A 110,036-nucleotide genomic window follows, 5' to 3' on the forward strand; every position below is an offset into this window, starting at 1 on the left:
GCCAGAAGCGTGCAGCGTCCGCGGGCAGCGCGATTGCCAGCGCCACTCCCGCCGCAGCCGCCAGCAGCCAGCCGACCGGGCGGGCGCGGCCGTGCGTCATTCCAGGCAGGCGGGCGCCAGCCGCAGGCGGCGCACGAGGTTGCCCAGGTCGAAAGCGGACACGGCGTGGTCACGGTTCAGGGCGAACAGCACGCCGTGGGGGAAGCGGGTCGTGGCACGCGGGTGCAGTGCGACGCCGTCCGTCAACGCGGTCCGCGCGCCGGTGAAGCTGCCGGCCGGCTTCAGGGTGGTCCGTTCGAAGAGGTGGAACCGGGTCGGATCCAGCTGGTCGACCGCGACCCAGTAGCCGGCGTCGTCGCCACAGGGCCACAGCACCACGCCCTCGGCGTCGTCCTCGAACGGTGGCAGGTTGCGCCCGAGGAAGCGGCCATCGAGCGAATATTCGCGCAGCGTGGCGCCGACGCGGTTGTCCTCTTCGGCGATCAGCAGGCGTCCATGGGCAGGATCGCCGGCAATCGATTCGACCATGCGCAGGGCGCCGGCGTCGCCGGTATCGCCGAAGGCGCCGAGGTAGCCAGCTTGCAGGCGGCCACCGGCATCCACCGAGACGCGATAGCGCTTGATCCGTTCGGCCAGGCGCTCGCGCGGCGGCAACTGCGCGGCAGCGAAATCGGCCATGAAGCTGTCGGTCACGTAGACGACGAGACCTTCCGGCGCGGACGCATCGATCCAGATGCCGTAAGGAAGCTGCAACTCGCCGGTACCGAAGTCGCCGAGCACGGTGAAGTCCGGAAGGTGGATCACCTGGACGCGCTGGCCGTCACGCTCGACCACGAACAGCAGGTCGCCCGACACGGCCACGCCGTTCGGGCGATGGAACTGCCCGGGTCCGGTGCCCGGTCCACCGGAGGCGCCGATGCGCACGCCGCTGTCCGCGTCGAACAGGAGCAGGCGCTGGCCCTCCTTGGCCGAGGCGATCAGCCATGGACGCTGGCCGGTGTTCTGCCAGACCGCAAGCGAATCCATCTCTTCGCCCGCCATGGGCGCGGAGATCCAGGATTCGTGGATGACCGGGAGGGATGCGGCGGCGGCCGGGGCGGCGGGGACGGAGGGGGCGAGGGCTGCCGCGAGAAAGACCGCGGAGGCTCGCAGGAGTCGGGGGATGGCCTGCATGGACGTGATTATCGGCAGGTACGGGGTAAAACGTGAAGTTTGTAACCATCTCTCTATCCGGATGAAAAGATTGACAGCCGCCGGCGGGGGGTGGCAATCTGACCCCGCCATCGAGACCGGCGGAGGGAACAGGCCCTTTGATGCCGGGGCAGCCCGCGGACGCAAAGCGTCCGCGTAGGTGCCAAATCCTGCGGGGGACCTTAGCGTCCGTCGGAAGATGGTTCGTACCGTGCCAGCGCACGGCGAACGCGGGCCCCGCGAAGGCTCGATGGCGGTTTCCCTCCGGATCCCCGCCATGAGCCTCGTGAACACTGTCCTGCAATCCGAATTTCCCGACCTGAGCAGCGCGCCGTCCGCCGGCGATGCCGTGCCCTCCGCGCAGCGCGGCGAAATCGCGGTGAACCTGCCGATGCGCCATGCCGGCGTGCGCCAGGTCGTGCTGCGCTATGAACTGCAAGGTCCGGCCGACGCGCCGGTGGTGTTCGTCGCCGGCGGCATTTCCGCGCACCGCCATGTCTCGGCCAGCGAGGCCTTCGCCGAACCGGGCTGGGCCAATGCGCTGGTAGTTGCCGGGCGCACGCTCGATCCGGCCGGCCACCGGATCCTCGCTTTCGATTACGTCGGTGCCGACGGGCGCCTGGACGCTCCGATCGACACCATCGACCAGGCCGACGCCATCGCCGCGCTGCTGGAGACGCTGGAGATCGACCGGCTGCAGGCCTTCGTCGGCTATTCGTACGGGGCCATGGTCGGTCTGCAGTTCGCCGCCCGCCACCCCGGTCGCCTGGATCGGCTGATCGCGGTCAGTGGCGCGCATCGCCCGCATCCCTACGCCTCGGCGTGGCGCGCGCTGCAACGCCGTGCGGTGGCGCTGGGCCAGCTGCAGTGCGCCGACGCGCAGGGCCTGGCACTGGCACGGCAATTCGCGATGCTCAGCTACCGCACCCCGGAAGAGTTCGGTGAGCGCTTTGACAGCGCGCCGGAAATCATCAACGGCCGCGTGCGCTGCGCCGCCGAGGACTACCTGGATGCCGCGGGCGCGCAGTACGTCGCCCGCACGCCGGTCACCGCCTACCTGCGCCTGTCCGAATCGATCGACCTGCACCGGCTCGACCCCGTCTCGGTGGGCGTGCCGGTGACGGTGGTCGCGGTGGAAGGCGATCGCCTGGTGCCGCTGGCCGATTCGGTGGCCCTGGTCGAGGGCCTGCACGGCCGCGGCCAGCTGCGCGTGCTGCGCTCGCCGTACGGCCACGACGCCTTCCTGAAAGAAACCGATCGCATCGACCTCATTCTCGCCGCCGTCCTGCGCGGCAACGGAGCTTCCACGTGAGCAAGACCCCCACCCCCGCGAACGAAACCATCGACTGTCGCCCCGCCACTGCAGCGGTACGCGCCGGCATCGACCGCGACACGGCCTACGGTGCCGTCACGCCGCCGATCGTGCTGTCGAGCAACTTCAGCTTCGACGGCTTCGGCAACAAGCGCCAGTACGACTACACGCGCAGCGGCAATCCCACCCGCGACCTGCTGGGCGAGGCGCTGGCCGACCTGGAAGGCGGCGCCGGCGGCGTGGTCACCGCCACCGGCATGGGCGCGATCACCTTGGTATTGCACGCATTGCTGCAGCCCGGCGACCGGCTGGTGGTGCCGCACGACGCTTACGGCGGCAGCTGGCGCCTGTTCAACGCGCTGGCGGCCAAGGGGCATTTCGAGCTGATCACCGCCGACCTCACCGATCCGCGCTCGCTGGCCGATGCGTTGGGCCAGTCGCCGAAGCTGGTGTTGATCGAGACGCCGTCCAACCCGCTTTTGCGGATCACCGACCTGCGCTTCGTGATCGAGGCCGCGCACCGCGCTGGCGCGCTGGCCGTGGTCGACAACACCTTCCTCTCGCCGGCGCTGCAGCGTCCGCTCGCCTTCGGCGCCGACGTGGTGCTGCATTCGACCACCAAGTACGTCAACGGCCACAGCGACGTCGTCGGCGGGGCGGTCGTCGCGCGCGATCCGGAGCTGCACCAGCAGCTGGTCTGGTGGGCGAACGCGTTGGGCCTGACCGGTTCGCCCTTCGACAGCTTCCTGACCCTGCGCGGCCTGCGCACGCTGGATGCGCGGATGCGCGTGCACCAGGAGAACGCCACGGCGATCGCGGCACTGCTGGACGGGCACGCGGCGGTGGAGAAGGTCTACTTCCCCGGCCTGGAGTCGCATCCGGGTCATGCGCTGGCCGCGCGCCAGCAGAGCGGGTTCGGCGCGATGCTCAGTTTCGAGCTGGCCGGCGGCGAACCGGCAGTGCGTGCGTTCGTCGATGCGCTGCGCTGGTTCACCCTGGCCGAGTCGCTGGGTGGCGTGGAGAGCCTGGTCGCGCATCCGGCGACGATGACCCATGCGGCGATGAGCCCCGAAGCGCGGGCCAAGGCCGGCATCTCCGACGGCCTGCTGCGCCTGTCGATCGGCATCGAGGCCTGCGAGGACCTGGTCGTCGATGTCGCTGCGGCATTGCAGGCCGCGCAGGCCGCCGTGGTCGGCGCGCGCGGGGAAGTGGTGGTGCAGCGGGTGGATGCATGAGCGCTGCCTCCGGGCTGGCGCCACGGCGCTCAATCGCACCACGCACCGCGCTGGAGCGAAGCGCGCCAGTGCGCCGCATGGCGCTGCTCGGGACCGGTACGGTGGGCGCGGCCTTCGTGGATCGCTACCAGCGCCTGCAGGCGCGCGGCCTGGAACTGCCGCGCGTGGCCTGGCTTGCGAATTCGCGCAGCGTGCAGGGCTGCGGCGAGGGCCTGCTGCCGGCGATCGAACGCGCCAACGCCGCGCCACGCCGCACGCTGGCATTGCAGGGCTGGGCAGAGGCCGAAGCGCTGCAGGCGGGCGACATCCTCGTCGATGCGACCGCCAGCGAACTGGTCGCCGACTGGCACCCGGAATGGCTGGCGCGGGGCGTCAGCGTGGTCACCGCCAACAAGCTGGGCCACGGTTCCCTGCTCGCCCGGTCGCAGGCCATCGCCGATGCACAGCGCGGGACCGGCGGCCGCTACGGCGACAGCGCCACGGTCGGGGCGGGGCTGCCGCTGCTTGGCAGCCTGCGTGCGTTGGTCGCCGGTGGCGACCGCATCCACGCGGTGGAAGGCGTGCTGTCCGGCTCGCTCGCCTGGCTGTTTGATCGTTTCGATGGCACCCGGCCATTCTCGGCGTGCGTGCGCGAGGCGATGGCGGCCGGATACACCGAACCGGATCCGCGCATCGACCTGTCCGGCGAGGACGTGCGCCGCAAGCTGCTGATCCTGGCGCGCGCGGCGGGGCTGCCCTTGGAGCCTGCGCAGGTGCAGGTCGAATCGCTGCTGCCGCCCGCGTTGGCGGCTGCCTCGCAGGAGGCGTCCGCAGGCCTGCTCGAACTGCTTGATGCGCCGCTGGCCGCGCGCCTGCGCGAAGCGCAGGCTGCCGGGGCCCGATTGCGCTTCGTCGGGCGCTTCGACGGTGAAGCGGCCACGGTCGGGTTGCGCGCGTTGCCGGCCGACCATCCGCTGTGCGGCGGTGGCGGCACCGACAACCGCGTTGCGGTGGTCAGCGACCGCTACCCGGTGCAGCCGCTGGTGGTCCAGGGGCCGGGCGCCGGTGCGGAGGTCACGGCCGCCGCTCTGCTGGACGACGTGTTGCGGATCAGCGCGGCGTAGTCGCCGCCCCCGCGTTTTCTTCCGGGCCGGACAGCTCCAGCAGTCCGGTTTCGACCAGCCACGACGGGTCGCCCCCGAACGCGGTCATGCCGGCGGGCGGCTGCGCGCCTTCGCGCGGCCGGTAAGTTGCCCAGGTGTCGCGTCCGGCGGCCTTGGCCCGGTACAGCGCGCGGTCGGCCAGGGTCACCATCTGTTCCCAGCGCAGCAGGCGAGGCGCGGCCGTGAACAGCGGGCATTCGATCAGGCCGACCGACGCGGTCATGCGGTGCGTGGCGCCGTCGTCCAGTTCGAAGACATGGGCACGGATCTCCTCGCACAGGCGCGCACCGATCTGCGGCACGCTTCCGCGCGGCAACGGCCGCAGCACGAGGAGGAATTCCTCGCCGCCCCAGCGCGCCACGTAGTCGCCCTTGCGCACCAGCGCGGTCAGCAACGCAGCCAGCTGTTCCAGCGCGCGGTCGCCGGCGGCGTGGCCATGGGTGTCGTTGATCGACTTGAAGTGGTCCACGTCCAGCAGCGCGAACACGAGCGCCTCCTCGCCGGACTGGTAGGCCGCGTCGCGCTCGTAGAAGGACAGGTCGGCGGGGATCTGCCGCGACAGGTAGCGCCGGTTGTGCAGCCCGGTGAGCGGGTCGGTGAAGCTCAGCGCCTCCAGGCGTGCATTCGCCGCCTGCAGGTCGCGCGTGCGCTCCTGCACCAGCGATTCCAGCGCGGCGCGCTGGCTGGTGTGGCGGCGCTGCAACCATATGTAGGCCAGGTACACGAGGCCGCCGACCAGCAGCGGCAGCAGCAGGCGGAACGCGAGCGTCTCGTGCCAGCGGGGCGGCACCGACAGCGCCAGTCGTGCCGCGCGCGCGACCGGATCAGCCTGCGCGAAATCGGCGACTTCGAAGCTGTATTCGCCCGGCGGCAGGTTGGTATAGGTCGCGGTGCGCAGGTGCGGTGCATCGGGCTCGCGCCAGTCCGGGTCGTAGCCGACAAGCCGGTACCGCAGGTGCACCGGATGCATCGGCTGGAACGAGGGCACGCTGAACTCGAAGCGCATGTCGCGCGCACCCAGCGGCAGCGCCAGCGCCGCATCGCGTTGCGGATGCCGCCATCGGCCCTGCACCTGCAGGCGCTCGATCTGCGCCTGCGGCTCGGCGCCCCGTGCCTGCAGCTTGGCCGTATCGATAAGCAACGCGCCGTCGCGCGTGGGCAACCACAGGGTGTCGCCGACCAGAAGGCCGCGGCTGTTTCCCGCGCCGTTGCAGCACTTGTCCGCCTGGCCACCGGCGCGGTCGGCACCGGAATTGATCACGATCTCCGCGGCAAGCGGGGACTGCTGCGCGATCGCGGCATCCAGGGCGTGGGCTTCGAGCGCCGCCAGCGGCACGCGGTACACGCCGCGCATGCCCGCCACCCACAGGTGGTCGTTGGCGCTGGCGATGTGGAACGCGATGTTCGCCGGGAGGCCCTGTTCGCGGCCGAGCCGGATCCAGCGGCGACCGTCGTATAGGCGCAGGTCTTCGCCACCGCTGACACCGACCACCCAGCGACCATCATCCAGTTCGTGGATGGCGGTGACCATGCCCGGGTCATCCAGCCCGGTATCGTGGCCCAGCGGCAGGATCCGGCCGTCGCGCCACTCGTACAGGCCGCGGTAGGTGCCTACCAGCAGGCGGCCGTCGCGGGTCTCGTGGACCAGGCGCACGCGCCGGTCGCCCAGGCCCTGCTCTTCGGTGTAGTGGGCGAGCTGGTTGTCGGGCCCCAGGACGAACAAGCCCTGGGTGGTGGCGAACCACAGGCGGCCGCCGCGATCGCGGACGATGCCGTTGACCTGCGAACCTCGCAGGAGTCCCAGCTTGGGAGGCACCTCGACGCGGTTGCCCTGGAGCAGCGCCACGCCGCTGCGCGTGCCGATCCAGGCGCGGTCGCGCTCCACCAGCAGGCTGTAGGCTTCCGGGTGCGGCAGGCGCGTGCCGGGCACGCGCAGGTGGAAGCGGCCCTGGCGGTAGACGTCGACGCCATCGCTCCCGCCCACCCACACCTCGCCATCGCTGCCCGGGGCGATCGCCCAGAGCAGCGGATTGCCCAGGCCCTGGGCGGCGCCCAGGCGCGTGGTCCAGCCGTCCCACAGGCGGGTGACGCCGTCGGTCAGGCTGCCCAGCCACAGGTTGCCGTCGCGGTCCTCGTGGATCGAGCGGATCGCGCGGCTGCCGGGAAGCTCCTGCACGCGCTCGACCAGCCGGCCATCGCGAAAGCGCAGCAGCCCGGTGGTGGTGGCGACCCAGAGGTTGCCATCGTGGTCGTTGCGCAGGGCTTCGACCGGACCGGCGTCCATCCGCTGCCAGGTGTCCGCGTGCAACCGGTACAGGCCTTGCGCGGTGCCGGCCCACAGGTCTCCCTGGGCATCGGCGGCCAGGTGCGACACCTGGGCCAGGGCGGCACTGGCGGGGAGGGTGGTCTGCTGTACGCCTTCGGCATCGATGCGGAACACCCGCCCGGTGCTGCCGACCCACAGGCCATCGGCATCGGACAGCAGGCTCAGTGCCGGACCGTCCAGCGGGGAATGCAGCGCGAGGGATGCACCGTTGGTGGAATACACGCCGTCGGGGCCTGCGAAGCGCAGCTCACCGCCGCTTTCGACGATGCTGCGGATCGGGAACGCGCCCTGCGCCTGGTCCGGTCCGGCCGCGACCGGTATCGACTGGAAGTGGCCGTCGCTGTGGACCAGCAGCCCCTGCGAGGTGCCGATCCACAGGCGGCCCTCCGCGTCGCCCTGCAGCGCCAGCACGTGGCTGCCCAGCTCGGGCGCATCTTCCTGGCCAAAGGCCACGAAGCGGCTGCCGTCATAACGGGCCAGGCCGCCCTGCGAACCCAGCCAAAGATAGCCCTCGAGGTCCTGGGTGATCGACAGGACGCTGATCTGCGGTAACCCGTGTTCCACGCCCCAGGTGTCGCCGACGTAGTCGCGGAACGGCTTGTCGGGTTGCAGGGCGCCCGCGACGCCGGCCACGCACAGCAACAGGCCGCCGGCCAGGCGGAGGCCTGCCCGGCACGCGCGGCGTGCGGATATCGATGGCCTGCCCGGCAGGCGGGGCCGACGAAGCATGGCGACGAAGCCGTTGATCGAGATCCCCCCGGTTCCCGTGGACATGTTTTAAGGCTTTTCCTTGAGCTGCACTAGCGGCCCGGACGCCGAAATCTGAAACTTCCCCTATTCAGCATTCGATGACGTTGACCGCCAGGCCGCCGCGGCTGGTTTCCTTGTACTTGTCCTGCATGTCCCGGCCGGTGTCGCGCATGGTCTTGATGACCTTGTCCAGGCTGACCTTGTGCTGTCCGTCACCGCGCATGGCCATGCGCACGGCGTTGATCGCCTTGACCGCGCCCATCGCGTTGCGCTCGATGCAGGGGATCTGGACCAGCCCGCCGATCGGATCGCAGGTCAGCCCCAGGTTGTGCTCCATGCCGATCTCGGCCGCGTTCTCGACCTGGCCGGGATTGCCGCCCAGCGCGGCGGCCAGGCCGGCGGCGGCCATCGAGCAGGCCACGCCGACTTCGCCCTGGCAGCCGACTTCGGCGCCGGAGATCGAGGCGTTCTCCTTGTAGAGGATGCCGATGGCCGCGGCGGTGAGCAGGAAGTCGAACACGCCCTGCTCGGTGGCGCCCGGGCAGAAGCGGTCGTAGTAGTGCAGCACCGACGGGATGATCCCGGCTGCGCCGTTGGTCGGCGCGGTGACCACGCGGCCGCCGGCGGCGTTCTCCTCGTTCACGGCCAGCGCGTACAGGTTCACCCAGTCCAGCGTGGTCAGCGGATCGCGCATCGCCGCTTCGGGTTTGGACGACAGTTCGCGATACAGCGCGGGCGCCCGCCGGACCACGTGCAGGCCGCCGGGCAGGGTGCCGTCCGAGCGCATGCCGCGGGCCACGCAGGCCTGCATCGCCTCCCAGAGCTCGCGCAGTCCGTCGCGGACTTCCGCTTCGCTGCGCCAGGCCAGTTCGTTCTCGAACATCAGCCGGGCGATCGGCAGGCCGGTCTCGCGGCAACGCTGCAGCAGCTGGTCACCGCTGGAAAACGGATGCGGCAGCACGGTGTCGTCGGCGACGATGCGGTCTTCGGCTGCTTCGTCCTGGTTGACCACGAAGCCGCCGCCGACGGAGTAGTAATCGCGGGTCGCGATCTCCGCGCCACTGGCGTCGTAGGCGGTGAAGCGCATGCCGTTGGTGTGGAACGGCAGCTTCTGCCGCTTGTTCATCACCAGGTCGCCTTTTTCCTCGAACCCGATGACGCGCCCACCGGGCAGGCGCAGCGACTTGTCGGCGCGGATCCTGTCCAGCGTGGCCGGGATGATGTCCGGGTCGATGCTGTTCGGGAGGTAACCCTCCAGTCCCAGCAGCAAAGCCTTGTCGGTGCCGTGGCCGCGACCGGTCAGGGCCAGCGAGCCGAACACCTCGGAGCGGATGCGCGCGACCTGGTCCAGGTGGCCGGGTTCGGCCAGCCAGCGCTGGACGAAGCGCGCGGCGGCGCGCATCGGACCGACCGTGTGCGAGGAACTCGGCCCGATGCCGATCTTGAACAGGTCGAAGGTGCTGACGGCCATAGGGGCGGGAGTACGGAAACCGGAAGGACGGCCATTGTATTGGTTGCACCTGCAACCGGCATGATGGGATGCGGGGCGATACCGGCTGGGCTACCGTGGCGCCCCCCGCATCGCCCCGAACCAGGAAGCTGCATGCCGCCCTACCTCCTCTACCAGCGCGACGACTGCCACCTCTGCGACATGGCGCTGGGCGTGTTGGCCCAGGCACGGCTGGACGAGCCGGAGAGCGTATTCATCGACGGCGACGAGGCGCTGGAGGCGCGCTACGGGCACCGGGTGCCGGTACTGCGCGATGTGACGACCGGCGCCGAACTGGATTGGCCGTTCGACGCTGAAGGCTTGCGCCGGTGGCTGGGGTGAACGTGGGTGGGCTGCCTCGCGCCCGCGGGTGTGTGGCCGAGGGCTGCGACGCCGCCTTCGCATCGTCGCTTCCCTCGCTGGATCGAGCGCGCCGCCGCCGCGCATGGACCCGCGTGCGGCTGCCGCTCAGCGCGGCTTGAACGCCACCTTGGTGCTGATGTTCACTTCGTCCGGGATGGTCGCGGTGTCGGCCCAGTCGCCGCCGCCGACGCCGAAATCCAGGCGCTTCACCACCGCCTTGCCTTCCAGCACCGGCTGCGCTCCGCCGCTCCAGCTGAAGGTCAGGGTTACCGGCTTGCGCACGCCGCGCAGTTCGAGCGTGCCGTCCGCGGCGTAGCGTCCATCGGGCAGCTTGCGGAAGCCGCTGGCGCTGTATTTCGCCTGCGCGATGCGGCCGGCGTCGAAGAAGTCCGAGGTCTTCAGCGTCGAATCGCGATCGGCATTGCCGGTGACCGCGCTGGCCAGGCCGATGGTCACGTCCAGCGTGCCCGTTTCCGGCTTGGCCGGGTCGAAGCTGAGCCTGGTGTCGAAGCTGGAGAAGCGCCCGGTGAAAAGTTCGCCGTCATAGCGACTGGCGAAGGCCAGGGTCGAGCCGGGCGCCTGCACGTAGTCGGCGGCTGCAGCCGGGGCGGCGCCCAGCATCGCGGCCAGCGCGGTGGCGACAGCCGCCGGCGAGGTGAGCTTGATGGTCATTCGGATTCCTTGGGTGGGGGGGCATCGATCCAGCGGCGGGGCAGCATCCGCGCCAGGGTCGCGTCGCGCTGGACGAAGTGGTGGTACAGCGCTGCGCCTGCATGGCCGATGACCAGCGCGAGCAGCACCCAGAACAGCAGTTCGTGGGTTTCGTGCATCGCACCGGCGAGCCCCTCGTTGGGCCGGCTGAGCTTGGGCACTTCGGCCAGGCCGAACCAGCGCAGTGGCCTCAGCCCGCTGGCCGAGTCGTAGAGCCAGCCCGAAAGCGGCATCGCCAGGATCAGCATGTAGATCGCGCCGTGCGTGAGCGACGCCAGTTTCGACTGCCAGCGCGGCGTGCCCGCGACCGGCTGCGGCGCACCGGCATACAGGCGCCAGCCGATCCGGGCCAGCACCAGCGCCAGCACGGTCAGGCCCAGCGACTTGTGCACGGTGTAGACCCAGAAGAATTTCGGCGAACGCGGCAGTTCGCCCATCACCAGGCCGATCGCGCCGATCGACAGGATCAGCACGGCGATGCTCCAGTGCAGCAACTGGCTGATGCCACCCCAGCGGTCGGCGCTGTTCTTCAGGGTCATGGCGGGGTGGGGTCCTGGGGCTCGGGCGGGGAGTCGGGGGGAGGCGCGGGGCTGTCGGCGGGATCGTCGCTGGCCGGCGGCGGGGTGTCCGCGTCGGCCCCGGGCGCTGGCGCGATGCCATCGTCATCGGTCGTCGCCTTGCCATCGCCTGCGCGCGTGCTGCGCAACGCCTCGGCTTCGATCCGCAGTTCGACCTGGTCGCCGATCACCGACGGCCAGGCATCCATGCCGAACGCCTGGCGGCTGAGCGTGGCGGTGGCGGAGAAGCCGGCGGTGCGGCGGAACGGCGGCAGCGGATGCCGCTTGAGTGCGTTGAAGGTGACCTGCAGCGGAACCTCGCGGGTTACGCCGCGCAGGGTCAGTTCGCCATGGACGATGAAACGGTCAGGGGCGAGCGATTCGACGCGGGTGGAGACGAATCGCGCTTCCGGCCAGCGTTGGGCGTCGAGCAGGTTGCGGGCGAGCGCGGCGCGATTCCAGCCGTCATCGCCCAGGTCCAGGCGTTGCAGCGGCACGTTCACGTCCAGTCGCGCCTGGCTCCAGTCGTCTGGGTCGAACTCGAGCGTGCCGGTGCTGCCCGAGAGCGTGCCCAGCGCCTGCGAGAAGCCTGCATGCGAAATCGCGAACAGCACCCGCGTGTGGACCGGGTCCAGTTCGTAGCGGGCCTGGGCGGCACCGGCCAGGGCGGGGACCAGCGTCAACCAGGCCAGCAGCAGGCGCGCCGCCCGCGCGGCCGGACCGCGGCGTATGGGGGGCAGGGAGGTTGAATCGGCGGACATGGCGGCATTCTAGGCCGGCATCGCCACGCGCGCGGCTTGCGCCTGCAACGATGCGTTGCGACGATCCGCACGGGGAAACGGGGTGGGAACGGGAACCGGAATGCCGATGTGGCGTGGGTGCGTGCTGTGCCTGTTGCTGGTGGTCGCCACGACCGCCGCCGCCGCCGTGCCCGAGATTCCACGTTTCCGCGTGCTCGGTCCGGCCGACGGCCTGCCGGCCACGACAGTGCCGGCGCTGGCGCGCGACCAGGACGACTTCCTCTGGGCGGCCACGTGGGATGGGCTGGCACGCTATGACGGCGTCGGCTTCCGCGTCTGGCGGCACGATCCTGAGGATCCGACGTCGCTGCCGGGCAACGTGCTGCAGGTGCTGTACGTGGATGCGCGCAACCGCATCTGGGTCGCGAGCGAAGGTGGCGGCCTGAGCGTGATGGATGCCGATCGCAAGGGCTTCCGCCACTTCCGCAAGGCGCAGTTCCCGCAGATGGAGAGCGAGGAAGTCTTCGCCGTAGCCGGCCGCGGCGACGAAATATGGTTCGGAACCTATGGCGGCGGCCTCTATCGCATAGACGCGCAGGACCAGGTCAAGCGGCTGCGTTCTTCCGATCCGGCGGTCAACGCCGTGCTGGACCGGGCAATCATGGCGCTGGCGTTCGACGACCGCGAGGGGATCCTGGTCGGCACGATGCAGGGCCTGGTGCGCTGCGCCGACAAGCAGGTGCATCGCCTGCCGCTGCCGGGCGAGTTTCCCTCGCCGACCGTGGTTTCGCTGTGGCGCGAAGGGGGGTCGACCTGGATCGGCACGACGCGCGGACTGTTCCGCCTCGGCGACGACGGCCGTTGGCGCACGCCGGCCTGGGCCGGGGCGTTCACCGGCAAGCAGACCGTTACCGCGATGAGCGACGACGGCGAAGGCGGCTACTGGATCGCCGCGACCAATGGCCTTTGGCGCGTCCGCGGCGGCAATGCCCCGGTGGCGGTCACCCACGAGGCCAAGGCGCTGGGCGTCAACAGCCAGGTGCAGGCGTTGCTGCGCCAGCCCGACGGCGCGTTGTGGGTGACGCTGCCGTCGCGCGGACTGGGCTACCTGCGCTCTGACTGGCGGCGCATGGCGGTGCTGGACGAAACCCATGGGCTCGCGGGAGGCCTGTATCGCGGTGTCGCGCCGGCCGCGCGGGGTGGCGTCTGGCTCGCCGGCAGCACCGGCAGCATCGAATGGCTGGACACGAGAACGGGCGAGACGCAGCCGCTGTCGTCGCAACTCGCGCACATGCGGCGCAATGCCATTCTCGAGGATCGAGGCGGCCGGCTCTGGCTCGACCAGGGCAACGGCCTGGTGCGGATGGATCCCGGCACGGGGGAGGTCGTGCAATGGCTCAACGACGGCTCCGCCGACACCACGCCGGGCAAGGCCATCCAATGGCTGCTTCCCGCGCGCGATGCCAGCATCTGGCTGGCCGCTACCGGCGGTGGCCTGCAGCGCCGCGACCTGCGGAGTGGACGCGTCCAGGAATCGCTGCCGGTCGGTACGCCCGGCTTGGCCATGGCCGACCTGTCGATGGTCCAGCTCGGGCCGGACGACGCGCCCTGGGTCGCCGCAGAAGCCGGCTTGCGGCGATGGGATGCGGCGGCCCGCTCCTTTCTTCCCTTGCCGGGGATGGATTCGCAGCCGGTGCTCGCCTTCGCCTTCGACGGTCCCGACCGGGTGTGGCTGCAAAGGCTGACCGGCCTCGAGGCGTGGGATCGCGAGCAGGACGCCTGGCAGCGGCGCCTGCACCTGGGCATCGGTGAAGGCATCCCCGCCACCGAAGCGACCGGGCTGGTCGTGGACCGCATGCATCGGGCCTGGTTGGCCACGCGCCGCGGCCTGTTCCGCGTCGACCCGCGTGCCGCCGACGGGGTGCCGACGGTGCGCCGATTCGGCGTGCGCGAGGGCCTGACCAGCCAGGAGTTCACCGAGCGCGCGCTGGCACTGGATGCCTCTGGCGTGCTGGTGGCCAGCGCCGGCGATGGCTCGCTGTTGCTGCTCGATACGGACATGCCCGATCCGGTGCGTCCGCCACCGCAGCTGGTCGTGGAGGCGGTGCGCGTGCGTCGCGGCGAAGAGCTGGTCGAGTTGCCGGCCACCGGCGGTTTCGAACTGCTGCCGGACGACCATGACCTGCAGGTGGTCACCCGGCTGATGGCTTTCGACGATCCGGAGTCCAACCGCTACCGCTTCCACCTCGATGGCTTCGACCAGGACTGGATCGGCGTGCAGGGTCGCGGCGAGCGGGTCTTCTCGCAATTGCCCGCCGGCAACTACCGGTTGCGGGTCCAGGCGGCGGCAGGTCCCGGCCAGCCCTGGTCGCAGGCCCGGGAGATCTCCTTCCGCGTGCCGCCGCCGTGGTGGCGCAGTCCCTGGGGCATCGCCGGGCTCGGTGCGCTCGGCATCGTGCTGCTGCTTTCGATCGGCTGGCTGTACCGCCGCCGCCTGAGCCGCCGCAACCAGTGGCAGCTGGACGTGCACAAGCGCGAGCTGGCCGAGCAGGCCTCGCTGGCCAAGAGCCGTTTCCTGGCGACCCTGGGCCACGAGGTGCGCACGCCGATGACCGGCGTGCTGGGCATGAGCGAACTGCTGCTGGCCACGCCGCTGGATCCACGCCAGCGCAGCTACATCGAATCCATCCGCCGGGCCGGCGAACACCTCATGCGGCTGGTCAACGATGCGCTGGACCTGGCCCGGATCGAGGCCGGAAAGCTCGAGCTGGACATGCAGGATTTCGACCTGCACGCGCTGGTCGCCGAGATCGCCGCGCTGATGGCGCCCAGCGCCGAGCAGCGCGGCCTGGCGTTCCACGTCCACGTGGCCGAGGACGCGCCGCGTGGCCTGCGCGGCGATCCGATGCGCGTGCGCCAGATCCTGCTCAACCTGCTCGGCAACGCGGTCAAGTTCACCGATCGTGGCGAAGTCGCGCTGGATGTGTCGCCGGGCGTGGACGGCGGGGTCGGTTTCGTGGTGCGCGATACCGGTCCGGGCCTCAACGACGAACAGCGCCAGCGCCTGTTCCGGCGCTTCGAGCAGGCCGATGGCGCGCGCACGACCGCCCGCTACGGCGGCAGCGGCCTGGGCCTGGCGATCTGCCAGGAGCTGGCGGTGGCCATGGGCGGGCGGATCAGTGTCGACAGCACGCCAGGGCAGGGCACGGCGTTCAGCGTGCAGCTGCCGCTGGCCGCGGTATCGCCGCCGGCGCCGGCATCGCGACACGCCGCCGCCGCATCGCGGCACCTGGACCTGCTGCTGGTCGAGGACGACCCGACCGTGGCCGAGGTGATCGCCAGCCTGCTGCGCGCGCAGGGCCATCGGGTCGCGCACGCGCCGCACGGACTGGCCGCGCTGGCCGACGTGTCGGTGGCGCGCTTCGACATGGCCTTGCTCGACCTGGACCTGCCGGGCATGGATGGCCTGGCGCTGGCCCGCCAGCTGCGCCTGCAGGGATTCGCACCGCCGTTGCTGGCGGTGACCGCGCGCGCCGACGGAGACGCCGAGCAGCAGGCGCGCGCGGCCGGATTCGACGGCTTCCTGCGCAAGCCGGTCACCGGCGAGATGCTGGCCGCGGCGATCGAGTCGCTGCTGCCGGATGCTCCCGGGACATGACGCGCGGCGGCCTGTGCTGGCGCCTGGCGGGGATGCTGGCCGGCGCCGGCCTGGCCCTGGGGCCTGTCGCCGCAGCGGCGCAGTCGCAGGACACGCAGCTGACTGTTGTGGAGACGCCTTCGCAGGTCGAGTTCCTTGGCGGGGTGCTCGCCGAGAGCCGCGTGCTCTATCCGCTGCAGGTCGGCAGCTGGGTCGCCGAGTCCGAGCATCGTTATCCCGAACAGCGCCTGGGCGTGTCGGTGCGCTACATCGACAACGGCAAGCAGCGCTGGATCGACCTCTATTTCTATCCCGCCGGCCTGCAAAGCGTGCAGAGCCTGGCGCTGGTCGCGGGTAGCGAGCGCGACGGCATTGCCGATGCCGCCCGGCAGGCCGGACGCGAGGTGGCGCTGGGCATGCTCGAGCCCATCGAATTGGCCCGCGGCGGCGTGGAGGGCCATGGCGTGGACGCCGCCGCGCCCGCGGCAGGCATGCAGCAGGCCTGGAAGCTGGGCCTCGCCTATCCGGACGAACGCGTGGCGTCGGCGATGCTGCTGTTCGCGCACGACCTGTACCTGGTCAAGGCCCGCGCCAGCGCGCCGCTGTCGTCCCCGATCGAGGACGAGCTGGTGCGATTCATGCAGGTGGTGGCCGCGCAGTTGCGCATCGTCAACACCGGAAGGTGCTGGTTGGCGGCCCGTACCGATATCGTCGACGCCTTGCCCGCTTCCGGCCACGACCGGGTGCGGGCCAGTTACCGCGACCCGGGGCGGGACGTCGCCGCGGTGGTGGTCGACGATCGCGTGCTGGTCGCGCGCGGCGAGGCCGCGCGCGCGCAGGCGCTCGCGAAGGAGCTGACGGGCACGCTGTATCCCGGTTGCGTGGCGCCGGAGGCCATAGAGCCGGAGGTGCCGCCCTCGATGCGCGAGATGCGGATCGAGTACCGCGCACCGAACGCCGTCGAAGGACCCTCGCGCGGCCCCCGGATCGGGCGGCCGCAGCCACCGCAATCCGGGACGGGATGAGCGCGCCCTCAGCGCGCGCTGTGCGCGTGCACCGCCTCGACCAGCGCGGCGACGTGCTCGGGATCCATGTCCGGCGACATGCCGTGGCCGAGGTTGAACACGTGGCCCTCGCGCGATCCGCCATTGCCGGCGGCGTAGTCGTCGAGCACGCGCGCGGCTTCGCGCGCGATCGCCTGCGGGCTGCCGTACAGGGTGGCCGGATCCAGGTTGCCCTGCAGCGCGACGCGGCCGCCTGTGCGGCGCGCGGCTTCGGACAGGTCGACCAGCCAGTCGACGCCGACCGCGTCGGTGCCGGTGGCGGCCAGCGCTTCCAGGTGCGGGGCGTTGCCCTTGCCGAACAGGATCAGCGGCGTGCGCGCGTCGCCTTCGCCGCGTTGCAGCTCGCGCGCGATGCGCTCCAGGTACGGCAGCGAGAACTCGCGGTACAGCGACGGCGACAGCACGCCGCCCCAGGTGTCGAACACCTGCAGCGCCTGCGCGCCGGCCGCGCGCTGCGCCGACAGGTAGGCGATCACCGCGTCGGTGACCACGCCCAGCATCCGGTGCAGAAGCTCGGGCCGGTTGAAGGCCATCGCCTTGATCTTCGAATAGTTGTCGCTGCCGCCGCCCTCGACCATGTAGCAGGCCAGGGTCCACGGGCTGCCCGAGAAGCCGATCAGCGGCACTTGGCCACCCAGCTCGCGGCGGATCACGCGGATGGCATCCATCACGTAGCGCAGCTCGGTCTCCATGTCCGGCACGGCCAGGCGGGCGACGTCCTCTTCGTTGCGCACCGGGCGCTCGAACTTGGGACCTTCGCCCTCGACGAAGTACAGGCCCAGGCCCATCGCGTCGGGCACGGTGAGGATGTCGGAGAACAGGATGGCCGCGTCCAGCGGGAAGCGGCGCAGCGGCTGCAGGGTCACTTCGCAGGCCAGCTCGGGATTCTTGGCCATCGCCAGGAAGCTGCCGGCGGCAGCGCGGCTGGCGCGGTACTCGGGCAGGTAGCGGCCGGCCTGGCGCATCAGCCAGACGGGAGTGCGGTCTACGGGCTGCCGGCGCAGGGCGCGCAGCAGGCGGTCATTGGCGAGGGTATCGGACACGGGGAACCTGTGGCGGGGAGGGGAGGCTGGGGTCGAGGATCGCGGCCGCAGTGGGCTGCCTATTTCGGCGCCTCGGCGCCGCTGACGAACATGAGCTGGAAGCCGCGCTTGAGCTGGCTGTCGCGGGCCTTCTCGAAGGCGGCGGTGGCTTCGGCCTGGAGCAGGTACTGCTCGCGGCGCAGCTGCGCGCGGCCGCCGATCTGGCCGCTCTCGCGCAGCAGCTCCCAGCCGCCGAACAGGTCCGGCTGCAGGGTCAGCTGCAGGTAGCGGGGGGCTTCACCCGGGGCCGGGTGCTGCTGCAGGAAGATGCGCATGGCGCAATTGTAGCCGGCGCCATCGCCGGGGGCCGCCGTCTGGCCGGGTTCCGCGCCGCTTCCGCCAGGGCTGGCGGCCTGGACCGGCCATGGGCCGCGATGGGGCCTGGTGCGACCCGGGATGCGCGCGTGGTTTCCAGCACGGGGAGCGCAGGCGGGGCTCAGCCCTCGCCAAGGATCTCCAGCACGCGGGCCTCGTCCACGTCCGGCACCACCTCGGCGCGCCCCAGGCCACGCCACAGGACCAGGCGCAGGCGGCCGGCCAGGTTCTTCTTGTCCAGGCGCATGCGCGCCAGCAGCGCGGCCGGTTCCAGGCCGGCCGGCACGGTGGTCGGCAGCCCGCACGCGACCAGCAGGCTGCGCAACCGCTCGGTGTCGGTTGCTGCTGCCATCCCCAGCCGGACCGACAGGCGCGCGGCCAGGACCATCCCTACCGCCACCGCTTCGCCGTGGTTGAGTGCGTCGCGATCGCTGCCGGCGTACCCCTGTTCGGCCTCGATCGCGTGGCCGAAGGTATGGCCGAGGTTGAGCAGGGCGCGTTCGCCCTTTTCCAGCGGGTCGCGCTCGACGATCCCGGCCTTGTGTTCGCAGCTGCGCGCGATCGCCTCCGCCAGCACCCGGTCGTCGCCGGCCAGCAGGGCCTCGCGCTCGGCCTCCAGCCACTGGAAGAACAGCGGGTCGCGGATCGCCCCGTACTTGATCACTTCCGCCAGGCCGGCCCGCAGTTCGCGCGGCGGCAGGGTGCGCAGCGCGGCGGTGTCGGCGAACACCGCGCGCGGCGGATGGAAGGCGCCGACCAGGTTCTTGCCCTGCGGGATGTCGACCGCGGTCTTGCCGCCGACCGACGAATCGACCATCGACAGCAGGGTGGTGGGCAGTTGCACGCAGTCCACGCCGCGCATCCAGCACGCCGCGGCGAAACCGGCCAGGTCGCCGACCACGCCGCCCCCGAGCGCATACACGGTGGCGTCGCGGGTGGCGCCCAGCGCGGCCAGCGCGTCGATCACCCCGCCGAAGCTGGCCAGGGTCTTGTGCGCCTCGCCGGCGGGGATCACGTGCAGGGCGATGTGCAGGTCCGGTCGCGCGGCGCGCAGCGCGGCCTCGACCGTGCCCGCGTACAGCGGCGCGACGTGGCTGTCGCTCAGCAGCAACACGTGGCGGCCCCGTGCGTGCGAGGCCAGGCGCGCGCCGTCGCCGAGCAGTCCGGGTCCGATGTCGATGGAGTAGGGAGTGTCGCCGCCCACTGCGACCGTGCGCGTCGCGCTCATGCCGCGACACCGCCGAAGTTCCAGCGGCTGGCCAGCTGCAGGGCCAGGCGCGTGGCGGCATCGGTTGCGGTCAGGCCGTCGGTATCCATGGACAGGTCGGCAACCTCGCGGTAAAGCGGTTCGCGTGCCAGGGCCAGGTCGCGCAGCACCTGGTCGCGATCGGCCCGCTGCAGCAACGGGCGGGTACGGTCGCGCGCCAGTCGCTTCATCTGCGCCTCCAGCCCGGCCGACAGGTAGACGACGAAGCCGCGTTCGCGCATGAGGCGGCGGTTCTCCGCATCCAGGACCGCGCCGCCGCCGGTGGCGACGAGCTGCCCCTCGCCGGCCAGCAGTTCGGACAGCGCGCAGCGCTCGCGCTCGCGGAAGCCCGACTCGCCCACGTGCTCGAAGATCGCGGTGATGGTCGCGCCGGTGCGCTGTTCGATGTGGTGGTCGGCGTCCACGAACTGCAGGCCGAAGCGCTCGGCAAGGCGCCGTCCGATCGAGGTCTTGCCGGCGCCCATCGGGCCGACCAGCACGAGGTTGGGTGCGGGATTCATGGGCAGGGATGCTAGCACCGGCTCCGGAAGCGGACGACGGTCACCGCTGCAACCGAGCGCGCGCGTATCGATGCGCCGGATGTGGCGAGGGCCGCCGGGTCATGCCGCGGGGTTAACACGCGTGGCAACAGACTCTGGCTCCCGGCGCGCAGGCGCCCCCAGCAGGAGTGTCGCCATGTCGATCGCCAAGGTCATCGAAGTCAGCGCCTCGTCCAAGACCAGCATCGAGGATGCGGTCAGGAGCGGGTTGAAGAAGGTCGCCGAGACCGTGCAGGGCATCCAGGGCGCCTGGATCAACGAAACCAAGGTGGAGACCGATGGCGAGGGCAACGTCGTGGAGTGGCGGGTCAACCTGAAAGTCACCTTCATCGTCCAGTAGCCGCCGAGGGCCGCGGCCCGCTGGCCGCTTCCGCGACGGTGCGCCGTTGTCCGGATCAGGTGCGGATGGCGTCGCGTGCGAGGGCGCGATCCGCGGACTGCGCGGATGCGGGCACCACACTCACCGGGAGGTCGTCATGCAGATCTGGATCGGGCGCCTGGCGCTGGCTGGCATCGTTTCGATCGCCGCCAGCGGTGCAGCCGGCGCGGTATCGCTGAGCGACATGAAGGGCTTCGAGTCGCTGTTCGGCCGCTACGGGCCGAAGGGCGATTGCGCGAAGTATCCGCAGGTGGTGATCGACGCGGCTGGCTTTTCGCTGGACCAGGGCCAGGGCAGGGTCGAGCGCGCGCCGACGCTGGAACATGCGATCACGTTCTTCGGGCCGGACTACCAGGGGGACGCGGGCGCCTTCTTCCCGTACTGGACCGATGCGGGCCCCAATCCCCTGCTCGTCCTGGTCAACGACACCGGTCCCGGGTCGCTGACGGTCACGGGGCATGACCTGGGTTTCCCCGGTGGACCGCCGATGCCGCCGCGCTATCAGCCCTGGCTCAAGGGATCGCCCTACGCGAAGTGCACCGGGGGCTGAGCACTCAGGCAAGCACCTCGCGGCCGCCACCGAGCGCGATCACCCTGTCGGCCCGTGCGGGCAGGGTCCGCAGCGCCTGCCGGCTCACCCGCTCGTAGTGCTGGATGAAGCGCGCCAGGCTTGGCACGTCCATGCCGGCGCGTCCGGGCTCGGCGGCCTGCAGCGCCCGCTCCTGCTGCAGGCGCCAGGCGTATACGGCCTCGAAGTCCGGAGGCTGCAGGAACCAGAGCGTGTCGATGCGCTGCCACAGCGCCGGGTAATCACGGCCAAGCGCGGTGTTGCACCAGCGGCGCCAGGTGCCATCGGGGTCTTCGTCGCGCTCGAGGGCATTGAGCGGCACGCGCAGTGCGTCGTCGGCCTCCGCGGATACCGAAAGGCACCAGCCCTCCAGCACCAGGAGGTCGAGTGGACGCGTGGGGACCGGCCAGCGCGATGCGGGCATCCGGTCGTCACCGAGCTTGTCGAAGCGCGGCAGCGGAACAACGTCGCCGTCGCCAAGCGCATCGAGGGTCCGCAAGGCCAGCGCTACGTCGTGCGTACCGGGCGGGCCACGTGTGGCGAGCAGCGGATGCACTTCGCGCGCGAGCACCTGGCGATTGGCGGCCGTGAGATAGAAATCATCCAGCGAGGCGGTCGCCGCCGACATTCCCGCCGCGTGGGCGGCGGCTACGACCTGGGCGGCCAGCGTGCTCTTGCCGCTGCCCTGCAGCCCGCTGATGCCGAGCACGCGCATGCCGGTGCCCGCGCAGGCGGCACTGGCCACCAGTGCTTCGTGCACCAGTGACTCCGGGAAACCTGCGTGCGCCTGCATCGGCATGGGGCCACAATACGGGTCCCCGATGCGCGTGTGGAGCCACCATGACCGACCCGCTGTACACCGAGGCGCTCGCGACCTTCGGCCGGCTGCTCGACGAGGCCGCAGCCAGCGGCATGACCGATCCCAATGCGATGACCGTGGCCACCGCCGGCGCGGATGGACGGCCTTCCGCGCGGACGGTGCTGCTGAAGGCATTCGATGCGCGCGGCTTCGCGTTCTACACCCACCTGGACAGTCCCAAGGGCCGCGACCTGCGCGCCAACCCGCACGCGGCTTTGCTGTTCCACTGGCGCCACCTGCGCGAGGCGGGGGTGCAGGCACGGATTGCCGGTGGCGTGGCCCTGGTCGACGACGCCGAAGCAGACGCCTACTTCGCCAGCCGGCCGCGGATGAGCCAGCTGGGTGCGTGGGCGTCCAGGCAGTCGACGACGCTGCCTTCGCGCGAAGCGTTCGAGGCGCGCCTGGCGGCGGTCGAAGCGGAGTTCGACGGTCGCGACGTACCGCGTCCGCCGGGCTGGAGCGGATTCCGCGTGGAGCCGGAGTCGTTCGAGTTCTGGTATGGCGCCGGCTTCCGCCTCCACGAGCGCTGGTGTTATGAACGCGATGCAGCGGGCGCCTGGGCGAAGCGGATGCTGTATCCGTGACCGGCGACACCGGCATGCGCGCGCTGCCAGCCGCGGCGCGGTTTGCGACCCCGGGCAATCCAGCCGCACACGAGGTACGCAGCCTGCGAGCGGCCGGGCGCGCCGCCTGCCCGTACAAGGCGATCGCCTGATGGGGCCGCGGCGGATCGTCTGCCTCACCGAGGAGCCGACCGAAACGCTGTACGCGCTCGGCGAGCAGGATCGGATCGTCGGCATCAGCGGCTTCACGGTGCGGCCGCCACAGGCGCGGCGCGAGAAGCCCAAGGTCAGTGCATTCACCAGCGCGAAGATCGAGGCGATCCTCGCCCTGCGGCCGGAGCTTGCGATCGGTTTCTCCGACATCCAGGCCGACATCGCCGCCGAACTGGTGCGACGCGGGGTGGAGGTCTGGGTCGCCAACCACCGCAGCGTGGACGGCATCCTCGACTACGTGCGCCGGCTCGGCGCGCTGGTCGGCGCGGGCGAGCGCGCCAACGCCTATGCCGATGGGCTCAGGCGCGGCCTGGACGAAATCGAGGCACAGGCCGCCACGCTGCCGGTGCGGCCGAGGGTGTACTTCGAGGAATGGGACGAACCGATCATCACCGGCATCCAGTGGGTGGCGGAGCTGGTGCGGATCGCCGGCGGCGAGGACGTGTTTCCGGAGCTTTCCGCCCAGCCGCTCGCACGGGGGCGGATCCTTGCCAGTGGCGACCCGGTGGTGGAGCGCGCGCCGGACATCATCTTCGGCTCGTGGTGCGGCAAGAAATTCCGGCCGGAACAGGTTGCCGCGCGTCCGGGCTGGAGCGCGATCCCGGCGGTGCGCGATGGCGAGCTGCACGAGATCAAATCGCCGCTGATCCTGCAGCCGGGCCCCGCGGCGCTGACCGATGGGGTCACGGCGATGGCCGCGGTGATACGGCGCTGGGCCATGCGTCGCGGTGAGTGAGGCGCGGTGTCGGGCTGCCTGCGTTGCACCAGCGCCTCCTCGCGACTCCCTCGAACGACGCATGTGGATGCGCGCCGGGTCCAGGTCCGGCGTGTGCATCGGTGATCCGGCGAGGCTGGGAACGGCGGGTCGAGCGCCGGCGGCCGGACCGGCGGCGGTCGTGCCCAGCCCATGGTCACGCATCGAGAATCGGCAGGCACTTCACCATTGCGCGCGCTGAAACGTGTGGAAGGTCCCGATTGTGTGCGTAGGTGGATGCTAGGCTTTCACGCTCTTCCAGCGCGGAACGTTCCATGAAAAATTGCGGCCTGTGGGTGCTTCTGTTCGTGGCCGGCGCTGCCCAGGCCCAACCCGTCTACAAGTGCACGGCCGAGGACGGCAGCAACAGCTACCAGTCCACGCCCTGCGCCGAGGGCGAGGCTTCCGCGACCCGTAGCCATGTTGCCCCTTCGTCCGGTTCCGCGCCGCTCGGCTCGGCACCGCTGTCGAGCTCCATGCAGGCCGTTGCCGTGCCGGCCGGGCCGGGGCAGCGCCGCGTGCAGGTCCGTTACACCACGAACGCCGCGAATTCCGCCTGCGACGGTGCCAAGGCGCAGCGTACGGCCGCGCTGGGCGCTGCCGGTGCCGCCGTCAGCCCCGCGCTGCGCAACAGCCTCGACCAGGACGTGCGCAACGCCTGCGGCTAGGACTCGTCGACGGGCGCCGGCGGTCAGCCGCGCTCCAGCGCCGAGGGTGCATCCGCCATGCCCGGCCCGAGCCAGCATTGCGATCCCACCGGCGTGAAGCCCTGCGCCCGCAGGCGCCGCCGGTACCAGGCGGCCGCGCGCGGCTGGAAGCCGTCGGTATCGCCCTCGAATTCGTCTTCACCGGTGAACGTGCCGAGGTAGGCGACGCCTCCGCAAAGCTCGGCCAGTCCGGGCAGGCCGCGCGCCAGTTCGCGCGCCGGCAGGTAGTGCAGCACGTCGCTGCAGACCAGCAGGTCCACCGGCGCGCACGGGCGCAGCCAGGCGAAATCCCCGAAGCGGGCCAGGTGCAGGTTGCGCCGCGCGCCATGCCGGGCGATCGCATATTCGCTGCCGTCGAAGCCCAGGTAGCGCAGCGTCGGCCGCAGCTTCAGCAAGGGCGCGCGCCAGGCGCCTTCGCCGCAGCCGATGTCGAGCACGCTGCGCACCGGGCGCTCGAGGTAGTACTCGGCCGTGGCCACCGCCAGGGCGACGGTGCGCGCCAGCCGCTTGGGATCGTGCAGATCCTGGCCGCGGTACCAGTGGTCGAAGTAGCGGCGGTCGTAGGTCTTGGTCATCGGTCGCAGGACAGGGAAAGTGGATGGAAGCACCGTGCGTGCATCCCGGTGGTTCGACAGTGCGCGGTCGATCGCCGAGAATCCGCACATCCTAGCCGCAGGCCTGTCGCGCATGTACGCAACGTATCTCTGGGTGAAATCCTTCCACCTGCTGTTCGTGATCGCCTGGATGGGTGGCGTGTTCTACCTGCCGCGGATCCTGGTCAACCTGGCCGAAGCCGGCGAGCAGCCCGAGGTGCGTGTGCGCCTGCTGCTCATGGGGCGTCGGCTGTACCGCTTCGGTCACCACATGTTCGGCCTGGCCGCGCTGCTGGGGCTGGTGCTGTGGCTGGGCCACCGGGTGGTCGATGGATTTCCGACGATGGTCGGTTCGCCGGCGGGCTGGCTGCACGCCAAGCTGCTGCTGGTCGCGCTGATGCTGGCGCACTACATCATGGGCGGCCGCTGGCTGAAGGGCCTGGAGAACGGACGTGCGCTGCCGTCGTCGCGCGCGCTGCGCCTGTTCAACGAGCTGCCGGTGCTGGCGCTGCTCATCGTGGTCTGGCTGGTGCTGGCCAAGCCGTTCTGAGCGGCGCTGCAAGCGAGCGGGACCGTTTCCGCGTAAACACCGGTGTCTGGGCAGCAACATGTCGCTCGCGCCGGGGCCGTGGTGTCTTCGATTGGACCCGGGTTCCGCAAGAACCGGATACACCCGCTCCCCTGTAGGAGCGGGCATGACCGCGACACCGAGGGCGCCAGAAGCACGGGGGCGTCGCCTGTGCAGTCGTCGTCGGTGTTGCGGCCTGGAGTCCGCTACTGCAAGAGCCGTGGTCCGGCACGACGGGTTACGCGGCGCGTATCCGACCCACGCAGGGGCGGACATGACCGCTATAGCTTGGGCGTGGTAACTGCGCCGCCGCCTGCGCTGCCCTACCGCATGAAATCCGACGGCTGCGGCAACTCCACCGGCACGCCATTGTCGTCGCAGGTGCCGGCCTGGCAGAGGCGTTCCCGCAGGCGCGGCGTCGCCTGCACGATGAAGTGGTAGAGCGTGTTCTGCTCGACCGTGCCGCGGACCGCTTCGCTGCCGGGGCCGCGTGCCCAGATGCCCACGTCCTCGCCGCCGTGCGATTCGGATTTCAGCGGCACCAGCGCTTCCTGCAGGTAGTCGGGTGCGGCCGTATCGACCTGCGACAGGTCAGGACGGCCTTCCACAGGCGCGAACGTGCTCGGCGAATGCAGGAACCGCTTCGGGCCGGCCGGCTGGCGGTTGCTTTCGCCGGTGTTGCCCGGGCCATTGGCGTAGGTCAGCGTGGTGAAGGTCAGGCCGGTGGCGTCGCGGGCGTAGTCGCCGGGCGCATCGTCCTCGCCGCCGCGGCCGCGCACCTTGCCCAGGATGGGATTGCCGCGCACCGGATAACCGACGAAGTTGAGCGTGTGCGAATGGTCGGCGGTGACCAGGACCAGCGTGTCCCGCGCCGATGTCATCTCCACCGCGGTGCGCACCGCTTCCGACAGGGCGATGGTTTCGTCCAGCGCGCGGAAGGCGTTGCCGTAGTGGTTGGCGTGGTCGATACGGGCGCCCTCGACCATCAGCACGAAGCCATTGGGATCCTGCGACAGGTGCTCGATCGCGGCCGCGGTCATTTCCGCAAGCGAGGGTTCGGCGCTGCGGTCGCGGTCGTGGTCGAACTGCATGTGGTCGGGCTCGAACAGGCCCAGCAGGGCCGGGGCGCCGGCCGCGGCTCGCAGCTGCTCGCGGTTCCAGACATAGCGACCCTGCGGATGCGCGCTCTTCCAGTCGGCGACAAGGTCGCGCCCATCCAGGCGCTGGCCGACCTTGTCGTCGTACTCCGGATCGCGCTGGCCGACCGGGGTGAACTCGCCACGGCCGCCGCCCAGCAGCACGCGCGGGCCGCGGCCGTAAGGCGTGCCCACCATCTGCCGGGCGATGTCGGTGCAGCCCTGCGCGAGCGCCTCCGGCGGCAGGTCGGTGTCGTTCTCCCAGTCGCGGTTCGGCGAATGCGCCCAAGTCGCCGCCGGCGTTGCGTGCGTCAGCCGCGCGGTGGAGACGATCCCGGTCGCCATGCCGGCGCTGTCGGCCAGCTGCAGCCAGGTGAGGCGATGCTTGCGCAGGCTGCCGGCGCAGTCGTCGCGATGCCCGGCGGAGACACCGATCGCGCCCATGTGGGTTTTCACGCCGGTGCTGATCGCGGTCATCGTGCCGGCCGAATCGGGGGTCTGCGAGTCGGTGTTGTAGGTCTTGCTAAGGGCGGTATTCGGGAAGCGCTCCCAGCTCAGCTGGTTCTCCTCGCCCGGCTGGCCCCTGCGCTGGCCTTCGAGGATGCGCGCGGCGGCCACCGTGGTCAGGCTCATGCCGTCGCCCAGGAACACGATCACGTTCTTCGCCTTGCCCGACATGGCGCCGTTGCCCGCCGCGCGCGCCGCGCCGCTGCGGTACCACCAGTCGGCCGTTTCACCGCCCGGATGGACCGTCGCCGGCACGTTCACTGCGACAGGCGTGGTGCGGCTGCCCGAGACGTCCGGCGAAGCGCAGGCGCAGAGCAGGGTGGCGCAGAAGGCGGCGAGGGGCAGGACAGGCTTGGAACGCTGCATCACGGGTCCGGGATGGGCGCTCGGGCCGTGCCGCCATGGCAAGCCGCTGCGCGGCGCCAGGGCACGGCGCCGGTGGCGCAGTGGAGGGTGGCGCATTATGCCGCCGTGGCAATGTCATGCCGATGACATGTCGGCGTTCCACTGCCGTCATCGCCACCGCTGGTACCGGTGGGCTATCGTGCCGGTTCGATCCATGCGCCGATGGTGCGGACTTCCGATGAAACTGGTTTCGGCCTGGCTGGCCATCCCGTTCTGGCAGCGCGTGCTGGCCGGCTTCGTCCTCGGCGCGCTCGCCGGCTGGCTGATGGGACCCGCGGCGCAGACCTGGTTCGGGCCGCTGGGCACGATCTACGTGACCCTGATCCGGATGATCGCGGTGCCGCTGGTGCTGTTCGCGGTGATCAATGCCGTCGCCTCCCTGCACGGGCAGAAGTCGGTGGCCGCGCTGGGCGGGCGCACCTTCCTCTGGTTCGCCGCCACCGCCGCGCTGGCGGTATGCGTGGGCCTGGTGGTGGGCCTGGTGCTGAAGCCGGGCCATGGCCTTTCCGGTCTGGAGATGGCCGCCGGTTACACCGTGCGCGAGGTGCCCACGCCGGTGCAGGTGCTGCTGGACGTGGTCCCGGCCAATCCGTTCAAGGCGCTGGCCGAGGGCAAGATCCTGCAGGTGATCTTCTTCGCCGGCCTGGTCGGCTTCGCCCTGGTCAAGCTCGGCGAGCGCGCCGCGCGGCTGCGCGCGCTGGCCGGCGAAGCCAGCGAGACCATGATCCAGGTCACCCGTTTCGTACTGGAGACCACGCCGCTGGGCACCTTCGGTCTGATCGCCGGCCTGGTCGGCAGTTACGGCTTCGAGAAGCTGCTGCCGCTGGGCAACTTCGTGTTCGCCCTGTACCTGGCCTGCGCGCTGCACATCGTCTTCGTCTATGGAAGCCTGCTGCTGGCGCACGGGCTCAATCCACTGAAGTTCTTCCGCGGCGCCGCGCCCGGCATGCAGGTGGCGTTCGTCAGTTCCTCGAGCTTCGCCTCGATGCCGGTGGCGATGCGCAGCGTCACCCACAACCTGGGCGTGGACAGGGATTACGCCGCGTTCGCCGTGCCGCTGGGCGCGAGCATCAAGATGGATGGTTGCGGCGCGATCTACCCGGCGCTGACCAGCGTGTTCGTGGCCCAGTACTTCGGCCTGGACCTGTCGGTGAACCAGTACTTCGTGATCCTGCTCGCGTCGGTGCTGGGCAGCTTCGGCACGGCCGGCGTGCCGGGCACGGCGATCGTGATGGTGACCCTGGTGCTCAGCGCCGCCGGCCTGCCGCTGGAAGGCATCGGCCTGCTGGTGGCGATCGACCGCGTGCTCGACATGATGCGGACGATGACCAACGTCACCGGACAGATGCTGGTGCCGGTGCTGGTGGCCAAGGAAACCGGCCTGCTGGATCGCGACATCTACGATCGTGCCTCCAGCAACGTCGGCCTCGAACACGAGGGCGTCGGCGACTGAGCCGGCGGCCTCAGTCGCGACCGCTCGCGCCGGCCTTCTTCTCCGTCACGGCGTGGAAGGCGCTGCGCGGATAGCGCACGCCGCGCTTCACCGTCTCGGTCACGCTGCGCAGGTGATCGATGTCGGTGAGAGGATCTTCCGAGAGCACGACCAGGTTGGCCAGCTTGCCCGGCTCGATCGTGCCCATGGCCTTTTCCTGGCCCAGCGCGCGCGCCGCCGTCGCAGTCGCGGCGCGGAGCACTTCCATTGGCGGCATCCCGACCGGGCCGGCGAGCAGGTCCAGTTCGTCGTGCAGCGAAGGGAACGGCGCCTCGTCGGGATTGTCGCCGTCGGTGCCGCTGGAAATGGCCACGCCCTGCTGGAAGGCCTGCGCGGTCAGGCGCAGGGTCAGCCCGGCCGAGCAGCGTGGCGGCGCGCCCTGCTTGTCGCGCGCGTACTCCGCGACATGGCGCACGTACACCAGGTTGGTCGCGTCCAGGATGGTCCCGCGCGCGGCCATCGACGCGAACAGGCCGGTGATGGACGCCGGCATAGCGCCGTCCTTGAACGCGGACTCGTCGACCGGCGTGCGCTCGTGGTAACTGGCCGGCTTGTGCGGCGAGGCCTCGTAGGCGAGCGGGCAGCTGTGCGAGATCACGTCCACGCCGGCGGCGACGTCGTCGGCGGGCATCGCCGGGAATACCGCCGCATGCGCCCACACCGGGATGCCCTGGCGGTGCGCTTCGGTGGTGATCTTCGCCAGCAGCGGACCGGGCATGTCGGCGTAGAGCTTGATCCCGTCGGCCGAGGTGCCGCGCGCCATCGCCACGGCCAGGACCAGGTCGGTGCGCTCGTCGATGGCCTGCATCCACGGCGTCTGCCCGGGCGTCCTGCCGCGCGTCACCGCGATGGTGCGCGGATCTTTGAAGAAGCCCGGTCCGGCCATCAAGGCGGCGTAGTGGATGTCGGGCGACGGAATCTCGCCGACCAGCGCCTGCCGCGAGAGCTCGCCGACCGAGCGCACGTCGTCGGCCATGCTGCGCACGGCGGTCACGCCGGAGTAGAGCTGGCGTCGCAGGTTCTTCTTCGCCTCGGCCGCATCCGGTGGCGTGGCCAGGTGGACGTGGGTATCGATCAGGCCGGGGACGACATACCGGCCGCGCAGGTCCACGACCGTCGCACCGGCGGTGCGTGCCTGCGCGTCGGGCATCACCGCGGCGATGCGTTCGCCCTCGACCAGGATGCTGGTCCCCGGCCGTGCCGGGGCACCGGTTCCATCGATCAGCACCGCGTTGCGGTAAAGGGTGCGGGGCGCCTCCCCGGCGATCGCAACCGGGGACAGCAGCAGGCAACAGCACAGGACGCCACGGCGCATCGCACGATCCGGTCGGGAGGGATGCGCAGCATCGCCCGCCGCGTCCGCTTACGCCACCGCGCCCTCCCGTTTTTGCGCGTCGCTGCGCACCAGCCACCACGCGAATGCCGCCGCGGTGAGGAACATCAGCAGGCTGTAGACCGCCGCCGGGGCGGCGATGGTGGCGTTCTCCAGCACGTTGAGCGCGATGAAGATCGCCAGGGTGCCGTTGTGGATGCCGATCTCCATGGCGATGGCGATCGCCTGCCGGCGCGGCAGGCGCAAGGCCAGCGGCGCGGCATAGCCCGCGCCCATGCTCGCGAGGTTGAACAGCAGGCAGGCCAGGCCGACGGCGGCGAAGTAGCTCGCCAGCACCTGCCAGGACTGGGCCACCGCTATCGCCACGAGCAAGGCGAGCACCAGCACCGCAAGCAGCCGCAGGGGCTTTTCTGCGCGCGCGGCCAGCGCGGGCGCCAGGCCGCGAAGGGTCATGCCGAGCAGCACCGGCAGCAGGATGATCACCGCCACCTCGATGATCTTGCGCGTCGGCGGCGGCACGAACTGGCCTGCGCCGAGGAAATACTCCAGCGCCAGGTCGAGGATCACCGGCAGGGTCAGCAGGCACAGCACGCTGTTGATCGCGGTCAGGGTGATGTTGAGGGCGACATCGCCGCGCGCCAGGTGGCTGTAGATGTTGGCGGTGGCGCCACCGGGCGAGGCGGCCACCAGCATCAGCCCCACGGCCAGCTCCGGCGGCAGGCGGAAGGCCAGTGCCAGCGCGAAGGCGACCCACGGCAGCAGCAGCGTCTGCAGGGCGAGGCCGACCAGCACCGCGCGCGGATAGCGCGCAACCCGCCGGAAATCCTCGACGGTCAGCCCGAGGCCGAGCCCGAGCATGATCACGCCCAGCGCCAGTGGCAGCATCAGGTTGGTCAGCAGTGTCGCCTGCATCGTGCAATCCCCTTCCCCGAGGTCAGCCCAAGATCGCCGAGGTGCGGCCCGCGGTCACGCTGCTGCGCGGCATCGTGCACGCGCCGGTGCGTCCGGCGGCGTAGTCTCGGCCCCACGTGCCAGACCGGAGCGCCGACATGCCTGGACAGCAGCGCGAACTGACCCTGCGTTTCCTCGCCGAACCCACCGACGTGAACTACGGCGGCAAGGTCCATGGCGGGGTCGTGATGAAGTGGATCGACCAGGCCGGCTACGCCGCCGCGGTCGGCTGGAGCGGGGGCTACAGCGTCACTGTCGCGGTGGGCGGGATCCGCTTCCTGGCGCCGGTGCGCATCAGCGACCTGGTCGCGGTATCGGCCAAGCTGGTCTACACCGGCAACAGCAGCATGCATTTCGCCATCGAAGTGCGCGCCCGCGACCCGATGGGGGGCGACTGGCGGCTGTGCACGCACTGCGTGATCGTGTTCGTGGCGCTGGACGCGGTCGAGGGCCGGCCGGTCGCGGTGCCGCCCTGGGTACCGCAGTGCGACGAGGACCGGCGCATGGCCGAATACGCGCTGCAGGTGATGGAGCTGAGCAAGGGCATCGAACAGACGATCGCCCGCTACCAGTCACCGGCGGCCTGACCGCCGGTTCGCCCGGGGCGGGCCGTTCAGGGCCGCCAACGCACGAGGCCGCCTTGCGGCGGCCTCGTGGATGCGTTGCGGCGAGCTGCGTCAGAGGTCGACGCGGCGGGCCTGCATGAAGCGGTTGCCCCAGTAGCCGGTATCCATGCGGTCCACGCGCACGTCCTTGCCGCGGCTGGGCGCGTGCAGGAACTGGCCTTCGCCGACGTAGATGCCGACATGGTTGACCCGGCCACGCAGGCCGAAGAACACCAGGTCGCCCGGGTTGAGCATGCTGCGGTCGCGGATCAGTTCGGCGTCGGACTTGGTCGCCATCTCGCGCGACACGCGCGGCAGCTCGATGCCCAGCGCGCTGCGGAACACGTAGCCGACCAGGCCGCTGCAGTCGAAACCTTCGGTAGAGGTGCCACCCCAGCGGTACGGCGTGCCGATCAGGGCCGTGGCCGCTTTCAGTACCTGCTGCACGCGGCCCTGGGCGCCGCCGGTGGTGGCCTGTTCCGGTACGCCCTGGGTCAGGTCGTAGGCGGCGAGCAGGCGGCTGACGTCGCCGGCGAACATCGCCGAGCGGTCCAGCAAAGGGATGCTGTCGTTGCCGGCCAGGTGCGGCAGCAACGCGGCCAGGGTCGCGTTGGCGGCGGCATCGGCCTTCTGGCGCAGGCCCGCGGGCGCTGCAGGTGCGGCGGCAGGCTTGCCCGGGGCGGCTGCGCGGGCCGTTGCAGGCGCCGCCGGAGGAGCGGCGATGGCCACGGTCGCGACAGGCAGGTCGAGTTCGGGGGCGAGGATCTCGCTCGCCGCCGGGGCAATGGCCTCGGGCACGATCTGCGCGGGTTCGGGCGCCGCCAGCGCCGGTACGGCGGGCAGGGCCAGAAGCAGGGAGAGCAGGGGGCTCAGCGTCCGCCGGGGGCGGGGCGCTGGAGTGGCGGCGGGCTGGCCTGGAAGCAGGTCGTCGGTCGTCACGCGGGGATCACATTACGGCAATGGGTCGATCATGCCCCCTTCACCGCTCCTTGATGTTCACAAAAAGTTAAATTTTCGTGAAGTCACGTGGGTGCGTGTCCCATTTCAGAGCAGAACCCGTTTGGCCCCGCTGTAGTGGTCCCGCCAGTACGGGCCGTCCAGCCGGTCCAGGCGGACCGTGCCACCGGTACTGGGCGCGTGGACGAAACGGCCCTCTCCGACGTAGATGCCGACGTGGCTGACGTCGCCGCGGCTGCCGAAGAACACCAGGTCGCCGCTGGCCAGCTTTTCCGGGGCCAGGCGCGGCCCCTGGGCCGCCGCGAGGTCGCGCGAACTGCGCGGCAGGCGCAGGTCGAGCATGTCGCGGTAGACGTAATTGACCAGGCCGCTGCAGTCGAAACCCGAGTCTGGGGTATTGCCGCCATAACGGTACGGCGTGCCCACCAGGCTCAGGGCGCGCAGGGTGACCGCATTGGCCGCGGCCGGGTCGGCCGGGACGACCTGCGGCCAGTGGCGGCCCGGCGGGGCTTCCGCACGCGTGGCTTCACGCCCGCAGCCGGCCAGCAGCACCACCAGAACCGTCGCGAACGCCATGGCGACCCTGCCTGGAACTGGCATGGCCGGGAGCGGGGCGGGATAATGTGGACCTGTCATCACGGCGGCCATCATGGCCGCACTTCCTCGCGGCCGACAAGCCGCCCACCCGCTGCCGCACCCCGGCAGCCAGCCCGAGTTGCGCATGAAGATCGAAAAAGACCGCGTCGTCCGTTTCCACTACACCGTCTCCGAAGTCGGCCAGGAGCCGCTGGAGAGCTCGCAGGAGCGCGAGCCGATCGCGATCCTGATCGGCCACGGCAACATCATCCCCGGGCTGGAAGCTGCGATGCAGGACAAGGTCGCCGGCGATCGCTTCGAAGTCGACGTTGCAGCGGCCGACGCCTATGGCGAGCGCCGCGAGGGCATGGGCCAGCGCATCCCAAAGAAGCATTTCGGCAACACCAGGCTGCAGCCGGGCGTGCAGGTGGTCCTGCAGACCAACTTCGGCCCGCGCGCGGTGACCGTGGAGAAAGTCGGCCACAGCGTGGTCGATGTCGACCTGAACCACCCGATGGCCGGCAAGGACCTGCATTTCGACGTGGAGATCGTCGAGGTCCGCGAGGCCAGCGCCGAGGAAGTCGAGCACGGCCACGTGCATGGCGACGGTGGCCACCACCACTGAGCCATCCTCCCGGTGGAACAGCGACGGCCCGCTTCGGCGGGCCGTGTGCTTTCCGGGGGCGTGCATTGCGGGCGGGTGGCCCGGGTGGCGTTTCAGACGGGAGCGAAGGCGGCGCCGATCGTGTCCACCCGCAGCCAAGCCTCCCGGACCGGCGCAAAACTGCGGCGATGGTGGGGGCAGGGGCCGTGCTGGACGAGCGCGGCCAGGTGGACCGGCGTCGGGTAACCCTTGTGCACGTCGAACCCGTAGTGCGGATGTTCCTCGTGCAGGGCGCACATCAGGCGGTCGCGCGCGACCTTGGCCAGGATCGAGGCGGCCATGATCGCCGGCTCCAGCGCATCGCCGCCGACGATGGCTTCGGCCATGCAGTTCAGCCCGCGCGGCAGGGTGTTGCCGTCGATCCGGGCCAGCTCCACCTGCGGGCCGAGCGCGGCGATCGCGCGACGCATGCCCTCCAGGGTGGCGTGCAGGATGTTGAGCCGGTCGATCTCCTCGACCGCGACCATTTCGATGTGCCAGGCCAGCGCCCGCTCGAGGATCAACGGGTAAAGCGCCTCGCGGCGCGCATGGCTGAGCTTCTTGGAATCGTCCAGGCCATCGATGCGGCGCGCCGGATCGAGGACCACCGCGGCGACCGCCACCGGGCCGGCCAGGGGGCCGCGACCGGCTTCGTCGACCCCCGCCACGCGCAGCCCCGCGCGATCGACCACGAACAGGTCCATGCCTGCACCGGCGTCCGTCGCAACGGCCTTGCGGCGGGTCATGCCCGGGTGGTCCGCGCCGGGGCCAGGCGCGGCAGCGTGGCGACCGCGTCGGCCGCCGACGCCGAGGCGTTGCGGCGCAGCTGTTCGTGCAGGGCCAGGTACTTGGGCTGCAACGCGGCAACCTCGCCCGGCGACTGGAACCAGCGCAGCACCGCCCCGGCCAGGCGCTCGGGGGTGCAATCGTCCTGCATCAGTTCGGGGGCGAGGTCTTCGCCGGCCAGCACGTTGGGCAGGGCGTAGCGGTCGACCTTGAGCATGCCCAGCGCACGCACGATGCGGTAGGTCAATGGCGATACCCGGTATCCGACCACCATCGGGCGTTTGGAAAGCATCGCCTCCAGGGTCGCCGTCCCTGAGGCGAGCAGGACCACGTCGGCGGCGGCCAGCGCGGTGCGGGCCTGGCCGTCGAGCAGGTGCGAATGCATCACCGGCAGTGCCGAGCGCGACAGCTGCGCCTGCAGCAGGGCGCGGCAGCGCGCATTGGCCGCCGGTACCACCACGTGCAGTGCCGGCAGCGTTTCGGAGACGTGCCAGGCTGCTTCGAAGAAGACCTCGCCCAGGCGCTCGATCTCCCCCAGCCGGCTGCCGGGCAGCACCGCCAGCACTGGCGCGCCGGCGGGCAGGCCCAGTTGCGCGCGCGCGGCGTCGCGGTCCGGGTGCAGCGGCATCGCGTCGGCCATCGGATGCCCGACGAAGCGCGCGTCCACGCCGTGGCGGGCGTAGATCGCCGGCTCCATCGGGAACAGGCAGAGCACGCGGTCGGCGCTGGCGCCGATCTTCTCGGCGCGCTTCTCGCGCCAGGCCCAGACCGAAGGACTGACGTAGTGCACGGTCGGCACGCCGCGTTGCTTGAACCAGCGCTCCACGCCCAGGTTGAAGTCTGGGGCGTCGATGCCGACCACCACGTCCGGTTGCCAGTCCAGCGCGCGCGCGCGGAAATCGCGACGCAGCTTCAGCAGTCGCGGCAGGTGGCGCAACACTTCGAACAGCCCCATCACCGCCAGTTCGCTGGCGTCGTACCAGGTTTCCACGCCGGCCGCGCGCATCGCGTCGCCGCCGATGCCGGCAAAGCGGGCATCGGGGAATCGCCGGCGCAGTTCTTCGACCAGCCCCGCGCCCAGGGCGTCGCCGGAGGTTTCGCCGGCGACCAGGATGAAGCGCGGGCCCTTGCCCACGCGCTGCGACGCCTCGTGGCCCCGGATCGATTCGTTCACGGTTCGGCGTCCGCCAGCGTGTTCGGCATCGACGTCAGCGCAGCAGCGGGCGTTCGCCGCCGTCGATGAACTCCAGCAGCAGGCGCACGTCCTCGTTGCCCTCGGATTGCTGGACCAGCTGTTCGCGCGCTTCGGCCAGGGGAAGCCCGGCGACGAACAGCGTGCGGTACGCGCGCTTGATCGCGGCGATGCGCTCGGGGCTGAAGCCGCGGCGCTTGAGCCCTTCGCTGTTGATCCCGCGCGGCCGGCCGATCGAATTGCCGCCGACCATGGTGAACGGGGTCACGTCGCCGTTGGCCAGCGCACCCATGCCCAGGAAGGCGTGGTCGCCGATCCGGCAGAACTGGTGGGCGCCGGCGAAGCCGCTGATGATCACCCAGTCGCCCACGGTGACATGGCCGGCCAGTGTGGTGTTGTTGGAGAAGATGCACTGGTTGCCGACGATGCAGTCGTGGGCCACGTGGGTGTAGGCCAGCATCCAGTTGTCGTCGCCTATGCGGGTGATGCCGCCGCCGTGCCCGGTGCCGCGGTTGAGGGTGACGAACTCGCGGAATACATTCCGGTCGCCGATCACCAGCTCCGTGCGTTCGCCCGCGAACTTCTTGTCCTGCGGCTCGCCGCCGACGGCGACATGGCCGATGAAACGGTTGTCGCGGCCGATCCGGGTCGGTCCGGCGAAACTGCAGTGCGGGCCGATCTGGCAGCCGTCGCCGATCTCCACGTCCGGGCCGATCAGGGTGAAGGCGCCCACGCTCACGCCTTCGCCCAGGCGCGCGCCCGGGTCGATGACGGCGGTGGGGTGGATGCGGGCGTTTTCGTTCATGGGCGGTCCGTCAGGGCGTTATTCGCGGGTGCCGGCGCACAGCACTTCGGCGCAGGCGACGATCTCGCCATCGACCTTGGCCTCGCCGTAGTACACCGCCATGTTGCGGATCACGCGCTTGATCTGCACGTGCAGTTCGAGCACGTCGCCGGGGACGACCTGCTTGCTGAAGCGCGCGTTGTCGACCTTGACCATGTAGAACAGCTTGGACTGCGCGTCGCGGCCCAGCGACAGCTGGGTGAGCACGCCGCCAGCCTGGGCCAGTGCCTCGATGATCAGCACGCCGGGCATGATCGGCTGGCCGGGGAAGTGGCCCTGGAAGAACGGCTCGTTGACGGTCACGTTCTTCACGCCGACGATGCGCTTGGCCTCGATATCCAGGTCGACGACCTTGTCGATCAGCAGGAACGGATAGCGGTGCGGGATCAACTGGCGGATGGTATTGACGTCGACGGGGAGCTTCACGGTTTCGTTCATTCGGCGCTGTCCTGGGTGGAGGCATTGACGCGGCGCGCCAGTGCATCCAGTTGCTTGAACCGGGCGGCATTCTTGCGCCAGGTGCGATTGTCGGTGAGTGGCGTGCCCGACGAGTACTCGCCGGGCTCGCGGATGGAATGGGTGACCAGTGACATGGCGGTGATCAGGACCTGGTCGGCCACTTCGAGGTGGCCGAGCACGCCGGCGCCGCCGCCGACCAGGCAGTAGCGACCGATCTTCGCGCTGCCGGCGGCGGCCGAGCATCCGGCCATCGCGGTATGCGCGCCGATCCGGACGTTGTGGCCGATCTGGACCAGGTTGTCGATGCGCACGTCTTCTTCAAGCACCGTGTCGTCGAGTGCGCCGCGGTCGATGCAGGAGTTGGCGCCGATCTCGCAGTCATCGCCGATGACCACGCCGCCCAGCTGCGGGACGTTGACCCAGCGGCCCGCGTCCATCGCCAGGCCGAAGCCCGCCGCGCCGAGCACCGCGCCGGGCAGGATCCGCACGCGCTTGCCCAGCCGGACCCGGGCCACCAGCGTGACCCGCGCCTGCAGCTCGCAACCCGCGTCCAGCTCGCAGTCCTCGCCGATGGTGCAACCCGGGCCGATCACGCAGCCGGGACCCACCGTGGAGCGCGCGCCGATGCTGACGAAGGGACCCACGTGCGCATCCGGCGACACCTCGGCGGTGGGATCGACCACGGCGCTGGGGTGGATGCCCGGATCGCGCGCCGGCACCCGTTCGAACAGGGCCGAGATGCGGGCGAAGGCGACGTAGGGATCCTTGGCGACCAGCGCGGCACCGGGCGCGGAGGGTACGTCGTCGGCGCGCAGCACGACCACGCCCGCGGTGGAGGTCGCCAGTTGCGAGCGGTAGCGCGGATTGGCGAGGAAGGCCAGCTGCCCGGGGCCGGCGCCGGCCAGGGTGGCCACGCCGTGCACGCGCGCGCCGCCGTCGCCATGCAACTGCAGCGAGAAGCGTTCGGCCAGTTCGGCGGCGGTGAAGGCGGGGGCGTCCATGGCGCGCATTCTAGCCTCACACCCCCGATGGACCGGACCGGACCGGACCGTACGGATTCAGCGGCGGGCGAGCAGGACCAGCAGGGCGCCGGTACCGCCCTGCGCGGGCGGTGCGGAGTGGAAGGCGAGCACGTCGCCGCGCTGGCGCAGCAGCCGGTCGACCAGGTTCTTCAGCACCGGCACGCCTTCGCCGCCGCCGCCGTCCTTGCCGCCACCCTTGCCGTGGATGATCCGCACGCAGCCCAGTCCGGCATCGATGGCCTCGGCCAGGAAGCGGGCCAGCAGGGTTTCGGCCTGCAGCGCGTTGGCGCCGTGCAGGTCCAGTTCGTCCTGGGCCGAGTATTCGCCGCGCCGCAACCGCTGCCATGCTCGGGCTGGGACCCGCTCGCGCCGGAATGCGCTCGCATCGCCGCGCAGCAGGGCCGACTCCGGATCGTTGGCGATGCGCCCGCGGCCGCCTTCGTCGGCGTCCACCGGGCGGCGCGGCACGGGCCCCGGCTTCGGACGAACAGGCGGCGCGGCAGCCGGCGCGCGCAGCGGCGCGACCTTGCCGATCGCGGCCCGGAACAGGCGGGCGTCGTCGTCCTCGTCATCGTGCATCGCCACAGGGTAGCGCAGGCACGAAGCCTTTCCGTCGGCGCGATGTGCGCGGCTGCCGCGAACGCGGGGGAGGCTTCCGGTATCATGCGGATGTTTTCGAGGAAGCCCATGCGCGTACTTGTTTCGAACGACGATGGCGTGGACGCGCCCGGTATCCATGCACTGGCCCAGGGCCTGCGCGACGCCGGACACGAGGTCTATGTCGTAGCCCCGGACCGCGACCGCTCCGGCGCCAGCAATTCGCTGACCCTGGACCTGCCGATCCGGGTCAAGCGGCTGGACCACTACACCTGCTCGGTCGCCGGCACGCCCACCGACTGCGTGCACCTGGCCCTGACCGGCATGTTCGAGTTCGAACCGGACATCGTGGTGTCGGGGATCAACAACACCGCCAACCTCGGCGACGACGTGATCTATTCGGGCACGGTGTCGGCGGCGATGGAGGGGCGCTTCCTGGGCCTGCCCGCGGTGGCCGTGTCGCTGGCCACGCGCAACCACGATGCCAAGCACTACGAGACCGCCGCGCGCGCCGCGGTGGAGATCGTGGCGCGCCTGCTCACCGACCCGCTGCCGGCCGACACCATCCTCAACGTCAACGTGCCGGACCTGGCCTGGCACGAGGTGCGCGGCTTCGAGGTTTCGCGCCTGGGCAACCGCCATCGGTCCGAGCCATGCATCCCGCAGCCGGATCCGCGCGGACGCACCGTCTACTGGATCGGCCCGGCTGGCCCGGAGCAGGACGCCGGACCCGGCACCGATTTCCACGCGGTGCGCACCGGCCACATCTCGATCACCCCGATCCATGTCGACCTGACCCGCTACCAGGCGCTGGAGAAGGTCGCCGGCTGGGTCGGCGGGCTTTCGGCCGCGCTGGCCACCCCGGCCGGCGACAGCGGCGAGGCCGGGGCATGAACCCCAGGCTGCGCATGCAACCGCAAGCGATCGGGCAGGGCATGACCTCCCAGCGCGTGCGCGACCGCCTGGTCGAGCGCCTGCGCGAGGGCGCCAGCAACGGCCAGGGCATCGCCGACGAGCGCGTGCTCAACGTGATCCGCACCCTGCCGCGGCACCTGTTCGTCGACGAAGCGCTTGCCAGCCGCGCCTACGAGGACACCGCGCTGCCGATCGGCCACGGGCAGACGATCTCCCAGCCCTGGGTGGTCGCGCGGATGACCGAGGTGCTGCTTGAGAACGCACCGGCCAAGGTACTGGAGGTCGGCACCGGCTCGGGCTACCAGGCCGCGGTGCTGGCCGCCCTGGGCCTGGAAGTGCATACCGTCGAGCGCATCGGCGAACTCCTGCGGCAGGCGCGCAAGCGTTTCCGCACGCTGGGCATGAACATCCGCAGCAAGCATGACGACGGCCGGATCGGCTGGCCCGAACACGGACCGTACGACGCGATCATCGTCACCGCCGCGGCGCCGGCGCTCGTGCCGGCACTGGTCGACCAGTTGCGGACCGGCGGGGTGCTGGTCGCGCCGGTCGGCGGCAGCAGTTCGCAGGCACTGGTCCGGCTGGTCCGGCGCGAGGACGGCAGCGTGGAGGAGACCCGCCTGGCGGCAGTCACCTTCGTGCCGCTGCTGTCCGGGATGATCGACTGAGTCATGGCCGGATCGGACCTTTCCCGCATCAACGACACCGGATCGCTTGGCGACCAGCTTGAGGCGATCATCGGGCAATTGCCGGAAGACCACCTCAGCCTGGGCGAACTGCTGGAGGTGTTCGGCGACGAAGGCCTGCTGCTGCTGACCATCCTGCTGACCCTGGTATTCCTGATCCCGGTGTCGATCCCGGGCGTGAGCACGGTCTTCGGTGCCGCGATCCTGCTGGTCGGGATCAGCCGCCTGCTCGGTCGGCCGCTGTGGCTGCCGGCGAAGTTGCGTACCCGGCCGCTGCCGGCAGTGAAACTGCGCCCGGCCCTGACTGGCGGCCTGCACTGGGTGCGTCGGCTGGAGAAGATCAGCCGCCCCTACCGCCTGCGTCGCCTGGTCGAGGGTCGCGCGCAAGGCACCTTCAACAACCTGGCCTTCATCCTCGCTGCGCTGTTGCTGATGGTGCCCTTCAGCTTCATTCCCTTCAGCAACACGTTGCCCGCGCTGGCGCTGCTGTTCTATGCCATCGGCATGATCCAGCGCGATGGCACCGCGATCGTGCTCGGGCACCTGGCCAACATCGGTACGATCATCTACTTCGGTATCCTGATCGGCGGTGGTGGCATGGCCGCGCATGGGTTGCTGCGGCATTTCACCGGATGACGGTTGCGCAGGTTTCGCGTAGCCGGCTGGCACGACGGATGGAGCAGTAATGACCGGAATACGTGGGCGGATGCGGGTGGTCCTTGCGATGGTGCTGGCAATGGCGATGGCCGCCTGCAGCAGCACCGTGGTGCGCACCCCTCAGGGCGAAGGCAGTGGTTCGACCGCGTCCGCCGGTCGCAGTGGCGCGACCGTGGTGGTGCAGCAGGGCGATACGCTTTACTCGATCGCCAGGCGCAACGGCGTGGCGGTCACCGACATGGCCCGCTGGAACGGCCTGCAGCCGCCGTACACGATCTACCCGGGCCAGCGCCTGTCGCTGGGCCAGGCAGGCGGGAGCCGCGGCGCGACCGCGCCCACGCGGACCGTGGTCGCGCCCAAGCCAGCGACGACGGCCGGCCAGCAACCGGCCCCCAAGCCGACGAGCGCACCCGCCAGCAGCGGCTTCAGCTGGCGCTGGCCGGCACAGGGCGTGTTGCTGGCGACCTTCGTCCCCGGCGACAACACCCGGCAGGGCATCGACATCGGCGGCAGCAGCGGCCTGCCGGTGACCGCGGCCGCCGATGGCGTGGTGGTGTATTCGGGCGCGGGCCTGGTCGGCTACGGCGAACTGATCATCATCAAGCACAACGAGCAGTGGCTGTCGGCCTATGGCCACAACCGCAAGCGCCTGGTGGCCGAGGGCCAGAAGGTGAAAGCCGGCGAGCAGATCGCCGAGATGGGCCGCAGCGGTACCGATCGCGAGAAGCTGCACTTCGAGATCCGTTACAACGGCAAGCCCATCGACCCGCTGCTGTACCTGCCGAAGCGATAGGGGCGCGCTGCGTCTGAAGGCGTGTCCCGCACGCGGCGCAGATGCCCGGCGTGCGCTCAGGGCGGGCAGGTGGATCGCAGGGCACGTGCCTCGCTCCCCGCAGCGTCCACCCATGACCCGTTGCAGTACCTGGGGAATTCAGGGGCTACCGGCGCGATCGGTCCCGTAGAGCTGGGCCTTGGGCCGCAGCCTCTCGTGATCGGCGCTGAGAGCAGCGGGGCAAGTCCCGCTGCACAAATGACGTAACCGCGGAGCGGTGAAGCCGGCGGCGAGCCGGTGTGGCGGGCAAGCCTCAGCCCAGCAGCAGCGCCACCACGACGCGCCGGCCTTCGCCGGCCAGCACGTTGTAGGTGCGGGCGGCGGCGGCGTTGTCCATGACCTCGATCCCGATGCCGCGGGTCAGGCAGGCGGCCATCACGGCGGCGGGCGGGAACACCTGTCGGCCGCCGGTACCCAGGACCACCAGTTCCGGCTCCAGCGCCAGCAGGGGTTCGAGATGTGCCGGCTCCAGTGCCGTGGACGCGGCGGGTGCCGGCCAGTCCTCGACCAGGCGATCCGGTGCCAGGGCGAAGCTTCGGTTGAGGATCCGGTCGTTGACCCGGGCCTGCTGGCCATCGGCGCCGCGCAGGACCCAGGCGTAGTCGGGGCGTTCGTGGCTCAGCTGCATGGCGCCAGGCTCCTGCGCTCAGGCGCGGGGCAGGACGATCGCGGGCATTTCCCGGGACGGACGGAACAGGGTGGCGGTATGCCCGATCCGCTGCACGAGCGCGGCTCCGGTCTGCTTGGCCAGGGTGTCGATCATGGCGTCGCGGGCGTCGCGATCCTCGGCGCCGACCTTGACCTTGACCAGCTCGTGGCGCTCCAGCACCTCGTCCAGCTCGGCCAGCAAAGCCGGGGTGATGCCCTTGCCCCCGACCTGCATCAGGGCCTTGAGGCCGTGGGCCTGGCCGCGGAGAAAGCGGTTCTGGGCGGCGGTCAGGACAACGGACATCGGGGTTACCGGGGCAGGGCAATGGGTTGTTCAGGGTATCATGGCCGCCCATACCGCCGCGGGCGTTCTCCGCCCGGCCCCCGCATGACCCGCAGCAAGAGCAGCCAACGCTGGCTCCGCGAGCATTTCGCCGATCCCTATGTGAAGAAGGCGCAGGCCGAGGGCCTGCGTTCGCGCGCAGCGTACAAACTGGAAGAACTGATCGAGCGAGACCGGCTGCTGAAGCCGGGCATGGTCGTGGTCGATCTGGGCGCGGCGCCGGGTGGCTGGTCGCAGTTCGTGCGCCAGGCGATGGGTGACGGAGGCCGCGTCGTGGCGCTGGACATCCTGGAGATGCCGCCGCTGGCCGGCGTCGAATTCCTTCATGGCGACTTCAGGGAAGAAGCGGTCTTATCGGAGCTGGAGACGCTGCTGGGCGGCCAGGCCGTCGACCTTGTGCTGTCGGACATGGCCCCCAATATGAGTGGGGTGGATGTCGTCGACCAGGCCCGGGCGATGCATCTCGCCGAGCTGGCGATGGAGTTCGCCGACGGCCACCTGCGTACGGGCGGCGCCTTCCTGATCAAGCTGTTCCAGGGGGTCGGTTTCGACGACTACGTGCGCGAACTACGCCGCCGCTACGAAAAGGTGGCGATCCGCAAGCCGGCGGCCTCGCGCAAGCGTTCGCCGGAAGTCTATGCCCTGGCGCAGGGCAAGCGCGCCCTGATCAGATAAGCTCGACCCAGCGACAACCCCAGCCAGATCCACCCCCACAGCCAGTGCGACACGCCATACACAGGGAAATGCGGAGCCGATGAGGATGAACGACTTGACCAAGAATCTGCTGCTCTGGGTGGTCGTCGCCATCGTGCTGATGGTCGTGTTCCAGAGCTTCTCGCCGCGCGATGGCGCCACCGCCACGGTGGGCCAGTCGCGCAGCTACACCCAGTTCCTGCAGGAAGTGGACGCCGGCCGGATCCGTTCGGTGGTGATCACCGATGCCAGCACGCTGACGACCAACGCGATCCGCTACAAGCGCGCCGACGGCACCGAGGGCCAGGTGACCGGTCCGATGGACATGAAGCTGACCGACCAGCTGCTGAGCAAGAACGTCGACGTGGTCCGCGAGGATCCCAAGAGCGGGCCGAGCTTCTGGAGCATCGTCCTCAACTTCCTGCCCGTGCTGCTGATCATCGGCTTCTGGCTGTTCATCATGCGCCAGATGCAGGGCGGCGGCGGCGGCGCCAAGGGCGCGATGTCGTTCGGCAAGTCGCGGGCCAAACTGCAGGGCGACGACCAGGTCAAGGTGACCTTCGCCGACGTGGCCGGTTGCGACGAGGCCAAGGAAGAAGTCGGCGAGCTGGTCGACTTCCTCCGCGACCCGTCCAAGTTCACCAAGCTGGGCGGCAAGATCCCGCGCGGCATCCTGATGGTCGGCCAGCCCGGTACCGGCAAGACCCTGCTGGCCAAGGCCATCGCCGGCGAGGCCAAGGTGCCGTTCTTCTCGATCTCCGGCTCGGATTTCGTCGAGATGTTCGTCGGCGTCGGCGCCAGCCGCGTGCGCGACATGTTCGAGCAGGCCAAGAAGCACGCGCCGTGCATCATCTTCATCGACGAGATCGACGCGGTCGGTCGCCATCGCGGCGCCGGCCTGGGTGGTGGCCACGACGAGCGCGAGCAGACCCTGAACCAGCTGCTGGTCGAGATGGACGGCTTCGACGGCGGTGAAGGCGTGATCGTGGTCGCTGCGACCAACCGTCCGGACGTGCTTGATCCGGCCTTGCTGCGCCCGGGTCGTTTCGACCGCCAGGTGGTGGTCGGCCTGCCCGACGTGCGCGGCCGCGAGCAGATCCTCAAGGTGCACATGCGCAAGCTGCCGCTGGCCGACGACGTCGAGCCGATGGTGATCGCCCGTGGCACGCCCGGTTTCTCCGGCGCCGACCTGGCCAACCTGGCCAACGAGGCGGCGCTGTTCGCCGCGCGCGAAAACGCGAAGGAGGTCCGCATGGACCACTTCGATCGCGCCCGCGACAAGATCCTGATGGGCGCCGAGCGCCGCTCGATGGCGATGAGCGAGGACGAGAAGACGCTCACCGCCTACCACGAGGCTGGCCACGCCATCGTCGGCCGCGTGGTGCCCGAGCACGACCCGGTCTACAAGGTCACCATCATTCCGCGCGGTCGCGCGCTGGGCGTGACCATGTACCTGCCCGAGGGCGACCGCTACTCGATTAACCGCGTGGCGATCGAATCCCAGCTGTGCTCGCTGTACGGCGGGCGCGTGGCCGAGGAGCTGATCTTCGGCGAGGACAAGGTCACCACCGGCGCCTCCAACGACATCGAGCGCGCGACCAAGATGGCGCGCAACATGGTCACCAAGTGGGGCCTGTCCGACGAGATGGGGCCGATCGCCTATGGCGAGCAGGAGGACGAGGTGTTCCTCGGCCGCTCGGTCACACAGCACAAGAACGTCTCCGACGACACCGCGCGCCGGATTGACGAAGTCGTGCGCGCGATCCTGGACCGTGCCTACGCCCGTACCAAGACCATCCTGACCGAGAACCTCGACAAGCTGCACGCGATGTCGCAGTTGCTGCTGCAGTACGAGACCATCGATGCGCCGCAGATCGACGCGATCATGGAAGGCCGCGAACCGCCGCCGCCGATGGGCTGGGGCAAGGCGGGCAAGGACGGCGACAACAAGAGCGGTCCGCGTCCGTTGCCGCCGGTCGGCGGCCCCGCTACCCAGACCTGAGACGGGCGGCGCATGGCCGACCTGCCTGACCAGCCACTTCCGCGGCCCAGCTATTACGTGAACAACCCGTGGCGCACCCGCGCCACGGGTTGTTTTGCTGGCGCCTCGATGATGCTGACGATCACCGCCATCTTCTACGCGCTCGGGCGGCTGCCGCTGCCGCTGGTCGGCATCTCGGTGCTGCTGGCGATGGGCGCGTTCGGCTTCGGCCTGTATGCGCGCCGTCGCGCCGCGCGCTTCGACGCCGACCTGGGCAACGGCCCGGGCCACTGATCCGTCGAGGGGGAGCGCCATGTTCGATATTTCGCCGCAGCTGGACTGCGCCGGCCGGGTGCTGAAGCTCGATCGCGCCCGGGTGATGGGCATCGTCAACGTGACCCCCGATTCCTTCTCCGATGGTGGCGCCCACGCGGACACCGGTGCCGCGGTCGCGCATGGCCTGAAGCTGGCCGCCGAGGGCGCCGACATCCTGGACGTGGGCGGTGAATCGACACGTCCCGGTGCCAGTGAAGTGCCGCTCGAAGAGGAGCTCCGCCGGGTCGTCCCGGTGATCGAGCGCCTGGTCCGCGAGACCTCCTTGCCGGTAAGCGTGGACACCTGCAAGCCGGACGTCATGCGCGCCGCGGTGGCTGCGGGCGCGGGCATGATCAACGACGTCCGCGCGCTGCGTGCCGAGGGTGCGCTGGAAGCGGCGGCTGCGCTGGGCGTGCCCGTGGTGCTGATGCACATGCAGGGCGAACCGCGCTCGATGCAGGACGATCCGCAGTACGACGATGTCGTCGCAGAAGTGCATCGTTTCCTCGCCGAGCGCATTTTCGCCGCCGAGCTGGCGGGGATCTCAAAGAAGAACCTCGTCGTGGATCCGGGTTTCGGCTTCGGCAAGGCCCTTGCCCACAACCTGGTCCTTCTGGCGCAGCTCGAGCGCTTCGCGGAATTGGGCGTGCCGGTACTGGCGGGCCTGTCGCGCAAGCGCAGCATCGGCGAGCTGACCGGGCGCCAGGATCCGGTCGAGCGCGTCGCCGGTTCCGTCGCGGCCCACGTGATCGCCGCGCAACGTGGCGCGCGGATCGTGCGGGTGCACGACGTCGCCGCGACGGTGGACGCGTTGAAGGTACTGGAAGCAGTGGCGGCCGTGCCGTCCCCCCGGCGCGACGCGACCCCGGCGATCCGCTGGCCCGACGAATAGCGTCGTCTCGCGCCGGAGCTGGCACCGGCTGTCCGGTGCAGCGGCGCCGCTGCGTTTCCCCCTCCAAACCGGTGCTGGGGAAGCCGATGCGTCGACACGCAACGATTGCAGTGCTGCTGCTCGTGGCCGCAGCCTGTTCGCGCGCGCCCGATCCGGGGGCGCCTCCTGCCGGCAAGCCGCCGGACGTGCCGGTTGTCGCGGTTGCCGCCGGAGATCCGATCGAGGGTGAACGTATCGCCACCCGGGTCGGTTGCAATGGCTGCCACGGTCCCGGTGGCCGCGGCGAAATATTCATGGAGCGGCCCGGGCTCGGCCGGGTCGTGGCGCCGAACCTGACCCAGCGCCGCGCGCTATACGACGATGCCGGCCTGGAGGCGCTGCTCCGGCACGGGCGGACCCACGACGGCCACCTCCCGTTCGCCATGCCGATCAAGATGTTCCAGCACCTCAGCGACCATGAGGTGCGCGACATCACCGCCTGGCTGCGCGCGCTGCCGGCCGTGGACAACCCGGAACTGCCCGCCACCGCCCTCGATGCCACGGTTGTCGCGCAACTGGCGGAGGGCACCTTTCCCTATCTCGACGACATGAAGCCCGATCCGGATAATCGCCCGCCGGCCGCACGTCCCGCCGGCGGCGCTGCGCTGGGCCGGCACCTGGCGTTCACCACCTGCGGCGAATGCCACGGCTGGGACCTGAAAGGCTGGGAGGGCGATCCGGCGCCGTCGCTGCTGGTGGTGGCCAGGGCCTACAGTCCGGAGGCGTTCCGCCGGCTGATGCGCGAGGGCACCACCCTGGCCGGCGGCGACAGCAAGCCCACCGGATTGATGAGCGCAGTGGCGCGTTACCGGTTCAAGTCCATGACCGACGAGGAGATCGACGCGCTGCACGCGTTCCTGGTTTCGCAGTGAGGGCGGGGCCAGCGTGGGGCTCCGGTAAGCTTTGCGCCTACCTTTGCCGCGGAAAGCCAGCGCGTGAGTGAACTCGTGCCACGAAACCACCGCCGTCCGGCCGCGTGCGCCTGGGCGACCGGCAACCGAGCGTCGGCCGGCACATGGGCATAGACACGCGGCCCCTGGCGATCGCGGTGATGGGTCCGACCGCGTCGGGCAAGACCGCATTCGCGATCGACGTGGCGAGGCGTTTCGGGGGCGAGATCGTCAGCGTCGACTCGGCGCTGGTCTACCGCGGCCTGGACATCGGCGCGGCCAAACCGGACACGGCCGAGCGCCGCGGGGTGCCGCACCACCTGCTCGACGTGCGTGAGCCGTGGCAGCCGTATTCGGCGGCCGAATTCGCCGCCGATGCACGCGCGGCCATCGAAGGTATCGTCGCGCGCGGCGGCCTGCCGGTGCTGGCCGGTGGCACCGGGTTGTACTTCCGCGCCCTGCTGCGTGGGCTGGCGGCCATGCCGGAGGCCGATCCCGCCTTGCGCGAGGCCATCACCGCCGAAGGGCAGGTGCGCGGATGGGCCGCGCTGCATGCGGAACTGGCACGCGTGGATCCGATTGCCGCGGCGCGGATCGGCAGCGCCGACGCGCAGCGCATCCAGCGCGCCCTGGAAGTGTTCCGCCTCAGCGGCCGGCCGATCAGCGAATGGCAGCGCGATCCGCCGCCGCCACGCCTGCCGCTGCGGGTGCTCCGGCTGGTGCTGGCGCCGCGCGAGCGCGCGACCCTGCACGCCCGCATCGAAAAGCGCTTCGACGCGATGCTGGCCGCCGGCTTCCTCGACGAAGTGCGTGCACTGCGGGCGCTGCCGCAGCTGGGCGGGCATCCGGCTCCGCTGGACCTGCCGGCGCTGCGTGCGGTGGGCTACCGCCAGGCCTGGGAACACCTGGCGGGGGCGAGCACGGCCGCAGAGTTCCGCGACCGCGGGATCTTCGCCACCCGGCAGCTCGCCAAGCGCCAGCTGACCTGGCTGCGCGGCGAGCTGGACGCGCGCTGGTTCGATCCGGAACGTGACGGCGATCAACTCGCAGGCGCCGTTTCCGGTTTCCTCGGCGCGCCGGGCCCGACCCGGGGGCGCGGGCTTGTGTAACATGCCCGCACGGGCCGGGGGAGGCCCCAGTACGTCCCACAAAGAACACCCATAAGAAGAACAAGGGGAACAACGATGTCCAAGGGGCAATCGCTGCAGGATCCTTTCCTGAACGCACTGCGTCGCGAACGCGTGCCGGTATCGGTCTACCTGGTGAACGGCATCAAGCTGCAGGGTACGATCGAATCCTTCGACCAGTTCGTCGTGCTGCTGCGCAGCACCGTGAGCCAGATGGTCTACAAGCACGCCATTTCCACCGTCGTGCCGTCGCGCAACGTCCGGGTCGGACCCGGCGGCGGCTATGTCCAGCAGCCGGGCGAGTCCGCTGACGGCGATATCGACGGTGGCGACGAGGCGGAGTGAAGCTGAAGTTGTTGGAGTCCTGATTGTTCGAACGTTCCCGCAAGGGTGAAAACGCGCTGCTGATCCAGCCCCACGCCGGTGGGGCCGTGCCCGAGGATGTGCTCGAGGAGTTCGCCGACCTGGCCCGCTCGGCGGGTGCCAGCGTCGCGGCGACCCTGACCGCGCGCATCGACAAGCCCAATCCGGCGACCCTGATCGGCAGCGGCAAGCTGGAAGAGGTCAAGGCCGCGGCCGATGCCACCGGCGCCGACCTGATCCTGGTCAACCATCCGCTCAGCCCCGGGCAGGAGCGCAACCTGGAAAAGGCGCTGGAGCGGCGCGTGGTCGACCGTACCGGGCTGATCCTGGACATCTTCGCCCAGCGCGCGCGCAGCCACGAAGGCAAGCTGCAGGTCGAACTGGCGCAGCTCAAGCACATGGCCACGCGGCTGGTCCGCGGCTGGACCCATCTGGAACGCCAGCGCGGCGGTTCGATCGGCCTGCGCGGCCCCGGCGAAACCCAGCTGGAGACCGACCGCCGGCTTTTGCAGAAGCGCCTGGAGCAGTTGCAGCGCCGGCTGGAGAAGGTCGAGGTGCAGCACGCGCAGATGCGCCGCGCGCGGGTGCGCAGCGAACTGCCGCGGGTGGCCCTGGTCGGGTACACCAATGCCGGCAAGTCGACCCTGTTCAATGCACTGACCGGCGCGGACGCCTACGCCGCCGACCAGCTGTTCGCCACGCTCGATCCGACCGTGCGCCGGATCGCCCTGCCGGGCGGCAGCGTGGTCCTGGCCGACACCGTCGGCTTCGTCCGCGACCTGCCGCACGAGCTGGTCGCCGCGTTCCGTTCGACTCTCTCGGAGGCGCGCGAGGCCGACCTGCTGCTGCACGTGATCGATGCGGCCGATCCCCTGCGCGAGGACCGCATCGCCCAGGTCGACGCGGTGCTGGCCGAAGTGGGCGCCGGCGAGCTGCCGCAGTTGCTGGTGTTCAACAAGATCGACCGGATCGAGGGCGCCGAGCCGCGCCACGACCACAACGGCGGCGAATCCGACGATCCGGGCCACCGCGAACGGGTCTGGCTTTCGGCCCGCGATGGTCGCGGCATGGAGCTGCTGCAGGCCGCGCTGGCGCGCCGGCTCGACCTGCAGCGCGTGTTCGGCGAACTGCGCCTGCCGCCGCAGGCCGGGCGCCTGCGCGCGCGCCTGCACCAGCTCGAAGCCGTGCGCGCCGAGCAGGGCGACGAACACGGCTGGCTGCTGCACGTGGACCTGCCGCGTGGCGAGGCCGAGCGACTGGCCGCGCGTGCCGACGGCGAGCCGCTGCGCGCATTGCTGCCGCCGCCGAACGAAGAAGATTGAGCGCATGCCTTGGCCTGGAGGCGGCACGTTCCGATGCCTGGAACGCGTCGTCCCGGCCAGGCCATACCAATGGCCGGGGGAGCGCCGGCGCGGTCTTGCTAGAATCGGGCCCTGACCTGTCCGCCGCCCCGGCGTAGGACCGGCCCCTAAGAAACGGAGTTTTCATGGTCTGGAACACCCCTGGTAGCGGCGGCCCCGGCAGCGGCGGCCCCGGCAAGGGCGGGGATTCCCCCGACAACCCGCCGCGCAACCCGTGGCCGCCGCGGCGGCCCTCGAACAATGGCGGAAGCGGCCTTGACGGCGTGCTGGCGAAGCTGCGCGACCTGTTTGGCGGTGGCAATGGTGCCGGCTTCGGTCGCTGGATCCTGCTGGGCGCGGCCCTGCTGGTGCTGCTGAGCAGCTTCCAGCTGGTTGGCGAGCAGCAGCGCGGCGTCGTCCTGCGCTTCGGCCAGTTCGCACGCGTCATGGAGCCCGGCCCGAACCTGAAGTGGCCGTGGCCGGTGGAGCGGGTGATCAAGGTCAATGCGACCCAGATCAAGACCTTCAGCAACACCGTGCCGGTGCTCACCCGGGACGAGAACATCGTCAGCGTGACCATGAACGTGCAGTACCGGGTCGGCGACCCGCGCCTGTACCTGTTCGGCTCGCGCGATGCCGACCGGATGCTGGAGCAGGTGTCGCAGAGCGTGGTTCGCGAACAGGTCGGCCGTGCCAACCTGGATACCGTCCTCGGCGCACGCGGCCCGTTGTCGGCGAGCGCCGCCAAGCAGCTGCAGGCCTCGCTGGATGCCTACCGCACCGGCCTGGTGGTCACCGAGTTGAACCTGCAGGACGCGCGCCCGCCGGAGGAGGTCAAGCCGGCCTTCGACGAGGTCAACAGCGCCCAGCAGATCAAGGACCAGCTGATCAGCGAAGCCCGCGCCTATGCGGCCCGCGTCGTGCCCGAGGCGCGAGGCGAGGCGGCACGCAGGCGCACTGTGGCCGAAGGCTACAAGGCCGCCAAGATCGCCCAGGCCGAGGGCGACGCAGCCCGCTTCAGCCTGCTGCGCGACGAGTACCGCAACGCGCCCGAGGTCACCCGCAAGCGCCTGTGGCTGGAGACCGTGCAGGACGTGCTCTCGCAGAACCGCAAGGTGGTGGGTGCCGACAGTCGCCAGCTGATCTACGTGCCGATGCCTGCCGCGGGTGCCGCCGCGGCGCCGGCGATGTCGACACCACCCCCCGAGGCGCTGCTGCCGGCGATCGAAAGCAGCCCCGAACCGGCACGCAGCGGCGTGCGTGATCCCGTGCGCACCGGACGCGAGGAGCCTACCCGATGAAATACACGCTCTGGATCGCCCTTTCGGTCGCTGCCCTGCTGGGCCTGCTCGGCTCGGTCTACGTGGTCCGCGAGGGCCAGGTGGGCCTGGTCCTCAACCTGGGCCGCGTGGCCCGCACGGACATCGGTCCCGGCCTGCACTTCAAGTGGCCGCTGGTCGAGACCGTGCGCACCTTCGACAGCCGCTTCGCCCTGATCGATTTCTCGCCGGAGCGTTACCTGACCTCCGAGCGCAAGGACGTCAGCGTCGACTTCGTGGCGATCGGCTACATCAACGATGCGCGCGCGTTCTACCGCGCCACCGGCGGCATCGAGTCGGCCGCGGCCGACCGCCTGGCGCCGATCATCAAGGACTCGCTGCGCAACGAGATCAACTCGCGCACGCTGACCCAGCTGGTGTCCGGCGACCGCAGCGAGGTGATCGCCAAGCAGCTGGAGGGGATCAACAAGGGCGCCGAGACGCTGGGCATGCGCATCGTCGACATCCGCCTCAAGCAGATCGACCTGCCCACCGACAGTGACGTGATCAAGCAGGTCTACGACCGCATGCGCGCCGAGCGCAAGCAGGTGGCCAGTGCGCTGCGCGCCGAGGGCGAGGAGCAGGCGCGCACCGTGCGTGCGCAGGCCGATCGCGACCAGGCAGTGCTCGTGGCGGAAGCCGAGCGCGATGCGCAGCGGTTCCGCGGCGAAGGCGATGCACAGGCCGCGCGCCTGTTCGCGCAGGCCGCTGAAGGCGACCCGGGCTTCTTCGCGTTCCACCGAAGCCTGCAGGCCTACCGCGCCGCGTTCGCCGACGGACAGGGCGTGATCGTGCTCGATCGCGACGATCCGTTCCTGCAGTACTTCAAGAACGAGCGCTGATGCCCGCCGCGCTCGTCCAGGCCCTGTGCCTGGTGGCGGTGCTCGAAGGGCTGTTCCTGTTCGCTGCGCCGGGCCTGTGGCGGCGGACCATGGAACAGCTGCTGGCCAATCCGGACGCCGCCTTGCGGCGTCTCGGGGCCGTGGTCCTCGTCGGCGGCCTCGCGTCGCTGTGGTTCGTGCGGGCGGGCTGAGTCCCGTCGCACCATTGCCTCTCCGCTCCGGCAGGAGCGGGCAGGGCCGCGCACCGGTGCGTCGCGACCGCGATCGCGTCGCCCCGCTGCCGCTACGGCCAGTCGATCGTGCCGCGGACCACGCTCACCACGCGGCCACCCGACCAGACTTCGCCTTCTCCATCCACCTGCATTTCCAGGCGGGCGTCGTAGCCGACTTCGCGGCCCTGGCTGACCCGGTAGCGGCCGTCGTTTCCCGGCAGCGCATCGCGCTGCGCCAGCCACGCGGCCAGCGTGGCGTTGGCCGCCCCGGAGGCGGCATCCTCGAACATCGCCGGCCCCCCGACGAACGCGCGCGCGGCGACCTGGTAGTCGCCGCCCGTGCAGCGGGCGAAGGCGAGCACACCCATGCTTTCGGTGGCCCGCGCCAGGGCGGCGATCGCTTCCCAGTCGGGCATGGCGTTGCGCAGGGTGGCCTCGTCGCGTGCTTCGGCCAGCCACCAGCGACGGCCGCCGTCCATCAGCGCCGGCGGCAGTTCGCCCAGTGGCAGCCAGTCCAGGGCTTCTGCCATGCGCGAGCCGCGGCCATCGGCGGTCTCCACCAGGCGCGAGCGCGGCGTGCGGATCGCGATCCGGCGCACGCCGCCGGATGCGTCGACCCGCAGCGGCAGCAGGCCGGCGATGCCTTCCTGCAGGAGCATGCCGTCCTGCGCTTCCGCGATCCCTGCGTCCAGCACCACGTGCGCGGTGCCGACGCTGGGGTGGCCGGCGAAGGGGACTTCGCGCTTGGGGCTGAACATGCGGATGCCGTAACTGGCGCCAGGCCGCGTCGGCGGGAACACGAAGGTGGTTTCCGGCAGCCGGGTCCAGCGGGCGATCGCCTGCATCGTCGCGTCGTCCAGGCCGGCGGCTTCAAGCACCACCGCCAGCGGATTTCCGGCGCCGGGACGGTCGGCGAACACGTCCACCTGGACGAAGGGGCGCGTGGCCATGGCGACGATCCTGTCGGGGGAGGCGGCCGAGGTTACCAGTCCACCGTGCCACGGATCACCGCGTGCACCCGGCCGCCGACCCAGACGCCGTCCTCGTCGTCGACTTCCAGCGCCAGCCGCGCATCGCGGCCGATCTCGCGGCCCTGGCTGGCGATGTAGCGGCGACCCCGGCCCGGCAACCGCCCATGCCGGTGCAGCAGGGCGGCAATGCTGGCGTTGACGCTGCCGGTCGCCGGGTCCTCGGCGATGCCGACCGCGGGAGCGAATGCGCGAACCACCAGGTCCGAGTCGCTTTCGCCGCGCGCGAATACGGCCAGCTTGCCGCTGCCGGGCAGGCCGGCGATGGCGGTGAGATCCGGCCGCAGGCCGCGCACAGCGGCCTCGTCGGCCAGCTCCAGCAGCCACCAGTCCGGGCCGTTGTTCCAGAGCGCCGGGGCAAGCGCGCCGCGCGCGGCGCCCCAGACGGTGTCGGCAACCAGCCAGGCGGGCGCGGCCACGTCTTCGCGGACGCGCGCCTGCGGGCTGCGTACCGATGGCTGCACGTCGTCGCCGTCGCGGTCGATCCGCACTGGCAGCAGGCCCGCGGCGCATTCCTGCACGAGCCGGCCGTCGCGTTCGCGCGCCAGGCCGGCGTCGAGCGCGGCCCAGGCAGCGCCGACGCTGGGGTGGCCAGCGAAGGGCAGTTCCATCCGCGGGGTGAAGATGCGGATCCGGTAATCGGCCTGCGCCGCGGTGGGCGGCAGGAAGAACACGGTTTCGGACAGGTTGGTCCAGGCCGCGAATGCCTGCATGGCCGCGTCGTCGATGTCGCCGGCGTCGTAGACCACCGCCAGCGGATTACCGGCGCCGGGGCGGGGGGCGAACACGTCGAGCTGGATGTAACGGCGGGTTTGCATGCGCGGAATCCTGGCGGGAGTGCACGTGGCAGGGGCGAAGTATGGAGCCGCGGTGGCGCCCGCGCGGGGCCGGGTCGACGGCTGCCGCAGCGAAGCGCGCCAAGGCGGTGCCCGCCGCCTGCCGGCAGCGGGTTCCGGGCCGTCGATTCGGCTTAGAATCGACGGTTCATGCCCGGTGGTCGGGTGGTCCCCCAGCGCACTCCATGTCCCCAGCTTCGCCCAAGCAAGACTCCGCCACGGGCGGATGGATCGTCCTCAAGTTCGGTGGTACCTCGGTGTCGCGGCGCCATCGCTGGGACACGATCGGCCGGCTGGCGAAAAAACGGGCGGAAGAGACCGGCGCGCGCGTGCTGGTCGTGGTGTCCGCGCTTTCGGGCGTGACCAACGAACTGACGGCCATCGCCGATGGTGCAAGCGACAGCGCGCAGCGCGTGCAAGGACTTGTGCAGAGGCACCTGGATTTCGTCGCCGAGCTCGGGCTGGACGCCGAAGCGGTGCTCGGCGCGCGCCTGGCGGCACTGCGCGGCCTGCTCGACGACCCGCGCGCGGCCACGCGGCCGCTGGACTGGCAGGCCGAAGTGCTCGGCCAGGGCGAGCTGCTGTCATCCACGCTCGGTGCCGCGTACCTGCGCACGCAGGGCCTGGACATGGGCTGGACCGATGCGCGCGACTGGCTCGACGCGCTGCCGCCGCAGGCCAACCAGAGCGACTGGTCGCGACGGCTGTCGGTGAGCTGCCAGTGGCAGGCCGACGCGGCCTGGCATGCGCGTTTCGACGCACAGCCCACGCGCCTGCTGATCACCCAGGGTTTCATCGCGCGTCATCCCGAGGGCGGCACCGCGATCCTCGGACGCGGCGGTTCGGACACCTCGGCCGCCTACTTCGGTGCATTGCTCGGCGCCAACCGCGTGGAAATCTGGACCGACGTGCCGGGCATGTTCAGCGCCAACCCACGCGAAGTGCCTGACGCGCGCCTGCTCAACCGGCTCGGCTATGCCGAGGCGCAGGAGATCACCACCACCGGCGCCAAGGTGCTGCATCCGCGCTCGATCAAGCCGTGCCGCGATTCGGGCGTGCCCATGGCGATCCTCGACACCGAACGCCCGGAACTGCCCGGCACCACCATCGACCGAAGCGCGGCGACGGTGCCAGGGGTCAAGGCGATCAGCCGCCGCAACGGCGTGGTGCTGGTGTCGGTGGAAGACATCGGCATGTGGCAGCAGGTCGGTTACCTGGCCGAGGTGTTCGCCCTGTTCCGCAAGCACGGCCTGTCGGTGGACATGATCGGCACCTCGCAGACCAACGTCACCGTGTCGCTGGACCCGAGCGAGAACCTGCTCAGCGAGAACGTGCTGGCGGCACTGGCCACCGACCTGGAGAAGATCGGCCGGGTCAAGGTGATTGTTCCGTGCGCGGCGATCACGCTGGTCGGCCGCGGCATGCGCTCGCTGTTGCACAAGTTGTCGGAGGTGTTCTCGAGCTTCGGCCACGAACGCGTGCACATGATCTCGCAATCGTCCAACGACCTTAACCTGACCTTCGTGATCGACGAGGCCGATGCCGACGGCCTGCTGCCGGAACTGCACGGCGCGCTGATCGACAGCGGCGCGATGCCGGTGCTGGAGAAGGAAGTCTTCGGGCCGCGCTGGCGCGAGCTCGATGGCGCGGTGCGGCCGCGGCCGGTGCCGTGGTGGCATCGCGAGCGACCGCGCCTGTTGCAGATGGCCGCGGCCGGCACGCCGCGCTACGTCTATCACCTGCCCACCGTGCGTGCGCGTGCGCGCGCACTGAAGGCGGTGGCCCCCGTCGACCAGCGCTACTACGCGATCAAGGCAAATTCGCACCCGGCGATCCTGCGTGCACTGGTGGACGAGGGCTTCGGCCTGGAGTGCGTGTCGTTGGGCGAGCTCCGGCACGTGTTCGCGTCGGTGCCGGGCCTGGATCCGCGCCGGGTGCTGTTCACGCCCAGCTTCGCGCCGATGCACGAGTACGAGCAGGGCTTCGCCCTGGGCGTCACCGTCACCGTGGACAACGTCGAGGCGCTGCGGCGCTGGCCGGAGCTGTTCCGCGGCCGCCAGGTCTGGCTGCGCATCGACCTGGGCCACGGCGACGGCCACCACCAGAAGGTCAACACCGGCGGCAAGGATTCCAAGTTCGGCCTGTCGGCGCAGCGCGTGGACGAGTTCGTCGACGCGGCGCGCGCGCTGGGCACCACCATCACCGGCCTGCATGCGCACCTGGGCAGCGGGGTGGAGAACGCGGGCCACTGGCGGCAGATGTGCGACGAGCTGGCCGGCTTCGCCCGCCGCATCGGCACCGTGTCCACGCTCGACATCGGCGGCGGCTTGCCGATTCCCTACAGCGCCGACGACGAGCCGTTCGACCTGGACGCGTGGGCGGCCAGCCTGGCGGAGGTGCGTGCGGTACACCCGGCGTTCGGGCTGGTGATCGAGCCGGGCCGCTACCTGGTCGCCGAGTGCGGCGTGCTGCTGGCCCATGCCACCCAGGTGATCGAGAAGGATGGTGTGCTGCGCGTAGGCCTGGACGCGGGCATGAACGCCCTGGTGCGGCCCGCGCTGTACGACGCCTGGCACGACATCGTGAACCTGCAGCGCCTGGACGAGGCGGCCGAGGCGATGTTCGACATCGTCGGCCCGATCTGCGAATCCAGCGACATCTTCGGCAGGCAGCGCCCCCTGCCGGCGGCCACCGCGCCGGGCGACGTGATGCTGATCGCCGACGCGGGCGCCTACGGCCACGCGATGGCCAGCACCTACAACCAGCGCGAGCTGCCCGCCGAGGACGTGATCGATGAGTCCGCGGGCTGAGTTCATCGCCCTGGCGACGCTGGCCGGCATCGTGGTCGCGGTGCTGGGATACCTGCTCGCCTCGAGCTTCGTGTTCGAGCAGCCGCTGGGCGAGGCGCTGCGCATGGGTGCGCGATGGAGTCCCACAGGCGGCCTGGCTGCGCTGGGTGCTGCCTGGATCGTGACCGCGTGGCACGGGCGTCGGGGCAGGGCGGGACGCCGGTGGCGCACCCCGGGCCTGGCCCTGCGCGCGACGCTGCTGGCACTCCTGCTGTACCCGCTCGCGGTCGCCTGCTGGGTGCTGTCCACCGGCTTGCTCGACCAGCAGTTCGCCACCGCCGGCATGCCGCTTCGCGAGCTGGCGGACTGGGTGCCTTCCATCGTGTTCGGCGCTACGCTCGCGGCCCTGCTGATCGGGACGCTGCCGGCGTTCGCCATCGCCTTCATGCTCGGCCGTCGCTACCTGCGACGGCTGGCAGGTTCCACCACGGATATTGCATGACCAGTTTCGATCGAGACGCCATCCGGACCTTCCGCTTCGTGCGCTGCGGCTTCGATGCCGCCACCGGCGTGGCGGAGCTCGCCTACGCCTTCGATGATGGCCCGGAGCTGGTGGAGACCGTCACCGTGCCCGGTGCGCCGTTCGTGCTCGACGACCAGCGTGCAGCCGCCGTCGAGCGTGCGTTGCGCCTGCTGCACCTCATCGCCGGCGTCAGCTACTACAAGGCCGCGGTACCCGGACAGATCCGCATCGACGGTTACGCGATCGATGCCGCAACCGCGGCGTTACTGGAACAGGTCTACCTCAACGGACTGGGCGAGTTCGCCTATCGCAACGGCCTGGACCTGCACGGTCGGATCCGTTTCCCCGTGGGCGTCCTGGCCGAAGAGGCTGTCGCGCCTGCATCGGCCGCGCCTGCGCTGGGCCTGGCTGCGCGCGCGCTGGTCGCCATCGGCGGCGGCAAGGATTCGCTGGTCAGCATCGAGGCCCTGCGCGCGGCCGGCGTGGACCAGGTCGTGACCTGGATCGGCGGTTCGCAGCTGATCCGCACCTGCGCCGAACGCACCGGCCTGCCGACCCTGAACATCGGTCGCGCACTGGCGCCGGCGCTGTTCGAGATCAACCGGCAGGGCGCGTGGAATGGCCACATCCCGGTGACCGCGGTGAATTCGGCGATCCTGGTGCTGGCCGCGCTGCTGACCGGTGCCGGGCAGGTGGTCTTCTCCAACGAGCGCTCGGCCAGCTACGGCAGCCTGATCGTGGCCGCCGACGGCACCGTCACCGGCGAGGTGAACCACCAGTGGTCCAAGGGCTGGGCCTTCGAACGGGCATTCGGCGAGCACGTCGAAGCCACGGTCGCGGCCGACCTGCATTACTACTCGCTGCTGCGACCCCTTTCGGAACTGGCGGTAGCCCGGCAGTTCACGAAGAGCGACCACTACGACGCGTACTTTTCCAGCTGCAACCGCAATTTCCACATCCTCGGCGAGAAGCCCGCGCAACGCTGGTGTGGGCTGTGCCCGAAATGCCACTTCGTGTTCCTGGCGCTGGCGCCGTTCATGCCCAAGACGCGGCTGGTGCGGATCTTCGGCCGCAACCTGCTTGACGACGTTTCGCAGGCGCCTGGTTTCGATGCGCTGCTGGAATTCCAGGACCACAAGCCGTTCGAATGCGTGGGCGAGGGGCGCGAGTCGCGTGCCGCGATGGCCGCGCTGGCCGCGCGCGCGGACTGGCGCGAGGACGTCCTCGTGGCGCGCTTCGTCCGCGAGATCCAGCCTCAGCTGGATGCGCGCGAACTGGCGGTCGATGCGCTGCTCGTGATCGACGGCGAACATCGCGTGCCTGCCGCCGTATGGGAGCGGGTGAGTGCGCGTTTCGCAGCTTGAAGGGCGCCGCGTCGCGCTGTGGGGATGGGGGCGCGAGGGCCGCGCCGCCTGGCGCGCCCTGCGCACATCGCTGCCGGCACTGCCGCTGACCCTGTTCTGCAACGAGGCCGAAGCGACCGAAGCGGCTGCGCTCGGCGATCCACTGCTCACGCCCGATGTGCGGATGGATGCCGACCTGCTCGCGGCCTTCGACGTGGTGGTGAAGTCGCCGGGCATCAGCCCGTACCGGCCCGAAGCCCTGGCCGCGTCCGCGCGCGGCACCCGCTTCATCGGTGGCACCGCGTTGTGGTTCGCCGCGCACCCCGATGCGCGCACGGTCTGCGTCACCGGCACCAAGGGCAAGAGCACCACCACTTCGCTGCTGGCGCACCTGCTGCGCGCAGGCGGGCACCGCACCGCGCTGGCCGGGAACATCGGCCTGCCCCTGCTGGAGGTTGCCGAGGATCCCGCGCCGGAGTTCTGGGCGATCGAACTGTCCAGCTACCAGACCGGCGACGTGGCGGGCAGCGGCGTGCACCCGGAAGTGGCGGTCGTGCTCAACCTGTTTCCCGAGCACCTGGACTGGCACGGCAGCGAGGCGCGCTACGTCGAGGACAAGCTGGCCCTGGTCACCGCGGCGCGCCCGCGCACGGCGGTGCTCAACGCGGCTGATCCGCGCCTGGCGGCGCTGGACCTGCCCGGAAGCGGGGTCGCCTGGTTCAACCGCGAGGACGGCTGGCACCTGCGCGGCGATGCGCTCTACCGCGGCGACGCCTTCGTCTTCGACACCCTGGCCGTGCCCCTGCCGGGCCGGCACAACCGCGGCAACCTGTGCGCGGTGCTGGCGGCGATCGAGGCGCTGGGCGTGGATGCCGCGCCGCTGGCGCCGGCAGCGCTGGACTTCCGCCCGCTGCCGCACCGGCTGCAGTGGCTGGGCGAGCGCGACGGGCTCGCATGGGTCAATGATTCGATCAGCACGACCCCGCACGCCAGCCTGGCGGCGCTGGATTGCCATCGCGCGCGCCGGGTGGTGATCCTGCTTGGTGGACATGATCGCGGCCTGGACTGGTCGGAGTTTGCCGCGCGCATGGGGGAATCGGCGCCGCTGGGTGTCGTAACCATGGGGGCCAACGGCCCGCGGATCCACGCGTTGCTCGCGCCGCTCGCAGCCGGGGGGCACTTCATGCTGGAAGCAGCGGGCGACTTGGCCGATGCGGTGTCACGCGCGCGCGCTTTGCTCGGTGGCGAGGGCGTGGTGCTGCTTTCGCCGGGTGCTCCCAGCTTCGGCGCCTATCGCGACTACACCGAACGCGGCCGCCATTTCGCCGCGCTGGCCGGTTTCGATCCGGACAGCATCAGCGCGATCCCGGGACTGGGCATCGCCCCGTAGCAGGGCGGATCGCCGCCGCCTGTCCCGCAATGCCGGCACGCAACCGGTCGCGTGCGCGCTGGCGTCATGCGGGAGGGCGGGGCCGCCTCGGGTTTCGCGTGCACACGTCACGCCGCCAGCGAGGGTCCGCGGACTACACTCGCCGCTCCCGACCCCGGAGCATCGACCATGCGCAGTTCCCTGATCGCGGCGTGCGCCTTGTTCGCCGTCGTGCTGTCGTCGCCTGCCGCGGCCAAGCCGCGCACCGAAAAGCTGGAATGGACGATCGGCAAGGACCGCTTCAGCGGCGTGCTGGTCTACGACGACGAAGACAGCGAACGCCGCCCCGGCCTGGTGATGGTGCCCAACTGGATGGGCGTGACCGATGCCTCGGTCGAAACCGCGCGCCGCATCGCCGGCGACGACTACGTGGTGCTGGTGGCGGACGTGTACGGCAGCAAGGTGCGGCCGAAGGACAGCAGCGAGGCCGGCAAGATCGCCGGCGCCCTGCGCGAAGACCGTGCCGTGCTTCGCGCCCGCGGACTCGCGGCGGTGGAGGCACTCAAGGCGCAGGCAGGCAAGGTACCCGTGGACGCGGGCCGGGTCGGTGCAGTCGGTTTCTGCTTCGGCGGCACCGCAGTCCTTGAGCTGGCGCGCGCGGGCGTGCCGCTGGCCGGCGTGGCCAGCCTGCATGGTGGGCTCGGCACGTCGACCCCGGCGGTCGCGGGGAATACGGTCAAGGCGCCGGTGCTGGTCCTCAACGGCGCCGCCGACAAGGCGGTGAGCCAGGAGGACATCGTCGCCTTCGGCAAGGAAATGGATGCGGCCGGCGCGGACTGGCAGTTCGTCAACTTCAGCGGCGCGGTGCACTGCTTCGCCGAGGAGAGCGCCGGCAACGATCCGGCCAGCAACTGCCGTTACGACGCGCGCGCGGCGCGGCGCGCCTTCGTCATGCTCGACAATTTCTTCGAGGAGCGCTTCGGCGACTGAGCCGGTTGGCGGCGAGGGCGATGCGCGTCGGCGCATCGCCTTGCGGTTGCGCCTGGTTCTCGAGGGATCACGGCCCGGGTGCGAAACCAGCCGCTGCGCTGACGATGGCGCGCACTCAGTGCGAGCGTTCGACCGCGTAGCGGGCCAGTCCCCGCAGCGCGGCGAGGGCTTCCGAATCGGGCAATCCCGCCAGTGCAGCCTCGGCCGCGACCGCATAGTCGAGCGCGAGCCGGCGGCTGTATTCCAGTCCGCCGGTGGCGTGGATCGCGGCGAGCGCTTCGGGCATCGCCTCGCTGTCGCCGTCCTGGATGATCGCGCGCAGGCGATCGCGGGTGGCAGCGTCCGAATGGGCCATCGCATGGATCAGCGGCAGCGTCGCCTTGCCCTCGGCCAGGTCGTCGCCGAGGTTCTTGCCCAGGTCGCCGGCGTCGGCGGTGTAGTCGAGTACGTCATCGGCGATCTGGAAGGCGTAGCCCAGGTTCATCCCGTAGTCGTACAGCGCCTGCTGGGTGCGGGCGTCAGCGCCCGACGCCAGCGCGCCGAGCTGCGTTCCGGCGGCGAACAGCACCGCGGTCTTGCGTTCGATCACGCGCAGGTACGCAGCCTCGTCGGTGTCCGGGTTGCGCACGTGCAGCAGCTGCAGCACCTCGCCCTCGGCGATGCGGTTGGTGGTGTCGGCGAGGATCTGCATGACCTCCATCCGGTCCAGTTCGACCATCAGCTGGAAGCTGCGCGAGTAGAGGAAGTCGCCGACCAGCACGCTGGCCGCGTTGCCCCATATCGCATTGGCGGTGCGGCGGCCGCGGCGCAGGTCGGATTCGTCGACCACGTCGTCGTGGAGCAGGGTCGAGGTGTGGATGAACTCGACGATCGCCGCCAGCTGGTGGTGGTCGGCACCGGTCCCGCCGGTCGCCTGCCCGGCCAGCACCACCAGCATCGGCCGCAGGCGCTTGCCGCCGGCCGAGACGATGTGTTCGGCGATCTGGTTGATCAGGACGACATCCGAGGCCAGGCGGGTGCGGATCAGCGCATCGACGGCGGCCATGTCCGGCGCGGCCAGCGCCTGGATCCGTGGCAGGGGGGCGTAGGTGGAGGGGTTGGGGAGGTCTGCCATGCGTGCCGCCTGGGAAAGTCACTGAATTATAAGGGGCAGGCACGGGCAAACCCTACCCCGGGACGGGTATTCCGGTGATTGCCGGGATGCCGCCGGTATACTCCAATGTCTCCATGTCCGGGCTTCGCCGGACCTGAAACGGAATCCAAAACTATGGCGCGCGGCATCAACAAGGTGATCCTGGTCGGCAACCTCGGCGACGATCCCGAAACCAAGTACACCCAGTCCGGCATGGCAGTGACCATCGTCCGCCTGGCGACCACCAGCGTGCGCAAGGATCGCGACGGCAACACCCAGGAGCGCACCGAGTGGCACCGGGTTAAGTTCTTCGGCAAGCTCGGCGAGATCGCCGGCGAGTACCTGCGCAAGGGCTCGCAGTGCTATGTCGAGGGCAGCATCCGCTACGACAAGTTCACCGGCCAGGACGGGCAGGACCGCTACATCACCGAGATCGTCGCCGACGAGATGCAGATGCTCGGCGGGCGCGCCGGTGGCGGTGGTGGTGGCGAAGGCTATGCCGACCGCGGCGAGCGCCCGCAGCGCAGCGCACCTCCGCGTCGCGATGCGCCCCCGCGCAGCGCACCGGCGGCAGCTGCCGCGGCACCGCAGGCGGGTGGCGGCTTCAACGACGATTTCGCGGACGACGATATTCCGTTCTGAAGACGGGGTGTTTCCGGCAGGGATCGGGTACCGGAATCTTCCCTGTCGGCGACCGGTTCGCACGCGATTGCGTCGTGCTTTCCGGTCGCGGTGCCTTTGCCTGGTCGATTCCGTCGGGGCGCGGGCATGACGGTGCCGGTCGACTCCGCAGAAGCCGGCAGTCGCGGATCTTCAGCGCGCGCGCCGGGGTAGGCCGGTCCAGCGATCGCATGCTCGATGCCTGCACGACCCCGCGGTTCCGTCCCGGGATCTTTTCTGCCGCCCGGCCAGTGGACAGGTCCGTCGCGTCGACGTGACCGGTCCGATTGTGACTCCCGGCATGGCATTGCGGCGCCGGTCTCAGCTACGCTCGCGGCGCAGGCCTCATGGGGATGGCCGCGTCCAGGCAAGGGAAGTTGGATGATCCGAAGCAAGGGGGCAGGCGCCGCGCGCATGCTGTGCATGGTGCTGGGCCTGTGTTTTTGGAGCGGTGCGGTGCAGGCGGCCACGACGGTCGAAGTGGACCAGTTCATCCGCAAGGCGCAGTTCCGCGATGTGAAGCTGTCCCCGGATGGGACGTACCTGGCGGCGACGCTGCCGGGCGAGGACCGTACGACGCTGGTGATCCTGCGCTTGTCCGACATGAAGGTCAGCGCGCATTTCGCGTTGGGCCGCGACACCGATATCGCGGATTTCCACTGGGTGAACCCGGGGCGCGTCCTGCTGAGCGTGGCGCAGAAGTTCGGCCGGCTGGCGCAGCCGCAACCCACGGGGGAGATCTTCGGCGTCAATGCCGACGGCGGCCGGGCGGGGGTACTGGTGGGGCAGCGTGCCTCGGGCAAGGCCGGCACCCGGATCCAGCCCAGGCAGCCGGCGCTGGTCTGGGCGCGCCTGGTCGACGACCTGCCGGAGGACGACCGCTACGTCATCCTCACCGTCGGCGAATTCAGCGAGGCCGGCTTCACGCGCGCCGAACGCATGGATGTCAATACCGGCGCCCGGATCGTGGTTGCCAAGGTGCCGGTTGCAAATGCGTCGTTCGCCACCGATCACGACGGCGTCGTGCGCTTCGCCTGGGGCACGGACAGCGACAACCGCAGCAGGCTCTACTACCGCGCCGGTGAAGGGGCGGACTGGTCGGTGATCAATGACCAGGCGCGCAGCGGGCGCGCGGAGTACCCGGTGGGCTTTTCCGCCGATGGTGCCACCGCCTACCTGCGCGTGAGCCACGTGCGTGGGCCGGACAGCATCGTCGCCCTGCACGTGGCCGATGGCGGTCGCCGCGAAGTGCTGCGCGACGACACCGTGGACCCGCACCAGATCGTCTACGCCACCAGCGGGCCACGCGAGCCGATTGGCGCCTTGTTCATGGCCGGCACTCCGCGCACCGTATTCTTCAAGCCCGATCATCCCGATGCGCGATTGCAGCGCAGCCTCGAGCCGGCATTCGAAGGCGAACTGGTGCGGGTCCTCGCGCGTACCGGGAACGGCGACCGTTCGCTGCTGCTGGTCACCTCGGACCGCAACAGCGGCGATTTCTTCCTGTTCGACCACGCCACCCGCAACGCCGAACGCCTCGTCAGCCGGCGCGAATGGCTCGATCCGATGCGCATGGTCGAGAACCGGCCGGTGTCGCTGCGGGCAAGGGACGGCTTGGCCCTGCATGGCTACCTCACCGTGCCCGCCGGTTCGGACGGCCGCGGGCTGCCGATGGTGCTGTTGCCGCACGGCGGGCCCTACGGCGTCAAGGACTCGTGGGAGTTCGACGACGAACCCCAGTTGCTGGCCGCGGCGGGCTATGCGGTGCTGCGGGTCAATTTCCGCGGATCGGGCGGCTACGGCAACGCGTTCACCGAAGCAGGCGCCCGGCAGTGGGGCCTGGCGATGCAGGACGACCTTACCGATGCGACCCGCTGGGCGATCAGCGAGGGCATCGCCGATCCGGCGCGTATCTGCATCTATGGCGCCAGCTATGGCGCCTACGCAGCGCTGGCGGGAGTGGCCAGGGAGCCGGCGCTGTATCGCTGCGCGGCAGGCTATGTCGGCGTGTACGACCTGGTCGAACGCAGCGAGTCGCTGGTCGACCGGGGGCGCTGGATGGCGACCTGGTCCAGGGAGTGGATTGGCGATGACAGGGCGGCACTGCTCGCCGTGTCGCCCAACCATCTCGCCGACCGCATCCGGGTGCCGGTGTTCCTCGCTGCCGGAGGCCAGGACACGATCGCCCCGCCCGCGCATACCCGGAAGATGGAAGCCGCGCTGCAGCGCGCCGGGGTCCCGGTCGAGTCGCTGTACTACCCCGACGAGGGCCATGGCTTCTACACCGAAGCCCATCAGCGCGAGTACTACAGCCGCCTGCTGGCCTTCCTCGATCGCCACATCGGCGCCGGCGCAAAGCCCTGACGGCAAAGGGCCGGGCCGGGCAGGGCTGGACTTGCCCGCGCCCGGCCGATAGCGTGTCCGGCTTCATGTTTGCAGGGGAAACCGCATGGCCCAGTCCGGCCCGCCGCAGCTCACTTTCCGCGCCGTCGTCCTCGCCATCGTCCTGGCGGTGGTGCTGTCGGCCGCCAACGCCTACCTGGGCCTGTTCGCCGGCCTGACCGTGGCCACCGCGATCCCGGCGGCCGTCGTGTCGATGGGCGTGCTGCGCCTGCTTGGCGGCGGCACGATCCTGGAGAACAACATCGTCCAGACCGGCGCGTCGGCCGGTTCCTCGATCGCCGCCGGCGTCATCTTCACGATCCCGGCCCTGGTGCTGATGGGCTACTGGCCGAACTTCGACTACTGGTGGGTGCTGGGCATCGCCGGCCTGGGCGGCCTGCTCGGCGTGCTGTTCTCCGTGCCCCTGCGGCGCACGATGATCGTCGAAGAACCGCTGCCGTTCCCGGAGGGCAAGGCCGCGGCCGAAGTGCTCAAGGCCGGCGAGAACCCGGGTCCGGGCCTGAAGATCCTGGGCATCTCGGCGGCGATCGGCGCGCTGGTCAAACTGTCGGCGGCCAACGGCCTGCGCGCCATCCCCGACAGCTGGGCGGTGGCCGGCTACTTCGCCAACAACAAGATCATCGCCTACCTCGGTACCGGCCTGTCGCCGGCGCTGCTCGGCGTGGGTTACATCGTCGGCCTCAACGTGGGCATCGTCGTGCTGTCGGGCGCGATCCTGTCCTGGCACATCGCCATCCCGCTGTACAACGCCTTCTTCCTCGGCAGCGACCCGGCCCTGGCCGCTTCGATCGCCGGGGCGCCGGCGGCCGATGCGGCGTTCGCGATCTGGTCGGCCAAGATCCGCTTCCTCGGCGTCGGCGCGATGCTGGTCGGCGGCGTCTGGACGCTGTTCTCGCTGCGCAACTCGCTGCTGGCCGGCATCCGCAGCGGGTTCGCCGCCGCGCGCAAGAGCGCGGGCGGGGAAGTCACCAGCGAGACCGATCGCGACCTTCCGATGAAGTGGATGCTGGTGGCGCTGGTCCTGTTCGTGCTGCCGTTGCTGGCGCTGTACCAGGCCATCGTCGGCCAGTGGCACGTCAGCATTCCGATGACGATCATCATGATCGTCGCGGGCTTCCTGTTCGTTTCGGTGTCCGGTTACCTGGCCGGCCTGGTCGGTTCCTCGAACAACCCGGTCTCGGGCATCACCATCGCCACCATCCTGTTCGCTTCGGTGGTGTTGCTGATGCTGCTCGGCGCCGATGGCCAGAAGCAGGTCAACGGTGCGCCGCTGGGCGCGGTGGCCGCGATCATGATCGGCGCGGTGGTCTGCTGCGCGGCGGCGGTCGGTGGCGACAACCTGCAGGACCTCAAGACCGGCTACCTGGTCGGCGCCACGCCGTGGAAGCAGCAGCTGATGCTGGGCATCGGCGCGTTCTCCTGCGCGCTGATCATGGCGCCGGTACTGAACCTGCTGCAGGAAGCGTACGGGATCGGCTCCAAGACCCTGCCGGCGCCGCAGGCCAACCTGATGGCCTCGGTGGCCAAGGGCCTGTTCGGCGGCCAGTTGCCGTGGACGATGATCGCCATCGGCGGCGTGGTCGGCGCGCTGACCATCGCCCTGGACGGCTGGCTGAAGGCGCGCGGTTCGCGCTTCCGTGTGCCGGTGCTGGCCGCGGCCATCGGCATCTACCTGCCGCTGGAACTGATGGTGCCGATCTTCCTTGGTGGCCTCATCGCGCACCTGGTCCAGCGCTTCCACAAGGTGCGCGACGACGACGAGGCCGCGCTCGACCGCGTGCACCGCCCGGGCGTGCTGTTCTCCGCCGGCCTGATCACGGGCGAGGCCCTGATGGGTATTGCGATTGCCCTGCCGATCGTGATCACCCAGAACCCGGAAGTGCTGGCCCTGCCGATTAGCCTGGGTGCCTGGGCGCAGTGGATCGGCCTGCTGGTGCTGGGCGCGGTCGGCTGGCTGCTGTACCGGGTGGGCAAGCGCGGCGAGCAGGCCGCGTGATCCCGTGACGAACGGGGCGGAAGGCATGACCTTCCGCCTTTGCGCTGGCCCGGCGGCGCTGCCTAGCATCCGGGATCATCTCTCCAGGAGTTCCGGATGAAGTCTGTCTGTTCGCCCCTCGCGCTGGCCGTGGCCGGCCTGCTCGGCCTTGCCGCCGCCCATGACGCACAGGCCGCCCGCGGCCTGGACGTGCGCGACCTGCAGAAGCTGGACCGGGTGTCCTCGCCGGTGCTGTCGCCCGACGGCGGCCTGGTGGTCTTCGCCAGGCGCGAGATGACCGGTGCCAGTGGGGAGGACCTGGGCAAGGCGTCGACCGCGTTGTGGACCCGCGACCTGCGTACTCGCGACCAGGCGCCGCCGAAGCGCCTCACTCCGGCCGGCTGGAACGTCAACTCGCCTGCGTTCTCCGCGGATGGCAAGTGGCTGTATTTCCTCAGCGCACAGTCGGGCACGCAGCAGGTGTACGTGATGCCGGCCACCGGAGGCGCACCCAAGCAGGCCACGCACTATCCGCTGGATATCGGCAGCTTCAAGGTCTCGCCCGATGGCCAGCGCCTGGCGGTGAGCATGGAGGTGTTCCCTGACTGCGGCGCGGACATCGACTGCACGGTCAAGCGGCTGGATGAGCGCAAGGCGTCCAAGGCCAGCGGCGTGGTCTACGACAAGCTGTTCGTGCGGCATTGGGACACCTGGGAGGACGGGCGCCACAACCGCCTGTTCGTGACCACCCCCTCGACCGGCAAGAACAGGCCGAATCCCGCTCGCCTGGTCGATTCGTCGACCGGTTCGCCGGGCCCGGGCAACGTCCCCTCCAAGCCGTTCGGCGGCAACGACGAATACACCTGGTCGCCCGACGGCGAGTCGATCGTGTTCTCCATGCGCCGCGCCGACCGCCAGGAAGCCTGGTCGACCGACTTCGACCTGTATCGCTACCGCGTCGGCCAGCCGATGCAGAGCCTGACCTTCGACGGTCGCACCGAAGCCGGCGTGTCCTCGCCCGGACCGCTGGGCGAAAACCGCGCGTGGGATACCGGCCCGGTGTTCAGCGCCGACGGCAAGACCCTGTACTACCGCGCGATGAAGCGCCCGGGTTTCGAGGCCGACCGCTTCGGCCTGATGGCGCGCGACGTGGCGACCGGCGCGACCCGCGAGATCGCGCCGGACTGGGACCGCAGCGCCGACGGCATCGTCCTGTCGGCCGATGGCCGCACCATCTACACCACCGCCCAGGACACGGGCGCGCACCCGCTGTTCGCGGTCGACATCGCCACCGGCAAGGTCGAGAAGCTGGTCGGCGACGGCAGCATCTCCGCGTTCGAGATCGCCGGCGACACGCTGGTGTTCACCCGCAATACGCTCAAGAGCGGCGACCAGCTGTTCGCCACCTCGTTGTCCGATCCGGCCACGCAGCGCGCGATCACGCCGGCCGCCGGCGAGGTGCTGCCGGACGTGACCTTCGGCGCGTACGAGCAGTTCAGTTTCCCCGGCTGGAACGGCGAGACCGTGCACGGCTACGTGGTCAAGCCGTGGAACTACGAGGAAGGCAAGACCTATCCGGTCGCGTTCCTGATCCACGGTGGCCCGCAGGGCAGCTTCGGCGACGGCTGGAGCTATCGCTGGAATCCGCAGACCTACGCGGGCCAGGGCTACGCAGTGGTGATGATCGATTTCCACGGCTCGACCGGTTATGGCCAGGCGTTCACCGACGCGATCAGCGGCGACTGGGGCGGCAAGCCGCTGGTCGACCTGCAGAAGGGCTGGGCCGCGGCGCAGGCGAAGTTCCCGTTCCTGGATGGCGACCGTGCCTGCGCCCTTGGCGCCAGCTACGGCGGCTACATGATCAACTGGATCGCCGGCAACTGGTTCGACAAGCAGGGCAATTCGCCGTTCAAGTGCCTGGTCAACCATGACGGCGTGTTCGACACGCGCTCGATGGGCTACGTGACCGAGGAGCTGTGGTTCACCGAGTGGGAGAACGGCGGCACGCCGTTCGGCAAGCCGCAGAACTACGAGAAGTTCAACCCGGTCAACCACGTCGCCAACTGGAAGGTGCCGATGCTGGTGGTGCAGGGCGAGAAGGACTACCGCGTGCCGGTGGACCAGGGCCTGTCGACCTTCACCGCGCTGCAGCGCAAGGGCGTCGAATCGAAGCTGCTGTACTTCCCGGACGAGAACCACTGGGTGCTCAAGCCGGCCAACAGCGTGCTCTGGCACGACACCGTCAACGCCTGGCTGAAGCAGCACATCGGCCAGTAAGTCCCGCCCGATGGCCGGCTCAATGCCGGCCATCTCATTCCGTGGGCCGGCACCACGCCGGCCATCGCGTTTCCGCGGGCAGGCGTCCGCACCGGCAACAGGAGACGTCGCCGATGGCGATCGAAGCCACCGAACCGTCCACCGCGCTGATCCAGAACGACATCGTCCTGTTCGGCCTGATCGCCGCCACACTGGGCCTGATCTTCTGGCTTGCCAGCGGACCCACGCCCTTCTGGAAGAAGTTCTTCACCTGGGTGCCGGCGCTGCTGCTGTGCTATTTCATCCCGGGCATCTACAACAGCGTCGGCCTGATCGACGGCAACGCCAGCAGGCTCTACAACCCGGTCGCCAGCCGCGTGCTGCTGCCCGCCGCGCTGGTCCTGCTGACGATGACCATCGACCTCAAGGGCGTGCTCCGGCTGGGTCCGAAGCTGCTGGCGATGTATGTCGGGGCCTCGCTCAGCATCATGCTCGGCGCCTTCGTCGCGTTCTGGGTGATGGATCTGGTCCATCCGGAGACCGTGGCCGGCGATACCTGGGGCGGCATGGCCGCGCTGGCCGGCAGCTGGATCGGTGGCGGCGCCAACATGCTGGCAATGAAGGAGATCTTCGCCGTCGACGAAACCACGTTCGGCCAGTTCGTGGTGGTGGACGTCGGCGTCGGCTATGTGTGGATGGCGGTGCTGATCTTCCTGGCCAACCGCGCCTCGGCGATCGATGCGCGCACCGGCGCCGACACGCGCGCCATCGAGGAACTCCAGGAGCGGCTGGCCAGCTACCAGAAGCAGCACGAGCGGGTGACCTCGCTGACCGACCTGATGGTGATCTCCGGCATCGCCTTCGGCGCGGTCGGCCTGTCGCACGCCATCGCCGGCCCGGCTTCGTCGTGGTTCGCGCAGAACGCGCCGTGGTCCAGGCAGGTCAGCCTGCATGAGCCGTTCGTGTGGGTGGTGGTGCTATCCACGTTCATCGGCCTGGCGCTGAGCCTGACCCGTGCCCGTGCGCTTGATGGTGCCGGTGCCTCGAAGGTCGGCTCGCTGTTCCTCTACATCCTGATCGCCTGCATCGGCATGCAGATGGATATCGGATCGCTGGCCGACAAGCCCTGGCTGCTGGCCCTGGGCTTCATCTGGATCGCCGTGCACATCGTGCTGCTGGCGGGCCTGGCCAAGCTGCTGCGCGTGCCGTTCTTCTATTTCGCGATGGGTTCGCAGAGCAACATCGGCGGACCGGCCTCGGCGCCGGTGGTGGCGTCGGTGTTCCATCCCTCGCTGGCGCCGGTCGGCGCCTTGCTCGGGGCGCTGGGCTATGCGACCGGCACGGTGGCCGCGTACATCGTTGGCGTGGTGCTGAGGTCGATGGCCGGGCAGGGCTGAGAGCAGCCCTCGCCGCTACCCCGGCTTACGTAGCCAGGCACGCTCCGCCGCATCGGTTTTCCGTCGAGCGGGGCTTGCCCCGCTGCTCCCGGTCGCACGCGCAAGAAGCACCAGGGCAAGCCCCGCTGTACGAGAGCCATGCGGGAGCGCCGGGCAACGCCGCTCCACAAAGAGAAAGGGCGAAGCCATCGGCTTCGCCCTTCGCGTTTCCACTTCCGATCGCGCCCTTCAGCAGCAGCGGAATCCCGAGCGCCCGCCGAAGCGGGCCTCCTGGCGCTCCCTGAAGAACGTCTTGTAGTCCATCGGCTCGCGGTCGGGGTGCTTTTCAAGCACGTGCCGGACGTAGTTGTCGTAGTCGGGCACGCCGCAGCACAACCGCGCGGTCTGGACCAGCCTCCGCCACACACGCTTGTGCGTGGCGAAGTGTTCGAGCGGAACGAGCTGGTTGCCCATGGCGGCTTACAGCCAGGCCTTGACCTGCTCGTCGCTGAGGGCGACGAACGGGGTCTCGCGGTCGGTGCGCTGGGTGGTCCGGCGCGCCTTGGCGATGGCGCGGACCGCGTACACCAGCACGCTGGCCACCACGAACAGGAACAGCACGGTCAGCGCGGTGTTGACGTAGCTGTTGATCACCACCTGGTTCATCTGGCCCACGGTCTTGGCCGTGCCCAGCAGCTGGCCATCGGCGATCGCCTGCTGGTACTTGCGGGCCTGGGCGACGAAGCCGATCGCCGGGTTGCTGTCGAAGATCTTGATCAGGCCGGCATAGGTGGTGCAGATCAGCAGCCAGATGGTCGGCACGATCGTGACCCACGCGTAGCGGTCGCGCTTCATCTTGAACAGCACCACGGTGCACAGCATCAGCGCGATGCCCGCCAGCATCTGGTTGGCGATGCCGAACAGCGGCCACAGGGTGTTGATGCCGCCCAGCGGATCGACCACGCCCTGGTAGAGGAAGTAGCCCCACAATGCGACGCAGCCGGCGGTGCCGATCACGTTGGCGCTCCACGATTCGGTGCGGCGCAGCGCCGGCACGAAGCTGCCCAGCAGGTCCTGCAGCATGAAGCGGCCCGCGCGGGTGCCCGCGTCGACTGCGGTCAGGATGAACAGCGCCTCGAACAGGATCGCGAAGTGGTACCAGAACGCCATCATCGCATCGCCGCCGGGCAGGGCGTCGTGCAGGATCACCGCGATGCCGACCGCCAGCGTCGGTGCGCCGCCGGCGCGCGAGATGATCGTGTGCTCGCCGATGTCCTTGGCGGTCTGGGTCAGTACCTCGGGTGTCACCACAAAGCCCCAGCTGCTGACCTTGGCGGCCACGTCGACCACGTCGGTGCCGATCGCCGCGGCGGGGCTGTTCATCGCGAAGTACACGCCCGGCTCGATGATCGAGGCCGCAACCAGCGCCATGATCGCCACGAACGATTCCATCAGCATGCCGCCGTAGCCGATGTAGCGCGCGTGGGTCTCGTTGGCCAGCAGCTTCGGGGTCGTGCCCGAGGCGATCAGCGCGTGGAAGCCCGATACCGCGCCACAGGCGATGGTGATGAACAGGAACGGGAACAGTCCGCCCTTCCACACCGGGCCGTCGCCGGTGCTGGCGAACTGGGTCAGCGCCGGCATCTTCAGCGAGGTGACTTCCGGGCTGGCTATCACTATCCCGATCGCCAGCGCCACGATCACGCCGATCTTGAGGAAGGTCGACAGGTAGTCGCGCGGCGCCAGCAGCAGCCATACCGGCAGCACCGCGGCGACAAATCCATAACCGATCAGCATCCAGGTGATCTGGGTGCCGGTGAAGGTGAAGGCCGGGCCCCAGGTCGGGTGCGCGCCGACCTTGCCGCCGAACCAGATCGCCAGCAGCAGGAGGACGATGCCGACCACCGAGATCTCGCCGATCTTGCCGGGCCGGATGTAGCGCATGTAGATGCCCATGAAGATCGCGATGGGCATCGTCGCGATCACGGTGAACATGCCCCACGGGCTCTCGGCCAGTGCCTTCACCACGATCATCGCCAGCACGGCCAGGATGATGATCATGATCAGGAACGCGCCGAACAGCGCGATGGTGCCGGCCACCGGCCCCATCTCCTCGCGGACCAGGTCACCCAGCGAGCGGCCGTCGCGGCGGCTGGAGATGAACAGGACCATGAAGTCCTGCACCGCACCGGCCAGGACCACGCCGGCGATCAGCCAGAGCATGCCCGGCAGGTAGCCCATCTGCGCGGCCAGCACCGGGCCGACCAGCGGGCCGGCGCCGGCGATCGCGGCGAAATGGTGGCCGAACAGCACGTGCTTGTTGGTCGGCACATAGTCCAGGCCATCGTTGTGGATGTGCGCGGGCGTGGACCGGCGCGGGTCGAGCCCCATCACGTTGGTGGCGATGTACAGGCTGTAGTAGCGGTAGGCGACCAGGTAGATCGAAACCGCGGCGACCACGATCCACAACGCGCTGATCTGTTCGCCCTGGCGCAGCGCCACGGTGCCCAGGCAGAACGCGCCAAGCAGTGCGAGCGCGGCCCAGCCGACGTGCGAGAGTGTTTTCATGGGAGCCTTCACTACGGGTCAGGTGACCGGACAAGGGTCGTCCCGTGGGCCGCGCAGGTCAATGCGCAGTGCGGTCGATCCGCTAAGACTTTCGTCGCATGTGCGAACGCAGCATCGGGTGCGGCGTGAATGCAGTCACGTTCATGTCCGCGCGAGCGTATTCACAGCCAGCGCGCGCGCTTGAACAGGCGGTAGAGGCCGATGCAGATTCCCGCCACCACCACGATCAGGAGCGGGTAGGCCCACCGGGGATCGAGCTCGGGCATGTGCGCGAAGTTCATCCCGTACCAGCTGGTCACCAGCGTGGGCGCGGCGAGCAGGGCTGCCCAGGCGCCCAGGCGCTTCACCGTTTCGCCCTGCGCCAGGGTGACCAGCGACAGGTTCACGCTCAACGCGGTGCCGAGCATGTCGCGCATGGTGTCGATCGTGTCGTTGATGCGCAGCACGTGGTCGTGCACGTCGCGCAGGTAGACGCGCACTTCCTCGCGGATCAGCAGTCCCTGGGCCACCTGGCTGCGCATCACCTGCGCCAGGACGTCCTGCAGCGGCGAGACCGCCACGCGCATGTAGGTGAGGTCGCGCTTGAGGTCGTACAGGCGCACGACGATGGCGCGCCGGTAGGTGTCGGAGAAGATGTCGCGTTCAAGGGTGTGCAGGGTGTCGCGGTGCTCGTCGACGATCGGCGCGTAGTTGTCCACGATCAGGTCGAGCACGGCGTAAAGGCCCATCGCCGGTCCCAGCGTGAGCAGTTCCGGTTCGCGCTCCATGCGGCTGCGCGCCGGCGCGTAGGAAAGCGAGCCGCCATGGCGCACGGTCAACAGGAAGCGCGCACCGAGGAAGGCGTGGGTCTCGCCGTAACGGATCTGGCCCTCGACCATCTGTGCGGTATGCACCGCAAGGAACAGCGTGTCGCCATAGGCCTCGACCTTCGGCCGCTGGTGCGCGTTGCGCGCGTCCTCCACCGCCAGCGGGTGCAGGCCGAGTTCCTGCTGGAGTTGCAGCAGCACCGCGTCGGCGGGTTCGTAGAGGCCGACCCAGGCGAAGCCCGGGGCCCCTTCCGCCAGCTTCTCGCTGAGCTGGTCCAGCGGCAGGTCCTGGCGGCGCCCTTCGCCGTCGTACCAGACGCAATTGACGACGCAGGCGGGATTGACGGTATGTGCGGCTGTATCCATGCGCCGCATCCTGCGCTGCGCTGGCGCAACCGGCAAGGCCGGTCCTTACCGCGCAGGCCGTGCCGTCGTGCGGGCCAGCGCCAAGGCCAACGCCACGTGCACCGGCAGCAGCAGCGCGATCCACGGCAGGTTGTACTGCGGCTGCAGGCTCAGCCATTGCAGTACCCAGCCCAGTGCCGCGACCGCGGCGACGGTCCACAGCAGCGGCTGGAACATGCGTCCGGGCACGCGCCTGCGCAGCAGGGCGATGGCCCCCGGCAGCAGCAACAGGCACAGCGGGTTGAGCAGGAACAGGTTGCGGTTGGCCCATCCGGCCTGGTGCGCGGTGGAGGACCAGAGGAAAGCCAGCAGCAGCCCGGCCAGGCCGCTCAGCAGCCACAGCGGAAGCGCGAAGGCGGCCAGCGCGCGCGGGCGCCGGCGCGCGGCGCCGATACCGGCTGCGCAGGCCAGGCCGGCAAGGAGCCAGGGCCACCAGCGGCGCGGCGCGTCGAGCGGTTCGGGTGCGATCCGGTGCGGCAGCAGTTCGTCCTCGGCCTGCACCAGCGGTCGTCCCGCGCTGTTGCGTGCCTCGCGCAGGCTGTCAGCCAGCCGCATCGGCACGAAGGCTTCTTCCCATCGCGACAGCGGGCGGTCGGCGTACGGCCCCAGGCCCACGTCGAAGCCCAGCCACATCCAGGGCGCCGGTCGTGCCAGCCGCACCGCTTCACTGCGATAGGTGTTGCCGCGCGAGCGACCGGCCAGTTGCGACTGCAGCGCGCCGCCCATCGCCGTGTCCAGCATGTCGCGGACCTGGGTGGCGCAGTTGGCGGTGAAATAGTCGTAGCGGTAGCGGGAATTCTCGGGCCTGGCGCGTTCGGCCAGGGCGGCGGAAAGCGCATGGGCCTGGGCCGGCTCCAGGTCCAGCCACTGGATCCGCACCCCGCGTCCCGCCTCGCGGTACTGGGCCAGGTCCTGCATGGCCGGCATCGCCACCAGGTGGTACATCATCTCGCCACGGATGAAGCGCGACAGGAAATCCGGCTCGGACGGGTCGAAGAAGCCGAAGTTGTAGGAGGTGGCGGCGCCGGTATCGGGATCGACGACGACGATGGCGTCATGGCCGAAGCGTTCGAAGAACACTTCGCCCGGCTGCATCGTCATCACCCCGATCCGCGGTGCGGTCGCGGCGTCGCTGGCGAACGCCCAGCCCGGCAGCAGCACCAGCAGGCAGGCGAGGATCACGGCCGGCCATCGCAGCCGGCGTTGCCGGAGGCCCATCAGTCCCCGTCCTGCGGGTCCAGCGCCAGCACCGCGACCTGGAAGGCGCGCACCCGGCGTGCGTCGGCGCGGATCACCCGGAATTCGAAGCGGTCCAGGGTCAGCTCCTCGCCGACCTCGGGCAGGTGGCCGATGGCCTCGGTGACCAGGCCGCCGATGGTGTCGTACTCGTCGTCCGGGAACGAGGCGCCGAAGCGTTCGTTGAAATCGCCGATCGGGGTCAGCGCGTCGACCACGTACTGGCCGTCGGCCTGGGCGGCGATCAGCGCGCTGGCGTCCTCGGCATCGTCGTGCTCGTCGTCGATCTTGCCGACGATCTGCTCGAGCACGTCCTCGATGGTGACCAGCCCGGCCACGCCGCCGTATTCGTCCACGACAATCGCCATGTGGTTGCGCGACAGCCGGAATTCCTTCAGCAGCAGGTTGAGCTTCTTGGATTCGGGAATCAGCACCGCCGGACGCAGCAGCGAATGGATGTCGCCGGGTCCGTTGTCGGCGACCACGCCGCGCAGCAGGTCCTTGGCCAGGAGGATGCCGAGGATCTCGTCGCGATCCTCGCCGTGCACCGGGAAGCGCGAGTGGCCCGATTCGACCACCTGCTTCATCAGGTCCAGGAAGCGCGCATGGGCCGGCAGCGAGACCATCTGCGACCGCGACACCATCACGTCGCCCACGGTGAGCTGGGAGACGGACAGGGCGCCTTCCATCATGCGCAGCGTATCGGCGTCGATCAGGCCATCGGCCTGCGCATCGCGCATGATCGCGACGAGCTCTTCGCGCGTGTCGGGTTCGCTGGAGAAGGCGGAACTGATCCGCTCCAGCCAGGAGCGCCGTCGTTCGTGCGACTCCGGCGCGGTGCGACTACTGTCGTCTTCGGACATTCGGGGGAAATGGCGCGTGTAAGAAGCGGGCGCCCGGCGATCCGGGCGTGCGGGAAGTCTAGCGCGGTTGGGCAGTGGCGGGCGAGGCGGTGGCCGGCGCGACCGGGTCGGACACGGCCGGTTCGGCCGGTTCTGGCGCGTCGAGGCTGTAGCTGCAGCCGGCCAGGGTCTTGCCCGGGTGCGAATCGACGTTGGAGACGTTGATGATCGCCGACTCGATCCAGCCCGTGGTCCCGTCCGGACCCGTCACCTCGCTGGCACGTGCCTCGCGGCCGAAGATCGCCTTCTCCGGGGTGTCCACCCCGGTTTCCAGCTGGAGTTCGCGTGCCAGCGTGCGCGGGTCGGCCAGGTCCAACACCGCGACCACGCCGTCGCCGGCGAAGGCGATGTGGTCGCTTTGCCGGCCGAAGACGGTCACCGGCGCATTCAGGCGGTACTCGACCATGAACGGATTGGTCTGCGGCTGCGGACGCCAGCCCAGCGCAACGGCGCGAAGCGGGTCGCGCAGCACCGGCACGTAGGCCATGAAGCCTTCGTAGCCCGAGCGGCATTCAAGCAGGGCCGACAACTCCGGAAGCGCATTGTCCGAAGCAGCGCCGGGATCCTGCGCCAGCGCCGCCAGGGGGGCCAGGGCAAGCAGGAGCAGGGCGGCGCGCGTGTTGTGGCGAGGCGGGCGGGTGCACGGCATGGACAGGTCATTCCTCCGCATAGGGGTCGGGCAGGCCGAGGCCGGCCAGGATCTCGCGTTCGAGCTGTTCCATCGATTCGGCTTCCTTGTCGTCCTCGTGGTCCCAGCCGAGCAGGTGCAGCACGCCGTGCACGGTCAGGTGCGCGTAGTGCGCCACGACCGGTTTGCGCTGCTCCTTGGCTTCGCGCGCCACCACCGGCGCGCAGATGACCAGGTCGCCCAGCAATGGCAGTTTCACGCCTTCGGGCAGCTCGGCCGGGAAGCTGAGCACGTTGGTGGCGTAGTCCTTGCCGCGGTAATGCCGGTTGAGCGCGCGTCCTTCACGTGCATCGACGATGCGGATCGCCAGGTCGGCCTCGCGGATCCGGCTCTTGAGCGCGGCCGCGACCCACTTGCGGAAGCTCACCGCGGACGGCACGCCGGCGCGCGGCGCCGCATAGCTGACCGAGACGTCCAGTCGCACCGGGCCGCGGGTCATGGCCTGCCCCGCAGCGTGTGCGCGGTCGATGCGTGCGTGCTCATGCCGGCCCGGTCTCCCTGTCCTGCGCGTCGCGGCGGTCGTATGCATTGACGATCTTCGCCACCAGCGGGTGGCGGACCACGTCGCGCGCCTCGAAGAAGGTGAAGCTCACGCCTTCGACGTCGCGCAGCACGTCGATCGCGTCGCGCAGGCCCGACTTCACGTGCTTGGGCAGGTCGACCTGGGTCATGTCGCCGGTGACCACCGCGGTGGAGCCGTAGCCCAGCCGGGTCAGGAACATCTTCATCTGTTCGATGGTGGTGTTCTGCGCCTCGTCCAGGATCACGAACGCATCGTTGAGCGTGCGCCCGCGCATGTAGGCCAGCGGCGCGATCTCGATGACGTTCTTCTCCAGCAGCTTGACCACCTTCTCCACGCCGAGCATCTCGTAGAGCGCGTCGTACAGCGGGCGCAGGTAGGGGTCGACCTTCTGGCTCAGGTCGCCGGGCAGGAAGCCGAGCTTCTCGCCGGCTTCCACCGCCGGGCGCACCAGGATCAGGCGCTGCACCCGCGATTCGTTGAGCGCGTCCACGGCCATGGCCACGGCCAGGAACGTCTTGCCGGTGCCGGCCGGGCCGATGCCGAAGTTGATGTCGTGGGTGGCGATGGCGTGCAGGTAGCGCGCCTGGTTGGCACCGCGGCCGCGGATGGTGCCGCGGCGGACCTTCACCGCGACCTCCTGCGGCTGGTAGCCCTCGTCGTCGAGCTGGTCGACGTTGGCCTCGTTCAGGCGCAGGTGGATGGCATGGCTGTCGAACGTGGTCTCGGCCGATTCGGCATACAGCGCACGCAGCAGGTGTTCGGCGCTGGTCGCTGCCTCGTCGTCGCCTTTGATGCGGAACACGTTGCCGCGATTGGCGATCTCCACGCCCAGGCGCAGTTCGATCTGGCGCAGGTGCTGGTCGAACGGGCCGGCCAGGTTGGCCAGGCGTTCGGTGTCGGCGGGCTCGAGCAGGAAATCGCGTTGTGCAGAGGCAGGCATGGGGCGCACGCGGGGGCCGTGCGGATGTCGGAAGTCAGGATCGGAGAGGTTAGCGCGATGTCCGGCGCGGGTCCAAACGCCGGCGCTGGACTGCGGTGGCTTGCAATTAATTAATCACGGGGTTAAATACGGGCCGTGACCGACCCGGTGCGCCCCGCTTCCCGCAGGAAACCCGTTGCCAGCACGGCGCCGCCGCGCCGGGGCCGCGGACGCCCCGGCGCGGACGCCCCCGACCTGCGACCACGCCTGCTCGATGCCGCGCTGGCCTGCTACGGCAGCCACGGCATCGCTGCCGCGTCCCTGCGCGACATCGCCCGGCACGCGGGGGTGACGCCGGCATTGCTGCACTACTACTTCGGCGACCGCGCCCAGCTGCTGGACGCGGTAGTGGCCGAGCGCCTGCTGCCGGCGATCGCACCGCTGCGCGAATCGATCCAGCGCGCCGACGGCGGCGCCGCCGCGCTGGTGGCGGCATTCATCGACGGCATCGCCGAGGTGATCGCGCGCAATCCCTGGTTGCCGGCGCTGTGGGTCCGCGAGGTGGTCAGCGAAGGCGGCGGCCTGCGCGACCTGCTCACCGAGCGCATCGCACCGCCGATCGCGCAGCTGATGGCGGGGCGCTTCGCGCTCGCGCAGGCGCGCGGCGAGCTCAATCCCGACCTGGACCCGCGCCTGCTGATGGTCTCGCTGATCGGCTTGACGATGTTTCCCGCAGCCGGCGCGCCGATCTGGCGGCGGCTGTTCGATGCGCAGGAGCTGGGAATGGATGACGTGCGTCGGCATGCACGGGTGCTGCTCGAGCGTGGACTGGAGCTGGAGGATCGACATGGGAATGCGTAACGCTCGACGGCGACTGGTACCGGGCGCGGTGCTGGGGCTCTCTTCGTTCCTGGCCGGATGCGCAGCCCCGTCGCCACAGGCACTGGGCACGCTGGAATGGGACCGCATCACCCTGCCTGCGCCGGTGGCCGAGCGGATCGTCGAAGTCCAGGTGCGCGAGGGGCAGGCGGTCGAGGCAGGCGATGTCCTGCTGCGACTGGATCCGGTGCGCACCCAGGCCCAGCTCGAGGTCGCACGGGCCCAGGCGCGGCAGAGCGGCGAGGCGCTGGCCGAACTGCAGGCGGGACCACGCAGCGAAGCGATCGCGCGCGCGCGCGCCGACCTGGTGGCGGTGCAGGCGCACGCGGAAGACGCCAGCACCTACTACGCGCGCCTGCGGCCACTGGGGCAGCGGCAGCTGGTGGCCGCCGCGGCGGTCGACCGCGCGCGCGCCGATGCGGACAACGCGCAGGCGCAGGTCGCGGCCGCGCGCGAAGCGCTGCTCGAACTCGAACGCGGCACCCGCCAGGAGCAGGTAGCCCAGGGCGAGGCCGCGCTGGCGGCGGCCCGGGCCCACGAAGCCGACCTGGCCGCACTGCTGGAGAAGCTCGAAGTGACCGCGCCGCGGGCGGGCCACCTGGACACCCTGCCGTACCGGCTCGGTGACCAGGCTCCGGTGGGCGCTCCGCTGGCCGTACTGCTCGTGGGCGCCGCTCCGCACGCACGCATCTACGTGCCCGAGCCGCTGCGCGCACGGGTGAAGGTGGGGGACGCGGTGCGCGTGCACGTGGAGGGCGGCCAGCCGGCCGACTACGCCGGCCGCGTGCGCATGATCCGCAGCGAGCCGGTGTTCACCCCCTACTACGCGCTCACCGGTCGCGACGCGGCGCGCCTGAGCTACCTGGCCGAAGTCTCGCTCGAAGCCGATGCGGCCGGCCTGCCTGCCGGCCTGCCCGCCCGGGTCGAGTTCGATGCATCCCCCTGAGCACGCCGCGCGTGCGGCGATCGTGGCCGATGAGCCGGGCGATGGCATAGCGATCCGCGCGCGCGGCATGACCAAGCGCTTCGGTGCCCTGGTCGCGGTCGACCATGTCGACCTGCAGGTGCCGCGGCGCGCCGTCTACGGCTTCCTCGGCCCCAACGGTTCGGGCAAGTCCACCGCCATCCGCATGCTGTGCGGATTGCTCACCCCCAGCGAAGGCGAGATCGAAGTGCTCGGGCTGCGCATTCCAGAACAGGCCGAGGCGCTGCGCAGCCGGATCGGCTACATGACCCAGAAGTTCTCGCTGTTCGAGGACCTGAGCGTGCGCGAGAACCTGGAATTCCTCGCCGCCGTGCAGGACCTGCCCAGGGCCAGGGCGCGCCGGCGCATCGACGAGCTGATCGGGCAGTACCGTTTCGGCGACCGGCAGAACCAGCTGGCGGGCACGATGAGCGGCGGGCAGAAGCAGCGCCTCGCGCTGGCGGGCGCGGTGATCCACGAGCCCGAGTTCCTGTTCCTGGACGAGCCCACCAGCGCGGTCGACCCCGAATCGCGGCGCGACTTCTGGGAGAAGCTGTTCGAGCTGGCCGATGCCGGGACCACGCTGCTGGTCTCGACCCACTACATGGACGAAGCCGAGCGCTGCCACCGGCTGGCCATCCTCGACCACGGCGCCCTGGTAGCGGACGGCTCGCCGGACGAACTGACCGGCGCCCTGGCGGGCCGCACGCTGCTGGTCGAGGCGCCCGAACCGCGCCGCGCCAAGCAGGCGCTGTCGGGCGTGCCTGGCGTGGTCAGCGTCGCCCAGATCGGCAACAGCCTGCGCGTCCTGCTGGAGGGAGACGATGACGTTCGAGCCCGCGTGGAGGAGGCGCTGCGCGCGGCACGCCTGCCGGCACAGGTGGAAACGAGCGTGCCGAGCCTGGAGGATGTCTTCGTTGCGGCCACGCGCGCGCGCGCGCCTGCCGGAGAGGCGGCATGAGCGGGCGCCGCCTGTGGGCGGTGATGCTCAAGGAGCTGCGGCAGATGCGGCGCGACCGCATCACCCTGGCGATGATCGTCGCGATTCCCGTGATGCAGCTGCTGCTGTTCGGCTATGCGATCAACACCAACCTGCGCGACCTGCCGGCGGGCATCGTCGACCAGGCCAACACCGCTGCATCGCGCGCGCTGGTGATGGACATGGTCGCCACCACCGTGGTCAGGCCGGTGCGCTTCGAGCAAAGTCCGCAGCAGCTGATGGATGCCATCCGCCGCGGCGAGATCGGCATCGGCATCGTGGTTCCGCCCGACTTCGAGCGACGCCGCGCCGAAGGGCGCGAGCAGGTGCAGGTGCTGGTCGATGGCAGCGACAACGCGATGCAGGGCGCCGCCGTGCAGCTGGCGCAGGTGCCGGTCCAGGATGCAACCGGTACCGCGTCGCCGGCCACCCGCATGCTCGCCGCACAGCCGATCAGCGTGGTCGCGTTCTTCAATCCGGAGCGGCGCTCGGCGGTGAACATCGTGCCCGGCCTGATCGGCGTGATCCTCACCATGACCATGGTCCTGTTCACCGGCGTGTCCATCGTCCGCGAGCGCGAGCGGGGCAACATGGAGCTGCTGATCGTCACGCCGGTCAGCCGCACCGAGCTGATGGCGGGCAAGGTGCTGCCCTACATCGTGATCGGCCTGGTCCAGACCACGCTGGTACTGCTGCTCGGGGTGTGGCTGTTCCAGGTGCCGGTCAATGGCAGCGTCATGCATGTCTACGTGGCGGCGATGCTGCTGATCGTGGCGAACCTGGCCCTGGGCCTGCTGATCTCGACCCAGGCGAAGTCGCAGTTCCAGGCGATGCAGATCACGTTCTTCGTCTTCCTGCCTTCGATCCTGCTGTCGGGATTCATGTTCCCGTTCGCAGGCATGCCGCAGGTCGTGCAGTGGATCGCCGAGCTGTTGCCGCTGACCCATTTCCTGCGCCTGGTGCGCGGCATCATGCTGCGCGGCGCCAGCCTGTGGGAACTGTGGCCGGACGTGCTGGCGCTGGTCGCCTTCACCACGGTGATGATGTCCGCGGCGATCCTGCGTTTCCGCAAGCGGCTCGATTGAGCGGCGCGGCAACGTAACCGCCGTCTTGAGCGGGGCTGGCCCCGCTGCTGTTGGAGCTGGCGAGGACAGCGGGGCAATGGGGCGAGCCCGCTCGACGGACGGCGGTGTCAGGCCGGATCGGCCTCGTCGCGGGTGGATATCCGGCCACGCAGCGAGTTGGTCAACGCACCGGTGACCAGCACGTCCACGAATTGCCCCACCAGGCGCGGGTGTCCGGGAAAGTTCACCGGGCGCATGTTCTCGGTCTTGCCGGTCAGCTCGTCCGGATTCTTCTTCGACGGACCTTCGACCAGCACCGTCTGTACCGTGCCGACCATCCGCTGCGAGATGCCGGCCGCATGCCCGTTGATGTGCGCCTGCAATCGCTCCAGGCGCGCATGCTTGACCGCATCGGGCGTGTCGTCCTCGAGGTCGGCCGCCGGGGTGCCGGGTCGGCGCGAATAGATGAAGGAGAACGACTGGTCGAAGCCCACGTCCTCGATCAGTTTCATGGTCTTGTCGAAATCCGCGTCGGTTTCGCCTGGAAAGCCGACGATGAAGTCCGACGAGATCGAGATGTCCGGACGCACCGCGCGCAGCTTGCGGATCTTCTGCTTGAACTCCAGTGCCGTGTAGCCGCGCTTCATCGCCGACAGCACCCGGTCGCTGCCGGCCTGAACGGGCAGGTGCAGGTAGTTGGCCAGCTGCGGCACGTCTCGATACGCCTCCACCAGCGAGTCGGAGAACTCCAGCGGATGCGAGGTGGTGAAGCGGATCCGGCCGATGCCTTCGATCTGGGCGATGGTGCGGATCAGCAGGCCGAGGTCGGCGACTTCGGCGCCATCACCGTCTTCTTCCATGGGGCCGCGATAGGCGTTGACGTTCTGGCCCAGCAGGTTGATCTCGCGCACGCCCTGCGCGGCCAGCTGCGCCACCTCGACCAGCACGTCCTCGAACGGCCGGCTGACCTCGGTGCCGCGGGTGTAGGGCACCACGCAGAACGAGCAGTACTTGGAGCAGCCTTCCATGATCGAGACGAACGCGCTCGGTCCTTCCGCGCGCGGCTCGGGCAGGCGGTCGAACTTCTCGATCTCCGGGAAGCTGATGTCGACCTGCGGCCGGTTCTGTTCGCGGCGGGCGCGGATCAGCTCGGGCAGGCGGTGCAGGGTCTGTGGGCCGAATACCAGGTCCACGTAGGGGGCGCGCTTGACGATGGCTTCGCCTTCCTGCGAGGCCACGCAGCCGCCCACGCCGATGATCACCTCGCGGCCGTTGCCCTTCAGGGCCTTCCAGCGGCCGAGCTGGCTGAACACCTTCTCCTGCGCCTTCTCCCGGATCGAGCAGGTGTTGACCAGGACGACGTCGGCCTCGGCCGGGTCGTCGGTCAGCTCCAGGCCCTCGTGCTCGGCAAGCACGTCGGCCATCTTGGCCGAGTCGTACTCGTTCATCTGGCAGCCGTGGGTCTTGATGAAGAGCTTGCCGCGCGCGCCGCCGGGAATGGCGCGCGGTGCGGCGCCCGGCAGCGGGAGCAGGGTGGCGGGGGCGGTTGGCGCGATGGCGGCGTCCGGACGTGCGTCCGGCGAGGCTTTCATCCCGGTCATGGCGGTTAATCCAGGCGGGCAGGGCTGCGCATTGTAACGGCGCCGATCGCCCGCTGGCGTCCGATCCGCGACGCCGGCCACGTTTTTCCGCTTGTCGGACAATGGGTTGGCAATGGTCCGGGAAGCCGGGATACTCCGCGCCATGAAGGGGATGTTGGGGAAAGTGGGCGCCTTGCTGCTGGCGCTGGTCGCCGTGCCGGCCAGTGCCGGCACGCTGTACCGCTGCGTCGGTGCCGACGGCGTGTCCAGCTACGTCAGCAAGCGCATCCCCGGCGCCCAATGCAAGGTCTTCAGCCAGTACACGCCGGATCGCCGACGGGCGTACCGGCCTGCGGCAACGCCCGCTCCCGCACCGGCCGCGAGCCTGGCGTCGGCCCCGGTGGCCGGCGCGATGCCGGCCACTGCGGTCATGACTCCCGCATCGCACCGCTCCGACGCCATCGTGCCGGCCGCGCTGCCAGCGCCGGGGGGCGCCACGCCGCAGCGTCGGGTCAGCGGGCAGGTCTATTCCTACATGAAGGACGGCGTGCGCCACTTCAGCAGCCGCCCGCCGGGGCGCGGAGCTGGAGCGGCCCAGGTCCGCACGATCGCCTACAGCTACATCGAGACCTGCTACGCCTGCGCAGTCAATCCGGGGGTCAGCTTCGCCACGGTGCGCCTGAACACCAGCGCCTACCAGGCCGAGATCGCTGCCGCGGCGCGCGAGTTCGGGGTGGAAGAGGCGGTCGTGCGCGCGGTCATCCATGCCGAGTCGGCCTACAACCCGCTGGCGCTTTCGCACGCCGGCGCGCAGGGACTGATGCAGCTGATGCCGCCGACCGCGCGCCGGTTCGGGGTGGTCGACAGCTACGACGCGACCCAGAACATCCGCGGCGGGGTGCAGTACCTGGCCTGGCTGCTCAAGCGGTTCAACGGCGACCTGACCCTGGCGGCGGCTGGCTACAACGCCGGCGAGGGTGCGGTGGACCGTCACAAGGGCGTGCCGCCCTACAGCGAGACCCAGCGGTATGTACAGCGGGTCGGGATACTGGCCGAGCGCTACCGCGGCGTGCAGGCGGCGCGCTGATGTGCAGCCCCGAGCAGCGTCGCCATTGTCGGCCTGTTAAGGCTTCCGTTACACTTCCCCGTCTTTTGCGGCTGGACCGCCTGGTAACGGGTGGTTTCCGTGCCGCAGGCAGCCAACGCTACCAGTAGAAAGATTTTCGGAGTGCCGGATGGCCAACGATGAGGTCCACCAGCCCGTTAACACGGGCCGACGCCGGTTCCTGACCGCGACCACCGCAGTGGTTGGCGCCGTCGGAGCAGGTTTCGCCGCAGTACCGTTCATCAAGTCGTGGAACCCCAGTGCCCGTGCCCGGCTTGCCGGCGCGCCTGTGACCGCCGACATCAGTGCCCTGCAGGAAGGCCAGCGCCTGATCCTGGAGTGGCGCGGCCAGCCGATCTGGATCGTCAAGCGCTCCAAGGCGATCCTCGAGGCCTTGCCGACCCTGGACGGCCACCTGCGCGACCCCGAGTCGAATAACGCGGACCAGCAGCCGGCCTACGTGCTGGCCGCGAACCGGGAACTGCGCTCGCTCAAGCCCGAGATCTCGGTCCTGGTCGGCCTGTGCACCCACCTGGGCTGCTCGCCGGAAATGGCCGCCGAGATCCGTCCCGAGCCGTTCGATCCGGAATGGAAGGGCGGTTACTTCTGCCCCTGCCACAAGTCGAAGTTCGACATGGCCGGGCGTGTGTTCCAGGGTGTGCCGGCGCCGACCAACCTGGTCGTGCCGCCGCACTACTACGCCGACGACAACACGATTGTCGTGGGCGTCGATCCGCAGGGGGCGTAAGCGATGTCGAACATCTTCACCCGCACCGCCACCGGTGTGATGGACTGGGTCGACGCGCGCGCGCCGGCGCTGGCGCCGATGTACCGGAAGCACATGTCCGAGTACTACGCGCCCAAGAACTTCAACATCTGGTACATCTTCGGCGTGCTGTCGATGGTGGTCCTGGTCAACCAGATCGTGACCGGCATCTTCCTGACGATGCACTACAAGCCGAGCGCGGCGGAAGCCTTCGCCTCGGTCGAATACATCATGCGCGACGTGGAGTGGGGCTGGCTGATCCGCTACATGCACAGCACCGGCGCCTCGCTGTTCTTCATCGTCGTCTACCTGCACATGTTCCGCGGCCTGATGTACGGCTCGTACCAGAAGCCGCGCGAGCTGGTGTGGATCCTGGGCATGCTTATCTACCTGGTCCTGATGGCCGAGGCCTTCATGGGCTACGTGCTGCCGTGGGGCCAGATGTCGTTCTGGGGCGCCAAGGTGATCATCTCGCTGTTCGGCGCGGTGCCGGTGATCGGCAGCGGCCTGACCGAGTGGATCATGGGCGACTACCTGCCCTCCGACGCCACCCTGGGCCGCTTCTTCGCCCTGCACGTCATCGCCCTGCCGCTGGTCCTGCTGCTGCTGGTCGTCCTGCACCTGGGCGCGCTGCACGAAGTGGGTTCCAACAACCCGGATGGCGTGGAGATCAAGAAGGGGCCGAAGGGCAACCGCTGGTCGCCGACCGCGCCGGCCGACGGCGTGCCGTTCCACCCGTACTACACGGTGAAGGACACGTTCTACGTGTTCGCGATGCTGATCATCGCCGCCTTCATCATCTTCTTCGCCCCCGCCTTTGGCGGCTGGTTCCTCGAGCACGACAACTTCACCGAGGCCAACCGCCTGGTGACGCCCGAGCACATCAAGCCGGTGTGGTACTACACCCCGTTCTACGCGATGTTGCGCGTAGTGCCGGACAAGCTGGGCGGCGTGCTGGTGATGTTCGGCGCGATCGTGGTCCTGTTCTTCCTGCCCTGGCTGGACCGGGCCAAGGTCAAGTCGTACCGCTATCGCGGCAAGCTGTCCTGGACGCTGCTGCTGGCCTTCGCCTTCACCTTCGTGTGGCTGGGCAAGATCGGCGCTGGTCCGGGCACCGATCCGGTGGAGACGATCATCGGTCGCTTCCTGACCGCCTATTACTTCCTTTTCTTCCTGACCATGCCGCTGTGGACCAAGCTGGACAAGACCAAGCCGGTGCCGGAACGGGTGACGACGCATGACTAAGAAGTGGATTGCCCTGCTGGCCTCGGCCGCCGCCGGACTGCTGTTCTCCGCCGCCGCGATGGCCGCCGCCGGAGGCCCCGTGCAGCAGGCGGGGAACGACCTGTCTGATCGTGCTTCGCTCCAGCGCGGCGCGGCGCTGTACATGAACTACTGCTCCAGCTGCCACTCGCTGAAGTTCCTGCGCTATTCGCGCATGGCCGAGGACCTGGGGCTGACCGAAGAAGAAGTGATGGGCAACCTGAACTTCACCGGCGCCAAGTTCGGCGAGCAGATCCAGGTCACCATGCACAACGCCGACGGCACCGCCTGGTTCGGCAAGATGCCGCCGGACCTGAGCCTGATCTCGCGTGTCCGTGGCAGCAACTGGATCTACACCTACCTCAAGTCCTTCTACCTGGACGAGTCGCGTCCGCTGGGCTGGAACAACCAGCTGTTCCCGAACGCCTCGATGCCCAACCCGCTGTGGGAGCTGCAGGGCCTGCAGCATGCCGAGTTCGGCGAACCCGACGCGGCCGGCACCCGGCATCCGGAGCGGCTGGTGGTCGCCGGGACCGGGCGGCTGTCGGCGGTCGAGTTCGACCAGACCGTGCGCGACATCACCAATTTCCTCGAGTACGCCGGCGAACCGGCCGCGCTGAAGCGGCAGGCGCTGGGGGTCTGGGTGATCCTGTTCCTGGTGCTGTTGACCTTCCTGGGCTACCTGCTCAAGCAGGAGTACTGGACGGACGTCCACTGACACGACGCGCCCGGACGGGCGCGTGCGTGCGTGATGCCGGGGCCGGGTTCATCCCGGCCTTGCGCTTTTCCGGCGCACCCCGGCACACTCGGGGGAATGTGGCGACTGCCGGCGAGGGGCCTGGCGGCGTCGATGCGGTCGGCGGAGTCCGGCCGTCGGAGGCCTAGATGGCAGCGAGCGTGCGCATGCGCAATACCCTGACGTTGTTCTCCTCCGTCGATGACGTGCTCTGTCATCGCGTGCGCCTGGTCCTGGCGGCCAAGGGCGTCAGCTACGACCTGGTCCCGGTGGACGCGCAGAATCCGCCCGAGGACCTGATCCACCTCAATCCGTACCACTCGGTGCCGACCCTGGTCGAGCGCGAGCTGGTGCTCTACGCCGCCTCCGTGGTGAGCGAATACCTGGACGAGCGCTACCCGCATCCGCCACTGATGCCGGTCGATCCGCTATCCCGCGCGCGCCTGCGCCTGGCGATGCTGCGCATCGAGCACGACTGGGTCCCGCAGGTGCAGGCGATCCAGCTCGGCAACAAGCAGCAGGCCGAGGCCGGACGCAAGCGCCTGAAGGAACTCCTGACGGAGTCGCTGCCGTTGTTCAAGGCCAGCAAGTTCTTCCTCAATCCGGAAATGAGCCTGGCCGACTGCGCGATGGCGCCGATCATCTGGCGCCTCAATGCGCTGGACGTGCCGTTGCCCAAGGACGGCAAGGCCATCGAGGACTACGGCAACCGGATCTTCCGCAATCCCGGTTTCCTGCGCAGCCTGACCGACCAGGAAAGGAAATTGCGCGACATGCCGGCCTGACCGGCGGCCATGGCGTCGGCAATACCCGCCATGGCGGCGTAGACTGACCGCATGAGTGACGACGCGACGCCCATGACCAGCTACCGCCCGTACCTGCTGCGGGCGCTGACCGAGTGGATCAACGACAACGGCATGACCCCGCACATCCTCGTGGATGCGGGGATGCCCGGCGTGCGCGTGCCGCCGGGCACGGTGCGCGAGGGCAGGGTCGTGCTCAACATCGCCGACCGCGCGGTGGTCGGGCTGCAGATGGACAACGAGTGGATCGGTTTCACCGCGCGTTTCGGCGGCGTCAGCCAGCCGGTGCACGTGCCGATCGGCGCGGTGCTGGCGGTCTATGCGCGCGAGACGGGGCAGGGCATGGTCCTGCCCGAGGAAGCCGCGGGTGGATCGCATGCGCACGGCGACGAGGAAGGGACGGAAACCGGAGGCCCCGACACCGAGGGTCCCGACACGCCGCCCGATGGGCCGGCCAATCCGTCACCGGGCAAGCGCCCGCACCTGCGCGTGGTGAAGTAACCCGGAGCGGCTTTTCCGGCGCCGGGTCAGTCGTTGCGCGTGCGGTCGAACGGAATCACCCGCGAGCCCGCGGAAGGGCCCACGAACGACACCAGGCGATCGCCGCGCAGCACGAGCCGGCCGACCAGTCGTTCGACCCCGTCGTGCGAATAGTCGAAACGGAAGCTGCGCTCCAGCCCCAGCCATCCGTCCTCGCGCCGGTACGGACGGACGCCGGAGGCCTGCACGCTCTGGTCCAGCCACTGCACGTCCGCCGCGATGCAGGCGTCGCGCCCGAGCGATTCGGCGCGTTCGGCCGCCGCGCGCGCGGCGTTCCACCAGGCGAACACGGCGGCGCCGGCGATCATGAGCAGGATGACGGTGGGCATGCGCGCATCGTAGCGGAAGTGGTTGTGCGCGCACCCGCGTCCGGGTGGAACGCTGTCCTGCCGCGCCTGTGCGCAAGAGCTCGCTAGTGCGCCGGCTCGGGGGTGTCTTGCGCCGGTGCCGGCGGCGCGGCAGGCGCGGCCATCGGCGCCCCTGCAAGCGGCAGGATCCCACCCAGCTGCGCCTGCGGTTTGAGCTTGAGCAGCACCGCCCAATCGCGCCGGTTGAAGCTGCACGCCGCGGCGTTTCCCGGACGGCAGGCGGCGGCGTTGATCGGGGTGGCCGAATCCTCCGCTTCCGCTGCGCCGGCGGACGCGGCGGGGATGGCGGCATGTGATGGCGTCGCACCCGATGCCGGTTGTGCCGCGGCGGCTGCCTGCACCGGGCCTGCGTCCGGCGCACTGGCATGCGTGCCGGGAACGCCGGCCATGGCCTGGCCCAGCGTGGCCGGTTCCAGCCGTCCGCTGCGATCCAGCGGCAGCTTGCGCATCACCACCGAATTGAGCACGTTGCCGCCGATCAGGTAAAGGGTGCGGTCCCCGCCGACATTGGCGGCGACCACGATCTCGCAGTGCGAACGGGTCGGCAGCCGGCCTTGCCCGGACAGCGCCGCGCGCAGCCCGGCCGGACCCAGGCCCTCGTCGTCGGCGCGCAGGAAGCACAGCATGTCGCCCGGTGCGGCCTTGCCCGTGAACGGATCCGCGAACAGGTACGGGCTGGTTTCCGGACTGCGCCAGGCGCGGGCGATGTAGTCCAGGTGGCGCGGTGATCCGATGAAACCCGGGAGCGGTGCCCGCCCCATCACCCAGGAAATGAAAGCGGCCGACCAGGGATTGTCGACGAGGAAGGCGCGGCAGTCGTTGTCGACTTCGCGGCCGCCGCCCGGATATATGCAGCTGGCCGCGCCGGCCGTGCCGCCGGCGGCCATCGACGACAGGGTGCCGCTCTCGCGCCAGTACTGCGCCACGCGTTGCCAGGCGGGCGTGACCTCGTCGAAAAGAGGCGCACGCTCGGCTTCGGTCACGCCCAGCGAGGCCAGCCGGCCGTCGGCCTCGATGAAGGGGCGCAGCCACATCCGGTGTTCCTGGCAGGCGGTACGCACGATCGCCGTGGCGGTCGCTTCGACCCCGAAGCGTGGCGGCACGTCGCAGACCTCGACGCCGTTGGCCATCGCGGTTCCCGGCAGCATCAATGCCGCCAGCAGCAGGCAACGGATAGGGCGCATGGGCATGTCCTTTCCCCGGGGTTGGATCGAGCTTAGCCGGCGCCGGTGGATGCGGCGTGCAGGGCGGGTCGGCGTCTCTCCGTCGGATAACGCCAAGGGGGCGGCGTGGGGGACACGACTGCAAGGGCGCGGCGTTGCGTGCGCGCGTTTGCGCGGCGGGGTCGCGGGCCCTGAGCAGGTGCGGGCCGCCCGGCCGATCAGGTCTATCGCGCCGGCGGCGGACCGAGCTTCATCGACAGGTCGATCGCCCGCACGTGCTTGGTGAGCGCGCCGATGGAAATGAAGTCCACGCCATCGGTGGCGATAGCGCGCAGGCCTGCCAGGTCCACGCCGCCGGAGACCTCCAGCGGGATGCGCCCATCGAAGGGTGCGGCCCGGGCGATACGCACGGCTTCGCGGCGATCGGCCGCGGTGAAGTCATCGACCAGGATGCGGTCGCAGCCGGCGGCCAGCGCCTCGCGCAGCTGGTCCAGCGTTTCGACCTCCACGATCAGCGGCAGCGCGGGCTGGGCATCGCGCGCCTTCGCGATGGCCCGGGCAACCGAGCCGGCCACGCGGATGTGGTTCTCTTTCAGCATCACCGCGTCGTACAGGCCGATGCGGTGGTTGGCGCCCCCACCGGTGCGCACCGCGTACTTCTGCGCCTGGCGCAGTCCGGGCAAGGTCTTGCGGGTATCGAGGATCACCGTGCCGGTGCCGCGCACCGCTTCGACGTGGGCAGCGGTGGCGGTGGCGGTACCGGAAAGGGTCTGCAGGAAATTCAGCGCGGTGCGCTCGGCGCTGACCAGCGCACGGCTGCGCCCCTCGAGCAGGGCGAGCACGCTGCCGGCGGCCACGCGCGCACCTTCCTCGATGTTCCATTCGATCCTCACCTGCGGGTCGAGCGCGCGGTGGCAGGCATCGAACCAGGGCCGCCCGGCGATCACCGCATCCTCCTTGCACAGCAGGTAGGCGCGTTCGGGTACGTCCGGCAGCAGGGCGGCGGTGACGTCGCCACTGCCGAGGTCTTCGTCCAGTGCACGCCGCACGTCGGCCTGCACGAGCGCATCCGGTGGCGGCTGGAGCAGCACGCCTGCTCAGGCCGACGGGAAGTCGGCCACCTGCGCGGTGGCCAGTGCTTCTTCGACCAGCAGCACCGGAATGCCGTCGTCGACCCGGTACACCTGCTTGCGGTCACGGGTCACCAGCGCTTCGCGCAGGGGCACGGCTTGGGGGCTGCCGTCGGCGCGCCGGACCTGGCCGGCCGCGATCGCGCGGTTCAGCGCATCCAGTCCGCGCGATTCCAGCAGTGCCAGTGGCTGGCGGGTGTCGGGCGAACACAGCAGGTCGAGCAGCTTGCGGTCCATGGGTCCGGTCGGGTCGCGTGGAAGGCGGCTAGAATACGGCCTTGTCACCGAGGACGGCCATGCCAGCCCAGCCCAACCCGCCAGTGGCGCCCCTGACCACCCCGCTCGTGGGCCTGGTGATGGGCTCGCGTTCCGACTGGGAGACGATGCAGCACGCGGCGCAGAAGCTCGATGCGCTGGGCGTTCCGCACGAAGTGAAAGTGGTCTCCGCGCACCGCACGCCCGACGTCCTGTTCGAGTACGCCGCCAGCGCCCAGGCGCGCGGGCTGCGGGCGATCATCGCCGGTGCCGGTGGCGCGGCACACCTGCCGGGCATGCTCGCGGCCAAGACCGCCGTGCCGGTGCTGGGCGTTCCGGTGCAGAGCAAGGCGTTGAACGGCATGGATTCGCTGCTGTCGATCGTGCAGATGCCCGCCGGCATCCCGGTGGCGACCTTCGCCATCGGCAATGCGGGGGCGGCCAACGCAGGATTGTTCGCGGCCGCAATTCTGGCGAGCGACCATCCGCACATCGCGCAGGCGCTCGATGCGTTCCGCCAGCGCCAGACCGACGACGTCACCGCCAACGACGACCCGCGGCAATGACCACGGTCGGCATCCTCGGAGGCGGGCAGCTGGCCCGCATGCTCGCTCTTTCCGGCGCGCCCCTGGGGCTGCGCTTGCTGGTCATGGATACCGTCGCCGACGCGTGCGCCGGCCAGTTCGCGCCTTTGCTGGTCGGCGACTACCGCGACGAGGTCGCGCTGGCCGAATTCGCCTCCAGGGTCGACGTCGCCACCTTCGATTTCGAGAACGTACCGGCCGAAAGCGCCGAGTGGCTGTCCGCACGCGTGCCGGTGTTCCCCAACCCGCGCGCGCTCGCGGTGGCGCAGGACCGGCTTGCCGAGAAGACGCTGTTCCGCGAGCTGGACATTCCGGTGCCCGAGTTCGCCGCGGTCGCCGACCGGGCGGACCTGGATCGCGCGCTGCAGGCGGTAGGCGTGCCGTGCATCCTCAAGACCCGCCGCCTGGGGTACGACGGCAAGGGCCAGTTCCGGATCCGTTCGCATGCAGATGCCGATGCGGCCTGGGCCGCGCTAGGCGCGCAGGCCGGCGCGGTCGGTTTGATCGTCGAGGCCTTCGTCCCGTTCGAGCGCGAACTGAGCGTGGTCGCGGTGCGAGGCCGCGACGGCGAGTTCCGCACGTGGCCGCTGACCGAGAACTGGCATGTTGACGGGGTGCTGTCGGCCAGCCTGGCGCCGGCGAAGGTCGATGCCGCGCTGGTGCAGACCGCCACCACCTACGCGCGCCGGCTGGCGGAGCGGCTGGACTATGTAGGCGTGTTCGCGCTGGAACTGTTCTGCCGCAACGGCGAGCTGCTGGCCAACGAGCTGGCGCCGCGCGTGCACAACTCCGGCCACTGGACGATCGAGGGTGCCGAAACCTCGCAGTTCCAGAACCACCTGCGCGCCGTGCTGGGCCTGCCGCTGGGGGCGACCGCGATGCGCGGACGCGCCTGCATGCTCAACTGGATCGGGGCGATGCCCGATGCCGCCGCAATCCTGCGGGAACCCGGCGGCCACTGGCACGACTACGGCAAGGAGCCGCGCGACGGGCGCAAGGTCGGGCATGCGACGCTGCGCGCGGACGATCCGCAGGTGCTGGCCGATATCCTGGAGCGGGTCGGGCGTGCGCTCGGCCGGGAAGCGCAGTGCGCACCGCCGGTGGCGGCGTTGCGCGACAGCGGCGCCTGATCGCGCCCGGCAGGGGGCTCGCGCCCTTGGAATAGGTCGCACATCGCGGTTGTGTCCGCTCGCTGCGACGTCCCGGGCCGTTGCGGACGTGGATATGCCAGCAAGGCGGTGCCCCGGTTTGCGGAGGGGCGGGCACCGGCGGGTTCACCGCCACGCCATCAGCGCAGGCGCTTCGCCACCGCGTCCCAGTCCACCACCTTCCAGAACGCCTCCAGGTATTCGGCACGCCGGTTCTGGCGGTCGAGGTAGTAGGCGTGCTCCCACACGTCGCAGGCGAGCAGGGGCGTATCGGCACCCGTCAGCGGGGTCGCCGCGCCGCGCGTGGCGACGATGCCCGGGTTGCCGTCCGCGCGTTGCACCAGCCAGACCCAGCCAGAGCCGAACAGGCCCAGCGCCATCCGGGTGAACTCCTCGCGGAAGCGGGAGACGTCGCCGTACTGGCGCGCCAGCAGTCCGGCCAGGGCGTCCCCCGGCTCGCCGCCGCCGCGCGGCGACAGGCAGGCCCAGTAGAAGCCGTGGTTCCAGGCCTGTGCGGCGTGCTCGGCGAGGCGGCCGCGCGCGCGGCGCACGACCTCCTCCAGCGGCAGCCCGGCCAGTCCGCTGCCTTCGAGCAGGCGGGCGGCTTCCTCGACATGGGCCCGGTGGTGCGCGCCGTGGTGCAGGTCCAGCGTGGCGGCGGAAATGTGCGGCTCCAGCGCATCGCGGGCGTAGGGCAGGGCGGGCAGTTCGATGGCCATGCATCCTCGGGATGGGGTTCGGCGTCGGTGCGGTGGATTACAATTGCGACTTCAGTTTAGCCGACGGCGGGGCCGCTCCCCGGCGTCCAGGAGAGTCGCAATGGCGGTGATGGAGCGCATCCAGGCCGAAGTGGAGAGCCATCCGGTGGTGTTGTTCATGAAGGGCACGCCGGCCTTCCCGATGTGCGGTTTCTCCGCGCGCGCGGTCCAGGCCCTGCAGGCGGCCGGTGCCGAGCAGCTGCACACGATCAACGTGCTCGAGGAGCCGGAAATCCGCGCCAACCTGCCGCGCTATTCCAACTGGCCGACGTTCCCGCAGCTGTTCCTGCACGGCGAGCTGATCGGCGGCTGCGACATCACCCTGGAGCTGCTCGAAGCCGGGGAACTGCAGCGCATGGTCAACGAAGCGCAGTCGCAGTGAGCCTGCTCGAACTGCCTTCCGCCGCGCCGCGACCGCTGGCCGGCCGCGTCATCCTGCTCAGTGGCGCCCATGGCGGCCTCGGTGCCGAGGCGGCGAAGGCCTGCGCGGCCGCAGGCGCGACCCTGGTCCTGCTCGGCCGCCGCCTGCCCAAGCTCAACCGGGTCTATGACGCGGTGGCCCAGTGCGGTCCGGAGCCGGTGCTGTACCCGCTCGACCTGGAGGGCGCGGGACCGGACGACTATGCCGAACTGGTCGACCGCCTGGAGGCCGAACTGGGCCGGCTCGACGGAGTCCTGCATTGCGCCGCGGAATTCCGCGGCCTGACGCCGCTGGAACACCTGGATCCCGCCGCCTTCGCCCGCGCCATCCACGTGAACCTGACGGCGCCGTGGTGGCTGGTCCAGGCCTGCCTGCCGCTGCTGAAGCAGGCGCCGGACGCCTCGGTGGTGCTGGCCGTGGACGATCCTGCCCGCGTGGGCGCGGCCTACTGGGGAGGCTACGGCGTGGCCCAGCACGGCCTGCACGCGCTGGTCGGCATGCTGGCGGCGGAACTGGCCGCAACGCCGGTTCGGGTCGCCGGACTGCAGCCCGGGCCGATGCGCACCCCGCTGCGTGCACGCGCCTACGCAGACGACGTCGGCGAGGACCTGCGCGATCCCGAGGCCTATGCCGGGGCCTGCGTCACCTTGCTGTCGCCGGCCGGCGCCGCCTGGCGCGGCTCGGTATGGGGTGCGTCCGCCGGGAATGCCGGTCAATGACCATCCTGTCCGCGGCGCTGCTGCTGTTCCTGATCCTGGATCCGCTGGGGAACATTCCGGTCTTCCTCAGCGTGCTCAGGCCGCTGCCGCCCAAGCGCCAGCGCATCGTGCTGATCCGCGAGCTGCTCATCGCCCTGGCCGTCCTGATGCTGTTCCTGTGGTGCGGCAAGTACTTCCTGGAGCTGATGCACCTGCGCCAGGAGTCGGTCTCGATCGCCGGCGGCATCGTCCTGTTCCTGATCGGCATCCGCATGATCTTCCCGCGGCCGGAAGGGCTGATGGGCGAGATCCCCGACGGCGAGCCGTTCATCGTCCCGCTCGCCATCCCGCTGGTGGCCGGCCCCTCGGGCATGGCGGCGGTGATGCTGATGGGCAGCAACGAACCGCACCGGCTGGGGGACTGGAGCCTGGCCCTGCTCCTGGCCTGGGGCGGAACAGCGGCGATCCTCATGGCCGCGCCGTATCTCTACCGGCTGCTGGGACGCCGGGCCCTGATCGCGATCGAGCGCCTGATGGGCATGCTCCTGGTCGCCATCTCGGTGCAGATGCTGCTGGACGGCCTGGCCGTCTACCTGGGGTTGCCGGCCACCTGAGTGGCGGGCCGATGCGCGCGGCTGGCGGTTATTTCTTTCGACGCCACGTGGTGCGGCGCAATATTTTTTTCGTCACGTAGTGGTCACATCTGCAACCTAGCATGTTAATCTGGCGTTAACCCCTGTGATGCCTGTCGCAGGGAAGCCAATCCAGCCGCCCTGCCTGGGCACCTCGCCTGAAATGTCACTCCTACCCGAGGCTTCTCATGACTGATACCCGTCGACTCAGGATGTCCAAACTCACCCTGGGTCTGGTCGCCGCGCTTGCCGCCGCTCCCGCCTTCGCCCAGAGCACCTCCGCCGGCGTCGGCGGTCTCGTCACGGACAACGGCGGCCAGCCGGTCACCGGTGCCGAAGTGGTCATCACCCACGTGGAGTCCGGCACGATCAGCCGCGCCACGACGGACGCCAGCGGTCGCTGGACGGCCCGCGGCCTGCGCGTCGGCGGCCCGTACGAGATCACGATCACCAAGCCGGGTGCCGGCACCAAGACCGAAGACAACGTCTTCCTGGCCCTGAACCAGGTGAGCACCGTGAACGCGGCGCTGACCGGCGACGTGACCACCCTCGGCGCCGTGCAGGTCACCGGCGTGTCCGGCGGCTCGGAAGTGTTCAGCGCCACCAAGATGGGCTCGGGCACCAGCGTCGACCAGCGCATCATCGAGGCGTTGCCGTCGATGAACGGCAACATCCAGGACTTCATGCGCCTGGATCCGCGCGTGACCTTCACCGACCGCGCTTCGGGCAGCATGACCGCCGGCGGCCAGAACCCGCGCTTCAACAAGATCACCATCGACGGCGTCTCGGCCAGCGACACCTTCGGCCTGGAAGGCAACAACATGCCGACCATGCGCCAGCCGGTGTCGATGGAGGCCATCGAGGCCATCGACATCAACCTGTCCAACTACGACGTGTCGCTGTCCGGCGCCGCCGGTGCCAGCGTCAACGCGGTCACCAAGTCGGGCACCAACGAATTCCATGGTTCGGTGTACGGCACCTACCGCGACGGCGACTGGTTCGGAGACTACCCGGCGCGCATCGCCGGCAGCAGCGCCGATGTGACCGGCCTGGCCTTCGACGAGTTCTCTGAGGAGTCGACCTGGGGCGTGACCCTGGGCGGCCCGATCGTCAAGGACAAGCTGTTCTTCTTCGCCAACTACGAGAAGTTCAAGCAGAGCGACATCGGCCCGGCCGGCCAGAGCCAGGGCGTCAACCCGCTGGATGCCGGCAGCGTCGATTTCACCGCCGCCGACCTGGCCGAAGTGCAGCGCATCGCCAGCGACGTGTGGGGCTTCGACGCCGGCGGCATGTCCGGCAGCGGCGACACCGAGCTGGAAGAGTACGCGCTGAAGCTGGACTGGAACATCAACGAGGACCACCGCGCCAGCCTGCGCTACAGCAAGCTGGAGCAGAACCGCGTGCGTCCCGACGCGCCGACTGCCAGCCTGATTTCGCTGAGCTCGAACTGGTTCAACCACGCCAAGACCGTGGAGAGCTACGTCGGCCAGCTGTTCAGCGACTGGAGCGACACGTTCTCCACCGAGTTCAAGGTTTCGTACCGCGACTACTCGGCGGTCCGCGTCAGCCCGACCAACGCGCCGACCATCCAGGTCTACTTCGACGACGGCATCGCCGGCAACGGCAACGACGCCCCGATCGGCACCAACAGCAACAGCACCAGCGGCCTGGATGCGATCCGCCTGGGCACCGAGCGCAGCTCGCCGGGCAACACCCTGCTGACCGAGTCCTGGAGCTACTACGGCGCCGGCGTGTGGACCGTGGGCGACCACGACATCAAGTTCGGCGCCGAGTACAGCGAGACCGAGATCTACAACTTCTTCCTGCAGGACTTCTGGGGCAACTACAGCTTCTACGTCCCGCGGGTGAACGGCGTATCCAACTTCGGCAACCTGCTGCGTGGCCAGTACTTCGACTACGACCTGCAGACCAACCCGACTGACCCGAACGCGATCGCGGCCCGTTACACCAACAAGAACACCGGCCTGTTCATCCAGGACACCTGGTACGTCAACAGCAACCTGACCCTGACCGTCGGCCTGCGCGCCGACAAGCCCGACGCCAGCCCGACCCCGCCGTACAACGCGTGCTTCGGCGCGGCCCCGGGCACCGCCAATCCCGCCTGCGGCAGCGGCTACACGGGTGGTTTCGGCCTCGACAACACCAGCACCTACAACGGCGACTTCATCGTCCAGCCTCGTTTCGGCTTCAACTACACCTTCGACAGCGAGCGCCCGATGCAGCTGCGCGGTGGCGTGGGCCTGTTCCAGGGTGATGCGCCGCAGGTGTGGGTCGGCAATGCCTACAGCAGCACGGGCATGAACTACATCTCGTTCCAGAACGGCACCGCCTGGCAGACCGTCCCGTTCAGCGCCGACGGCCTGAACCAGAACGTTCCCCCGGGTGGCTCGGGCGTGCGCAACGTCAACGTGATCAGCGAAGACTTCGAGCTGCCGTCGGTGTGGAAGGCCAACCTGGCCATCGATGTAGAGACCCCGTGGTGGGGCACCGTTGCGTCGGCCGAACTGCTGCTGACCGATGTCAACAACGGCCTGTTCTACCGCAGCCTCAACGTTGGTCCGGGCTACATGGGTCCCGATGGCCGCGTGCTGTACTGGAACCCGAACAGCCCGCGTCCGTTCGGCAACACCTCCGCCGGCGCCACCCCGACCAACGGCGCGCGCTACAACCGCAACGGCTACTTCGGCGACGTCCTCCTGCTGGAGAACACCAACAAGGGCAAGGGCCAGCAGCTGACCCTGTCGCTGGCCAAGCCGTTCAGCACCGACAGCGACTGGTCCTGGACCGTGGGCTACACCTACACCCAGGCCACCGAAGTGGGCGCGCTGACCAGCTCGACCGCCGGCTCCGGCTTCGGTTCGCAGTACGGCTTCAACATCAACGAGCCGAATTCCACCACCGCCCGCTACGAGATCAAGGACCGCTTCACCGGCGCCCTGAACTGGTCGCACAAGTTCTTCGGCGACAACGCCACCCAGGTCGGCCTGTTCTACGAAGGCCGCAGCGGCCGTCCGTACAGCTACATCTTCAACAACGACGCCAACGGCGACAACCGCACGTTCAACGACCTGTTCTACGTGCCGGCCGGCCCTGGCGACGTGCTGTTCGGCAGCATGAACGCGACCACCGGTGCGTTCACTCCGAACGCGGCGATGGAGCAGGCGTTCTGGGCGTGGATGGCGGAGAACCCGCAGCTGCAGCGCTACCGCGGCAGCTACGCGCCGGAGAATGCGTTCAACGCCGGCTGGGTGAATACCTTCGACATCCGCATCAGCCAGGAGCTGCCGGGCTTCTTCGATGGCCACAAGTCGAAGATCTGGCTGGACATCCAGAACGTCGGCAACATGATCAACAAGGACTGGGGCCACATCGTCGACTACGGCTTCAACGCCAACCAGGCCGTCGCGTCGCTGGTGGGCATTTCCAACGGCAAGTACGTCTACGGCTACCGTGGCAACTTCAACGGTTCGCAGCAGTTCGGCCAGACCCCGGCCGAGGGCATCCCGACCAACTCCGACAGCCAGACCAACGGCATTTCGCAGTGGTCGCTGCAGGTGGGCCTGCGCTACGACTTCTGATCCGGAAGTCCGACGCGACGCGTGACCGAAACGGCCGGGGCGACCCGGCCGTTTCCTTTTTCGGGTGCCACGGTGCTTTGCAGCGGCTGCTGGAGTAGAGTCGGCGGCCGGTTTCCCGAGATTCGGCAAGGTTCCATGAACGAAATGGTCGCCACGAGCACGCTGCCCGTGCAGGACGCACGCATCTTCCCGCGCGGCGGGCTCGATGTACTTTCGCGAACCGAGGTGGCGCGCCTGCGCGATGCCTCCAGCGGTGGCATGCACGAGCTGCTGCGCCGCTGCGCGCTGGCGGTGCTGACCAGCGGCAGCGCCAACGATGATCCGCGCGCCGCGCGCGACCTCTATCCGAACTTCGATATCCAGGTCACCCAGCAGGATCGTGGCGTGCGCATCGACCTGGCCAACGCGCCGGCGATGGCCTTCGTCGACGGCGAGATCATCCACGGCGTGGCCGAGCTGCTGTTCGCCACCGTGCGCGACCTGGCCTGGACCGCGATCGAGCTGGGCGAGGACTGCAAGGGCGCCGACCTCGATACTTCGCCGGGAATCACCGACTCGGTGTTCGGCCTGCTGCGCAACGCGCGTATCCTGCAGCCGTCGGATCCGAACCTGGTCGTGTGCTGGGGCGGGCACTCGATCTCGCGCGAGGAGTACATCTACACCAAGCAGGTCGGCTACGAGCTCGGCCTGCGCGGGCTCGACATCTGCACCGGCTGCGGCCCGGGCGCGATGAAGGGGCCGATGAAGGGCGCGACCATCGCCCATGCCAAGCAGCGGCGGGCCCGCACCCGCTACATCGGGATCACCGAGCCGGGCATCATCGCCGCCGAATCGCCGAACCCGATCGTCAACCACCTGGTGATCATGCCGGACATCGAGAAGCGCCTGGAGGCGTTCGTGCGCCTGGGCCACGGCATCCTGGTGTTTCCCGGCGGCGTCGGCACGGCGGAGGAAATCCTGTACCTGCTGGGCATCCTCTTGCGCGAGGAGAACGCGGACCTGCCGTTCCCGCTGATCCTCACCGGTCCCACCATCGCCGCGCCGTACTTCGAACAGATCGACCGGTTCCTGCGCCTGACCCTCGGCGAAGCGGCGACCTCGCGGTACGAGATCGTGGTCGGCGATCCGGCCGCGGTATCGAAGAAGATGGCCGCGGGCATCCGCAAGGTGCGCGAGGCCCGCATCGCGCACAAGGACTCGTTCTACTTCAACTGGGGCATCGACATCCCGCTGGAGTTCCAGCGCCCGTTCGTGCCGACCCACGAGGCGATGGCCGCGCTGGACCTGCACCACGGCCGCCCGCCCTCCGCGCTGGCCGCCGACCTGCGCCGGGCGTTCTCCGGCATCGTGGCCGGCAACGTCAAGGAGGACGGCCTGCGCCGGATCGAGGAGCACGGGCCCTTCGAGATCCACGGCGCCCCGGACATGATGGCGGCGCTGGACGGCCTGCTGCGCGCGTTCGTCGAACAGCGGCGGATGAAGATCGCGGGGGAATACCGGCCCTGTTACCGGGTGGTGGCCTGAGCCTCCGCCAGCGCCGCGGCCAGGGGCGCGATCGCGTGCCCTAGGCAAATGCGATGGCCGTCCCGGAACACGTGGCCGCTGCCTTTGGGTGGTGGCCGTCGTCGGGTTGGGCGGGCAGGGCGGCCCTGGGAGGCGTTCCCCGTCCCTGCGGCCAGATCGACCGTTCATCCCCGGCGCGCTTGCGTCCCCGCGTCGCCGGGCTACGCTGGCCGGCATTACGTTGGGGAACGTCCGCATGTCGTCCGACCGCCAATCCGGTTTCACTCTCGTCGAGCTGATGATCGCCATCGCCGTGCTCGCGGTCCTGCTGGGGCTGGCCTTGCCCAGCTTCCAGGCGAGCATGCGTTCCAACCGGGTTGCCACGACCAGCAATGAAATCCTGGCGTCGCTTTCGCTGGCCCGGACCGAGGCGATCCGCGGCCTGGGTGCCGCGGGCGTCTGCCCGAGCGCCGACGGGCTCAACTGCGTCAGCACCACTGACTGGGCTGGCGGCTGGACGGTGTGGCGGGAGGACCGCGGGGCGGGTGGCGTGGTGCGTACCGTCGTGCGTTACATCCAGCCGAAACAGCGCATGGCGGTCACCGGGCCGGAGGCGGGCGTGCAGTTCACGACTCAAGGTCGATCCGACACCGGGGCCGAGCAGTTCGACGTGGCCCCCTCGGATACGGATACGCCGGCGCGATGCGTGACGGTAAGCACCACGGGACAGAGCCGGGTCAACCAGGGGGGCTGCGCATGAGCCCCCGCACGCGGCGTCTGCGGAAGGTCGGGTCTGGCCGCATGGCCGGTTTCAGCCTGGTCGAAGTGATGGTGGCGGTCCTGATCCTCGGCGTGGGCCTGCTGGGCTTCGCGCTGCTGCAGACCATGAGTGTCCGCTTCACGCAGAGCGCCAACCAGCGCAGCCAGGCGACCAACCTGGCCTACGACATGCTTGACCAGGTCCGGGTCAACCGCCTGGCCGTCGGCCAGTACGTCGGAAACTACACCGGAGCGACCACCGGGTGCGCGCCAGATGGTGAAGTGTCCGCGGCGAAGTTCAGGGACGTCTGGGAGTGCCGCCTGGGAACGGCGCTGGGTGCCGGAGCCACTGCCAACGTCGCCTTCAATGCGGGCGAGGTCACCGTGGCGATCACCTGGGGCGACGAGCGCTGGAACGATGCGGATGGCGACGGCACGGTCAGTGCCGACGAGGGCAACCAGACCTTTACCACGGTGACACGCCTGTGAAATCCCTGGACATGAAGAAAGCTAGCGGCCTGTCCTTGATCGAGCTGATGATCGCGCTGCTGATCGGTGCGATCCTGCTGCTCGGCGTGGTCCAGGTATTCGCGGCGTCGCGCACGGCCTACCAGCTGTCCGAAGGCATGTCGCGGGTGCAGGAGAACGGGCGCTTCGCTCTGGACTATCTGCAGCGCGACATCCGCATGGCAGGCCATTTCGGTTGCGTCAACGACCAGGCCCGCAACCAGGTCCCCGGTGGACTTACATCGCATTTCGCGGCGAATGGCCCCCTCGATTTCGGCTTCTCCGTGCAGGGATACGACGATTCAGATCCGCCGGATGTCGTCCTTTCTCCGGCCCGGATCGACGGTACCGACGCGATCGCACTCAGGTTCCTGAGTGGCAATGGAGCGCCCATCACCACGATCGACCTCGCCGGTCCGTCCGTGGACATCGATCCGGCGAAGTGGTCCGTGTTGACCGAGGGCGGCGTGGCGGCTCCGGCCATGTTCGGTGTTGCCGACTGCGCATTCGCCGACGTGTTCGTGGCCGACAGCACCAGTGCCGCCGCTGGCCGGGTCATCGTGCCCGCAAGTGTCGACCTGGCGCGCTATGGCGCCAGTCCAGCGGGTGGGCCCACGATGCTGTACCGGGCCGAGACGGTCATCTATTACATCGGCCAGGGTGCGGGCGGCCAGCCTTCGTTGTGGCGCGCCCGGGTCAATGCGGACGAATCCCTCACCAGCGAAGAGATGGTCGAGGGCATCGAGAACATGCAGTTCCGGTACGGCATGGATCGTAACGCCGCCGGAGCGCTGCCGAGTGGTTATATCGCCAGCCAGGACACGGCCGACGGGGTGGGTGGCACGACCGATGACTGGCGCCGTGTGGGCCAGGTGCAGGTGGCCCTGCTCGCGGTCAGTCCCAACAGTGCGGCCTCCGTGGCGCCCACCACCACCGAGCAGGACCTGCTGGATGTGAGCGCGACGCTTCCGGCGGACGGGCGCTACCGCAGCGTCTACCAAGGCACGATCGCATTGCGCAATCGCCTCTACGGGAATTGAACGGCATGTCATCCATGAACCGAAACCACCGGCGGCAGGTGCTGCGCATGCGCGGCCCGGCCGCACAACGGGGCGCAGCGCTGTACGTCGCGCTCATGATCCTGATCCTGCTCGCGCTGCTCGGTATCGCCGGCATGCAGGTGGCGAGCCTGCAGGAGCGCATGGCGGCCAACTACCTGGCGGTCAACCAGGCGTTCCAGACGGCGGAGCGCGATGTGCGCCTGCGCGAGTGCTACATCGAAGGCGTGGTCAACCGTGATGGCGCATGCGTCGACGGCGAGGCCACGATCGAGCAGATCTGTGACGACGGATTCGACGCGACCAACTGGGCGGCCGAGATGTCCACCGACGTCCCCCAGGTCAACCGGGTCAGCATCCGCGCGATCGGACCCTGCATCTCCGGCAACTCCAGCCTCGACATGGGCGCTGGTCCGGAGAACGAGGATCCGAACCCGGTCTACCAGGTAACGGTCTACGCCACCAACGAAGCCGCCACCGCGAATGCGGCGGTCGACACCATATTCCGTCCGTGAGGAGCCATTCATGGCATCCCGTCGCTTCCGACTGATCACCATCTCCGCTGCCCTCGCCACCCTGGCGGGCGGTTACGGGCTGTATCTGACCGCGCAGACCGCTCCGCCCGAGTTGGCCCAGGCGCCGATGAACATCACCAACACCGTGCCGCCGGCCTTCATCATGGCGGTGGACGATTCGGGCTCGATGACGTTCGAGACGCTGTTCCCCGGTCGCGACGGCTATGGCTGCACGGGAACCGGCACGTCCAATCCGTATTTCAACAGCGACGGCACGCTGCGCACCGAGGATGGTGACGGCAACGGCGGAACGTACAGCTGCAATTTCCATCACATCTTCCCCTACCCGGGGCATCGCATCGGCACCAACCGTTACGCGATCGCGCCGATCGATCTGTTCGGATTCGCCCGGTCGAATGCCTACAACCCGGCCTACTTCGACCCGAACACGACCTACTCGCCCTGGATGAACCACAACAAGGTCGAGTACCCGGCAGCTTCGTTGACGGAGACGCTGACCGATCCGCGCAACGCCAGCGGACCGAAGTTCAACATGACGGCGCTGCACAGGGACCGTATCGACGATGCCGATCCGGGCAATTCGGATGTCGGCAGCGCGACCTACAACAGCGGCACCTTCTTTCCCGCGGGCATCCAGTACGCACGCAACGGTGCGTGTGGCGGCCTGGCCAGTACCGGTGGTGCCACGACGTACGTGACGCTGGCGTCTGACACGACGCTCAATGCCAATTGCAGCAACATCCGCCTGCGGCGTTCGCAGGCGGGGCAGCCGGAGACCACCGAGCTGTTCCGCATCCCGAGCGGCACGACCCTGCCGGCCGGGACGGTGTACTACCGGCTCGCCGACTCGGCGTGTGGCGGCCTGGCGGCTGCGGCACCGACGCAGCGCTTCTGGGTGAGGTTGCCGTCGGCGGTCACGCTGAGCGCGACCTGCGAGGTGGCCATCCAGTACTTCCCGGCGACGTTCTACATGCCGTTGACCGACGCCGCCCCCGCCGGCTACAAGACGGCCAACCGCGTCCAGGTCGCCAATGCCGGCGGGCCGGGCGTCGACCTGTACAGGTACGAGATCAAGCTCGACAACTACGACACCTCGGCGCAGTACGACGCGGCGATCCAGAATTTCGCCAACTGGTTCACCTATTACGGGGACCGCAACCGGGCGATGATCGCCGGCATGACCCGCTCGCTGATCGATGTCGAGAACATGCGCATCGGTTACTTCACGATCAACAGCGGCGCACGCAACTGCGGCAGCAACTGCACGGCGTACGATGCGTACACCGACGTGACCATGCGTGACATGGGCGTGGCGGCCGACAAGCAGGCGCTCTACACCAGCATGATCGCGCTCCCCGCGTCGGGCAGCACGCCGAACCGCTGGGCCGTCGAGCATATCGGCAAGCAGTTCCAGCGCACCAATACCGGTGCGCCGGTGACGCTGTCCTGCCAGAAGAACGCGGGCATGCTCTTCACCGACGGCTACAGTAACCAGGGTGGCCCCGCGGTCGCCAATGCCGATGGCGACGGCGGCATGGGTACGCCGTTCAGCGACAGCCATGACAACACCATGGCCGACATCGCGTCCTACTACTACCGCAACAACATCCGGCCCGACCTGACCGAGGGTGGTGTGAAGGTCGACAAGGCTTGTCCGGCGGCTGGCGGCGACGCCACGGACAAGAGCCTGGACTGCAATCGCAACCTGCACATGAACTTCTACGGCATCACCCTGGGTGCGCGGGGCGACCTGTTCGATCCCGAGGCCGACCCGGCCCAGGACGCGTATACGACGGCATCGGTCTACAACAACTGGCCGGCGCGCCAGAATGACGAGCGCAGCACCGTCGACGACATCTGGCATGCGGCGACGAATACGCGTGGCGAGTTCATCAACGCGCGTACGCCCAGCGACATCACCGCGGCGATGCGTCGCATCATCGCGGCGGTCAACGAGGGTGAATCCCCGGCCGGCACGATCAGCGTGACCGGTGCCCGCGTGGGCAGCGGATCCCTGAACGTTCAGCCGTTCTACGAATCGGCCAACAACGGCACGGACTGGTACAGCCTGCTGACGGCAGAGACGGTGAGTGCGGATCCCTTTACCGGGGAGACGACCTTCACGCCGGCATGGGAGGCCAGTGCACGCATGGCGGCCCAGGCCTCGCGTGAGATCTATTTCGGGCGCACCACCGACAGCGTGCAGCCTGAAGTCCTCGAATTCAGCTCGACCAACGTCAGCTTGGACAACCTCTGCGCGGGTGCCCTGTCGCGGTGCACCGCGGCGGAGATCGAGGCCCTTTCGGCGAACGGCACCAACCCGCCGCCGGCCGCGATCGACGCCGCGCGTGCGGTGGCCTATCTGCGCGGATCGCGCGTTGACGAGGGCGTGCTGCGCACCCGCACCTCGATCCTGGGCGACATCATCAACTCCACGCCGGTGTTCTCGGCGCCTACCGACGACTACGGTTACCGGACGCTGGGTGGCACGGTCGGCAGCAGCTACGCCACCTACCTGGAGGCGAAGCGCACCGCCAATCGGCCCATGGTCTACGTCGGTGCCAACGACGGCATGTTCCACATGTTCGACGGGCGTTCCAACGGCTCCGGCGGCAGCGAGGTTTTCGCCTACGTCCCGGCCACGGCGCTCGGGCACATGGGCAACCTGCTGTTCCCCTATGTGGCGGCGAACCAGAGCGACCAGAAGTTCCAGCACCGCTATTTCGTGGATGGCCCGGTCACCGTTTCCGACGTGCAGTTCGGAACCCAGTGGAAGACCGTCGTGGTGGGTACCACCGGCGCTGGCGGGCGCAGTGTCTTCGCGATGGACGTGACCACGCCGGGCTCGCCCCAGGTCCTGTGGGAAATCAATGACCTGATCACAGGCGATGATGCGATCAGCGACAACATCGGCCACGTGCTGGGCAAGCCGGTGATCGTTCCGATCAAGGACACCTCGGGCAACGTCAGCTGGAAGGTGCTCTTCGGCAACGGCTACAACAGCGTGAACCAGCAGGCGCACCTGTTCATGGTCGATGTCGAAAGCGGCGACGTGGAGACGATCGAGGCCTCCGAAGCCACCGCGCCGGCCTACAACGGACTCGGCAACATCGTGGTGGTGGACCGCAGGAGCATCGGTTCCACGGGTACCGTCTTCAATGGCCGCGATGGCTATGCGGATTACGTCTACGCCGCGGACCAGAATGGCGCGGTCTGGAAGTTCAACCTGCTGACCAGCAGCGTCGAGTTCAGCGGGGAGCCGCTGTTCATCGCCCGGGATTCCACCGGCACCAATCGCCAGCCCATCATGGGTGGCCTGACGGCCGCGACCGGACCTGGCGGTGGCGTGATGCTGTTCTTCGGCACCGGCAGCTTCTCGTTCACCGGCGACCCGGACAACACCAGCGTGCAGACCATCTACGGCATTCTGGACAAGGGCACACGGGTCACGGGTCGCGACGACCTCGTCCAGCAGACCGTGGGCACGGACGACGGCGAGTTCCGGACGACATCCAGTAACGCCATGGGGCCCGGCAAGTACGGCTGGTACCTGGATCTGCCTGCCGGTGAACGCTTCGTGGGCTACCCGCGAGTGGAAAGCGGCATCGTCTTCTTCCCGACCTACGAGCCGCAGGGGGGCGACGACAGCGACGACTGCGGCGTCACCGGAACCAACTGGCTGTACGGCCTGAATGCGTTGAGTGGCGGTGCCTCGATGACCTACATACGCATGGGTACCCCGGACGGCAGCCAGCCCGCCTCGGCGACCGGCGCGGTCGCGCTCAACACGGGCGGCTCGGCACCGGTGAAGGATGTGGCGGTGATGACGACGCCGCGCGTCCAGCCGTTGGGTACCGCTACCCAGGCCCAGATCGATCAGGCCCTTGGGGCGCAATGCTCGATGGTCATCCGGGTTGCGGGTGCGCCGCCCATGTATCTGCCGCGTCCGTGCGGGCGGCAGTCCTGGAGGCAGGTGCGATGAATAAAGGGGGAGTCATGTCCATTCGAGAGAGCGTTGGTTCAGCAGGAACGCGTGGTCCGGTCGCCGGCTTCACGCTGATCGAGTTGATGGTCGTGGTCGCGGTGGTGGCGATCCTGGCATCGATCGCGATACCGGCCTACCAGGAGCAGATCCGCAAGTCCCGGCGGGCGCAAGCCAAGGCGGACCTGGTGGAGTACATGCAGGTGGCCGAGCGCCGTTTCACCGTCGACAATTCATATGCGGACTTCGTGCTTCCTACGAACCAGTCCCCACGCGAGGCAAACGCCACGGCCAGGTATGTCCTTGCGGCATCCACGCAGACTCCGACGGAGCTGGTGCTTACGGCCACTGCACAGGGCCCGCAGACCGAGGACCGGTGCGGCGATCTGTCGATCAGCAATACGGGCCTGAAGACGGAAAGCGGAGTGGCCGAGTTGGCCGATTGCTGGTAGTCCAACGGCTCGCGTGGCAGCGAAGCCGCCCACAGGCGGCTTCTTTCTGGCAGGGCGGGGCATAAAAAAAGAGCCGCGAACAATCGCGGCTCTTTTCATTTTATCTGGCGCCCGAAGTTGGACTCGAACCAACGACCCCCTGATTAACAGTCAAGTGCTCTAACCGGCTGAGCTATTCGGGCGGGGGCGCACATTGTATGGGCAGGAGTCCGGTGTGGGCAAGGCGCTGATGAAAGCGGCGGCCCTTGGCCATGGGCGACAGGGCCTAGTGGCATGGGGTCGGGGAGCGGGGGCCCCGCGTCCGCACCCTCCCCACGTTGTTGACGATCACTTCGCCACGCAGCCGGGCCGCTGTGCAGACGCGCAAGGTGACGTTGCTGCCGCCGCTGCGGCCGTCCGGCTGGTAACGCACGCGCAGGCGACCGGCGCTCGCCAGCACCTGGACCGAATCATGAACCGGCTGACGGATGTCACGGAGGACGTCCTCCGGACGCCGCGGCTGGTCGCTGCGGCCGGGGTCGCGGTAGAGCAGCCAGCCGGCGCTCCAGTCAGGC

At 69.6% G+C, this 110,036-nt stretch carries 107 protein-coding genes, 1 tRNA gene and 1 riboswitch (2 of these 109 running past the window's edge); of the genes, 63 read left to right on the plus strand and 45 right to left on the minus strand.

The window, feature by feature from the left end:
• Together MNQ95_RS10645 and MNQ95_RS10650 are read right to left on the minus strand one after the other, a co-directional pair.
• Positions 1–100: the 5' end (the start) of a peptidoglycan DD-metalloendopeptidase family protein gene (locus MNQ95_RS10645; RefSeq protein ID WP_241952856.1), read on the minus strand. 842 nt of this gene lie to the left of the window's left edge; 100 of the gene's 942 nt are visible here — the first part of the coding sequence; it begins with the start codon at positions 98–100; its stop codon lies off the left edge, out of view.
• Positions 97–1,041, minus strand: a complete 945-nt coding sequence (locus tag MNQ95_RS10650; protein WP_241952857.1) for an NHL repeat-containing protein — start codon at positions 1,039–1,041, stop codon at positions 97–99. The genes MNQ95_RS10645 and MNQ95_RS10650 overlap by 4 nt, the downstream gene beginning before the upstream one ends.
• 236 nt (positions 1,042–1,277) lie before the next feature.
• Positions 1,278–1,397, plus strand: a riboswitch (SAM riboswitch).
• A gap of 71 nt (positions 1,398–1,468) precedes the next feature.
• Between MNQ95_RS10650 and metX the strand changes: the two genes are divergently transcribed.
• The 3 genes from metX to MNQ95_RS10665 all read left to right on the plus strand — a co-directional run bounded on the left by metX (position 1,469) and on the right by MNQ95_RS10665 (position 4,841).
• Positions 1,469–2,503, plus strand: coding sequence for a homoserine O-succinyltransferase MetX (gene metX, locus MNQ95_RS10655; protein WP_241952858.1), 1,035 nt, complete (start codon positions 1,469–1,471; stop codon positions 2,501–2,503).
• Entirely contained in the window at positions 2,500–3,738 is a 1,239-nt protein-coding gene (locus MNQ95_RS10660) for an O-succinylhomoserine (thiol)-lyase (RefSeq protein ID WP_425605663.1), read from the plus strand. Before metX ends, MNQ95_RS10660 begins: the two co-directional genes overlap by 4 nt.
• Positions 3,739–3,815: 77 nt before the next feature.
• Entirely contained in the window at positions 3,816–4,841 is a 1,026-nt protein-coding gene (locus tag MNQ95_RS10665; protein WP_238390255.1) for a homoserine dehydrogenase family protein, read from the plus strand.
• On the opposite strand, the gene MNQ95_RS10670 is transcribed toward MNQ95_RS10665, so the two are convergent.
• The gene (locus tag MNQ95_RS10670; protein WP_241952859.1) at positions 4,828–7,980 is read right to left on the minus strand and encodes a ligand-binding sensor domain-containing diguanylate cyclase; all 3,153 of its coding nucleotides are present in this window, start codon (positions 7,978–7,980) and stop codon (positions 4,828–4,830) included. The two genes, MNQ95_RS10665 and MNQ95_RS10670, sit on opposite strands and share 14 nt — an antisense overlap.
• 64 nt (positions 7,981–8,044) lie before the next feature.
• Entirely contained in the window at positions 8,045–9,427 is a 1,383-nt protein-coding gene (locus MNQ95_RS10675; RefSeq protein ID WP_241952860.1) for an L-serine ammonia-lyase, read from the minus strand.
• Between the two features lie 132 nt (positions 9,428–9,559).
• On the opposite strand from MNQ95_RS10675, the gene MNQ95_RS10680 reads away from it, so the two are divergent.
• Complete coding sequence (locus MNQ95_RS10680; RefSeq protein WP_162408254.1) at positions 9,560–9,787, plus strand: glutaredoxin family protein; 228 nt, start codon at positions 9,560–9,562, stop codon at positions 9,785–9,787.
• A gap of 126 nt (positions 9,788–9,913) precedes the next feature.
• Here MNQ95_RS10680 and MNQ95_RS10685 read toward each other — a convergent pair whose 3' ends face one another.
• The 3 genes from MNQ95_RS10685 to MNQ95_RS10695 are packed head-to-tail and all read right to left on the minus strand — an operon-like array spanning position 9,914 to position 11,837.
• Positions 9,914–10,480: a YceI family protein gene (locus MNQ95_RS10685; protein WP_162408253.1), complete on the minus strand. Its 567-nt coding sequence runs from the start codon at positions 10,478–10,480 to the stop codon at positions 9,914–9,916.
• On the minus strand, positions 10,477–11,058 hold the full coding sequence (locus MNQ95_RS10690; RefSeq protein WP_162408252.1) for a cytochrome b: 582 nt from the start codon (positions 11,056–11,058) through the stop codon (positions 10,477–10,479). Before MNQ95_RS10690 ends, MNQ95_RS10685 begins: the two co-directional genes overlap by 4 nt.
• The gene (locus MNQ95_RS10695) at positions 11,055–11,837 is read right to left on the minus strand and encodes a YceI family protein (RefSeq protein WP_241952861.1); all 783 of its coding nucleotides are present in this window, start codon (positions 11,835–11,837) and stop codon (positions 11,055–11,057) included. The genes MNQ95_RS10690 and MNQ95_RS10695 overlap by 4 nt, the downstream gene beginning before the upstream one ends.
• Before the next feature lie 100 nt (positions 11,838–11,937).
• On the opposite strand from MNQ95_RS10695, the gene MNQ95_RS10700 reads away from it, so the two are divergent.
• Both MNQ95_RS10700 and MNQ95_RS10705 read left to right on the plus strand, forming a co-directional pair.
• Positions 11,938–15,474, plus strand: a complete 3,537-nt coding sequence (locus MNQ95_RS10700; RefSeq protein ID WP_241952862.1) for a hybrid sensor histidine kinase/response regulator — start codon at positions 11,938–11,940, stop codon at positions 15,472–15,474.
• Positions 15,471–16,478 carry a hypothetical protein gene (locus MNQ95_RS10705; protein WP_241952863.1) on the plus strand — a complete coding sequence of 336 codons (1,008 nt, stop codon included), beginning with the start codon at positions 15,471–15,473 and terminating at the stop codon, positions 16,476–16,478. Before MNQ95_RS10700 ends, MNQ95_RS10705 begins: the two co-directional genes overlap by 4 nt.
• An 8-nt stretch (positions 16,479–16,486) precedes the next feature.
• Here MNQ95_RS10705 and hemE read toward each other — a convergent pair whose 3' ends face one another.
• The 4 genes from hemE to MNQ95_RS10725 form a co-directional block, all read right to left on the minus strand.
• Positions 16,487–17,560 (minus strand): uroporphyrinogen decarboxylase, encoded by a 1,074-nt coding sequence (hemE, locus tag MNQ95_RS10710; protein WP_241952864.1) that lies wholly within the window; start codon positions 17,558–17,560, stop codon positions 16,487–16,489.
• Between the two features lie 59 nt (positions 17,561–17,619).
• The gene (locus tag MNQ95_RS10715; protein WP_162410236.1) at positions 17,620–17,874 is read right to left on the minus strand and encodes a WGR domain-containing protein; all 255 of its coding nucleotides are present in this window, start codon (positions 17,872–17,874) and stop codon (positions 17,620–17,622) included.
• A 161-nt stretch (positions 17,875–18,035) separates the two neighbouring features.
• The gene (aroB, locus tag MNQ95_RS10720) at positions 18,036–19,142 is read right to left on the minus strand and encodes a 3-dehydroquinate synthase (protein ID WP_241952865.1); all 1,107 of its coding nucleotides are present in this window, start codon (positions 19,140–19,142) and stop codon (positions 18,036–18,038) included.
• Positions 19,139–19,681, minus strand: coding sequence for a shikimate kinase (locus MNQ95_RS10725; RefSeq protein ID WP_162410234.1), 543 nt, complete (start codon positions 19,679–19,681; stop codon positions 19,139–19,141). Before MNQ95_RS10725 ends, aroB begins: the two co-directional genes overlap by 4 nt.
• A 175-nt stretch (positions 19,682–19,856) precedes the next feature.
• Here MNQ95_RS10725 and MNQ95_RS10730 point away from each other — a divergent pair, with 175 nt between their 5' ends.
• Both MNQ95_RS10730 and MNQ95_RS10735 read left to right on the plus strand, forming a co-directional pair.
• Positions 19,857–20,060, plus strand: coding sequence for a dodecin family protein (locus MNQ95_RS10730; protein ID WP_162410233.1), 204 nt, complete (start codon positions 19,857–19,859; stop codon positions 20,058–20,060).
• 136 nt (positions 20,061–20,196) lie between these two features.
• Positions 20,197–20,649, plus strand: a complete 453-nt coding sequence (locus MNQ95_RS10735) for a hypothetical protein (protein ID WP_162410232.1) — start codon at positions 20,197–20,199, stop codon at positions 20,647–20,649.
• A gap of 4 nt (positions 20,650–20,653) precedes the next feature.
• On the opposite strand, the gene MNQ95_RS10740 is transcribed toward MNQ95_RS10735, so the two are convergent.
• A complete protein-coding gene (locus MNQ95_RS10740; protein ID WP_162410231.1) occupies positions 20,654–21,466 on the minus strand; it encodes a kinase in 813 nt (270 codons plus the stop codon).
• A 41-nt stretch (positions 21,467–21,507) separates the two neighbouring features.
• On the opposite strand from MNQ95_RS10740, the gene pdxH reads away from it, so the two are divergent.
• The 3 genes from pdxH to MNQ95_RS10755 all read left to right on the plus strand — a co-directional run bounded on the left by pdxH (position 21,508) and on the right by MNQ95_RS10755 (position 23,724).
• Positions 21,508–22,110: a pyridoxamine 5'-phosphate oxidase gene (pdxH, locus tag MNQ95_RS10745; RefSeq protein WP_162410230.1), complete on the plus strand. Its 603-nt coding sequence runs from the start codon at positions 21,508–21,510 to the stop codon at positions 22,108–22,110.
• Between the two features lie 130 nt (positions 22,111–22,240).
• Positions 22,241–23,038: a cobalamin-binding protein gene (locus MNQ95_RS10750; RefSeq protein WP_241952866.1), complete on the plus strand. Its 798-nt coding sequence runs from the start codon at positions 22,241–22,243 to the stop codon at positions 23,036–23,038.
• Positions 23,039–23,331: 293 nt separating this feature from the next.
• Positions 23,332–23,724, plus strand: a complete 393-nt coding sequence (locus tag MNQ95_RS10755; RefSeq protein WP_162410228.1) for a DUF4124 domain-containing protein — start codon at positions 23,332–23,334, stop codon at positions 23,722–23,724.
• 23 nt (positions 23,725–23,747) lie between these two features.
• Here the strand turns inward: MNQ95_RS10755 and MNQ95_RS10760 are convergent, their stop codons facing one another.
• Positions 23,748–24,338, minus strand: coding sequence for a class I SAM-dependent DNA methyltransferase (locus MNQ95_RS10760; protein ID WP_162410227.1), 591 nt, complete (start codon positions 24,336–24,338; stop codon positions 23,748–23,750).
• Positions 24,339–24,450: 112 nt separating this feature from the next.
• Between MNQ95_RS10760 and MNQ95_RS10765 the strand changes: the two genes are divergently transcribed.
• Positions 24,451–24,906, plus strand: a complete 456-nt coding sequence (locus MNQ95_RS10765; RefSeq protein WP_162410257.1) for a CopD family protein — start codon at positions 24,451–24,453, stop codon at positions 24,904–24,906.
• Between the two features lie 341 nt (positions 24,907–25,247).
• Here the strand turns inward: MNQ95_RS10765 and MNQ95_RS10770 are convergent, their stop codons facing one another.
• Positions 25,248–26,933, minus strand: a complete 1,686-nt coding sequence (locus MNQ95_RS10770) for an alkaline phosphatase family protein (protein WP_241952867.1) — start codon at positions 26,931–26,933, stop codon at positions 25,248–25,250.
• Between the two features lie 217 nt (positions 26,934–27,150).
• Between MNQ95_RS10770 and MNQ95_RS10775 the strand changes: the two genes are divergently transcribed.
• Entirely contained in the window at positions 27,151–28,425 is a 1,275-nt protein-coding gene (locus MNQ95_RS10775; protein ID WP_241952868.1) for a dicarboxylate/amino acid:cation symporter, read from the plus strand.
• Between the two features lie 10 nt (positions 28,426–28,435).
• Here MNQ95_RS10775 and MNQ95_RS10780 read toward each other — a convergent pair whose 3' ends face one another.
• Positions 28,436–29,779, minus strand: coding sequence for an amidohydrolase family protein (locus MNQ95_RS10780; protein ID WP_241952869.1), 1,344 nt, complete (start codon positions 29,777–29,779; stop codon positions 28,436–28,438).
• Between the two features lie 48 nt (positions 29,780–29,827).
• A complete protein-coding gene (locus tag MNQ95_RS10785) occupies positions 29,828–30,709 on the minus strand; it encodes a bile acid:sodium symporter family protein (protein ID WP_241952870.1) in 882 nt (293 codons plus the stop codon).
• A 137-nt stretch (positions 30,710–30,846) separates the two neighbouring features.
• On the opposite strand from MNQ95_RS10785, the gene MNQ95_RS10790 reads away from it, so the two are divergent.
• Positions 30,847–31,335, plus strand: coding sequence for an acyl-CoA thioesterase (locus MNQ95_RS10790; protein WP_162410222.1), 489 nt, complete (start codon positions 30,847–30,849; stop codon positions 31,333–31,335).
• A gap of 90 nt (positions 31,336–31,425) precedes the next feature.
• Here MNQ95_RS10790 and MNQ95_RS10795 read toward each other — a convergent pair whose 3' ends face one another.
• Complete coding sequence (locus tag MNQ95_RS10795) at positions 31,426–32,292, minus strand: C40 family peptidase (RefSeq protein WP_162410221.1); 867 nt, start codon at positions 32,290–32,292, stop codon at positions 31,426–31,428.
• Positions 32,293–32,397: 105 nt separating this feature from the next.
• Positions 32,398–32,886 carry a C40 family peptidase gene (locus tag MNQ95_RS10800; protein WP_162410220.1) on the minus strand — a complete coding sequence of 163 codons (489 nt, stop codon included), beginning with the start codon at positions 32,884–32,886 and terminating at the stop codon, positions 32,398–32,400.
• A 145-nt stretch (positions 32,887–33,031) separates the two neighbouring features.
• Between MNQ95_RS10800 and MNQ95_RS10805 the strand changes: the two genes are divergently transcribed.
• Positions 33,032–33,511: an FKBP-type peptidyl-prolyl cis-trans isomerase gene (locus MNQ95_RS10805; protein ID WP_425605664.1), complete on the plus strand. Its 480-nt coding sequence runs from the start codon at positions 33,032–33,034 to the stop codon at positions 33,509–33,511.
• Between the two features lie 92 nt (positions 33,512–33,603).
• On the opposite strand, the gene rnhB is transcribed toward MNQ95_RS10805, so the two are convergent.
• From rnhB to MNQ95_RS10835, 6 genes are read right to left on the minus strand one after another with little or no spacing between them, the layout of a single operon-like run.
• Positions 33,604–34,275 (minus strand): ribonuclease HII, encoded by a 672-nt coding sequence (rnhB, locus tag MNQ95_RS10810; RefSeq protein WP_162410218.1) that lies wholly within the window; start codon positions 34,273–34,275, stop codon positions 33,604–33,606.
• Positions 34,272–35,489, minus strand: coding sequence for a lipid-A-disaccharide synthase (gene lpxB, locus MNQ95_RS10815; protein ID WP_162410217.1), 1,218 nt, complete (start codon positions 35,487–35,489; stop codon positions 34,272–34,274). Before lpxB ends, rnhB begins: the two co-directional genes overlap by 4 nt.
• Positions 35,490–35,523: 34 nt before the next feature.
• Positions 35,524–36,312, minus strand: a complete 789-nt coding sequence (gene lpxA, locus MNQ95_RS10820; RefSeq protein WP_162410216.1) for an acyl-ACP--UDP-N-acetylglucosamine O-acyltransferase — start codon at positions 36,310–36,312, stop codon at positions 35,524–35,526.
• Between the two features lie 18 nt (positions 36,313–36,330).
• Positions 36,331–36,789, minus strand: a complete 459-nt coding sequence (fabZ, locus tag MNQ95_RS10825; RefSeq protein ID WP_162410215.1) for a 3-hydroxyacyl-ACP dehydratase FabZ — start codon at positions 36,787–36,789, stop codon at positions 36,331–36,333.
• On the minus strand, positions 36,786–37,811 hold the full coding sequence (gene lpxD, locus MNQ95_RS10830; RefSeq protein ID WP_241952872.1) for a UDP-3-O-(3-hydroxymyristoyl)glucosamine N-acyltransferase: 1,026 nt from the start codon (positions 37,809–37,811) through the stop codon (positions 36,786–36,788). The genes fabZ and lpxD overlap by 4 nt, the downstream gene beginning before the upstream one ends.
• Before the next feature lie 57 nt (positions 37,812–37,868).
• A complete protein-coding gene (locus MNQ95_RS10835; RefSeq protein ID WP_241952873.1) occupies positions 37,869–38,411 on the minus strand; it encodes a Smr/MutS family protein in 543 nt (180 codons plus the stop codon).
• Between the two features lie 108 nt (positions 38,412–38,519).
• Here MNQ95_RS10835 and surE point away from each other — a divergent pair, with 108 nt between their 5' ends.
• From surE to MNQ95_RS10855, 4 genes are read left to right on the plus strand one after another with little or no spacing between them, the layout of a single operon-like run.
• Positions 38,520–39,323 (plus strand): 5'/3'-nucleotidase SurE, encoded by an 804-nt coding sequence (gene surE / locus MNQ95_RS10840; protein WP_241952874.1) that lies wholly within the window; start codon positions 38,520–38,522, stop codon positions 39,321–39,323.
• On the plus strand, positions 39,320–40,012 hold the full coding sequence (locus MNQ95_RS10845) for a protein-L-isoaspartate(D-aspartate) O-methyltransferase (RefSeq protein WP_241952875.1): 693 nt from the start codon (positions 39,320–39,322) through the stop codon (positions 40,010–40,012). The genes surE and MNQ95_RS10845 overlap by 4 nt, the downstream gene beginning before the upstream one ends.
• A gap of 3 nt (positions 40,013–40,015) precedes the next feature.
• On the plus strand, positions 40,016–40,666 hold the full coding sequence (locus MNQ95_RS10850) for an exopolysaccharide biosynthesis protein (RefSeq protein WP_241952876.1): 651 nt from the start codon (positions 40,016–40,018) through the stop codon (positions 40,664–40,666).
• A gap of 49 nt (positions 40,667–40,715) precedes the next feature.
• Positions 40,716–41,480 (plus strand): peptidoglycan DD-metalloendopeptidase family protein, encoded by a 765-nt coding sequence (locus MNQ95_RS10855; protein ID WP_238390330.1) that lies wholly within the window; start codon positions 40,716–40,718, stop codon positions 41,478–41,480.
• A gap of 292 nt (positions 41,481–41,772) precedes the next feature.
• Here MNQ95_RS10855 and MNQ95_RS10860 read toward each other — a convergent pair whose 3' ends face one another.
• Positions 41,773–42,147: an Mth938-like domain-containing protein gene (locus MNQ95_RS10860; RefSeq protein ID WP_162410209.1), complete on the minus strand. Its 375-nt coding sequence runs from the start codon at positions 42,145–42,147 to the stop codon at positions 41,773–41,775.
• Between the two features lie 18 nt (positions 42,148–42,165).
• A complete protein-coding gene (gene yhbY, locus MNQ95_RS10865; protein WP_162410208.1) occupies positions 42,166–42,471 on the minus strand; it encodes a ribosome assembly RNA-binding protein YhbY in 306 nt (101 codons plus the stop codon).
• An 84-nt stretch (positions 42,472–42,555) separates the two neighbouring features.
• Between yhbY and rlmE the strand changes: the two genes are divergently transcribed.
• From rlmE to MNQ95_RS10920, 11 genes are all read left to right on the plus strand, one after another.
• A complete protein-coding gene (gene rlmE / locus MNQ95_RS10870) occupies positions 42,556–43,185 on the plus strand; it encodes a 23S rRNA (uridine(2552)-2'-O)-methyltransferase RlmE (RefSeq protein WP_241952877.1) in 630 nt (209 codons plus the stop codon).
• Positions 43,186–43,270: 85 nt separating this feature from the next.
• The gene (gene ftsH / locus MNQ95_RS10875) at positions 43,271–45,205 is read left to right on the plus strand and encodes an ATP-dependent zinc metalloprotease FtsH (RefSeq protein ID WP_162410206.1); all 1,935 of its coding nucleotides are present in this window, start codon (positions 43,271–43,273) and stop codon (positions 45,203–45,205) included.
• Positions 45,206–45,217: 12 nt separating this feature from the next.
• Entirely contained in the window at positions 45,218–45,478 is a 261-nt protein-coding gene (locus tag MNQ95_RS10880) for a hypothetical protein (RefSeq protein ID WP_162410205.1), read from the plus strand.
• Between the two features lie 19 nt (positions 45,479–45,497).
• Entirely contained in the window at positions 45,498–46,391 is an 894-nt protein-coding gene (gene folP / locus MNQ95_RS10885) for a dihydropteroate synthase (protein ID WP_241952878.1), read from the plus strand.
• An 86-nt stretch (positions 46,392–46,477) separates the two neighbouring features.
• Complete coding sequence (locus MNQ95_RS10890; protein ID WP_241952879.1) at positions 46,478–47,302, plus strand: cytochrome c4; 825 nt, start codon at positions 46,478–46,480, stop codon at positions 47,300–47,302.
• A gap of 143 nt (positions 47,303–47,445) precedes the next feature.
• On the plus strand, positions 47,446–48,429 hold the full coding sequence (miaA, locus tag MNQ95_RS10895) for a tRNA (adenosine(37)-N6)-dimethylallyltransferase MiaA (RefSeq protein WP_241952880.1): 984 nt from the start codon (positions 47,446–47,448) through the stop codon (positions 48,427–48,429).
• A 75-nt stretch (positions 48,430–48,504) separates the two neighbouring features.
• Positions 48,505–48,792, plus strand: coding sequence for an RNA chaperone Hfq (gene hfq / locus MNQ95_RS10900; protein ID WP_162410201.1), 288 nt, complete (start codon positions 48,505–48,507; stop codon positions 48,790–48,792).
• Positions 48,793–48,815: 23 nt separating this feature from the next.
• Entirely contained in the window at positions 48,816–50,132 is a 1,317-nt protein-coding gene (gene hflX, locus MNQ95_RS10905) for a ribosome rescue GTPase HflX (RefSeq protein ID WP_162410200.1), read from the plus strand.
• Positions 50,133–50,296: 164 nt separating this feature from the next.
• A complete protein-coding gene (gene hflK, locus MNQ95_RS10910) occupies positions 50,297–51,451 on the plus strand; it encodes an FtsH protease activity modulator HflK (protein WP_162410199.1) in 1,155 nt (384 codons plus the stop codon).
• Positions 51,448–52,311, plus strand: coding sequence for a protease modulator HflC (gene hflC / locus MNQ95_RS10915; protein ID WP_241952881.1), 864 nt, complete (start codon positions 51,448–51,450; stop codon positions 52,309–52,311). Before hflK ends, hflC begins: the two co-directional genes overlap by 4 nt.
• A complete protein-coding gene (locus tag MNQ95_RS10920) occupies positions 52,311–52,502 on the plus strand; it encodes a DUF2065 domain-containing protein (protein ID WP_241952882.1) in 192 nt (63 codons plus the stop codon). The genes hflC and MNQ95_RS10920 overlap by 1 nt, the downstream gene beginning before the upstream one ends.
• Positions 52,503–52,594: 92 nt before the next feature.
• Here MNQ95_RS10920 and MNQ95_RS10925 read toward each other — a convergent pair whose 3' ends face one another.
• Both MNQ95_RS10925 and MNQ95_RS10930 read right to left on the minus strand, forming a co-directional pair.
• Positions 52,595–53,473, minus strand: coding sequence for a PhzF family phenazine biosynthesis protein (locus MNQ95_RS10925; protein ID WP_241952883.1), 879 nt, complete (start codon positions 53,471–53,473; stop codon positions 52,595–52,597).
• A 32-nt stretch (positions 53,474–53,505) separates the two neighbouring features.
• On the minus strand, positions 53,506–54,369 hold the full coding sequence (locus tag MNQ95_RS10930) for a PhzF family phenazine biosynthesis protein (RefSeq protein ID WP_241952884.1): 864 nt from the start codon (positions 54,367–54,369) through the stop codon (positions 53,506–53,508).
• Positions 54,370–54,572: 203 nt separating this feature from the next.
• Here MNQ95_RS10930 and MNQ95_RS10935 point away from each other — a divergent pair, with 203 nt between their 5' ends.
• The 5 genes from MNQ95_RS10935 (at position 54,573) to MNQ95_RS10955 (ending at position 61,401) form a co-directional block, all read left to right on the plus strand.
• On the plus strand, positions 54,573–57,197 hold the full coding sequence (locus MNQ95_RS10935) for a bifunctional aspartate kinase/diaminopimelate decarboxylase (protein WP_241952885.1): 2,625 nt from the start codon (positions 54,573–54,575) through the stop codon (positions 57,195–57,197).
• On the plus strand, positions 57,181–57,678 hold the full coding sequence (locus tag MNQ95_RS10940) for a hypothetical protein (protein WP_241952886.1): 498 nt from the start codon (positions 57,181–57,183) through the stop codon (positions 57,676–57,678). Before MNQ95_RS10935 ends, MNQ95_RS10940 begins: the two co-directional genes overlap by 17 nt.
• Positions 57,675–59,063 carry a UDP-N-acetyl-alpha-D-muramoyl-L-alanyl-L-glutamate epimerase gene (murL, locus tag MNQ95_RS10945; RefSeq protein ID WP_241952887.1) on the plus strand — a complete coding sequence of 463 codons (1,389 nt, stop codon included), beginning with the start codon at positions 57,675–57,677 and terminating at the stop codon, positions 59,061–59,063. Before MNQ95_RS10940 ends, murL begins: the two co-directional genes overlap by 4 nt.
• Positions 59,044–60,432 (plus strand): UDP-N-acetylmuramoyl-L-alanine--D-glutamate ligase, encoded by a 1,389-nt coding sequence (murD, locus tag MNQ95_RS10950; protein ID WP_241952888.1) that lies wholly within the window; start codon positions 59,044–59,046, stop codon positions 60,430–60,432. Before murL ends, murD begins: the two co-directional genes overlap by 20 nt.
• Before the next feature lie 168 nt (positions 60,433–60,600).
• Positions 60,601–61,401 carry a dienelactone hydrolase family protein gene (locus MNQ95_RS10955; RefSeq protein ID WP_241952889.1) on the plus strand — a complete coding sequence of 267 codons (801 nt, stop codon included), beginning with the start codon at positions 60,601–60,603 and terminating at the stop codon, positions 61,399–61,401.
• Positions 61,402–61,516: 115 nt separating this feature from the next.
• Here MNQ95_RS10955 and MNQ95_RS10960 read toward each other — a convergent pair whose 3' ends face one another.
• A complete protein-coding gene (locus MNQ95_RS10960) occupies positions 61,517–62,515 on the minus strand; it encodes a polyprenyl synthetase family protein (RefSeq protein ID WP_162410189.1) in 999 nt (332 codons plus the stop codon).
• Between the two features lie 153 nt (positions 62,516–62,668).
• Here MNQ95_RS10960 and MNQ95_RS10965 point away from each other — a divergent pair, with 153 nt between their 5' ends.
• The 5 genes from MNQ95_RS10965 (at position 62,669) to MNQ95_RS10985 (ending at position 71,224) form a co-directional block, all read left to right on the plus strand.
• Positions 62,669–63,175 carry a single-stranded DNA-binding protein gene (locus MNQ95_RS10965; protein ID WP_162410188.1) on the plus strand — a complete coding sequence of 169 codons (507 nt, stop codon included), beginning with the start codon at positions 62,669–62,671 and terminating at the stop codon, positions 63,173–63,175.
• A 399-nt stretch (positions 63,176–63,574) separates the two neighbouring features.
• Entirely contained in the window at positions 63,575–65,557 is a 1,983-nt protein-coding gene (locus MNQ95_RS10970) for an alpha/beta hydrolase family protein (RefSeq protein ID WP_241952890.1), read from the plus strand.
• An 85-nt stretch (positions 65,558–65,642) separates the two neighbouring features.
• A complete protein-coding gene (locus MNQ95_RS10975; protein ID WP_162410187.1) occupies positions 65,643–67,592 on the plus strand; it encodes an OPT family oligopeptide transporter in 1,950 nt (649 codons plus the stop codon).
• A 96-nt stretch (positions 67,593–67,688) separates the two neighbouring features.
• On the plus strand, positions 67,689–69,848 hold the full coding sequence (locus MNQ95_RS10980; RefSeq protein WP_241952891.1) for an alpha/beta hydrolase family protein: 2,160 nt from the start codon (positions 67,689–67,691) through the stop codon (positions 69,846–69,848).
• Between the two features lie 113 nt (positions 69,849–69,961).
• On the plus strand, positions 69,962–71,224 hold the full coding sequence (locus MNQ95_RS10985; protein WP_162410185.1) for a DUF819 family protein: 1,263 nt from the start codon (positions 69,962–69,964) through the stop codon (positions 71,222–71,224).
• A 228-nt stretch (positions 71,225–71,452) separates the two neighbouring features.
• On the opposite strand, the gene MNQ95_RS10990 is transcribed toward MNQ95_RS10985, so the two are convergent.
• The 8 genes from MNQ95_RS10990 to MNQ95_RS11025 form a co-directional block, all read right to left on the minus strand.
• Positions 71,453–71,677, minus strand: a complete 225-nt coding sequence (locus tag MNQ95_RS10990; protein WP_162410184.1) for a YbdD/YjiX family protein — start codon at positions 71,675–71,677, stop codon at positions 71,453–71,455.
• Positions 71,678–71,683: 6 nt separating this feature from the next.
• Positions 71,684–73,771: a carbon starvation CstA family protein gene (locus tag MNQ95_RS10995; protein ID WP_162410183.1), complete on the minus strand. Its 2,088-nt coding sequence runs from the start codon at positions 73,769–73,771 to the stop codon at positions 71,684–71,686.
• Between the two features lie 161 nt (positions 73,772–73,932).
• Positions 73,933–74,943 (minus strand): magnesium and cobalt transport protein CorA, encoded by a 1,011-nt coding sequence (locus MNQ95_RS11000; protein WP_162410182.1) that lies wholly within the window; start codon positions 74,941–74,943, stop codon positions 73,933–73,935.
• Between the two features lie 45 nt (positions 74,944–74,988).
• Positions 74,989–76,200: a lipoprotein N-acyltransferase Lnb domain-containing protein gene (locus MNQ95_RS11005; RefSeq protein ID WP_241952892.1), complete on the minus strand. Its 1,212-nt coding sequence runs from the start codon at positions 76,198–76,200 to the stop codon at positions 74,989–74,991.
• Positions 76,200–77,081 carry a CorC family transporter gene (locus MNQ95_RS11010; RefSeq protein ID WP_162410180.1) on the minus strand — a complete coding sequence of 294 codons (882 nt, stop codon included), beginning with the start codon at positions 77,079–77,081 and terminating at the stop codon, positions 76,200–76,202. The genes MNQ95_RS11005 and MNQ95_RS11010 overlap by 1 nt, the downstream gene beginning before the upstream one ends.
• 58 nt (positions 77,082–77,139) lie before the next feature.
• On the minus strand, positions 77,140–77,769 hold the full coding sequence (locus MNQ95_RS11015) for a hypothetical protein (protein WP_241952893.1): 630 nt from the start codon (positions 77,767–77,769) through the stop codon (positions 77,140–77,142).
• Positions 77,770–77,776: 7 nt separating this feature from the next.
• Positions 77,777–78,247 (minus strand): rRNA maturation RNase YbeY, encoded by a 471-nt coding sequence (ybeY, locus tag MNQ95_RS11020; RefSeq protein ID WP_162410178.1) that lies wholly within the window; start codon positions 78,245–78,247, stop codon positions 77,777–77,779.
• Positions 78,248–78,287: 40 nt separating this feature from the next.
• Positions 78,288–79,271 carry a PhoH family protein gene (locus MNQ95_RS11025; RefSeq protein ID WP_162410177.1) on the minus strand — a complete coding sequence of 328 codons (984 nt, stop codon included), beginning with the start codon at positions 79,269–79,271 and terminating at the stop codon, positions 78,288–78,290.
• A gap of 135 nt (positions 79,272–79,406) precedes the next feature.
• On the opposite strand from MNQ95_RS11025, the gene MNQ95_RS11030 reads away from it, so the two are divergent.
• The 4 genes from MNQ95_RS11030 to MNQ95_RS11045 are packed head-to-tail and all read left to right on the plus strand — an operon-like array spanning position 79,407 to position 83,157.
• The gene (locus MNQ95_RS11030) at positions 79,407–80,111 is read left to right on the plus strand and encodes a TetR/AcrR family transcriptional regulator (RefSeq protein WP_238390329.1); all 705 of its coding nucleotides are present in this window, start codon (positions 79,407–79,409) and stop codon (positions 80,109–80,111) included.
• On the plus strand, positions 80,098–81,075 hold the full coding sequence (locus MNQ95_RS11035; protein WP_425605665.1) for an HlyD family secretion protein: 978 nt from the start codon (positions 80,098–80,100) through the stop codon (positions 81,073–81,075). Before MNQ95_RS11030 ends, MNQ95_RS11035 begins: the two co-directional genes overlap by 14 nt.
• 52 nt (positions 81,076–81,127) lie before the next feature.
• Entirely contained in the window at positions 81,128–82,054 is a 927-nt protein-coding gene (locus MNQ95_RS11040) for an ABC transporter ATP-binding protein (RefSeq protein WP_241954414.1), read from the plus strand.
• A complete protein-coding gene (locus MNQ95_RS11045; RefSeq protein WP_241952895.1) occupies positions 82,051–83,157 on the plus strand; it encodes an ABC transporter permease in 1,107 nt (368 codons plus the stop codon). The genes MNQ95_RS11040 and MNQ95_RS11045 overlap by 4 nt, the downstream gene beginning before the upstream one ends.
• Positions 83,158–83,264: 107 nt before the next feature.
• Here MNQ95_RS11045 and miaB read toward each other — a convergent pair whose 3' ends face one another.
• The gene (gene miaB / locus MNQ95_RS11050) at positions 83,265–84,728 is read right to left on the minus strand and encodes a tRNA (N6-isopentenyl adenosine(37)-C2)-methylthiotransferase MiaB (protein WP_162410253.1); all 1,464 of its coding nucleotides are present in this window, start codon (positions 84,726–84,728) and stop codon (positions 83,265–83,267) included.
• Positions 84,729–84,879: 151 nt separating this feature from the next.
• On the opposite strand from miaB, the gene MNQ95_RS11055 reads away from it, so the two are divergent.
• The 6 genes from MNQ95_RS11055 (at position 84,880) to MNQ95_RS11080 (ending at position 89,890) form a co-directional block, all read left to right on the plus strand.
• The gene (locus MNQ95_RS11055; protein WP_162410173.1) at positions 84,880–85,803 is read left to right on the plus strand and encodes a lytic transglycosylase domain-containing protein; all 924 of its coding nucleotides are present in this window, start codon (positions 84,880–84,882) and stop codon (positions 85,801–85,803) included.
• A 148-nt stretch (positions 85,804–85,951) separates the two neighbouring features.
• Entirely contained in the window at positions 85,952–86,569 is a 618-nt protein-coding gene (gene petA / locus MNQ95_RS11060) for a ubiquinol-cytochrome c reductase iron-sulfur subunit (protein WP_162410172.1), read from the plus strand.
• 3 nt (positions 86,570–86,572) lie between these two features.
• Positions 86,573–87,832, plus strand: coding sequence for a cytochrome b (locus MNQ95_RS11065; protein WP_162410171.1), 1,260 nt, complete (start codon positions 86,573–86,575; stop codon positions 87,830–87,832).
• Positions 87,825–88,568 (plus strand): cytochrome c1, encoded by a 744-nt coding sequence (locus tag MNQ95_RS11070; protein ID WP_162410170.1) that lies wholly within the window; start codon positions 87,825–87,827, stop codon positions 88,566–88,568. The genes MNQ95_RS11065 and MNQ95_RS11070 overlap by 8 nt, the downstream gene beginning before the upstream one ends.
• Before the next feature lie 167 nt (positions 88,569–88,735).
• The gene (locus tag MNQ95_RS11075) at positions 88,736–89,371 is read left to right on the plus strand and encodes a glutathione S-transferase N-terminal domain-containing protein (protein WP_162410169.1); all 636 of its coding nucleotides are present in this window, start codon (positions 88,736–88,738) and stop codon (positions 89,369–89,371) included.
• Between the two features lie 51 nt (positions 89,372–89,422).
• Entirely contained in the window at positions 89,423–89,890 is a 468-nt protein-coding gene (locus MNQ95_RS11080) for a ClpXP protease specificity-enhancing factor (protein WP_241952896.1), read from the plus strand.
• 26 nt (positions 89,891–89,916) lie between these two features.
• Here MNQ95_RS11080 and MNQ95_RS11085 read toward each other — a convergent pair whose 3' ends face one another.
• From MNQ95_RS11085 to MNQ95_RS11100, 4 genes are all read right to left on the minus strand, one after another.
• Positions 89,917–90,258 (minus strand): DUF3301 domain-containing protein, encoded by a 342-nt coding sequence (locus MNQ95_RS11085; RefSeq protein WP_241952897.1) that lies wholly within the window; start codon positions 90,256–90,258, stop codon positions 89,917–89,919.
• Positions 90,259–90,341: 83 nt separating this feature from the next.
• On the minus strand, positions 90,342–91,481 hold the full coding sequence (locus tag MNQ95_RS11090; RefSeq protein ID WP_241952898.1) for a DUF2272 domain-containing protein: 1,140 nt from the start codon (positions 91,479–91,481) through the stop codon (positions 90,342–90,344).
• Positions 91,482–91,684: 203 nt separating this feature from the next.
• Complete coding sequence (nadC, locus tag MNQ95_RS11095) at positions 91,685–92,548, minus strand: carboxylating nicotinate-nucleotide diphosphorylase (protein ID WP_241954415.1); 864 nt, start codon at positions 92,546–92,548, stop codon at positions 91,685–91,687.
• A gap of 9 nt (positions 92,549–92,557) precedes the next feature.
• Positions 92,558–92,827 carry a Trm112 family protein gene (locus MNQ95_RS11100; RefSeq protein WP_241952899.1) on the minus strand — a complete coding sequence of 90 codons (270 nt, stop codon included), beginning with the start codon at positions 92,825–92,827 and terminating at the stop codon, positions 92,558–92,560.
• A gap of 59 nt (positions 92,828–92,886) precedes the next feature.
• Between MNQ95_RS11100 and purE the strand changes: the two genes are divergently transcribed.
• On the plus strand, positions 92,887–93,411 hold the full coding sequence (gene purE, locus MNQ95_RS11105) for a 5-(carboxyamino)imidazole ribonucleotide mutase (RefSeq protein ID WP_241952900.1): 525 nt from the start codon (positions 92,887–92,889) through the stop codon (positions 93,409–93,411).
• Positions 93,408–94,559: a 5-(carboxyamino)imidazole ribonucleotide synthase gene (locus tag MNQ95_RS11110; protein WP_241952901.1), complete on the plus strand. Its 1,152-nt coding sequence runs from the start codon at positions 93,408–93,410 to the stop codon at positions 94,557–94,559. Before purE ends, MNQ95_RS11110 begins: the two co-directional genes overlap by 4 nt.
• Before the next feature lie 158 nt (positions 94,560–94,717).
• Here MNQ95_RS11110 and MNQ95_RS11115 read toward each other — a convergent pair whose 3' ends face one another.
• Positions 94,718–95,296, minus strand: coding sequence for a superoxide dismutase (locus MNQ95_RS11115; RefSeq protein WP_162410161.1), 579 nt, complete (start codon positions 95,294–95,296; stop codon positions 94,718–94,720).
• A 100-nt stretch (positions 95,297–95,396) separates the two neighbouring features.
• On the opposite strand from MNQ95_RS11115, the gene grxD reads away from it, so the two are divergent.
• From grxD to MNQ95_RS11170, 11 genes are all read left to right on the plus strand, one after another.
• Entirely contained in the window at positions 95,397–95,717 is a 321-nt protein-coding gene (gene grxD / locus MNQ95_RS11120) for a Grx4 family monothiol glutaredoxin (RefSeq protein WP_162410160.1), read from the plus strand.
• The gene (locus MNQ95_RS11125; RefSeq protein ID WP_241952902.1) at positions 95,714–96,475 is read left to right on the plus strand and encodes an SDR family NAD(P)-dependent oxidoreductase; all 762 of its coding nucleotides are present in this window, start codon (positions 95,714–95,716) and stop codon (positions 96,473–96,475) included. Before grxD ends, MNQ95_RS11125 begins: the two co-directional genes overlap by 4 nt.
• Positions 96,472–97,068 carry a YhgN family NAAT transporter gene (locus MNQ95_RS11130; RefSeq protein ID WP_241952903.1) on the plus strand — a complete coding sequence of 199 codons (597 nt, stop codon included), beginning with the start codon at positions 96,472–96,474 and terminating at the stop codon, positions 97,066–97,068. The genes MNQ95_RS11125 and MNQ95_RS11130 overlap by 4 nt, the downstream gene beginning before the upstream one ends.
• A 230-nt stretch (positions 97,069–97,298) precedes the next feature.
• The gene (locus MNQ95_RS11135; protein ID WP_241952904.1) at positions 97,299–100,685 is read left to right on the plus strand and encodes a TonB-dependent receptor; all 3,387 of its coding nucleotides are present in this window, start codon (positions 97,299–97,301) and stop codon (positions 100,683–100,685) included.
• A gap of 135 nt (positions 100,686–100,820) precedes the next feature.
• Positions 100,821–102,209: a nucleotide 5'-monophosphate nucleosidase PpnN gene (gene ppnN, locus MNQ95_RS11140; RefSeq protein WP_162410157.1), complete on the plus strand. Its 1,389-nt coding sequence runs from the start codon at positions 100,821–100,823 to the stop codon at positions 102,207–102,209.
• Between the two features lie 235 nt (positions 102,210–102,444).
• The gene (locus tag MNQ95_RS11145) at positions 102,445–102,948 is read left to right on the plus strand and encodes a GspH/FimT family pseudopilin (protein WP_241952905.1); all 504 of its coding nucleotides are present in this window, start codon (positions 102,445–102,447) and stop codon (positions 102,946–102,948) included.
• Positions 102,949–102,989: 41 nt separating this feature from the next.
• Positions 102,990–103,436: a type IV pilus modification protein PilV gene (pilV, locus tag MNQ95_RS11150; RefSeq protein WP_241952906.1), complete on the plus strand. Its 447-nt coding sequence runs from the start codon at positions 102,990–102,992 to the stop codon at positions 103,434–103,436.
• 11 nt (positions 103,437–103,447) lie between these two features.
• Positions 103,448–104,494 carry a PilW family protein gene (locus MNQ95_RS11155; RefSeq protein WP_241952907.1) on the plus strand — a complete coding sequence of 349 codons (1,047 nt, stop codon included), beginning with the start codon at positions 103,448–103,450 and terminating at the stop codon, positions 104,492–104,494.
• A 14-nt stretch (positions 104,495–104,508) separates the two neighbouring features.
• Positions 104,509–105,027: a pilus assembly PilX family protein gene (locus MNQ95_RS11160; protein WP_241952908.1), complete on the plus strand. Its 519-nt coding sequence runs from the start codon at positions 104,509–104,511 to the stop codon at positions 105,025–105,027.
• Positions 105,028–105,037: 10 nt separating this feature from the next.
• A complete protein-coding gene (locus MNQ95_RS11165; RefSeq protein WP_241952909.1) occupies positions 105,038–109,030 on the plus strand; it encodes a pilus assembly protein in 3,993 nt (1,330 codons plus the stop codon).
• Positions 109,031–109,044: 14 nt separating this feature from the next.
• Positions 109,045–109,482 carry a type IV pilin protein gene (locus MNQ95_RS11170; protein WP_241952910.1) on the plus strand — a complete coding sequence of 146 codons (438 nt, stop codon included), beginning with the start codon at positions 109,045–109,047 and terminating at the stop codon, positions 109,480–109,482.
• 105 nt (positions 109,483–109,587) lie between these two features.
• Here the strand turns inward: MNQ95_RS11170 and MNQ95_RS11175 are convergent.
• Both MNQ95_RS11175 and MNQ95_RS11180 read right to left on the minus strand, forming a co-directional pair.
• Positions 109,588–109,664, minus strand: a tRNA-Asn gene (locus MNQ95_RS11175).
• A gap of 83 nt (positions 109,665–109,747) precedes the next feature.
• Positions 109,748–110,036, minus strand: the 3' portion of a protein-coding gene (locus MNQ95_RS11180) for a GspH/FimT family pseudopilin (protein ID WP_241952911.1). 248 nt of this gene lie beyond the right edge of the window; only the last 289 of its 537 coding nucleotides appear in the window; its start codon lies beyond the right edge, outside the window; its stop codon occupies positions 109,748–109,750.

This window comes from Pseudoxanthomonas daejeonensis (assembly GCF_022637495.1).
Taxonomy (GTDB): domain Bacteria; phylum Pseudomonadota; class Gammaproteobacteria; order Xanthomonadales; family Xanthomonadaceae; genus Pseudoxanthomonas; species Pseudoxanthomonas daejeonensis.

What these genes read in the sequence shown, in the direction of transcription:
- MNQ95_RS10650 (WP_241952857.1), bottom strand. Translation starts at nt 1,041, where the DNA reads ATGGCGGGCGAAGAGATGGATTCGCTTGCGGTCTGGCAGAACACCGGC.
- metX (WP_241952858.1), top strand. Translation starts at nt 1,469, where the DNA reads ATGAGCCTCGTGAACACTGTCCTGCAATCCGAATTTCCCGACCTGAGC.
- MNQ95_RS10665 (WP_238390255.1), top strand. Translation starts at nt 3,816, where the DNA reads ATGGCGCTGCTCGGGACCGGTACGGTGGGCGCGGCCTTCGTGGATCGC.
- MNQ95_RS10670 (WP_241952859.1), bottom strand. Translation starts at nt 7,980, where the DNA reads ATGTCCACGGGAACCGGGGGGATCTCGATCAACGGCTTCGTCGCCATG.
- MNQ95_RS10675 (WP_241952860.1), bottom strand. Translation starts at nt 9,427, where the DNA reads ATGGCCGTCAGCACCTTCGACCTGTTCAAGATCGGCATCGGGCCGAGT.
- MNQ95_RS10680 (WP_162408254.1), top strand. Translation starts at nt 9,560, where the DNA reads ATGCCGCCCTACCTCCTCTACCAGCGCGACGACTGCCACCTCTGCGAC.
- MNQ95_RS10685 (WP_162408253.1), bottom strand. Translation starts at nt 10,480, where the DNA reads ATGACCATCAAGCTCACCTCGCCGGCGGCTGTCGCCACCGCGCTGGCC.
- MNQ95_RS10690 (WP_162408252.1), bottom strand. Translation starts at nt 11,058, where the DNA reads ATGACCCTGAAGAACAGCGCCGACCGCTGGGGTGGCATCAGCCAGTTG.
- MNQ95_RS10695 (WP_241952861.1), bottom strand. Translation starts at nt 11,837, where the DNA reads ATGTCCGCCGATTCAACCTCCCTGCCCCCCATACGCCGCGGTCCGGCC.
- MNQ95_RS10700 (WP_241952862.1), top strand. Translation starts at nt 11,938, where the DNA reads ATGCCGATGTGGCGTGGGTGCGTGCTGTGCCTGTTGCTGGTGGTCGCC.
- MNQ95_RS10705 (WP_241952863.1), top strand. Translation starts at nt 15,471, where the DNA reads ATGACGCGCGGCGGCCTGTGCTGGCGCCTGGCGGGGATGCTGGCCGGC.
- MNQ95_RS10715 (WP_162410236.1), bottom strand. Translation starts at nt 17,874, where the DNA reads ATGCGCATCTTCCTGCAGCAGCACCCGGCCCCGGGTGAAGCCCCCCGC.
- aroB (WP_241952865.1), bottom strand. Translation starts at nt 19,142, where the DNA reads ATGAGCGCGACGCGCACGGTCGCAGTGGGCGGCGACACTCCCTACTCC.
- MNQ95_RS10725 (WP_162410234.1), bottom strand. Translation starts at nt 19,681, where the DNA reads ATGAATCCCGCACCCAACCTCGTGCTGGTCGGCCCGATGGGCGCCGGC.
- MNQ95_RS10730 (WP_162410233.1), top strand. Translation starts at nt 19,857, where the DNA reads ATGTCGATCGCCAAGGTCATCGAAGTCAGCGCCTCGTCCAAGACCAGC.
- MNQ95_RS10735 (WP_162410232.1), top strand. Translation starts at nt 20,197, where the DNA reads ATGCAGATCTGGATCGGGCGCCTGGCGCTGGCTGGCATCGTTTCGATC.
- MNQ95_RS10740 (WP_162410231.1), bottom strand. Translation starts at nt 21,466, where the DNA reads ATGCCGATGCAGGCGCACGCAGGTTTCCCGGAGTCACTGGTGCACGAA.
- pdxH (WP_162410230.1), top strand. Translation starts at nt 21,508, where the DNA reads ATGACCGACCCGCTGTACACCGAGGCGCTCGCGACCTTCGGCCGGCTG.
- MNQ95_RS10750 (WP_241952866.1), top strand. Translation starts at nt 22,241, where the DNA reads ATGGGGCCGCGGCGGATCGTCTGCCTCACCGAGGAGCCGACCGAAACG.
- MNQ95_RS10755 (WP_162410228.1), top strand. Translation starts at nt 23,332, where the DNA reads ATGAAAAATTGCGGCCTGTGGGTGCTTCTGTTCGTGGCCGGCGCTGCC.
- MNQ95_RS10760 (WP_162410227.1), bottom strand. Translation starts at nt 24,338, where the DNA reads ATGACCAAGACCTACGACCGCCGCTACTTCGACCACTGGTACCGCGGC.
- MNQ95_RS10765 (WP_162410257.1), top strand. Translation starts at nt 24,451, where the DNA reads ATGTACGCAACGTATCTCTGGGTGAAATCCTTCCACCTGCTGTTCGTG.
- MNQ95_RS10770 (WP_241952867.1), bottom strand. Translation starts at nt 26,933, where the DNA reads ATGCAGCGTTCCAAGCCTGTCCTGCCCCTCGCCGCCTTCTGCGCCACC.
- MNQ95_RS10775 (WP_241952868.1), top strand. Translation starts at nt 27,151, where the DNA reads ATGAAACTGGTTTCGGCCTGGCTGGCCATCCCGTTCTGGCAGCGCGTG.
- MNQ95_RS10780 (WP_241952869.1), bottom strand. Translation starts at nt 29,779, where the DNA reads ATGCGCCGTGGCGTCCTGTGCTGTTGCCTGCTGCTGTCCCCGGTTGCG.
- MNQ95_RS10785 (WP_241952870.1), bottom strand. Translation starts at nt 30,709, where the DNA reads ATGCAGGCGACACTGCTGACCAACCTGATGCTGCCACTGGCGCTGGGC.
- MNQ95_RS10790 (WP_162410222.1), top strand. Translation starts at nt 30,847, where the DNA reads ATGCCTGGACAGCAGCGCGAACTGACCCTGCGTTTCCTCGCCGAACCC.
- MNQ95_RS10800 (WP_162410220.1), bottom strand. Translation starts at nt 32,886, where the DNA reads ATGGCGTTCGCGACGGTTCTGGTGGTGCTGCTGGCCGGCTGCGGGCGT.
- MNQ95_RS10805 (WP_425605664.1), top strand. Translation starts at nt 33,032, where the DNA reads ATGAAGATCGAAAAAGACCGCGTCGTCCGTTTCCACTACACCGTCTCC.
- rnhB (WP_162410218.1), bottom strand. Translation starts at nt 34,275, where the DNA reads ATGACCCGCCGCAAGGCCGTTGCGACGGACGCCGGTGCAGGCATGGAC.
- lpxA (WP_162410216.1), bottom strand. Translation starts at nt 36,312, where the DNA reads ATGAACGAAAACGCCCGCATCCACCCCACCGCCGTCATCGACCCGGGC.
- fabZ (WP_162410215.1), bottom strand. Translation starts at nt 36,789, where the DNA reads ATGAACGAAACCGTGAAGCTCCCCGTCGACGTCAATACCATCCGCCAG.
- lpxD (WP_241952872.1), bottom strand. Translation starts at nt 37,811, where the DNA reads ATGGACGCCCCCGCCTTCACCGCCGCCGAACTGGCCGAACGCTTCTCG.
- MNQ95_RS10835 (WP_241952873.1), bottom strand. Translation starts at nt 38,411, where the DNA reads ATGCACGATGACGAGGACGACGACGCCCGCCTGTTCCGGGCCGCGATC.
- surE (WP_241952874.1), top strand. Translation starts at nt 38,520, where the DNA reads ATGCGCGTACTTGTTTCGAACGACGATGGCGTGGACGCGCCCGGTATC.
- MNQ95_RS10845 (WP_241952875.1), top strand. Translation starts at nt 39,320, where the DNA reads ATGAACCCCAGGCTGCGCATGCAACCGCAAGCGATCGGGCAGGGCATG.
- MNQ95_RS10850 (WP_241952876.1), top strand. Translation starts at nt 40,016, where the DNA reads ATGGCCGGATCGGACCTTTCCCGCATCAACGACACCGGATCGCTTGGC.
- MNQ95_RS10855 (WP_238390330.1), top strand. Translation starts at nt 40,716, where the DNA reads ATGACCGGAATACGTGGGCGGATGCGGGTGGTCCTTGCGATGGTGCTG.
- MNQ95_RS10860 (WP_162410209.1), bottom strand. Translation starts at nt 42,147, where the DNA reads ATGCAGCTGAGCCACGAACGCCCCGACTACGCCTGGGTCCTGCGCGGC.
- yhbY (WP_162410208.1), bottom strand. Translation starts at nt 42,471, where the DNA reads ATGTCCGTTGTCCTGACCGCCGCCCAGAACCGCTTTCTCCGCGGCCAG.
- rlmE (WP_241952877.1), top strand. Translation starts at nt 42,556, where the DNA reads ATGACCCGCAGCAAGAGCAGCCAACGCTGGCTCCGCGAGCATTTCGCC.
- ftsH (WP_162410206.1), top strand. Translation starts at nt 43,271, where the DNA reads ATGAACGACTTGACCAAGAATCTGCTGCTCTGGGTGGTCGTCGCCATC.
- MNQ95_RS10880 (WP_162410205.1), top strand. Translation starts at nt 45,218, where the DNA reads ATGGCCGACCTGCCTGACCAGCCACTTCCGCGGCCCAGCTATTACGTG.
- folP (WP_241952878.1), top strand. Translation starts at nt 45,498, where the DNA reads ATGTTCGATATTTCGCCGCAGCTGGACTGCGCCGGCCGGGTGCTGAAG.
- MNQ95_RS10890 (WP_241952879.1), top strand. Translation starts at nt 46,478, where the DNA reads ATGCGTCGACACGCAACGATTGCAGTGCTGCTGCTCGTGGCCGCAGCC.
- miaA (WP_241952880.1), top strand. Translation starts at nt 47,446, where the DNA reads ATGGGCATAGACACGCGGCCCCTGGCGATCGCGGTGATGGGTCCGACC.
- hfq (WP_162410201.1), top strand. Translation starts at nt 48,505, where the DNA reads ATGTCCAAGGGGCAATCGCTGCAGGATCCTTTCCTGAACGCACTGCGT.
- hflK (WP_162410199.1), top strand. Translation starts at nt 50,297, where the DNA reads ATGGTCTGGAACACCCCTGGTAGCGGCGGCCCCGGCAGCGGCGGCCCC.
- hflC (WP_241952881.1), top strand. Translation starts at nt 51,448, where the DNA reads ATGAAATACACGCTCTGGATCGCCCTTTCGGTCGCTGCCCTGCTGGGC.
- MNQ95_RS10920 (WP_241952882.1), top strand. Translation starts at nt 52,311, where the DNA reads ATGCCCGCCGCGCTCGTCCAGGCCCTGTGCCTGGTGGCGGTGCTCGAA.
- MNQ95_RS10925 (WP_241952883.1), bottom strand. Translation starts at nt 53,473, where the DNA reads ATGGCCACGCGCCCCTTCGTCCAGGTGGACGTGTTCGCCGACCGTCCC.
- MNQ95_RS10930 (WP_241952884.1), bottom strand. Translation starts at nt 54,369, where the DNA reads ATGCAAACCCGCCGTTACATCCAGCTCGACGTGTTCGCCCCCCGCCCC.
- MNQ95_RS10935 (WP_241952885.1), top strand. Translation starts at nt 54,573, where the DNA reads ATGTCCCCAGCTTCGCCCAAGCAAGACTCCGCCACGGGCGGATGGATC.
- MNQ95_RS10940 (WP_241952886.1), top strand. Translation starts at nt 57,181, where the DNA reads ATGAGTCCGCGGGCTGAGTTCATCGCCCTGGCGACGCTGGCCGGCATC.
- murL (WP_241952887.1), top strand. Translation starts at nt 57,675, where the DNA reads ATGACCAGTTTCGATCGAGACGCCATCCGGACCTTCCGCTTCGTGCGC.
- MNQ95_RS10955 (WP_241952889.1), top strand. Translation starts at nt 60,601, where the DNA reads ATGCGCAGTTCCCTGATCGCGGCGTGCGCCTTGTTCGCCGTCGTGCTG.
- MNQ95_RS10960 (WP_162410189.1), bottom strand. Translation starts at nt 62,515, where the DNA reads ATGGCAGACCTCCCCAACCCCTCCACCTACGCCCCCCTGCCACGGATC.
- MNQ95_RS10965 (WP_162410188.1), top strand. Translation starts at nt 62,669, where the DNA reads ATGGCGCGCGGCATCAACAAGGTGATCCTGGTCGGCAACCTCGGCGAC.
- MNQ95_RS10970 (WP_241952890.1), top strand. Translation starts at nt 63,575, where the DNA reads ATGATCCGAAGCAAGGGGGCAGGCGCCGCGCGCATGCTGTGCATGGTG.
- MNQ95_RS10975 (WP_162410187.1), top strand. Translation starts at nt 65,643, where the DNA reads ATGGCCCAGTCCGGCCCGCCGCAGCTCACTTTCCGCGCCGTCGTCCTC.
- MNQ95_RS10980 (WP_241952891.1), top strand. Translation starts at nt 67,689, where the DNA reads ATGAAGTCTGTCTGTTCGCCCCTCGCGCTGGCCGTGGCCGGCCTGCTC.
- MNQ95_RS10985 (WP_162410185.1), top strand. Translation starts at nt 69,962, where the DNA reads ATGGCGATCGAAGCCACCGAACCGTCCACCGCGCTGATCCAGAACGAC.
- MNQ95_RS10990 (WP_162410184.1), bottom strand. Translation starts at nt 71,677, where the DNA reads ATGGGCAACCAGCTCGTTCCGCTCGAACACTTCGCCACGCACAAGCGT.
- MNQ95_RS10995 (WP_162410183.1), bottom strand. Translation starts at nt 73,771, where the DNA reads ATGAAAACACTCTCGCACGTCGGCTGGGCCGCGCTCGCACTGCTTGGC.
- MNQ95_RS11000 (WP_162410182.1), bottom strand. Translation starts at nt 74,943, where the DNA reads ATGGATACAGCCGCACATACCGTCAATCCCGCCTGCGTCGTCAATTGC.
- MNQ95_RS11005 (WP_241952892.1), bottom strand. Translation starts at nt 76,200, where the DNA reads ATGGGCCTCCGGCAACGCCGGCTGCGATGGCCGGCCGTGATCCTCGCC.
- MNQ95_RS11010 (WP_162410180.1), bottom strand. Translation starts at nt 77,081, where the DNA reads ATGTCCGAAGACGACAGTAGTCGCACCGCGCCGGAGTCGCACGAACGA.
- MNQ95_RS11015 (WP_241952893.1), bottom strand. Translation starts at nt 77,769, where the DNA reads ATGCCGTGCACCCGCCCGCCTCGCCACAACACGCGCGCCGCCCTGCTC.
- ybeY (WP_162410178.1), bottom strand. Translation starts at nt 78,247, where the DNA reads ATGACCCGCGGCCCGGTGCGACTGGACGTCTCGGTCAGCTATGCGGCG.
- MNQ95_RS11025 (WP_162410177.1), bottom strand. Translation starts at nt 79,271, where the DNA reads ATGCCTGCCTCTGCACAACGCGATTTCCTGCTCGAGCCCGCCGACACC.
- MNQ95_RS11035 (WP_425605665.1), top strand. Translation starts at nt 80,098, where the DNA reads ATGGGAATGCGTAACGCTCGACGGCGACTGGTACCGGGCGCGGTGCTG.
- MNQ95_RS11045 (WP_241952895.1), top strand. Translation starts at nt 82,051, where the DNA reads ATGAGCGGGCGCCGCCTGTGGGCGGTGATGCTCAAGGAGCTGCGGCAG.
- miaB (WP_162410253.1), bottom strand. Translation starts at nt 84,728, where the DNA reads ATGAAAGCCTCGCCGGACGCACGTCCGGACGCCGCCATCGCGCCAACC.
- MNQ95_RS11055 (WP_162410173.1), top strand. Translation starts at nt 84,880, where the DNA reads ATGAAGGGGATGTTGGGGAAAGTGGGCGCCTTGCTGCTGGCGCTGGTC.
- petA (WP_162410172.1), top strand. Translation starts at nt 85,952, where the DNA reads ATGGCCAACGATGAGGTCCACCAGCCCGTTAACACGGGCCGACGCCGG.
- MNQ95_RS11065 (WP_162410171.1), top strand. Translation starts at nt 86,573, where the DNA reads ATGTCGAACATCTTCACCCGCACCGCCACCGGTGTGATGGACTGGGTC.
- MNQ95_RS11070 (WP_162410170.1), top strand. Translation starts at nt 87,825, where the DNA reads ATGACTAAGAAGTGGATTGCCCTGCTGGCCTCGGCCGCCGCCGGACTG.
- MNQ95_RS11075 (WP_162410169.1), top strand. Translation starts at nt 88,736, where the DNA reads ATGGCAGCGAGCGTGCGCATGCGCAATACCCTGACGTTGTTCTCCTCC.
- MNQ95_RS11080 (WP_241952896.1), top strand. Translation starts at nt 89,423, where the DNA reads ATGAGTGACGACGCGACGCCCATGACCAGCTACCGCCCGTACCTGCTG.
- MNQ95_RS11085 (WP_241952897.1), bottom strand. Translation starts at nt 90,258, where the DNA reads ATGCCCACCGTCATCCTGCTCATGATCGCCGGCGCCGCCGTGTTCGCC.
- MNQ95_RS11090 (WP_241952898.1), bottom strand. Translation starts at nt 91,481, where the DNA reads ATGCGCCCTATCCGTTGCCTGCTGCTGGCGGCATTGATGCTGCCGGGA.
- MNQ95_RS11100 (WP_241952899.1), bottom strand. Translation starts at nt 92,827, where the DNA reads ATGGACCGCAAGCTGCTCGACCTGCTGTGTTCGCCCGACACCCGCCAG.
- purE (WP_241952900.1), top strand. Translation starts at nt 92,887, where the DNA reads ATGCCAGCCCAGCCCAACCCGCCAGTGGCGCCCCTGACCACCCCGCTC.
- MNQ95_RS11110 (WP_241952901.1), top strand. Translation starts at nt 93,408, where the DNA reads ATGACCACGGTCGGCATCCTCGGAGGCGGGCAGCTGGCCCGCATGCTC.
- MNQ95_RS11115 (WP_162410161.1), bottom strand. Translation starts at nt 95,296, where the DNA reads ATGGCCATCGAACTGCCCGCCCTGCCCTACGCCCGCGATGCGCTGGAG.
- grxD (WP_162410160.1), top strand. Translation starts at nt 95,397, where the DNA reads ATGGCGGTGATGGAGCGCATCCAGGCCGAAGTGGAGAGCCATCCGGTG.
- MNQ95_RS11130 (WP_241952903.1), top strand. Translation starts at nt 96,472, where the DNA reads ATGACCATCCTGTCCGCGGCGCTGCTGCTGTTCCTGATCCTGGATCCG.
- MNQ95_RS11135 (WP_241952904.1), top strand. Translation starts at nt 97,299, where the DNA reads ATGTCCAAACTCACCCTGGGTCTGGTCGCCGCGCTTGCCGCCGCTCCC.
- ppnN (WP_162410157.1), top strand. Translation starts at nt 100,821, where the DNA reads ATGAACGAAATGGTCGCCACGAGCACGCTGCCCGTGCAGGACGCACGC.
- MNQ95_RS11145 (WP_241952905.1), top strand. Translation starts at nt 102,445, where the DNA reads ATGTCGTCCGACCGCCAATCCGGTTTCACTCTCGTCGAGCTGATGATC.
- pilV (WP_241952906.1), top strand. Translation starts at nt 102,990, where the DNA reads ATGGCCGGTTTCAGCCTGGTCGAAGTGATGGTGGCGGTCCTGATCCTC.
- MNQ95_RS11155 (WP_241952907.1), top strand. Translation starts at nt 103,448, where the DNA reads ATGAAGAAAGCTAGCGGCCTGTCCTTGATCGAGCTGATGATCGCGCTG.
- MNQ95_RS11160 (WP_241952908.1), top strand. Translation starts at nt 104,509, where the DNA reads ATGAACCGAAACCACCGGCGGCAGGTGCTGCGCATGCGCGGCCCGGCC.
- MNQ95_RS11165 (WP_241952909.1), top strand. Translation starts at nt 105,038, where the DNA reads ATGGCATCCCGTCGCTTCCGACTGATCACCATCTCCGCTGCCCTCGCC.
- MNQ95_RS11170 (WP_241952910.1), top strand. Translation starts at nt 109,045, where the DNA reads ATGTCCATTCGAGAGAGCGTTGGTTCAGCAGGAACGCGTGGTCCGGTC.